This window comes from Streptomyces sp. NBC_00846 (assembly GCF_045207325.1).
Taxonomy (GTDB): Bacteria; Actinomycetota; Actinomycetes; order Streptomycetales; family Streptomycetaceae; genus Streptomyces.
The window spans coordinates 343850-459192 of sequence record NZ_CP108847.1; the positions used below are offsets into that span (position 1 = coordinate 343850).

Here is a 115343-nt window from a genome sequence, read left to right on the forward strand (position 1 = left end):
TCGGCACCGGGTGGAGCGACACAGAGCGCACCACGCTCGCAGGTCTGCTCCAGATTGCAGCGATCGACGAGTGCCCCTTCGACGAGGCACCCGGGGTGACCGGCGCACGATGGGTAGTGCCGCGCCTGGTCGGCGAAGTCCGCTACGCGACCCGGACCCGAGCAGGCCGACTACGCCACCCCTCCTGGCACCGCCTGCGCCCCGACCTCGCCCCGGACGACATCACGTAACCGCCCGGGCCTGCTCCGGCAGCAGCCCCGTCTCTGGAGTGCAGATCTCGCACTTCACGATGTACGTCTCATGCGTCACCGCAAGCCGCGCCTCCGTGCGATTGAGCCGATGCCCGTCCTTGGCCCCGAACACGGCGCAGCTGCCACGGTGCAGCACCGGGGGCGCCTCGCCCCGCTTGGGCTGGATCTTTCTCCGACGGCGACCGGCAGTGGATCATCACCGCCTACACGCTGGCGTTCGGCAGCCTGCTGCTGCTCGGCGGCCGGATCGCCGACTACACCGGCCGCAAGCGGGCCTTCCTGATCGGGCTGCTCGGCTTCGCCGGCGGGGCGTTGGGGATCGACCAGGAGCACGACGACTGGATCACGGACGGACAGCTGCAACACATGGTCAGTGCGGCGGTGCTCGGCCTGGCGCGGGCCCGCGCGCAGCGACACACCTCGGCGCAGCCAGCACCCCAGGACAGCCTTGCGCCGATCCTGGAATGGATCGAAGCCCACCTGACAGAGCCACTGGACGCCGCCGGTCTGTCCGCCGCGGCGGGCCTGTCACCCAGCCGCTTCTACGAGGTCTTCCGCCAGGCCACCGGGACCACGCCCAAGGACTACGTACTGCGACGCAAGCTCGAGCGGGCCCTCGAGCAGCTCGCCACCGATCCGCAGGCCACGGTCACCGAGGTCGCGCACGCGCTGGGCTTCTCGTCCTCGCAGTACTTCGCGACGGTGTTCCGCAAGTACCACGGAACCTCTCCCTCACGGATGAGACCGGCTGCGCAGCCACCTGCCCGATGACGAGCACCTGCCCGAACTCACCCCACGCACAACGAATGGCGACGCAAACCCGGACCTCGATCCCGCTCAAAACAGAGGAGACGACACCACCCCGGCACACCCCGAACGACACCACCCAGCTCAACAAGTCCCATCGCGGTCGACCCCATCCACCGCGGCCAAGGAGTCGCCCGCGCGCTGATCGCCGAAGCCGAGCGCTACCTCGCCCGCCAGGGCTACGGGCTGATCACTCGCGCACCGGCTCCAGCCAGGCCCGGTGCGAGCTGGAAATGTCCAGGGCGACGGGGCCGAGCTTGCGGCCGGGCCGTACTGGTGGCTGCTTGGGCACCGGTTCGAAGGCGGATGCCTGCGGTTCGAAGGGAGTCGTCACAAGGCGCCGTCCTCTGCGGGGGAAGCGTGCCGGGTTGGTGCTTCGGCCGGCGGGCATGCCACCGGTTGTGGTCAAGATTCGCCCGGTTACGGGTCTGTCCCAGTGGGCTGCGGGCGTTGACGGGTGCGGAACGGCGGCGGGAACCGCCGTCCCGGCCGGCCGGTGGCGTGCCCCGGCGCGGTACGGTGCGCCGTGTCCGGCCCCTGTTTCCCTTGCCGGATGGCGGCAGGGAGCGGTTGCGGCAGGGGGCGGTGCGGGTGGGGTGTGCCCGGTGGTGGTGCGTGTCGTGCCTGGCTGTGCGTGTAACAGGGGTGTATTAGCGAGTGGTTGGGCGGAACGACTCGCCGGGCCGGGCGGCTCTTGGTGATCAGAAACGCTCGCTCGTACCGACCGTGCCGAGCAGCCGACACCCCCCACCGACGCTGAGGAAGAAACAAAATGCGTGTACAGAAGCTCACCTTCGCCGCACTGGCCGTTGTCGCGGGTCTCTCGCTCACGGCCTGCCAGAACGGCGACGAGGACATGGGACAGAGCGCCCCGTCGTCCGCGTCCACCGCGTCTTCCACGAGCGGCGGTTCGGGCTCGGGCAGTTCGGGTCAGGACGGCGGGAAGGACTCCGGCGGGAAGGGATCCGGCGGGCAGGGCACGACCGGAGGGCAGGGATCCGGCGGGCAGGGATCCGGCGGGCAGGGCACGACCGCCGGGACCGGCTCCAGCGAGAACGGCAAGGTCGGCAAGTGCCGCACCGACGAGCTGGAGATCACGGCGATCGACAGCACCATCGACGGCGACCCCGATGGGACCGTCGCGGTGGAGCTGAAGAACGGCGGCAGCCGGGACTGCGTGCTTTCCGGGTACGCCGGCGTCGACCTGAAGACCAGCTCGGGGTCGCTGTCCGCGAAGCGCACCGGTGAGAAGGCCACCCCGATGACCCTCAAGGACGGGAAGTCGGTGTACTTCGGCATCAACTACCCGATCAACACGTCGGGCGGCTCCGGCGTCCGCATCACAGGGCTGGTGGTGACCCCGCCGGACGAGACGAAGTCGGTCACCCTCCACTGGCCGGGCGCCGACACGCTGCCCGTCACGGACGGCTCCGGCTCCCAGGTGAAGGTCGGCCCGATGGGGAGCGCCGGTCAGGGCGGCTGACCTGCACGTCCCAGGGTGCTCAGGCCGCACCGCGCCGCTGCCCGAGCACCCGCCAGTACGGAATGCAAAGCCCCCAACACGCTGAACTCGACACAGAGAAAGCAGCTGGGAGGCGTACGGCGACGCGGAGTTCGGCATCAGCCGCGCGCACGCGTACCGGCTGCTCGACGTCGTCCGCGCCCTGAGCACCATCCAGGCCGTCGCCGCCGGCACCGATCCGTCTCGCACGCGAGAGACCAACCCGGCCGCCGCGGCCGCGCTCGACTACGGCCCAGCGCGCCCTCATCGCCGTCTCCGGCCGCTCAGTCCGCTGCTGACCATGCGCGCAGCTTTGATCCTGCTGATGACTCTGCTGCGCAATTCCGGGGTCAGGCCGTGAGGCGGTAGGCGAGGTGTTCGAGGCGGCTGCTACGGGTGTGGTGCTGGTTGTGTCCGGTCCAGTGGGCGTCGAGTCGGATCACGTTGAGGGCGGTGGCGGAGAAGACCTGCTGGAGGCGGACTTTCGGCAGTCCGCGGTAGCGGGCCCGGCGCATGCCGGTGAGGTCCAGGGCCTGGTTGATGGTGCCCTCCACTCCTGCGCGCAGGGCGTACTTGGCCTTCCAGGTCTCGGTCTTCTGCTCGGTGCGGGCCCGGACGAGGGCCTCGTGCGGTTCCCTGGGCCGCAGGGTGAGCATGCGCCGGCCCAGCGCGGAGCTGGTGCACTTTTCTGGAAGGGGCAGGGGCGGCAGGTGAGAACGCTGAAGGTGATGACGATCGCGTCCGCGCCGTGCTGCTTCACCGGGTTCCAGTGCGCGCTTCTCTTCCCGGCGGGGCAGCGGACCTGGCGGGCCTTCCAGTCAATGGCGAAGGCGTTCTTCTCGAAGCCGGCGTGCGCCTTGGCCTGGGCCGAGTGGTCCAGCAGGACCGGGGTGACCAGCGGTCGTCGCATCGCCGCTGACCACGCTCGCCGTAATCACGGTTGCCAGGGTCTCCGCCGCCGATCCCAGGACTCCCGTGCCCGCCCGGCGCGCGATCCACCGGCGGACACGGTCCGTTGTCACATCCCGGCCATTCCGGCACAGGTGAGGCCCGGAGCCAGCGCCGGGATCCAGAAGACGGCGACGGCCAGGGCGATCGAGGCGATCCCCACGACACGGGCCACCAGACGGCCGATCGGAGCGAGCTTCTCAGTGGTGATCACAGAGGCCAGAACCACCATGGCCCACAGGTTCATCACACCGAACGCCGCCAGCAGCAGCATCAGCGACCAGCAGCAGCCCAGGCAGAAGGCCCCGTGGTGGGCTCCGGCACGCAGATCGCGCGAGGGCCCCGGATACGAGGCGTAGCGCAGCATCAGCCCGATCGGCGAGCGGCACCTCGCCAGGCAGCGGTCCTTGAGGGGCGTGAGTTGTAGACGCCGCTGACGGCGAACACGGCCGCGGCCACTGCGGTCCCCGCCGCGGCGGGGAGGCTCGCCGCCCGGCCCAGGCCAACGGCCAGCCCGTACCCCGGCAGCCCGGCCGCAGCCCAGACAAGCAGGTAGGCGACGGTAAAGACGACCATGCGCGATGCCCGATGCGCGGTGATGGTGCGCGCGTACAGCGTGGCGACGAGCGCCGTGGCGGGCAGCATCATCGCAGCCATCATCAGCGTCCACACGACCAGGAAAGCGGGCAGGCCCAGGCCCATAGTGCCAGGCATCGCCTGCATGCCGCCCCAGCGCGTTGCCACCCAGACCCAGGCGGCGGCCGCCGCGACCAGCAGCAGCCCGGCGGGGCCCGCCCTCCGGCGGATGGTGGCCGGCCCACCGGTCACGCGGACCACGTGAAGGGCGCCGAGTGTCCGTTGCCGCCGGTGAAGTCCCAGGACCGGCCGTACACGCCGTTGCCCGTGGCCCGGGTGGACCGGGCGATCGTCAGCGTGCTGTTCGCCGGGTGGAACATGCCGGTCAGGCCCATGACCGGACCGTCCTCGCCGAACTGCGGGGCGACCTGGTCCTCGATTTCGATGTCGATGGCGTCACCCACCCGCGCGGCGTGGCGGCGGCCGTCGTCGCGGTAGTCGATGGGGACGCGCTCCACGCCGAGGACCTCGCCGATGAGCGGAGTGAGCGCCGCCATCGGCCCGCCGGCCTGGCCGGAGAAGACCTTGCCCAGCGCGTCCGCCTGGCCGTCGTCGGCCGAAGCGTCGATATACATCGCCACCTGCCAGCCGCCCTCGGCCATCACCCGGGGCGCGTCGATGAAGACGGCGACGCTGCGGTCGGAGACATCCGCGCCGTCCACGTTCCCGCTGTCCACGTGGAAGGCGAAGGTCACCTGGCAGCGCTCGTGGTCGGCCGGTGCGGTGAGGCCCGAGGTGGTGCAGGGGCACACAACGTCACAGTTGCAGCTCTCCAGGTACGTGCCGTTGAGATTCCAGGGCATCTCTTTATCTCCCTGTTTCGCGTCCCGCGCGGCGAAGGCAATGCCGCATCTGGAGGGTCCGCCCCGTCCCGGTGCCGCTCTTCTCCAGGCTATTCCTGACAGCCCCGTTGCGCAGATCCGCCGGGGTGCAGCTCACCGTCCTGGTGGAGGGTCACTTTCATCCGCGACCACGCCTGCCGGGCACGGTGGCCCCGCCTGAGTTGGGTGAGACGGCAACCGGAGAGGAACCTGCGGGGCTCGTAAAGTCATCGCCGCGAGCAATCCGCACCGATGGCGGGTGCTGAGGGACCTCGCCGGCCTGGTCGACCGACTGGGAGCGGTGGGTCTGCGCCGAGTGTGGCGGCATTCAGCCATGGCGGACATCCGCCCCACTCGGTCCGTTGATCCTGCCCGGACCCAACTGCGAGATTGGCCAGGCGGCTCAGGTGTTCTCGTGTCTGCGGGCTTGGCCGCACGGTGATGTTTCACTCCTTGGTTAGGAGCACGATGAAACGAGGAAGACGAACAGGTGTGATTGCCGCGGCGTCGGCCGTGTTGATCGCCGCGGCGCTGATTGCGCCTGCGGCCGCAGCCGCCGACCCGACCAGCTCGACTGGCTCCGAGAGTGCTGGCGCGAGCAAGGCCGAACCCGCTGATCCCGACGGGCCACAAGGGCCGGGTCGGTCGCCCGTTGCTGGGCTCGACGACCGGGCCGGGCGCGACAACCCGGATTCGATCTACAGGGCGGGGAAGACCGACAGGTTCCAGCCGCTGACCGACGATTCGCTGTCGGATACTGCGGCCGAGAAGCTGGGCAACGCCGACACCAGGCTGCTGCAGCAGGCGCAGGCGTCGAAGAAGAAGTCTGTCACGGTGTTGATGCTGGCCCGGAAGGGCGCGACCGACGACGTCGTCACCGCGGTGGAGAAGGCCGGCGGGACTGTCGGGTCGGTGACCGGAAAGGTCGGCTACGTCCGGGCGACCGTCCCGACCGACAGCGTGACCACCTTGGCCGGCCTTCGGTCGGTCGCGGCGATCGACCTGAACCGGACGTACAAGATCCCGGGCCCGGATCTGGGCGCCGCGGGTGCGAGGACGGCGGCAACGAAGGCCGCGGGGCCGACCGCGCCCGGCGCGAAAACGCCCGCCGACAACCCGTACCTACCGATCAACGAGACCGGCGCCGAGGCCTTCGTCAAGAACAACCCGGCCTGGGACGGGCGCGGCACGGTCGTCGGCGTGCTGGACACCGGCGTCGACGTCGAGCATCCCGCGCTACAGACGACCAGCGACGGCAAGCCCAAGATTGTCGATTGGGTATCCGAGACCGATCCGGTCGCCGACCGCGACGGCAGCTGGGTGCGGATGTCCGCCACCAAGACGGGTCCGACGTTCAGCTACCTGGGCAAGACCTGGACGATCCCGGAGGGCACGTTCCAATTCGGCGTGTTCTACGAGGGTGCGACGGCCGGGAGCGACTTCGAGGGCGACCTCAACCGGGATGGCGACACCCTGGACTTCTACGGGGTTCTGTACGACCCGACCACACACAGGATCTGGGTCGACGGCAACAACAACCAGGACCTCACCGACGAGACACCGATGGCCCCGTTCGCGGTCGACCGCCAGGTCGGCCACTTAGGGAGCGACGACCCCGCGACACCGCAGAACGAGCGCATCCCGTTCGTCGTCGAGTACCGCGACAACGTCGATCTCTCCCCGCTCGGCGGCAGCAACGTCGGCAAGACCGCGAACTACGTCTCTATCGGGTTGCCGGTCGCCTCGCACGGCACCCATGTGGCGGGGATCACTGCCGGCACGTCGATGTTCGGCGGCCAGATGCACGGTGCCGCACCGGGCGCGCAGATCGTGTCCGCCCGCGCCTGCACTTGGGGCGGTGGCTGCACCCAGGCGGCACTGACCGAGGGCATGATCGACCTGGTCACCAATCGCCATGTCGACGTCGTCAACCTGTCCATCGGTGGGCTTCCCGCGTTGAACGACGGCTCCGACGTGATCGCCGCGCTCTACGACAAGCTGATCGACAACTACGACGTCCAGATCATCATCGCCGCCGGCAACGACGGCCTCGGCACCAACACCGTCAGCTCGCCGTCCGTGGCGGGCAAGGCCATCTCGGTCGCCGCGTCCGTCAGCTCCGACACCTGGTGGGCCGACTACGGGTCGAAGGTCGCCACCAAGCAGGGCATCTTCGGCTTCTCCTCCCGCGGCCCCGCTGAGAACGGGGCGCTGGCACCGCAGGTGTCCGCGCCCGGCGCCGCCATCTCCTCGATCCCGATGTGGCTGTCCGGTGAAGCCGTCCCCGAGGCCGGGTATTCGCTGCCGGCCGGGTACGGCATGGCCAACGGCACCTCCATGGCGGCCCCGCAGGTCGCCGGAGCGGCGGCGCTGCTGCTATCGGCCGCCAAGGCCCATTCGCTGACGGTCAGCCCGGCGGGGCTGAAGACCGCCCTGACCGGCACCGCCGACCCGATCCCCGGCGTCCCGGCCGTCGCGCAGGGCGCCGGCATCATCGACACCGTCGCGGCCTGGAAGCAGCTCAGCGCCGGCATCAACACCAATGAGCTCACTGTGTCGGCTCCCGTTTGCAGTTCGCTGTCCGGCCTGCTCGCGACTCCGAACACCGGCGTCGGCATCTACAACCGTTGTCTGCCAACGGAAGGCGGCCAGGTGACCGGTGCGCAGAAGACCTACAAGGTCAGCGTCACCCGGACCAGCGGTGCCGCCGGGAACGTCGTGCACCGGATCGGTTGGATCGGCAACGACGGCACGTTCAGCGCCCGCGCGGCAATGCCCCTGCAGCTCGGAAAGGCGGCCGATATCACGGTCACCGCGACCGCGACGACCTCCGGCGTGCATAGCGCGATCCTGACCATTGATGACCCGGCGACGGGCGGCATCGACCAGTTCGTCGCCGTCACTGTGCTGGCGACCAAGCCGCTGGCCAAACCCGACTACGCGGTCACCAGTTCCGGCACGCTCGGCCGAACCGGAACCACCTCGCTGCTGGTGCCCGTTCCCAAGGGCGTCGAAGCACTGCAGCTGACCCTGGGCGGGCTCGCCGACGGCAGCCAGGTCCGCGCGTTGCCCATCGACCCCGACGGCATGCCCGCGGACTCCAACGCCAGTTACCACTGCTACACCAACTACACCGACCCGGCGAAATGCAACGCCACCGCACGACCGGTGTACCGACCCAAACCCGGCATCTGGGAGTTCGTGATCGAGTCTCGCAGGACGTCTCCGGTCGAACAGAACCCGTACACAGCGACGGTTTCGCTGCAGGGCATGTCGTTCGATCCGGGGACCGTCACAGTCGACAAGGTGACGATGAACTCGCCGACGAATGTCGGCTCGACGGGGACGAACACCTTTGGCCCCGCGATCGCCCACGTCGCAACTGGCGAGATCGGCGATGTCCGCAATTTGTTCTCGACGGTCTCGCAAGGCGAAATCACGTCCAACATGCTCTATGTTCCGCGTCAGACGACCCGGCTCGACGTGACGCTGACGCCCAGAGACGCTGCCGATCTGGACTTCTATGTGTATTTCAACGGCAGGCCGATAGACCAGAGCACCACGACCGGGGACTCGCCCGAGCACATCGTCATCGATGATCCACAGCCGGGTACGTACTTCATCGTGGTCGCGGGAGTCGCCGTGCCCGAAGACAACGTCACGTTCGACTACCACCAAGAGATGTACTCGAAGGGCCTCGGCACGATCACGCCGAAATCCGACGCGAAGTACACGGTTGCCACGGGCCAGTCGATGCCGGTCGACGGGGCAATGATCGTCAGCGCTCGGCAGTTGACCAAGGATCCCATGGTCGGCCGGGTCCGAGTGGCCAACGAGTACGGCACGATCATCGGGGCGGCGGACGTCACGATCGCCACTGTCGATGTCCCCAAACTCGATCTGGTCGCGTGGACCCCGCCATTCGTCGGCGCGGCCCTCAATGAGAGCGGCGTAGTCGCGGGGGATCGCCAGTACAACGCCAGGATGACGCCGACCATCTGGACGGCCGCCGACGGGTTCACCAACCTGGATCTCGCCGGGGGCAGGTACGGATCGGCTCTGGACCTGAATGACGGCCAGATCGCCGTCGGTATCGCGACGGACAGTGCATTGCATTATCTTCCCGCCCAATGGGCCAAGGATGGATCGCTCACCGTGCTCGGCGTCCCGGATTGGCGGCCCTATTCCAACGGCTACGCGACCGCCGTGAATAACAAGGGGGTGGTCACCGGATTCTCCGAAGCAATCGTCAAGGAGTCTGACGGTAAGAACCACAGCTACAGTGACGGGTTCGTGCGGACGCCGGATGGGACGTTCAGCAAGGTGGCCCACCTGTCCCCGGATCTGACGGGAACCCAGCCGCGCGCCATCAACGATGCCGGAATGATCGTCGGTGCCTCGCACACCGATGGCCATGTGCCGCACGCGGTCGCCTGGGATGCGACGTCAGGTGTTGTTCAGGATCTCGGCACGCTTCCGGGACAGCATTCGGCGCAGGCGAACGATGTGAACGCCTCCGGGACTGTCGTGGGGACCAGCGGTGACGACGCGTTCGTGTGGACCAAGGCCGGCGGAATGCGGCGCCTTGCCGACTACGGATACAACGCGACCGGCGAGAAAGTCACCGACGACGGGTGGATCCTCGGAACTGTCGAACTTTTCCCGGACGTCGCGGTGTCGGCGATGTGGGACCCGCAGGGACGGCTCTGGGATCTGTCCGGCATGGTGCCACTCTCCGCCGGTGATCGATTCACGCCGACCTACAGCTTCGACATCAACGATCACCACCAGCTCATGGTCTACGGCGAGGGCGGCCCGAACGCCGCCTCGTCCAGCTCGGTGATGCTGAGGATCCCGGCAGGTCTGGGCAACTAGGCCCCGGCGCCACCTCGTCCCGTCGAGCCACCGCAGCCGGTGACTCGACGGGACGAGGGCGTTCAAAGCCAGCCCCGGTCCCGCGCGTGCCAGCCAAGCAACACCCGGGAATCGGTGCCGGCCAGATCCATCAGCCTGCGGACCCTGCGCTGACGCGGTGGACCCGGCGTCCGGCCGCGTCGATGCCGTTGGCGAACTGCCGCAGCGCCTCTCGCCGTTCGGACACGAGGTGGTCGCCGCACAGCCACGCGGACCACACCCGGTCCGGCGGGACGTGGCGGCCGGCCTCCAGCTCGTAGAAGGCCGCGTCGATCGAGGACTTCGGCAGCCGGTCTGCGGCCGCCAGGTCCTCATCCGAGGCGTCGTTGACGTACAGCTCGGCAGCGGTCTGCGGCAACTTCTCCGCGAACGCGGCGGCCTCCTCCACCTTCTGGTGGAACGTCATCACGATGCGCAGGTTGTACGCCGCCGCGTGCTCCAGGAGCGCGGTCTGCAACAGGGCCAAGCGCCGGCCGCGCAGCGCCTCGTCCGACTCCCCGAACACGGGGGACGCGGATCTCCAGCACGTCGATCTCGAAACCGGCGAGGATTCCCCGCTCGATCGCCTCCGAGAGCCCAAGCTCCGCCCCAGACAGCCAGGCGCCGAACGTGCCGTCCGGGTCGTCGGCCATGGTCGCGATCTCCGCCTCCTGGCCGTCCGCGCCCTTCTGGGGCCGGGCCGCGGCGAGGGGGACCGGGACCGGCTGGGCCGGTGTCCGAACGGCGGCCGGCCCTCGCAGAACCAGCAGCCGTATGGACCGTGTCCTGGCCATCCTGCGGGAAGGGCCCGAACGCCCATGGCGCGCACGAGAGATTGCCGAGCTCCTCGGCGACGTCACGCTGGTCGCCACCTACCGACAACTCGCCCGCTGGACCGAGATGGGAAAGATCAAGAGGATCCGTTTCGCCGGGGGAGTGGGGGAGGCATCAGGTGCCGACGGGCCACGACTACGAGCAGTGCGTAGGCGAGCACCACCAGCACAACTGTGAAGATCCACTCACGCGATCCGGTCGGGTTGTAGACCCGCCCCGCGTTGCCCACGTCCACGGCCGGTGCCGTCTGTCCTGCCTTGAACGTGTCCCGGCCGCTGCCGTACAGCTTGACGCCCTCGATCTCCACGGTGCCGTCGGTGGACCGGAATGTTCCCGACCACTCGCAGGTGGTGTGCCCGGCGTGCCCCGCGCACACGAGCCGGGCCGCGGTGAAAGTGCCCCGCGGCCCGTCCGCGGTGGCGGCCCTGGCGGCGTTGCCGAGATTCGGCACGGTCACCCAGAACAGCAGGACTCCGGCCAGCAGGAGCAGCAGGGACACGAACCCGGAGGGTTTTCTCCCGCTCGTGGCCAAGTGTTCAGTCCTTCGGCGCGCAGGCGCACCGCGCGGCGGCGTTGTCCGGCCGGTTCGCGCGGGTGTGGAGGTACATCGCTACCACCATGGGGACCGTCACCAGGGTGTTGTAGAAGAGGTGCAGTTCCACGCGGGGCGCGATCAGCTGGATCAGGCTCGTCGGCACGGCCTTGCCCAGCAGGTGTGCGCCGACGAGGACCTGGACCAGGAGCAGCAGGTGCTCCAGGTGGTGCCACACCTGGATGCCAAGTGACACCTTCCACCAGGTGCCCGAGCGGCCGGTGAAGCCCGGGCGCAGGAGGAACAGGCCGACCATCATCACCAGGGCGTAGCCGTAGTGCATCCATTCCGAGGTGACGAGCCACGGGAACGGTACCCCGAGCACGCCGCGCGCTTCCGGGATCGGCCAGCCCATGACGTAGATCTGGTACGCCTGGACCAGGTGCTCCGCCCAGTGCGCGACGACGATGAACAGGAAGAGGCGCAGGCCGAGTTGATGGTGGCGGCCGTTGAGGTAGTCGATCCCGCCCCGCAGCGTACGCGGTGGCGATCCCGTGCTGATGGCCATGCTTGAACCTCCACGGTCAAGGAACGGTGGCTCATCACATCAGGCTCGCGCGCGTGGGGGCTTCTTCCTCCGTGCTCTTCACGAGGGCCGGTTCGCGGACGCCCGCGTGCTGCCGAGCGGCTCGGCGTCGCGCTTTTGGTGTGCGATACGCCGGCCGCCCCGGCCCTCGCCGAGCAGATGCGCCGCCCTCACCGGCCGCCCGTCTCCCCCTTTCGTGGAGGAAGAGCCATGCCCCATATTGCACTGGATAACGACCTCCCCGGAATCAGCGGCCTGACGGCCCACTGTCCCGACACCGCCGCGCCGCTGGGTGACCTCGCGAACGTTCTGCTGCGGGCGCCGTCCTCGCTCAGCCCGGGGGAGGGTGAGCTCATCGCGGCGTATGTCTCGCAGCTCAACGGCACCGAGTTCTGCTCCTCCTCGCACGGGGCCTTCGCTGCCGCGCAGCTGGCGGGAGGGCAGGAGCTGGTCGGGGCCGTCCTGGCCGACCCCGGCACCGCACCGGTCAGCGGCCGACTGCGCGCGCTGTTTCTCCAGCCCGCCGCCATGGGGATGCTGCCCGGCCTGCGTGCCGCCACCGACCCCGGCGCGCGGGGCGGCGGGTACTACGGGCCGCTCGGCGCGACCGAGACACGGGGCTCACCCGGACTCGTCAGTCCCGGCAGGGCCGCCCGCGACCCGGAGGTCCGGCGCCGCCTGTGGGAGGAGTCCGAACGCCTCACCGGCGTCCGCCACCCCTTCTGACCCCGCGACCCACCCGTACCGGGGCCGGTTTCACGCCGGCCCGGCCCGGCGGGGTACGCAGATCCGGCCGCCGATCCGCACGGCGGTGGTAAGGGCGGCGTAGGACGTGAGCTCGATGAGTTCACGGTCGGTGGGGAACCGGCTCCTGAAGGCCGCAACATCCTCCGGGAGGGTCTGGTGCGGCGCGAATGCGGTCAGCAGTGCGAGCCGGGCGGCCGGCACGTCCTCGGCCGGCAGCGCCGACACGGCCTCATCGAGCCACCCCCGGCCCAGCCCCGGGGCGGACCCGTCCCACCGGTCGAGGCGCGAGCGTAACCGCTCCCGTACCGGTTCCGGCACCCAGCGCGCCCCCTGGTCCACGGCGGCGAAGGCCCGCCCGAAGGCCTCGGCCACGGAAGGACTGCCCTGTGCCCACTCCAGTCCGGGGGGCAGGGGCGCCGGGGGCAGCAGGCCGAGCGAGCCGCCCGGCGCCAGCGGGCCCGGGGCGACGGGACGCATGGCCAGGGCGGTGGTGCGCATGATGGGTCCACGCAGGGGCGTCGGCGTCCGGGCGGGCATGGGGGAGTCGGCCAGGAAGAGGGTCACCATGCGGTTGATGTAGTGGAACGTCACCACGACGCCGCAGAGTTCCGGCGCCTGTGCGTCCGTGAACGGGAGCGGGGCAGCGCTCCCGGCGGAGTCTCCCGGGTCGTGCCGTCCGGTCGCCCTGGCCCACTCGGCGATCCGGGAGACCGTCCCCTCCGGCGGCAGCGTCCCCAGGACCGCCTGGTGCACACCGACGCAGTACGGGCAGTCATTGGCGCGTGAGACCTCGGTGGCGACCGTCTCCTTCACCGCGCGGCTCACCAGGCCGTCGGCGAGCAGGGTCTCACGCAGCATCAGCCAGGTCGCCGCCAGCGATGCGGCAGCCGGCGAGTGGAGGGCCACGGGCGGTGCGAGCACCCCGAAGTCACGCTCCGTGCGGCGATACACCTGCGCCACCAGGCCCCGGGCACGGCGCGGGGCGATCACATCCACGTACCGCACCTGCCGCAGGGAGCCCCGCAGCACGGCCCGCACGAGCGGCCTCATCGCCACTCCTCCCTCTCCTGTTTCACGCGGGTTCCCTTCCCCGGAGACCACTCGTCCCCGGTATGTCCTGCCCGGCCCGTGAAGGGCGCCCCGGCCCACCGGCCGGGCCCCGCGCCCCCGTTCCCGGAGTTTCGGCGCGGTCCCTCGGCGCGATGCCGCCGGGAGCGAACCCCAGCTGCTCCATCAGCAGACGGACCAGCGCGGTGGCCGTCTCCTGAGCGGTGGACGCGTTGTACGCGCCGGGCGAAGCCGCCGCCGCGCCGAGGACCGTGCCGGCCGACGGCTCCGTGGTGGGTGCTGCTCCGGTCGACACCCGGGACAAGTGGTCGCTGTCGCTCGTGGGCTGCCTCCTCACAGGGGCGGGCCCCCGGTCCGTCCGGTCCGTTCGGTCCGTTCGGTCCGTCCGGTCCGTTCGGTCCGTTCGGTCCGTTCGGTCCGGCCGGTCCGGCCGGACTCGCGGCGGACGGGGCCGGACGCGAAGGGGCTTTCTCCTGCGGCCCGTTGGCCGTTCCCGCTCGTCCATCAGCCCGCCGCGCTCACCGTCATCGGCAGTCCGCCGCGCATCCGCAGCGACAGCATGGGCTCGGCGACCGCCCGGTGCCCGGGGACGGTGCGCAGGTCGAGGTCCCGGGTGACCAGCGCGGTCACGAACACCGCTTCCATCATGCCGAGGTTGCTGCCGACGCAGAAGCGCGGTCCCGCGCCGAAGGGAATATAGGCGTACCGGGGGCGGCTGGCCACCGCCTGCGGATCGAAGCGCTCGGGATCGAAGCGCTCGGGGTCCTCCCAGAGACGCGGATTGCGGTGCATGATGTACGGGCAGATCAGGACGTCGGCCTTGGCCGACACCGTGTATCCGCCGACCTCGTCCCGCTGCTGGGCTATCCGGGGCAGGACCCACACCGGCGGGTAGAGCCGCATGGCCTCCTGGACGACCATGGTCGTGTAGGTCAGCCGGTGCAGGTCGTTGACGTCCGGGAGACGTTCGCCCAGGACGCTCCTGGCCTCCTCGCGGACAGCGGCGCGGACCTCGGGATGACGCTCCAGCAGGTGCAGCGTCCAGCCGAGGGTACTGGCCGTCGTCTCGTGCCCCGCGAGCAGCAGGGTGACCAGCTCCTCCCGGAGCTGTCTGCGGACCTGCTGGGGCCGCCTGTTCCGCCGCCCGGCGGCCTCGATGATCCGGGACAGTGCGTCGTCGCCGGGCTCACCGTCGGTCATCCGCGCGCTGCGGTCGGCCACCAGCAGATCCGCCACCCGGTACAGCTCCCGGCGGGCCCGGCGGAAGCGGGCCTGCGCAGGCAGCGGGAGCCAGCTGGGCACCATGCCTTGGGAGACCATCTCCAGCATCGCCTGGTCCTGCACCTCTTCGAAGGCGGGCGCGAGGGTGTCCTGGGAGGCGAGGTCGGAGTCGAGCAGGGTGCGGCCGAGCACACCGAGGGTGAGTCCGGTGACCTCCTGAAGGACGTCGACCGGGCCACCCCCCTCATGGGCGCGCAGGAGGGCGACCAGTTTGGTGCCCTCCTGCGCGACGGCGTGCGCCTGCCGGTTGATGCGCCCCGGCTTGAACGCGGGCTGCACCGTCTGGCGCTGGGCCCGCCACACCTCGCCGTCGCTGGTCAGCAGGCCGTCGCCCAGGACCCGGCGGGACTGCACGAGGCCGATGCCCTTGTGGTAGTTGGTGCTGTTGTCGGCGAGGACGTGTTTGGCGTAGTCGGGCCGGTTGAAGATGTAGAGCTTCTTGGGCCCCATGGAGACCCGCACGGCGTCGCCCAGGGCGGCCGCGTCCTTCATCATCCCCAGGCGGTTCACCGCGAACTTCCTCAGCAGCCCCGGCAGGGCACTGACCGGCGGGCCCGGCGGGTCGATTCTCATGCCACCTTGCCTTCACTGTGTTCAGGGGCGAACCGCCGGAAGCGGCCCCCGGAGAACAGCAGGGCTTCACGGAACGGCCAGCGCACCGCCGAGAGCACCTCGCCGAGAAAGATCGTGTGGTCACCGCCTTCGTACAACTTCCTCTTCTCGCACTCCAGATGCGCCACGGCACCGGCGATCAGCGGTGAGCCGGACTTCGGTCCGGGCTGCCAGCCGACGGCGTCGAACTGGCCGGCTCCGACGGGACGCGAATGGTCGGCGAAGTGGCGTGCCACGGCCTCCTGGCCGACGTCGAGCACCGACACCGAGAACGTCTGCGAACGGTCCAGGCTGTCGTGCATCAGCGCGTCCTTGCCGACGCAGAAGAGCACCAGAGGCGGAGAGAGGGAGACGGAGACGAACGAGTTGGCCGTCATGCCCCGCGGGGAGTCCCCGCCGACGGTCACCACGGTGACCCCGGTGGGGAAGGCTCCGAATGCGCCCCGCAGTTGTTTTCGGTCCTCCAGGTCGACGAGCTCCATGGACGGAACAGTTGTCGGGCTCATGTCTGCCTCCCTGTCAGCGGCCGGGATCCGGCCGCGCAGGACGCCGACGCTCGTGCCGGCGCATCGGGGATCAGTGCGGGTACGGGGGCGGCGACCGGGAGCCGGCCCGTGCGGCGGCCCGTCCGGCCGGTCATGGCCGGGTCCTGGCGGCGCCCTGGGTGACGGTGCCGTCCGGGCCTTCGGCGAGGAAGGCGAACACCGCCGGTTCCAGGGCGTCGCGCAGCGCCGTGACGAAGGTGGCGATCCGCAGTCCGCCCACGGTGAGGACCACCCAGTTGTCCCTGGTCGGCGGAGCCAGTGTGAGGGGTGCCCCGGCCATCAGCCCGGCCTTCCTGAGACATTCGACGGCGCCCCACACACGCGTCGCCGCGGTGTCCGGGGCCTCGCCCGTCTCCTTGGCCACCAGAGCGGCCAGCTCGGCGTGCTCACCGAGCAGCCCCGCCCATTCGGTGGCGCTGCGTACGCAGACCGCCTCGATGTCGCAGGCCACGGTCTGCGCGGCGGAGACCCCGAGGGTCACGCCCAGGCCGTGGGCGGCCGAGATCCGGCGGTCGTCGGCGAGTTCGGGGCGTCCGTCGGGCCGGTAGCGCACTTCGGCGCTCTCGCCCAGTGCTCGCTGAACGGCCCGTGCGGTGGCCGCACGTCGCTCGTCCGTGGACTCCCCGGCGCCGGGCAGGTCCGGTTCGACGGCGATGTCGAGGTGGGTGCCGAGCACCTCCTCCAGAGTCCGCTCCAGGTAGGAGCCGAGCAGCGGGGCGACCCACGGCCCGGAGCCGTCCGTCTTGCGGACGGCATGCAGGGTGAGCCCCTCCCACCGTTCGACGACAGTGCCGTCGGGAGTGCGTACCGCGATGTCGTACACATAGGTGTCGCCGTCCCGGTGGCGCTCGGTGGCGCAGTAGCGCACCTCCTGCGGCAGATCGTCGTCGGCGGCCATCGGGTACAGCCGCTCGATGCCGGACGGCAGCAGGGTCGCGTCGGGGACGCACACCTGGTTGCCGTGCATCAGCGCGTCCCGCATCCCCGGATCGGCCAGCAGCAGGGTGCCCGGCAGGAAGCCGGCGAACCAGCCGGACGGCGCGGCGATCGCCACATCGGCGTCGACGTGCCGGGCGGCCGCCCGGTGGAAGCGGCGCAGCCGCTGGAAGCGCTCGCCCTGGAAGAGGACACCGCCGTACAGGTCGGCCGCCGGGTCCAGCGGGGCGGCCGGGACGTCCGGGCCGACCTGGGCCGGGGGCCCGTCCGGGATTCCGGCGCCGGAGTAGACCAGCCGGGCCCGGAAGTGTTCGGCGACGAAGCCGGTGTCCTCCGCGTGGATGGCCACATCCACCGTGTCGGTGTCGGTGACGGTGGCCGCGATCCGGATGCGGGTGGTCCCTGCGGGCGGCACCACGATGGGCCGCAGGAACTGCGCCCCCTCGATGACCGGTACGTCGCCGCGTCCGGTGACCGCGGACGCCACCTGGACCATGGCCTCCATACCGATCACCGCGGGCATCAGCAGGCTGTCGTCCAGGAGGTGGTCGGCGAGGTAGAGATCGGTACCGGCGTTCAGTTCGGCCTCGGTGACGAGTTCGACGCCGTGGTAGCGCACCAGCGGGGTCCCGGTGAACCGCAGCAACGGCATCGGCGGGAGGTCGCGGCGTACCGTTCCGATGCCTTCGGTACGTCCGCTGATCACCGTCACCACGGGGGCGTCCGGGTCCGAGATCAGCCGCAGCAAGATCCCGACGCCCTGGTCGGGCGAGACCGGGACGATGCCCTCGCGGGACAGGGACTCGACGACGGAGAGCTTCTCGCCCATGCCGATTCCGGACCACACGGACCATTCCATGCACAGGGCACGGCAGTCCGGATGGTCGCGGGCGACCTTCTCGGTGAGGTCGGCCAGCCATTCGTTGGCGGTGGCGTAGTGCGCCTCGCCGCGCAATCCGGCCCGGCCGATGATGCTGCCGAAGGTGACGAGGAGTTTCAGGTTCTCCTCGCCGACGGCGTCCAGGACGGTGCGCAGCCCGTCGACCTTGGGGGCAAACGTGGCGTGGAAGTCGTCCATACCGAGGCCGGTGAGGGAGGCGGGCTCGTTGCGGCCCGCCCCGTGGAGCACGGCGGTGACGGGGCCGAGCGCGGCGGTGAGTTCGGCGACGGCCGCGGCGACGCGTACCGGGTCGGTGACGTCGGCAGCGGCGTAACGCACCGTCGCCCCGCTGTCCGCCATCCGCCGCAGGTTCGCGGCGAGGTCCTCGTCCAGGGCCGGGTCCGACCGGCCGAGGACAGCCAGCTTGACGCCGGTCTGCCGGGCCACAGCCAGGGCGCACTCGGCGGTGATGCCCTTGCCTCCGCCGGTGACGAGCAGGACGTCGGAGTCCTCCAGGACCTGCTCGGTACGCCCGGCGCGGACCGGCAGGGCGCGCAGTACCGGGACGCGGCGGGTGCCGTCCGCGGCGAGATGGACCTCGCTGAAGCGGGTGGTCGCCGCGACCTCGGCCGCCACCCGCTCCGCGGCGCCGTCGGCCACCGGGGTGTGGACGACGGTGGTCCGCAGGTGGGGTGCCTCCAGGTGAAGGGTCTTGGCCAGACCGGCCGCGCCCCGGCCGTGCTGCACCAGGACGAAGCGGCGTTCGCGGTCGCCTGCGAGTGCGGCCCTGGCACCGTTCAACGCGTGTTCGATCTGCTCCCGGGCGCAGGCGGGCGGCAGACAGACCAGCACCCCGGACCCCACCGCGGCGTTCTCCAGGGCGCTTCGCACTTCCTGGGCGAAGGGATGGTCCTGGGCGGTGAACAGCTCCCAGGACCCGTTGCCCCCGCCCAGTACGGGGGCGGGCAGCGGGACCTCGTCGAGGTCGACGGCGAAGGGGCGGGCCCACGCGGCGGCGCCCGCCACGACGGGTGCGGGGGCGGCGGCGCCGTCGCCCGTCTCGGCGAGCGTGGTGAGCGCCTCGGCCAGTTCGACCATCGTCGCGGTGGCGAAGTTGGTCGGTACGTGGGCGGCGGTGAGGCCGAGCTGGACGGCGGCCTGATTGACGATCTGGCCGACCGTGATCGAGCTCATGTGCAGGTCGTCCAGGAGACTGCTGTTCTCGTCGACCAGTTCGGGCGGCAGTTCCGCCCGTTCGGCGACCAGGGCGCGCAGCACGTCGAGCGCCGACTCCCCGGCCGAGCCGCCGGCCTGTGCGGTGACGCCGTCGCCGGCGTCCTCGGTCCGGGGGCCGCGCGTGGCGGGCAGGGCGACATCGGGCGCCTGCTCGCAGGGGTTGGCCAGGAAACTGAACTCGGCGCCGACCGCCAGCGGCCGGGTCAGCCGGTCGTTGAAGAGCCGCTCGTGGATGAGCGGGGCACCCAGCACATAGGCGGCGCCGACGACCTGGAGCAGTCCGCGCAGGGACTCGTCGTCGGTGTTGAGGGCGACAGCCGGTACGTCGGCGGTGGCTGCCGCCATGCCGGCGAGTACCCGGCCGGGGCCGACCTCGACGAACAGGTCGACATGGGGTGCGGCCGACCGTACCGCCTGGGTGAACAGCACCGGGTCGGTGATCTGCCGCCGCAGCAGCTTGGACAGGTCGGTTTCGCTCTCCAGTTCCCCGCCGGTGACGGTGGAAACGACCCGGCGGTTCACCTCATCCAGGCGCACCCCGGCGAGCCAGTCGCCGAAGGCGTCGGCGGCCGGAGCGACCAGGGGCGAGTGGAAGGCGTGCGAGACCGCGAGGCCGGTGCAGGCGACACCGGCTCGTCCGGCCCGTTCGGTGACAGCGGCGATGGCGTCGACGGTTCCGGCGACGACGGTCTGCCGGGGGCCGTTGTAACCGGAGATGACGACGGGCAGCTCTTCGATGAGCTCCCCGGCCTGCTCGGGGGTGGTGGCCAGCGAGGCCATGGTGCCCGAGGCGCTGTGCTCGGCCATGGCCGCTCCCCGGACCCGGGCCGCCTCCAGCAGGGTGGTGGAGTCCAGGGCGCCCGCCCAGTGCAGGGCGGAGAGTTCGCCGAGGCTGTGGCCGACGGCGATGTCGGCCTCGATGCCGAGCGCGTCCAGGACGCGCAGTCCGACGGTGGAGCCGGTGACGATGCGGGGCTGGGCCACGTCGGTGGCGACCATGTCGCCGGTGGTGGGCAGCTCGGCCCGCCGGTACACGTCGGCGGCCTCGGTGAAGCGGCGGGCGAGCGCGCCGCCGCCGGTCGAGGTGCCCGAGCCCTGGCCCGGGAAGAGGAAGCCGATGCGGGCGGCGTCCCTCGCCCGGCCGAGGAAGGAACGGCCGTCGGGGGAGAGCGTGATGCTCTCGTCCGTGTCCGGCGCCTCGGCCAGCCGTCGCAGCCGCAGTTCGGCGTCCTCCGGTGAGGTGACGACGGCGGCCGCCCGATAGGGGAGTTCGCGCAGTTCGCGCTGGAGGGTGGCGGCCAGGTCGGCGAGCTGGGCGTAGGAGACCTTGGCGGCGAAGTCGGCGACCTGGGTGAGGCGTTCCTTGAGCGCCTGCGGTGATGCGGCGTCCAGGAGCAGCAGTTCGGCGTCCTGGAGCGAGTTGGCCAGGGTGGTGGCGCGGCGGCTGGTGGTCCGGCGCCCTGCGGGGGCGGTCCTGTCGAGGACGACATGGGTGTTGATCCCGCCGAATCCCATGGCGGTGATCCCCGCGCGCAGCGGTGTGTTGCTGGGCCAGGCCTCCGCCTTGCGCAGTACCCGCAAGTTGGCCGACTCGTCGGTGAGCAGCTCGTGCGGGTCGACGCAGCCGATGGCGGGTGGCAGCATCGCGGCGTCCAGGGCCATCGTGGCCTTGATCAGTCCGGCGATTCCGGCGGCGGCCTTGGTGTGGCCGATCATGCCCTTGATGGAGCTGATGACGGCGGTGGGGGCGTGGGGGGCGGCCTGGGCACGGGCGCCCATGATCGCCCTGAGCTCGGTCGCGTCGCCGACGGCGGTGCCGGTGCCGTGGCCCTCGAAGAGCGGGACGGTGTCGATGCCGAAGCCGGCCCGTTCGTAGGCGCGGGCCATGGCGAGCTGGTAGCCGCTGACCTCGGGGCGGGTGATGCCGCCCTGTCCGTCGGAGGAGATGCCCCAGCCGGCGATCGAGGCGTAGATACGGTGTCCGGCGGCGAGGGCGTCCTCCTCGCGCATCAGGACGACCATGCCGCAGCCCTCGCCGGGCCAGAAGCCGTTGGAGCCCCGGTCGTAGAGCCGCATCTCCTTCCTGGCGAGCGCTCCGGTCTTGGCGAAGCCGATGATCTCGAAGGGGTCGATGGACAGGTCGACGCCTCCGGCGACGGCGACGTCGAGGTCCCCGTTCAGCAGGGAGGTGGAGGCGGTGGTGACCGACAGGAGCGAGGAGGAGCACGCGCCGTCGACGGTGTAGCCGCCGCCGTTGAGGTCGAAGTGGTTGCAGATCCGGCCGGCGATGGTGTTGGAGAGACCTCCCGCAAGGGTGTCCTCGTCGACGGGCGGGAACGGCTTCTTGTAGGCCTCCTCCACTTCCTGAAGGAACGGGCCTAGGCGGTCGTCGTCCCAGTCCTGCCCCTTGAGGGCGTCGGCGAGCACCCGGCGCACGTAGGGCCAGCGCAGGCGCATCCCGTTGGCGCGGGAGAACTCGCCGGTCAGGGTGTTGCCGACGACGACGCCGGTACGTTCCCGGGGCAGGCCCTCCCCGGCCGGGAAGCCGGCGTCCGCCAGGGCCCGGGTGACCGTGTCCAGCGCGAGCCAGTGGGTGAGGTCGGTGGAGCGGTAGGTGCTGCCCGCGATCCGGTGGGCGATGCGGTCGAACTCCCACCCTTCCAGGACGGCGGCAGTACGGGCGTAGAACGTGTCGGGGACCGTGGGGTCCGGGTTCCAGTAATCGTCCAGGCGCATCCGGACGTCGGGCAGCCGGCGGAAGGCCCGCCGCCCGGCAACCGCGTTCTCCCACAGTTCGCCGGGGGTGGTGGCATCGGGGTACGTGCAGGCGATCCCGACGATGGCGATCCTGTTCATACGGGCATCGCCGCCTTCTTCTCCTTCGCCGCCCGCTTGGCCGCGCACTTTCCGTGGAAGCAGGTGCCGTCCTGGCACTGGTTGCCCGAGGACGCGGTGCCCTCGGGGACCGGTGCGACGGCGGGCAGCTGGGCCGGGACCGCGGCGAGCTGTTCGGCCGGGTCGGCCTCGGCCGCCCGCTCTTCCCGGGCCTGCGTCTCACGCTGCTTGGCGAGGAAGTGGAGGCCCCACAGGTAGCCGCCGCGGATGAGGCACACCAGGGCGGTGGCGAAGAAGATGCCGTACGCAATGCCGAGCCCGGTCAGCAGTCCGTACATCGCCGCGACGCCGCCGCCGAAGGCGATCTGGGAGGACCGCTTGGAGGGCGAGGTACCGGGGTCGGTGACCATGTAGTTCGTGAAGAGGATGAAGGCCGTCCCGGTCATCATGCCCAGCGCCGAAGGGATGGCGGTTCCCATGACGAGGCCGCGGATGACGGCCTGGAGCGCGAAGCCGACCAACCAGGCGGCGATCAGCCACATACGGCCCGTCAGTTTGGCGTTCAGCATGGTGCCGAGGACCAGGATGACCGCGGGGAGGACCCAGTCGGCGGGGCCGTGCAGGTACTCCGTGAAGTGGTAGGGCGGGGCGATGCTGGCCCACGGGAAGAGCAGCAGGATCACCGTGATGCCGAAGTTCGACGGGTTCATGTAGTGCCGCATGCGGCCCTTGAGCGGGGCGCGGAGCACCCACTTGGTGCCGACGGCGACGATGACGCCGAAGACCATGACCCACACGCGGTCGTTGACGTACGTGAGCATGTTGACGGCGAGGCCGGTGATGTGCGCGGGGAAAAGGAATTCCACCATGCCCTTGAACCCGCCGTTCGCGAAGCGGGGTGCGCGCTTCTCACCGCGGGCGCTGACGGCCTCCAGCGCGATCTCCACCACGTAGGCGGTCAGGACCGCGATGAATGGCCACAGCCAGGGCTGTTCGAAGCCGAGGACGGTGTATCCGAGGATGTTGAGGACGGAGATCGAGATCGCGAACCGGCGGAGTGCGGTGACGACCTTCACGTCGTGCCGGGGCGCGGTGGCCCCCGGCGTTGCGGTTGCGGCAGACACGGTCACTTCTCCTTGGCATCGGCACCGAGCTGGAGCGAGTGCCAGCCGGGAATCAACTGGAGGTCCTGGTTGCGCACCTGTCCGGTGCGGTCACGCCAGGTCAGATGGGTCTGCACCGGCCCCTCGACCTCTCGGCCGAGTCCGATGTGCACGTCCTGGCTGCGCTTGCCGGAGTGGCCGCTGCCGCCGTCGACGCGGCCCAGGCGGGTGCTGCCGTCGGAAAGGGTCACGGCGACCTGCGCGCCGATCACGGGCGAACCAGCCGCGTCGGTGAGGTTGAGCCCCAGGAAGCCGCCGGTGTTCGGGCTCACGTTGTGGTGGAAGACGGGGTCCTCCCACTGGCGGGCGACGACCATGTCGAGGCACCCGTCACCGTCGGCGTCGCCGGTGGCGATGCCCCGGCTGGGCACGGGCACGGCCATGCCGAGCTGCTCGGACAGGTCGCTGTAAGCCTTGCCGTCCTTGTTCTTCACGAAGAAGCGCATGTGCTGGTTGCCGGCGAGGTCGTCGCCCTCCTTCACGTTGGGCCAGAAGTAGGGGTGCTTGACCAGCTCGTCGTTGGCGGTGGCGAGTTCCTGGAGCTGTGCCCAGCGGTTGCGTTTGCCCTTGACGAAGCCGACGGCCTGGGCGATCTCCTGGACGCCGTCGTTGTCGAAGTCGCCCATCTTCACGTCCCAGCCCCATCCGGACCAGGCGAGGTTGAGCGGGGCGCTCTCGTCCTTGTAAGGGGCGACGCCGTCCCGGAACCGGGACCGCAGCCCCGCCTTGTCCTTGGCCGTCGCGATGAAGGCGAAGTTCGACTCCTGGATACCGAACGACGTGGTGATGTTGGAGACGAACGCGTCGTACATGCCGTCGTTGTCCAGGTCGGCGAAGTCGATGCCCATGCCCTTGAAGGAGGTGCGGCCGATCTCCTTGGACTTGGGGATGGTCGCGGTGTGCTCGGCCTTGACCTCGCGGAACTTGAATTTTCCGGGCGTCGACTCGTTGTGGAGGAGCGCGGAGGTCCCGAAGTCGTGTCCGAGGTACAGCTCGGGAAGCTGGTCGCCGTCCAGGTCGGTGGCGGAGGCCGCGAGCGTCCAGCCCCGGTCGAGGCCCTTGGGCAGGACGCCCTCCACCTGTTCGTAGCCGGTGGGCGTCCAGCGGAAGAAGTGGCCGCCGCCGCCGTTCTGGGCGTGTGACAGCGAGTCGTTCATCGTCACCCCGCCGTCCACGGTGTCGTCCAGGACGGGGCTGTCGGGGAAGTAGTTGCCGATGTAGATGTCGTTGTGCCCGTCGCCGTCGAAGTCGGCGACGGCCGCGGCGTTGGAGTTCCACAGCGGCCCGGTGTAGGTGCTGCCGCCGTTGCCCGGGACCAGCTCGACGGGCTCGAAGCGCTCCGCGGTCATCGGCAGCGGGTCCTGCCCGGTCCCCTTCTTCGCCTGGAAGATGACCGGGGTGCGTCCCCAGTAGTAGACGAGGAGGTCGGTCAGGCCGTCCTCATTGAAGTCGCCGGGGACACAGCCGATCGGAGCCATGCTGTCGCTCATGGGCAGCGGCGACGGGGCGAGCACGAACGGGGCGTACGACGGACTCGGCCGTCCGGGCACCGGCGCGGGTGTGATCACGACCTGGTCGATCTGCGGGTCGGTGATGCACAGGTCGTTGGGCAGCCCGTCGCCGTTGATGTCGCTCATGGCGACGCCCGCGCCCACCGAGGAGATCCATGCCTCGATGTGCTTGTAGGCCTTGTTCACCTTGCGTACGCTCTGCCGTTTGTATCCCCCCGGCATGGCTATCGCCATCGGCTCGAATGTGAAATTCTTCGCCAGTTCAGCCTTTTCGGAGGCGCTGGATTCGCTCGGATTCACCGCGTAGAAAGTGCCGACCATGAGGATGAGTGCGATGACTCCGGGGGCCTGATTCCGCAGCCAGGAAATGGGGTGTGTCATGCCAGCGCCTTTCTACGCGTGCGGAACGGAAGTGATCTCTGCGGCGATGTGCTGCCGCCAGATCTCGAAAGCCGGAATTTCGCCGCCGTCACAGCCCTCGGGCGCCGCGTCGGTACACACCCGAGCGGCTTCCTCGGGTGTGCGGCCGCCGCACAGGACACGGGCGGCGATATGCGTGTGGGCGATCGTCGTACCCGCCCGCTCGCGCGCCTCGCAAGCGAACGCGGAGCCCTGCGCCAGGTTCGGCAGGTGCTCACCCGCGTGCTTGGCGAAGCGCCGCAGCTCGTCCTCGTCGGCGCTGCCCGCGTAGGTGCAGGCGAGCCCGGCGCCGGCGTACATGTCGCCGTGACGGTGGGCGGGGTAGGCGTCGATGAGCTCGGCGACGACGTCCGGGTCGGTGCCGCCGACGAACCACAGGGCGCGGCCGATGCCCTGGTCGATGACGCGAGCGCTGTAGGCGTCCGGCCCTCCCTTCCAGCTGAAGGGGTGTTCCAGGCCGGGGTCGCGGACGTAGGCGTCGGTCTTGAAGTACGCCTGGTGGAAGCCGTACCCGTCCAGGATCAGCCAGCGCAGCACCGGATCGGAACCGGTCACGTCGGGCCACATGAACCGCGGCAGTCTGGCCATCGCCCAGCCGACGCCGACATAGATCATGTAGTTGTGGTGCCGGCCCCTGCCCGTCAGGATGCCGGTCAGCCGCTTGTTGCCGCCCGTCAGCGAGTCGAGCATGACGGCGCCCATACCGGCGCCCTCGTACGCGAAACCGCGGAAGGCCCGGGGAACCGTCTCCAGCCAGTCGGCGGCCTGGTCCGCGGAGCGCGCCTCGACCGCGTAGGCGTATCCCTGGAGGAAGCTCGTCCCGACGGTTTCCAGCTGCTGCTTGGCCTCCGCGTTCTTGACGTGGAAACCGCGTGTTTCCAGTTGCGTTTCCCGGACATTGGGCGTGAGGACTCGGCGCCTCAGCGCACGCATGATGGACACCTGAAAGACCGCCCCTCGATCCTTTGCCTGAATTTCCCGTTCGTTAGACGAAGATATTCGACAGGGGTACCCGTGCGGCTACTCCAGGAATGCTCGACGGGTATGCGCGAGAAATTGTTCACGCACGGCGCGGCGCCACAATTCATAGGTCGGGACATCACCCGCCACGCCCGGCTCGGGCGCGGCGGCGTCGGCGAGCGCGGCCGCCGCCTCGACGGTGATCCCGGCCAGCGCGTGCAGCGCGGTCCGGGTGTGCTCGGGGATGGTGCCGGAGAAGTGGCGGGCCTTCGCCGCGAAGACGGAGCCCTGCGCCACATGGCCGTGCAGCTCACCGGCCTCGGCGCGCAGCGCGGCCAGTTCGTCGGCCGTGGAGCAGCCCGCAAAGGTGGCGGCGAGTCCGACGCCCGCCCACAGATCCGGCTCACGTTCGGAGGCGAACCTGCGCACGGCGGCGCTGACCTGCCCGACGTGCGCACCGTGGATGAACCACAGGGCGCGGCCGATGCCCTGGTCCACCGCCCGCTGGAAGTAGTCCGGGTGCCCGTCCCACGCGTAGGGGGTGTCCGGACGCTGGTCGTCGACCCAGCGGGCGGGGTCGAAGTAGGCACGGTCGAAGCCGTACCCGTCGACGGCGAGCCAGTTCATCGGCGGGTAGAACTCCTCGCCGTCGAGGTCGTCGGGCATGACCTTCTTCCACAACGGTCGGGGCAGCTTGGCCATGGCGAACCCGATGCCGATGTAGTTGAGGAAGATGTGCCTCCGTCCGGCGCCCTGGAGGAGTTCCCGGGTGCGCCCGCCGCGGCCGGGCATCGAGTCCCGGATGACCGAGGCCATGGTCGCGCCCTCGTACGCGAAGCCCTGTATCTCCAGGTCGACCAACGAGAGCCGCCGCTCGGTCTCCCACAGGTCCTTGGACTCGATGCCCCATTCGAAGCCGGTCACCACGGCCTGCGGGATGGTCTCCAGCTGCCTGGTGGCAGCGGTTTCGGCCACCGGAAATCCGCGTCCGGCGAAACTCACGTCACGCAGGGACGGAGCCATCAGAAGTCTGCGCAGAGAACCCATTGCCGTTGCCACGCGGCGCCTCCTCGGCCGGCCACCAGGGGGGTGGCGAGGGCCTCATCGTCGATCGGCGGCGAGGATCACGGCATCTTCGGGAATGCGCACACCTCTTGCTCGCGATCGTGGCCGGGCGGCGTCCGATGCTGTCAGGCCGCCCAAGGCGCGATCGGGTACCAGGGGATGATCTCGCGGCGCGCGAGCAGCCTGACGTCCCAGTACAGGACGGTGAAGACGCCCGCGACGATCAGGGTCACCGCGGTCACGGCAGCCATCCGGCCCGGCCTGGCCGTCATCCAGACGGACAGCCGGCCGCCGGCGAAGTAGGCCATCAGAAAGAAGAGCACCGCGATGATCAGCACGTTGCCGACCGACTGCAGCACGAACGCCGCCGCCCCGTAGAAGGGGTTGCCGCTCTCGGCCGCATCACGGAAGAGCTGGCGGAAGAGCGGATACGGCCGCCCGATGAGGAAGCCGCCGACCAGGACGCCCATGAACACCGTCTGGGCGTGCGGGAAGCGGCGGGCCGACTTCGCGAACGGATCACGGGTGTACCCCAGCGCGCTGAGCCCCAGCCAGAACATCGACAGCCCGATCACCCCGAACGTGACCATTGACTGCACCGATCGCCCCGACAACTCCCCCGGAACGGTCTGCGCCTCGGAGAACTGCGGCATCGACGTCCCCACCAGACCGACCACCGCCCCGTACACCGCCGATACCACGGCCATTCCCAGGAAGAGCCAGCCCAGCGGCCTGAGCGCCTGGACGGCCCGGCCCGCACGACTGTTCACGGTCCCCAGCATCGGAGCGACCGTGCCGAACACCGCGATGTTGCACGCGGTGAAGGTCCCGGCGAGACCCGACGTGAAGGCGAAGGCCGTCCCGGCCGCCACCGAGGCAAGCGGGGACGTCTCCGGGTCATGACCGAGAATCGACCTGGCTATATTGCCGCCGACCGTCTGGTCGACGAACTCCGCCGACCAGATCACGGTCAGCAGAAATCCGGCGACCGTACCGAGAACCAGCAGGAGTCCGCGCCGCCGCACCCCGTTCTCTCCTGTGCCGACGCCGCTCCCACGAACCGGTAATCCATCGATGCCTGCCACAACAGAGCTCCTTGTCAGCCGTCGAATCCGGCGACAGCGTAAAGGAGACGGACGGCGGTTCGTTTTTCCCGGTTGCTGAATGTCCGGACGGCGAGCGGAAGGGGAGCAGGGGAGATGAGCAGTGCGCGGCGGCCGAACCGAATTGAGCAACGGAGGAGTTGGTCACGGACGACGCCCTCAGGAGCATGGACGCGTCTACCGCTCGGACGACTCATGAGGACGTGCCCATGCCACATATCACGATCAGCAACGACGAGCCCGGCATCCGCGGTCTGATGGCCCACCGCCCGGACACCGCCGCGCCGCTCAACCACCTCGCCAACGTACTGCTGCGGGAGCCGGCCTCCCTGAGCCGCGGGGAGCGCGAGCTGATCGCGGCGTATGTCTCCCACCTGAACAGCACCCTTTTCTGCGCCGGAACGCACGGCGCGGCGGCCGCCGCCCAGCTCGACGGCGGCCGGGACACGGTCAGGGCCGTGTGCGCCGGCCCGGACAGCGCACCGGTCACTCCTCGGCTGCGCGCCCTGCTGCGGATCGCGGCCGAGGTGCGGCAGCATGCCCGTCCGGTGTCCGACGACGCGGTCGCCGCGGCCCGCGCCGAAGGTGCCGAGGACAGCGACATCCACGACACCGTGCTGATCGCCGCGGCCTTCTGCATGTACAACCGCTACGTCAGCTGCCTGTCCACCGATGTCCCGGCCGAGGAGGGCTACTACGACGGAGCGGCCCACCGCATCGTCGGACAGGGCTACGGCACAGGCCTCCACCAGGACCACGCCCCGGACATGTCCGTCGGTACCTCAGTCCCCGCGAGCGGAGGCTGAGGCCGATACCTGCGAGGCGTACGGTTCCAGGGCCAGCCGCAGGGCCTCGGGCACCCTGGTGGGGCGGGTGTCGCCGTTGGGGCCGCGCATGCAGGCCACCCGCTGCCGGCCACGGGCCACCAGGTTCTCGGTGCCCTCGTGCAATCGCAGATAGTCGAAGGTGAAGACGATCTGCGTCTGGGTCAGCTCCTCCAGGCGCATCTGGATCGAGAGCTGGTCGAAGGCGGTGATCTCGGCGAAGAATTCGCAGCTCACCGAGACGGTGAACAGCTTCAGGTCGTCGCGAATGTCGTCGAGCACTTCGGGGGCCATGTCCAGCAGGAACATCTCCCGGCACCGGCCCTGCCAGCGAACGTAGTTGACATAGTAGACGTTGCCGACCAGGTTGGTCTCCTCAAATCCGACGAGATGGCGCAGTTCGTAGTAGGGCCGCACGTCGGCCATCAGCGTTCCCTTTCCTTCGTCCTCAGGGCAGGCGGCCACCGGTCACGCCTGTTTGTTCTTGCGCGGGACCTCGACGGCGCCCCATGCGGGCCCCGCCGCCAAGAGGTCCCCCTTTCCCGCCGGGTGTGGCGACCGGCGGACGTCGCGATGACCGGTGACGACACGATCGGATCCACCACCAGGCATGGATCGAATCATGGGAGGGACCCCACAGATACGATTGAGGATCGCCCAACGGTCGGCATCTCCCGGCTTGCTGAGGGATCTCGGGCCCGGACAACTGCACTGCGTAAAAGCGCAGTTGACGGGAGCCAGAGCAATCCCGGAGTGGTACGCCATCGAGGTGGCAGGCGAGCACCGAGACAGCAGCGCTGCCGTGACCAGGCCGATTAAGCCGGTCCGCGTCAACGTACCTCCACTCACCCGTGGTCCTGGAGGCCTACGCAGCGATCAGCACGGCCATCGCCGAGCACGGCACCTTCGACGCCCGCACACGCGAGGCGATAGCCCTGGCCGTGGGCGCGGTCGACGCGTGCGCTGCCAGTCGGCGCACACGGTCTCGGCGAACCACTACGCCCGTACGGAACTCGACGTCCCGGCCGCACCGGGCCTCGACGGCTGATCCCACCGGCTGCGCGCTCCGGGTCGCTCCGGTGCCGCGCGGCCACACCGGCGAAAGAGCCGGTCCCGCGGTCACCCCATCGGGTCTCGACTGCCGGCAGGTTCGGGTATCGTCTGCGCACGTTCGTGAACGCTGCTTGTCCCGGCATCAGAACCATGTCCCAAGGGCTCAACCACACGAGCAAGTCGACGTTTCATCAGGCAACTTCCACCCAGTACGCGGCACCGGCGGGGCGGTACTGCCGGGCGGCCTCGGTTCAGCGGGGAGGCTTCATGAGTCGAACGGGCGTGCGCCCCAGAGTGCTCGTCGTAGGGGCCGGCCTGGCCGGCACCGCAACGGCGATCCGACTGCTCCACTTCGCGCGAAGACCACTCGAGATCGTCCTGCTGGAGCGGCGCCCCGACTACCGCTCCGCCGGAGTCGCCTACCACCGTGACGGCAACCCCTGGGACCACGTCTTCAACATCCAGGCCGGCCGAATGTCCGTGTTCCGGGAGGACGTCCTCGACTTCATCCACTGGGCCAACCAGGAGGCCGACCGCCGGGACTGGCCGCGACACTGGGCCGCACAGAAGTTCACCGAACAGGGCCCGGCGCCCCGCCGAATCTTCCAGGACTACCTCGACGACCGGCTGGCCGAGGCCAGAAGGGAGTCCTGCCCCGGCGTCGACCTCGTCGAAGCGGACGGTGAGGCGCTCGACATGGACGCGTGCGATCGGGGCTTCGAGGTGACGGTGGGCCACCTCTCCGCGAACGGACTCGACAGCCTGCGCCCCGGGCCGCTCCCGGACACGCAGGTGCTCGGCACGGACCACGTCGTCCTGGCCACCGGCCTCGAACTCAAGGAGCCGCCCTTCGCCGCAGAGGTCGCCGGGCACCCCTCCTTCGTACGGAACCCGTACTCCGCGTCCGGAATCCGCAAACTCGCCCAACTCCCGTCCGACGCCACCGTCGCCATCGTCGGATCCGCGCTGAGCGCCTACGACTCGGCAGGCATGCTGCTGCGCAACGGCCACACCGGGCGGATCCACCTCATCTCCAAGTCCGGAACGATCTTCCGCACCTACCCCAACACCCACGAACACGGCGTGCTGCGACTGCCCCGCCCCGACACCCTGCTGGAGCCCTACCGCAACCGCGAGGAATTCCTGGCCAGGGTCAGGACCGCATGGCGGACAGCGTGCTCGACGGTCCGGGAGAATCACCGCGACATCGCCTCCGTGATCATCTCCGAGCGCGTCGCCAAGGCGTGGGAGCCCTACCTCCCCGAGGCCATCGAACGCATCCCCACGAGCGAACTGCGGTGCCTGCTCGATGAGTTCGCCACCACCATCGCGGCATTACGCGTCGGTGCCGTGGAGCACACGATGGCGGTCATCGAGCATGCGATGCGGCCACCGGACGGGCTGGTGGAACTGGTCCTCGGAAGGGTGCGGGCGATCACGCCTGCGCAGTCCGGGCGGCTGCTGGTCTCGGTCGCCGCACAACACGAGAGGCACAGCGTCGAAGCCGACCTGGTGGTGTCCAACTTCGGCAGGGAGTCCGACTACGCCAAGGTCGGACAGTTGCTCTGGCGAAACCTCCTCCGGAAAGGCATCGCGGCCCCCCACGAGCGCACCGGGCGCGGCCTGGAGGTCGACGAATGCGGAACGCTGCTGGGCGCCGACGGGCGGCCGGCAGGTCCGATCTCCACGGTCGGCGTGCTGAGGGAGGGCGACGAGATCGTCCGGCACGGCCGAACCGGCGCGTTCACGTTCAACCTCGCCGCTATCAAAAACCACTCGGTCTCCGTCGCAGCCCACGTGATCGAGCAGCTGGAACTGCGGCAGGACGGCTTGAACGACATCGCGGCCCGGCATCCCCACTACCGGAGCTATGCCAGCAATCCGGAGGAAGCGGCCCGGGCGGCGCTGGAGGAGTCTGTGGTATTGGAAGTGCGAAGGCTGGCCACGCGTGAACGAAGGGAAAGAGAAGCACTCGACTCCCGCTTGAACGCGAGCATTCTTTCCATGGGCGGTCTTCCGGCACTTCCGACGGATGTCTCCCGGCCCGACCGCCTGATGAGAGCAGTCGTCAACCGGATCGCTGTGGAACGCCTCAACGACGTCTCCGTGACGCCACGGCAGCTACGTCGACAACTGGGGATTGGGAAAGTCGAAAATCTGGAGGGCTAGTTGAACGGGAACGGGCGGCGGATTCTGGGATTTCTTCTGGCCGGCGGCACCGAGAGCGTGCTGCAAGGCATCTGTAACCGGACAAGAAGTCCACGCGAGGGAACCATCCTCGTCACCCCTTCCCTCGAAGCCGGGCTGTACGACGCCATCGTGGCCGCGCGTGCGGTGGTCTGCGGCTCCGGCGGACTGACCGGTCACATGCAGTCCCTGTGCCGCGGCAGAGGGATACCCGTGCTCCGCGTCGACGAGGCGGACCTCGCCGATCTGGTCGGCGAGGTGACGCTGTACCTGGAGAGCGCGTCGATCGTCGTCGGACCGGAGGCGTCCGCGGAGTCCGAGGCAGGGAGTCCCGCCCTGGACGACCTCGGCTCGGCGTGCGCGGTCATCGCGGACCTGCAGGACATCACCACCATCAACGCCTCCGGGCCGAACGCCGGACGAGTCGAGTCCTTCTTCATCCGCGAGGAGTTCCTCTGCCTCGCACTGGGCCTGAGCCCGCTCGACGCCATGGCCGGCGGCCCCGCCGACATCACCGCCTACGGACAGGCCATCGGAGGGAGGCTCTGCGGCTTCGTCGAGGCGCTCCTGCCCGGCCAACGACTGATCCTGCGGATGCTCGACCTGCGCTCCGACCACGCGGCCGACGTCACCGAGATCGCCCCGGTCGCGGTCGAGCCGAACCCCGAGATGGGCCTGCACGGCGCACGCTGGCTGCTCGGCTCCGTCGCCTATCGCGACGCATTGCACGCCGTGCTGTCCACCCTGCGCAAACACCTCGGCGACGAAGCCGACCGGGTAGGGCTCTCGGTGCCGTTCGTCAGTGACGAGACGGAGTTCTCCCAGCTCAGAGCGCATCTCGACCTACCGGACGGCGTTCCCCTGTCAGCGTTCATCGAGACACCCTCCGCCGTACACGCCACCTCGGCGATGTGCGCCGCGGGCGTCAGCGAACTGTTCGTCGGCATCAAGGACCTGGTGCAGTTCTACCTCGCGGCGGACCGGGGCAACCACCTGGTCGCCGACTCCTACCGCACCCGTCACCCAGCTGTCCTGGACGGGGTGCGCAGGGTCGTGGAGTCCGCCCGCGCCGCAGGCACCCCGGTACGGGTCTTCTCCCTGGCATCCGATCTCCACCACTACCTCGAGAACCTGCCGACCCCCGACGGCTACATGATGTGCACCGCCGAGCTCCAGCAGATGCTCCTGCAGCCCCACTCCCGGACCTGATCGCCACGCCGTGCCCGGATCCGACGTGCCGGACGGTGCCTCTTCCCATGCCCGGGGCGGCCGCCCACACTCTCACCTGGGAGTTCGGCGTACTCGATCCGGCCAACCAGACATTTCGCACCATCATCCGATGGCCGGGCGGCACAGCGGGCGGTTGCGGATACACAGGAGGGTCGGACGAGACCGGGCGTGATCCGGGGGCGGGGCGCAAGGCTGACGATCAACGTGGGAGTGCTGCTCACTGTCGTCGTCCTCCTGCGGCTGCGCCGCCGTACCGAGTCCCGCAGCCTGAACGACGAGAAGCTCACAGTCCACGCGCCGCCCGCAACGCCGCCGCCCCGCGCCGCCGTCGGCGACCGGCGTCAGGAGGGCAGCGTCGCCGAATTCGGTGTGCCGCACGGGAGCGATGACGGTTTCGTCCACGCGGTAGGAGGCGAAAGCGGTGAGCAGCGCGAGGTGGCCGGCGAGGCGGTCCTCGGGGGCAGCTGAGCGTCGGCCTTATTGAGCCAATCCGGGTCGAGTGTCCTGTGCGTGCCATCCCCGTCGGACAGTTCCTCGGTGATGAGGTTGCGGATGGAGACGGGACGGTGACTTCGCCCGCGGTGTGGACGGCCGGCCTTCGAGGCGGGGATACGGGCCGAGAGGGGGACGGCCCGAGGAAGATGGTGACCACGCGGTTGAGGTAGTGGAAGACCACGGCCACACCGAGGGCCTCGGGCACCTACCCGGGGACGGGTGCGGGGGAGCGCTGTCCGTCCCCGGGAGCCTTCCGCCCATTCGGCGAGTCTTCTCAGCTCGCCGTCCGGGAGCGCCCGACGGGCGCCTCGGCCCGGCGGGTACGCCCCGGGTGCGAGGGTGTTGTCCCCGGTGGGACATGACCTGTCTGCCGTTGGGACTGTCCGCTACTTACGGGTGAGCAGGGGGAGCTGTCGTCGGATGCCGGCCCGGCCGGAGGTGCTGCCGTCGGGGGTGGGGGCGCCGTAGGTGACGTCGACGCCACGCTCGCGGGCCGCTTGGACGATCCCGGGAACGGCGCGTTCGGCGAGCGCGGAGATGGTGAGCGCGGGATTGACGGTGAGGGCGCCCGGTACCGCGGAGCCGTCCGTCACGAAGATGCCGGGGTGGCCGCGCAGTTCGTGCCGGTCGTCCAGGGCGGAGGTGTGCGGGTCGTCGCCGATGCGGCAGGACGCGAGTGGGTGGACGGTGTAGGCGCCCACCACGTCATTGGTCCAGGGCGTCACGCGGGACAGTCCGTCACGTTCCAGGATGTCCTTGACGACCGCGTCGGATTCGTCCCAGCCGCGCAGGGTGTTGGCGCTGGGCCGGTAGGAGATCGGGCCCCGGCCGAGCATCTGCTGCGAGATCCGCACGGCGTTCCCGGTCGGCGGGGGCGGTCCGAAGACGCCTTCGTTGTCGTCCTCGATCATCGTGAAGATGGTCAGCCAGGAGCGCCAGCGCCGGACCATTTCGGTCTTCTCCGCGCCGAACCAACTGGGCCCCTGGGCGTCGGGGACCTGGGCGAGGATGGTGCCGAAGCCCGGCGGGAAGTAGAGCTGTTCGAGGGAGAACCGGGAGTGTTCGGGAAGGTTGCCGTCGAGGTTGTCCCAGCTTGCCACGACCGGTCCCTTGCCGATCTGGTTGGCGAGGTAGGCGATGTCGTCGCCGCGGTCCAGCCCCAGGAGGTCGCGGGCGCGTTCCTCGTTGATCACTGCGTTGTTGAGCCGCTCGCCGTTGCCGGAAAAGTAGCGTCCGACGGCATGCGGCATCCCGCCGAGGTCGGCGGCGGAGCGCTGCAGGATGACCGGGGTGGCACCTGCTCCTGCGGCCAGGATGACGATCTTGGCTTCGATGACACCGCTGCCGTTGCTCAAGCGGTAGTCCGTGTCATCGATGGTGTTGTAGTGGACGCGGTAGCCGCCGTCCTCGGTGCGGGTGAGTTTCTGCACCTCGTGCAGCGGCCGGATCTCGGCCCCGTGGGCGCGTGCGGCAGGGAGGTAGTTCAGCAGGAGTGAGCGTTTCGCGTCGAATCGGCAGCCCGCCATCATCCAGTTGCAGTTCGTGCACTTGGAATTGTCCACCGCGGTGGGGACGGGATTGGCGGTCCGGCCGGCGTGGTCGCAGGCCGCGGCGAAGAGACCGCCGGCGTAGCTGACGTCCTCCCAGCTCTGGGTAGTTACGGGGAGGGCCTCGCTGACCACGTCGTACCAGGGGTCGAGGGCATCGCGGCTGATGGCGGCCGGCCACATGCGGCGGCCAATGCTTCCGGTGCGGTCGAAGACGAAGCGGGGTGCGCGGGGCATCGCGGCGAAGTAGACGACGCTGCCTCCGCCGACGCAGTTGCCGCCGAGCAGGCTCATGCCGTCGCCGACGGTGAAATCAAAGATTCGGGTATAGGAGGAACCGAGGAGGAAGTCGTGCTCGAAGTCGTTTGATTCCAGCCATGGGCCCCTCTCCAGCATGGTGACCTTCGCCCCGCCCGCGGCGAGGTGGTACGCGGTGATGGATCCGCCGAATCCGCTGCCCACGATCAGCACATCGGTCTGCTCGATCGCATTCACGCCAGGCTCCCGGAGGGTGTGGTGTCGGGGTGGAGCCGGGCAAGGGGGCGACCGTAGGAGAAATCGGGAAAGCGCCACTGCCCGTCTTCAGACGGGGGCGCGAAGCCCAGGGCGGCCAGGCCCGGGTGTCCGGCGGCGATCGCGTCGGCGGTGTGCAGATGGGCGCCGGTGTCGAAGGCCATGTTGCTGAACAGGGCAAGACTGACCCAGAGATCACGTTCGGGGTGTCCGGGAGCGGTCAGGACGGTCACCAGGTGCGTTCGCTCGGTGTAGGACAGGGCCACGAAGGGCGGCACCGCGGCGTCCGCGTCGGCCGGTTCCGCGGCAGCGTACAGCCGGGCATGGGCGTTGAGGGCGTCGGCGAACTCGTCCAGGGAGTCCGACAACCCGGTGGCGGCGGTCTGGAGCAGTTCCAGGGCTCCTGCCGCCACTGCGCCGGGACCCGGTACGACGCCGGCCACCGCCCGGTCCTCCTCGTATCGTTTCGCACCGGGGACTATGGTGTCGGCGAAGGCCTCCAACGTGCTGACTTTGTCCTGATTTAGCAGCGGTTGAATGGATGACATTCCTTCTCCATTTCGACGCATGGGGCGGCATGGAATCGGCTGCGACTCGTCATGTCGAGAACCTCTCCGCACAGATCATCCGCCGTGGAGATTGGCCAAGCATCTCCGTCATTGCTGTCGTCTTGTCCGCCGAAAAGATCTGCATATGCCCATGGGTTGCGCATGGCAAACATCGATGTCGTGGCTGTTCGGATCCTCATCCGCCGTTAATAATGTCCGGCGATGCCGAACGATTTCACTTCACGCGAACGTTCGGTGCATGGGCGTGACCGACAGGTATTCGTCTCAGGCGCCGGAGGGGCAATGGCGCAGTGCACAGTGACAGGGATCGAGAGGGCCGTCGAGCGGTCGATCCACATCATGCGGAGCGAGCTCTCGGAGCCCTTGAGCATGGATGACATGGCGCGATTCGCCATGTACAGCAAATTCCACTTCTCCCGCGAATTCCATCGGATCGCCGGGATTTCGCCGAAACACTTTCTCTCCGCACCGCGAATACAGGAAGCCAAGCGGCTCCTCCTGACCACCGGCATGATGGTCACGGACATCAGCCGAACTGTCGGCTACAGCAGCGTCGGCACATTCAGCTTGCTCTTCACCAACAGCAAGGGACTTCCGCCCTCGATGTACCGTCAGTTCGGTTGGCTACGCGACGCGGAGTATCGTCGCGAAAAATAAGGATGGGGGGAGCTGGTGCGGGGTTTGGTCACTGCGCCGACCGCCGAATGAGGGCTTATTTTCCTGGGTCTTTTTCCGACCAGGGTGCCGGCAGCGGCAACGAGCTGGAGAACCTGCAGCTCACCCAGCAGATACCAGACGGCCCCGCCCTTGGCGAGGCCCAGGTGGATGGCGCGGCAGTGGTCGTCCACGTGGAGCCGTTCGCGGCGGTTGCGCCCGTCACCGTAGACCGGAACCTCAATGTGGAAGCCGCGCGGCGGGAAGGAGACCTCCGCCAGGGGCGGCGCGAACAGTGTCCGCCGGAGCGATATCCAAGAGTTCGCGCCATCTGCCCTCCCAGGGGCTCGGGAGCCTGGGTTTCATCTTCGGGCCCGGGGGAGCGGTACGACATCTCCCGCATTGCCGAACCGGTTGGCAGCCCCGGGGCTGCCGCGTCGTGTCGAGCGGCACGACCGAGCCCCTGATGTCATCGGTCTCGGTGAAGTCGGTGCGTTCAGCGACATCGAGGACCTGGCGGGCGGGCTGCCGGTGACGGCCATACGGTGCGGTGACCGCTGCGGCGGGGCCGACGCCCCGCCGCAGCGCCGGATCATCCGACAACCCGGACGATGTCCGCCTCGAACGCCTCCGACCGCACGCGCTGCAGTGCCACCAGTATCGGGGGATCGAGAATCCGCATACCCCGCAGTCGGAAATCGGTCGGGCCGAGCGGTGCGTCTCGGCGCACCTCCAGAGGGCCGAGGGAGCCCACATGAACCGCTTGGTCCTCCGTCAGGGCTTCGCAGGCGTGCGCCGGAACGGAATGTCCCAACAAAAACCACGTTCCAGCCGGAACCTCTGTGATCTCAAAAGGTCCAGGGAAAGAGAGAACGGTGCAACTCACCGGCTTCCCCTCGGGTACCCGGGTAGGGAAAAGGCCGAGGAATATTAATCCCAGGTCCGCGCCCTCGGGTGCAGTAACCGACCCGTACACCGAACCCCCGGCATCTTGCTTTCCCGCAACTTTTACCGAATTGACGAATCCGTTGAATCGCCGATAGGTAGAGGGTGCTATTCCGACGCTGCCGGAAAATCGTGAGCTGAAGGTCCCCACACTGCTGTACCCGACCATGTGACTGATAGTGGTGACAGTGAAATCGGTCGTCAGCAGTAACCTCTTCGCCTCCCGGATACGCATTGCCGACAGGAAACGACCTGGTGAGACGCCCGTCACCCTCTGGAATTCTCGGGAGAAATGGAACTTGCTGTACATGGCGAACCCGGCTATGTCGTCAATGCTCAGCGGCTCCGAGAGGTTCTCCCGCATGGTTTGGATGGACCGCTCGACGGCATCGACAATATTGGGCACCATGCATTTCCCGCTCTCCATTTACCCTCCCAGGGCAGTGAGGCAGCGATCAGGCCGGTTGAATTCGGGACCATGGGGTCACCGGACGATGGACGACCTAGAACGCTCACAGCGGAAAGGGACATTAGCAGTACGGCTTACTTCCGAACAAGCATCCTTTTCATGTTTCGAGTGCATACACCATGGGAATCATGCCCGCCCGACGGAGTGCCTTGAGACAGCAACATCGGAGATGTTTCAGGCCCATGCGTCATGGATTATCGGCACAAGCAATTTGCCGCAGGACAATCCTTGCCGACTTATTCGTCCGTCCAGAGGGAACCGCTATGACCGGACGGCGGCCACGAGCACCGCGGGACGCCCGGTCCGGGCCGCGACACCGCCGGCGATCGACCGGAATACCCGGCCGAGAGGTTCTCCGCGCCCCGTTCCGAGCACCCAGTGCCGGCCCGCGACCGCGTCGGGGCGGTCCAAGACGGCGAGCAACTCCCGTGCGGTGTCGTCGACATGGAGCAGATCGCGCTGCACCGAGCCGTCGTGCCACATCGTCAGCGGCTCCCCGGCCAGTGCCCGTCTCACGATCGCCGCCAGTACCCCGCGATCCTTCCGTCCCGACGGCGCGCCGCGGCCGTAGACCGTCGGCAGGCGGAGGGAGGCGCCGAGCACCGTGCCCTCGGCTGCGGCAGCCGGCAACTCGCGCTCCGCCGCCTGCTTCTGCCGGTCGTACGGGCTGGCCGGGGTGTCCGGGGCGGATTCGTCGACCGGAACCGGAGCGCCGGGCCGCCACGACCACGGACCCCACGAAGCCCGACGCCCCGGGCACGGTGACGAGCGGGGGCGCCGCCGCGATGCCTCGGTGCCGCTCACACCGCATCGCCCTGCTGCCCGGCCGCGCGGGGGAGCGCATCGCGTGGCAGGTCCGCCCGTAGCCCGCGCCGATCTCGAGGACGCGCGCGCCGCCCCGACGAAGAACAGGAAGGAGCAGGACCCACACGCCTCCGGGAGCAGTGGAACCCCGGCGCAGCCGCAGCGACACGCGAAGGCCCCGCCCGCGATCACACGGGACAAACAGGGCGAACGGCCGGGCCGACCAAGCAACCACGATTGCTGAAGAGTCGAGGTCAGGGGTGAGCCGCGAGGCGATTTCGAAGATGAGCGCCTTGCGATATCGCACACCGTTGACCTGCGGACCCCATAGTGCGAGCTCGAAGTTGACCGGATCCGATTTGAACGAGGCCGGATTCGACACGCCCTTCTCGGTCACCTTGACGGAGTTGTTGTAGTTCCACAGCGCGCTCTGGGCATTCTGTCATCCATGAACTGCGATGCTATGCGGCGCAACTGGCGTTGACTTCCTCGATGATGCGGTTCTCGACCGGCTTCCACACCGGATCCATAGCTGTCCGGGGTGAGCACCGAGAGAGAAGGACCGGACGACGGCCTGCCACACACTGGGTGCCGGAGCATATCCGCAACGAGTGGAGGGAATTCCACATGGCGAAGCAGAGGGACGTCCTGGCAGATCTGGTCGAGGAAGGGGACGAGATCGATGCTCTGGTCGCGGAGTTGGGCGATGCCGAATGGGGCGCGCCGACCCCCGCCGAGGGATGGACGATAGCCCATCAGATCGCACATCTGACCATGGTCTTCGAGCTGGCGGAGAAGGCCGCCGCCGACGCCCCGGCCTTCGAGGCCAAGGTCGCCGGGCTCGGCCCGTCCTTCGACGCGGCGGTCCAGCAGGGGCTGTACCCCTATCTGGCGGACGGCCCCGCCCGGCTGCTGGACCGCTGGCGGACCCAGCGTGCCGCCACCGAGCAGGCGCTGTTCGCAGTCGGGCCGGGGCAGATCGTGCCGTGGCTGGTGCGTCCCATCCCCGCCGCGGTGCTCACCGCGGCGGGGATGATGGAGACGTTCGCGCACGGCCAGGACGTGGCGGACACACTGGGCGTGCGGCGGACGTTCACCGACCGGATCCTCCACATCGCCGAGTTCGCGGTTACCACCTGGGACTTCGGCTATCAGTCGCGTGAGCTGACAGCGCCGCCGACCGGGTTCCGCTTCCGCCTGACGGCGCCCTCGGGGGAAGTGTGGGAGATGGGGCCCGCGGAGGCCCGCGAGCTGATCGAGGGCCCGGCGGTGGACCTGTGCTTGCTCGCCACCCGGCGGCGCCACCGTGCGGACCTGGCCCTGACCGCCACCGGCCCCGAGAGCGACCGGTGGCTCGACATCGCCCAGGCGTACCGCGGCCCGGCGGGCCCCGGCCGCCGTCCGGGACAGTTCACCGAAGTGCCCGGATAGCCCGACGGAGGTGGTGACGGAGGCGGAAAGGGCCGGGGGCCCGGGGCGGATGGCCCCGGGCCCCCGGCCCGTCCGGTGGAGCGGTCTCAGTTGACCGGAGTGTTCTGATAGGCGGCGAGCTGCCACCCGGTTCCCTCCTTGACGACCACCCAGGTGGCCCGAATGGAGCGTTCCGCCGAGACCTCCTTCTCTCCGGGCAGCAGAATGCCTCCCGCGGTGACAAGAACCGCGGAGTCCGGGCTGAGGAACTCGACCGAAATCGGCTCACCGGTCACGCGCGTCCCCTTGTAGGGGCCGGCGAATGCCTCGGTCATGAACTCTTCGACGGCCTCGCGGCCCTTCTTGAAAGTCCCGGGAAGGATCATCGTGCCTTTCTCGGTGAATACCGCAGCGAACTTCTTCGCGTCGTGGCTCGCCCACGCCGCGACAATCCGCTGCGGAACTGCCGCCGCACCTGCCTGGTCGGTATGGGTGGAGCCGGTCGTGTTCGGCATTGTCATCTCCCTCTGGGACGCGTGTTTCCCGGTCCGCGACAGCGTGGCAAATTTCTTCGCACCGGGACAACTCCGACGATGCCGTTGCATCGCGGAACGGTCCGGGACCGGGCTCGAAATGACGGCGGCCGCACCGGATAAGGGAAGGGGCGGGAAAGAAATCCGGGTGCGGATTGGTCTTTCTCGGAACGTGCTCCTGCCGGGCGGACGTATGAGTACGGGAAATTCTCCGTGCTAGCTCTTCGAGACAGGAAGCCGCCCGTCGACGGAAGAGCATCGGGGAGTGCGGAGGAGCGGGCAGTCGAAGACGTACGAATACGATTCGGCTGCAACGACTTCGGTGCACGGTCCAGTCGATCTACGAGGACGATGCACCGGACGGGCTGCGACCGGACCGACCCGCGTGAGTTTCGATTTCCGGTGCATCCGGCTCTCCGGCCACAGCGCTTCGGAGCTGTGGCGAGGACGGGCCGGCCGATGGGCGGGTCGGTGTTGTCCGAGGACGAGCGGGCGGTGTTCACGGCCGTGGTGTACGTGCTGACCCGCGGGTGCGCGTGGCGGTGTCCGCCGGAGTCGTTCGGTCTCCCGCCCGGCGACCGCGTCCGCAGAGGCCGCCGATCCGAACCAGGCCCTGCGGGGCCGGGCGGCGGCGGGTGCCGGTCGGTGAACGATGTCCAAAGCCGTGCGGGGGAGATCTGCACCCCGGTGTGAAGCGTCGGGGACTGGAACGGAGCAGCAGCCACCGCCCCAGCCCCCGGCCCTACTGCGAGGAGCGGGATGATCAGAGGTACTGGGTGTTGGGGGCCAGCCCGCACAGGATGCGGCCGTACAGCTCCAGGTTGGTGTTCGGGTGCATGATGGCGTGGAGGTTCAGCGTCTGGACATCGCGCTCGATGCGCTGGATGGGCACGTCGGTGTAGATCGACGAGGCGCCGCTCGCCGTGTTCAGGATGTCGACGGCTTCCTTTGACCGCTGGCACGCCGCGCCTGTGTCGAGCCGGACGCGGGCGCGTTCCTCCAGCGTCCACGGCTCGCCGGATGCGTTCTTGGCGTCCACGAGGTCGGCGATGCGGTACACGTGGAACTCGGTCTCGTCGATCTTGACCGATGCCTCGGCGACCTGGAGGTGGGTGAGCGGGGCCTCGCTCTGGTCGGTGTACTCGGTGTAGGTGATCTTCCGGCCGGGCAGCCGCTCGAAGAAGACGTCCTTGGCGCCCTTGGCCAGACCCAGTGCGGTCGCGCTGACCGTGGCGCACGCCGTCGGCATGATCGGCGCCCGGTGGATGAGCGCATCGGCGTTACTGCCGTGACCGCTGTGCCCCTGGAGGATGCCGCCCAGCGGGATGTACCAGCCGTCCGGCACGAAGACCTCGTGGGCGACGGTACTGACACTGCCCGAACCACGCAGTCCGGCGGTGTGCCAGTCGTCGTCGATCTCCAGCGAAGCCAGCGGAATCAGGGTCATGACCGGCTGGAAACTGCCGTCCGGCATGGCCAGCACCGCCGCGTTGGTGTTCCACTTGCTGTGCTTCGCCCCGCTGTTGAACGCCCACCTGCCGTTGACGACGATGCCGTCCTTCGCCGGCACCGCCATGGCCGTCGGACTGATGATGCCGCTCACCAGGTCGTCCGGGGAGGCGAACACCTCGTCCTGCACCGTGTCAGGGAAGAGCCCGGCGACCCACGCGCTGATGGACCACACGCCGGCGGTCCACGACGCGGATCCGTCTCCCTTGGCCAGTTCCGCGAGTACCTCCACCTGGGTCCTCATGTCGGACTCGTAACCGCCGAAGCGGGCGGGGAGCCGGGTGCGCAGCAGACCGGCCTCTGCCATCGCCTTGATGGTGCCCTCGTGCAACTGGCGATTCTCTTCGGCCCAGGACGCGTTCTCGCGGAGCGTCGGCACCAACTTCGCTGCGCGGGCAACAAGGTCGGCGCGGCTCGGTGAGTCCGCAAGCTCGGTGGTGTCCACAGATTCTCCTTGGGAAGCGATGACAGGGGGGTTCGGTGGGCGCCCGGTGATCGGAGTCCTGGATCACCGTCGCAGGCACCGGTGTGCGTCACATCTCCTGGGTTGCGGGGTTGCGGGGTGCGGGCAAGTGGTCACGGGGCCAGGGAACAAGGACTCGAGCATCTGGTGGCCCCGGGCTACCAGACCGTGCGCGCGCCTGCCGTGCGGAACTCCGCGCCGCGGTCCCCGTACGCCGGTGAGCCGGTCGCGGTCCACGACGACGGCCTCGGCGTCATGCCGGGCGAGAGCCCGTGCGGTCAGAGCCCCGCGACGCTCCCGCCCAGCACCAACACACGATCCCCGATGCGCTCACCCATCGCGGCCCCCCTCCCGAAGCCCATCGGCTGATCTCCCAGCGCATCCTGCTGCGCGCTGCAGGCCGCCGCATCTCTTGGCTTGCACTGCCGGGAAAGAACCTTCTCGGACCAACCCCATTACCCGGGGCAGCGGTTCGAACCCGGCCCCGGGAGGGGCGCGGGCCGCCAAGAGCAATCCAGAAGATGCCGGACGCCTGACCGGGTGTGAGGCTGACGCCGGGCGGAGCTCTTCGGACGGAAAGGTCCTCCACGGCCGTGCCCGCCTGACGGCTGCCCTCTGTTCCAAAGAGCTCGTCACCGCCCGTCCGACGGCCTCGACCCGGCCGGAGCCGACAAGACCCACCTCGCCCTCGGCCACGGCAGCTACCGCTACATCGACATGCCCTTGGCGCGGGAGGAAGCCCGGACCGCGCTCCCCGAACTCCTCACCCGGTTCCCCGACCTCCATCTGACAGTGGTCCCGAGGACAACGAGCCGCAGGGCCCCTTCATCATGAACGGCTTACGCAGCCTTCCCGAACGTCTGAAGCCGGAGAGTGTACGCCCATGAAAGCAGCCGTCATTCCCGCGATCAACGCCCAGTGGGAGATCCAGGAGGTCGCGACCCCCCGCCCGGGCCCCGGCGAGGTGCTCATCAAGGTGCACGCGTGCGGGATCTGCCACAACGACATCTGGGTCGCCCAGGGCGTCTTCCCGTTCCCGGCGTGCGATCCGGCGATCACCGGACACGAGGCGGCGGGCGAGATAGTCGAACTGGGTCCGGGCACCACGACCCGCCAGGTGGGCGACCGGGTCGGCACCACCTGGGTCCAGGCCGCCTGCGGCCGATGCTCCTACTGCCGGCGCAACCTGCCGCTGACCGGCCAGTCCGGCATGACGTGCGCGGCGCCGGTGATGACCGGTCTGACCGTACAAGGAGGCCATGCCGAATACCTCTGCGTGGCCGCCGCGAGCACCGTGCTGCTCCCCGACGGGATCGACTACGCGACGGCCGCACCCGTCCTCTGCGCCGGCTACACGGCCTGGAGCGCGCTGCGCGTGAGCGAACCGCAGCCGCACGAGCGGATTGCCGTTCTCGGTATCGGGGGGCTGGGGCACATGGCCGTGCAGTACTCCCGAGCCTGCGGGTTCGAGACCGTCGCCATCACCCGCTCGTCGGACAAGCACGAACTCTCCGCGAGTCTCGGGGCCGACCTCGTTGTCCGTGACGGGGAGGAACTGCGTGAGGCCGGCGGTGCCGACGTCGTCCTGGTGACCGGTACGTCGTACGAGGCCGCCACGGACGCGCTCCAGGGACTGCGGGTCGGCGGGCGGATCGTGCTGGCCACCATTGACCCGTCGGGTTCGTTCACCATCGACCCCGCCACACCGTTCTGGGCGCGGGGCCAGCGCGTGCTGGGCGCCACCCACAACGGGCTGCGGTATCTGACCGAGGCGCTCGATCTGGTCGCGGAGGGTGCGGTGACCCCGATGATCGAGGTTTTCCCGATGGACAGGGTCGCGGACGCCGTCGACAAGGCGGCGAAGGGAGATGTCCGCTTCCGGGCCATCGTGACGTACTGACCTGCGCAATGACCCCGCCGGAGGGGCGCGCACGTGATGCCCTCCAGGGCCTGCCGCCGGGCGGATCGTCGGATGACCGGCCGGACTTCGCGAGCCCGGCAGATCGGAGCGACCCAGCACGCTGAAAGAATGGTCGGGGGAATACCGCACTCTGGAAGACGCCGGCCCGTGGCGCAGCCCGGACAATCCACTTCCGAGACCGGTTGTGGCTCTCTCCCGGCCCTTTTGACGACGAGGCAGGTACGCATGACAGAGGCAACGGCACCCAGTCCGGGCAGACTTCCTTCCCTGACCGCGTTACGGTTCGTTGCCGCGTTCCTGGTCTTCGTCTTCCACGCGCACTACTTGGGCATATTCAGCGACACCTCGGTGCAGAAGGCGTACAACTTCATCACCAGCAGTGCCGGCGGGGTCGGCGTCTCGTTCTTCTTCGTGCTCAGTGGGTTCGTACTGACCTGGGCGGTGAAGCCGACCGACACGATGGGCAAGTTCTGGCGCCGGCGGTTTTTCAAGATCTTCCCGAGTCACGCCGTGGTCTGGCTGATCGTCGTCGCCATGCTGTTCGTATCCGGTACCACGATCGAGGTCGGGCCTGCCACGGCCAACCTCTTCCTGGTGAACGCCTGGGTGCCGGACATGAACAACCTCATCTTCGCGGTCAACGGGGTCACGTGGTCGCTGTCGGCGGAGATCGCCTTCTACCTGCTGTTCCCGTTCCTGATTCTCGGTATCAACAAGATCCGGGCCAACCGGCTCTGGTACTGGGCCATCGCTGTGTCGGCGTTGGCATTGTCGGTTCCGCTGCTGTCGAAGGCCTTCCTGCCCGACGCTCCGATGTTCCCCGGGTACGACCAGTTCTCCTGGCCGCAGATGTGGTTCGCCTACCAGTTCCCGCTGGTGCGCTGCCTCGAGTTCATCGTCGGCATCCTCTTCGCCCGCATCGTCCTGAGCGGGCGGTGGGTCCGCCTCGGCCTGGGTCCGGCCGCGCTCAGCGTCCTCGCGGTGTACGTAGGGGCGCTGTGGCTGCCCCAGCTCTGGTCGTTTGCCGCACCCTACTCGTTCCCGCTCGGGCTGCTGGTCGCGGCCGCCGCCGCCGACGACCTCGCCGGTCGGGGAACACTGCTGGCCCGTCGTCCGCTGGTCTGGTTGGGCGAGATCTCGTACGCGTTCTTCCTGATCCACCTCAACGTGCTGAACTCGGCGCAGGCGGCGTTCAAGGGGGAGTGGATGGGGTACGGCGCCTTCGACCGGACGTCGTGGAGTACGCCGGTGGCGGTGCTGTTCCTGCTGGGCTGCCTGGCCGTCAGCATCGCCTTGGCCTGGCTGCTCTACCGGTTCGTCGAGATGCCGGTCATGCGGAGGTGGTCCAGCCCCCGGCCGCCGGTGCCCGCGGTCGATACCGGTGAGGTCAACACCCCCACGACCACGGGCTGAGCCGAGCCCGGCGCTCCGCCCGGTACCCGATGCGGCGGGTACCGGGCGGAATGCCTCACCAGGATTCGGCCGCCTCGGGGCGTTCGGTGACCGGATCCAGGTCGTCGGACGTTGACGGCGTCGCTGCCTTCTGGCCCAGCGTCATCCACGCGAGGACGAAGATGACCGCGATGATCACGATGCCGACGACGGCCACCACGTTCAGCCCGTCGGTGAAGGCGTTGCGGGCCGTGTCCAGCAGCGACTGGGCCTGGGCGGCCGGGAGCTTGGCGGCGGCGGAGACCGCTTCGGCCAGCGTCTGCCGGGCCTCGGCGACCGGAGAGCCGGCCATGCCGGACTGGTAGACCGCGCCGCCGATGCTGCCGAGCAGGGCGAGTCCGAGGGTCGAGCCGAGAAGGTTACTGGTCTCCGACATCGACGCCGCCGAGCCTGCCTTCTCGGGCGGGGCCGCCCCGACGACCAGGCTGGTGCCGAGCATGAACATCGGCGCGATGCCCAACGCCACCAGCGCCACGCTCAGTGACACCAGGCCGGGGCTGCTGGTCTTGGTCACCGTGCTGAGCACGACCAGGCCGATGAAGCACAGCACGAGTCCGCCGAGAATCGCGGTGCGCGATTGGATCCGCCGGACGATCACCGGTGTGACCAGGACTCCGGCGGCGATGCCCAGGCCGGTCGGGGCCTGCCACAGCCCGGCCTCGGTCGGCTCCAGTCCGAGCACGCTCTGGATGAACTGGCTGGTCAGCAGGCCCAGCCCGGCCAGCGTCCCCGAGGCGAGCAACATGGCCAGCAGGGAGCTGCTGATCCTGATGTTGCGGAACAGCCGCAGGTCGAGCAGCGGGTTGGGCAGGCGCAGCTGTCGGCGGGTGAACACGACACCGAACGCGACGCCGACGGCGATGGCCACGAACGCCCCCACCGGTGAACTGTCGTCGCCGGCGGCCAGCTGCTTGATGCCATAGATCACCGGCAGGATCGCGGCCAGCGACAGCACCACGCTGACCAGGTCGAGGCGCTTGGCATTGGCGTCGCGGTACTCGGGCAACAGGATCGGACCGGCGATCAGCAGGAGCAGCATGACCGGGATGCTGATCAGGAACACCGAGCCCCACCAGAAGTGCTGCAGCAGGACCCCGCCGATGACCGGGCCCAGGGCGGCACCGCCGAAATTACAGAAAGCCCACAGCGAGATGGCCGTGCCCATCTGCTTGGGGTTGCGGAACATGTTGCTGATCAGGGCGAGCGTCGAGGGCGACAGCGTGGCGGCGGCGATGCCCAGCAGGGCACGGGCGATGATCAACATCAGCGGGCTGGTCGAGAACGCCGCGAGCAGCGAGGCGGCGGAAAAGGCGCTTGCACCGATCATGAGGAGCTTGCGACGGCCGATCCGGTCACCGAGAGTACCCATGGTGATCAGGAAGCCGGCGAGCATGAAGCCGTAGATATCGGTGATCCACAGCTGCTGGGTGCCGGTCGCGCCCAGGTCGGCGCTCAGATGGGGCAGTGCTAGGAACAGGACACCGATATCGAAGGCGACGAGCAGCGTGGGCAAGGCCAGTGCGGCCAGGCCCAGCCACTGCCGGCGCCCGGCCAACGGGGCCGTGTCCTGAGTCGTGTCACTCATGTAGATCCTTTCTCGTTCACCACCGCGGGTGGCACCCGCGCATGGCGCCGTTACCCGGTAGTCGGAGCAGGTTCCGAGAATCCGACACGTGAGCCGTGCGGAGTTGCGAGCAGTTCGGGTTGAGCGGGGGCGATCATGCCGCAGGCCCGACGGCGTCGCGGTGGCGTACAGCGTCGCGCCCTGAGCTCCGCTTCGGCCCCCTCCAGTGCTGCCCCGCAGAAGTCCGTGGAGAGGTTTTGACCAGGGCGCCGGGTCGCCGAGACGGAAGCCGCAGGCGCGGCCCGGGGCGTTTCCGGGTGAGCCGAAGGGCAGCCCGGTGGGCAGGAGGTGTCCTCGTGCCTTCCCGGCCGGCGCGGCAGAGGGCAGAGCCCCAGGTGGGTAGGACGCCGGTGAAGCGCGGGCGGCACAGCGGTAGCGGTTCCTCCTCGCCCGGCAGTTTCCCCGCCACGTAGGTGAATCCGGAGCGGAAGCGCACCCGGACGCGGGCGAGCCGGGGCCGGCGTTCCTTGGCGCGGGCGTTCGGACGGTGGCGCAGGTGGTGCGGCGTGGACTCGGGCGGAATTTTCGGCACGGGCCCATCCTGCTGGTTCACCCCCGCATACGCCGTGATCATCACCGTGGCCGGGCGGGGGAGAGTGGCGGGCGGATCGAGCTCGTCTTTCGTCGTCGGCCGGCGCGAGTGCGGCGACGGCCTTCCGGCGGTGACCATCCGTGAGGAGTGCTTCGGTCCCGACGAATTGAGGGTCCCGTGCCGGGCCGCAGCGATGCCTGACGCGTCAGCGCGGTCAGGAGCCTTCGGTGCACGGCGGCCAGCCGAACAGCGTGTCCATGGCGCCGGTGCGCAGCCGGTCGGCATCGTCGACGCCGTAGGCCCCGGCGCACCCCGCGCCGCTGAGGGGCATCGCCCCGGCGCCGGAGTGGCCACCGCCGTGGTTGTCCGCGCCGGTCAGATGCAGATGCTCGGTCAGCAGGGCGGGGAGCCCAGAGCGGTCGGCGAGGTGAACGAGCGGGTCGAGCCCGGCGTCGGCCATGGGCTGGGGTCCGGTTCATCGAAGGCGGGCCGAGACCCCGCGGGGCCGCGAGAGGATGCCCTGACGAGATGCCTTGCCGATCGTGCGCCGGTGGTCCCGGAACAAGTCCATCACCGCAGATCGCAAGGCATCTCTTCGTATGGGGTTCGGTCAACAGCCCTCATCGACCGGTGGATTCGCGCTCAGGCCTCTTACTGCCGGATCGCCCCGGTCGCCGGGTCGAACCGCCCGGCGTGCAGGTTCTTGTCGCGCCGGCGCGCCGTGAACTCCAGGTACGCCTGCGCGATCAGCAGGTGGATGATCCACACGCCCCAGCTGGTGGCCTCGATCAGGATCTGGATGTTCACCTGCAGGCCCCAGTTCAGCATCATCCAGGCGACGATGCGGCCGTAGGTTGTGAACAGCGCGAGCGAGAAGCTGTAGATCATCCAGCGGCGGTGCTCGGCGTAGCGGCGCTGACGGGCCTTGCGCCAGGCGTACAGCGTCGTACCCAGCCACAGGACCGCGCCGCAGGCGAGGCCGGTGCTGCCTTGGTTGGCGCGGTGCGGGACCAGCACGAACAGCACGATGAGCGTCGTCGGGATCACCGCGCCGAACACGTACACCCGGCCGATCAAGCGGTGGATCCTGGGGCGCGTACGGCGCAGGTGGGGCCAGGCCTGGAGCATCATCGTCACCAGGGCCAGGTTGCCGGTGACCACGTGGGCGACCAGGAACGCGAAATGCGGCTGGAAGCCCGGGTCGAGCTGGCTCCGGGAGGCCTCGGGGTCCGTGGCGAAGTAGTGGGGGAAAGAGTAAAGCAGGTTGAACAGCACAGCCCCGCCCACGACGGCGTACCAGGGGTAGTACCTCTTCCACCAAGGCCGTTCCGCACGTGCCGCGGGCCGCTGGTCGGTGTCAGGGTCCTCCGGAGGGGTCATCTGGAGGCCTGTCTGTTGCCTGTTCTGAGACATGCCTGTCCTCGGCTCTCTCACGGCTGGGGTGAAACGCAGCTAGTGCCCCTCCCGGCAAGCTTTGCCCCGTCGCGCCGCCCAGCACGCACGCTCGCTGCGTTGGCCAAAAGCCCTGGTAGCTCCTTCCCCAAGCTCTCAACTTCGTTCGAGCAGGGGAGGCCCCATTCAAGGACTTCCGGCCGCCTTGCGATCGCACGCACTGGACGACGCTCCTTCCGGGCAAACATTGCCGGTCGCGGCACTAGAGCATCGGACCCGAGGGCCCCGGCGGGCATCTTCGTATGTGCTGTGTTATGAGGTTTCCGGGCACGTCGAGCACTGACACGGTGCCCGGAGCGAACTCTCAGCAGGACACCGCGGTCGCAGAGGCTCTACGCCTCTCTCAACGCGTTCGGGACACACACCGGCCGACACCGGCCGCGACCGGCCCGCAATCCAAGAGATGCCCGGCCCCGGCCCCAGACCACATCGTGAAGCCCATGGGCGATGCCGACGGCAGCACGATCCGGACCACCGGCGACAGCGGCATCGGCCTGGCGACGGCACGCACGCTGCGGGCCGTCGGCGCGAACGTCGTCCTGGCCGACCACGGCGCGGAACGGCTGGACGGGGGTAACCGGGTGCCGACCGGCGTGTCCGTCACCGGCATGACCAGCCGGTTCGCCGACCACCCCCGGGCGGTCTTCGATCGCCCGGGGGTGGCGGCCAGGGCCGCCGTGCTCAACCTGGTCGGCGCCCTGGCCCCGGGGACCTGGCGACCCCGGGAATCCGGGGCAACGCCGCGATCCGAAGGCCGCACCCACACCGAGATGCTCGACGCGATCACCGGCTCGTAGCAGGTCCGGGAGCTCTTCCGCTCCGACGTCACGCTCACCCGCTCGGCCCCCTTTCGCCCCGGGCGGCTGACCGAGCCGGTCCGCCGGCCCTCCGGTGGCCGCCCCACACCCCAGAACCCCGGAAACCCCGGAACCGCAGACTCCCAACATCCCCAGCACGATCCCCAGGAGGTGGGCAAGATGCCCCAGGAAACACCCCGGTCGGCGGCCGATGGCGACCCGACCCGCGCCGTCGTGCTGGGCGGCAGCATCGCCGGGCTGTTCGCGGCCCGTGTGCTCGCCGAGGCCTACGACGAGGTCCTGGTCGTCGACCGGGACACGGTCACCGGCGTCGACGGCCCGCGCCGCGGACGTCCCCAGGGCAAGCACATCAACGCCATGCACGTGCGCGGCCGGGTGGTGATGGAAGAGCTCTACCCTGGCATCACCGACCAACTCATCGCCGACGGCACCCCGGTCGGCGACTACTCCGGCTCGGTCCGCTGGTACTTCCGCGGCCGCCCGGTCAAGCGCGCCGACATCGGCTACATCGCGGTGCCGGCTTCGGCGCCGCTGATGGAGCGCCGGATCCGCGAACGCACGGCCGAGCTGGCGAACGTCCGGTTCGTCGAACGCTGCGACATCCTGGGCCTGATCGCCACCGCCGACCACGCGCAGGTGACGGGGGTCAAGGTCCAAAGGAGCGGCGCGCCCGGCGAGACGATCGCGGCCGACCTGGTGGTCGACGCGACCGGGCGCGGCTCCCGCACCCCGGTGTGGCTTGAGGAGATGGGCTACCCGCGCGTCGAGGAGGAGCGGACCAACATCGGGCTGGGCTACGTCACCCAGAACTACAAGATGAAGGCCGACCCCTACGACGGCGACCTCGCGATCATCGCTGTCGCCTCCCCCGACGTCCCGCGCGGCGTCATCTTCACCAAGACCGAGGGCGACACGACCCTGATGACCGTCTACGGCATCCTCGGCGACCACCCGCCGACAGACCAGCAGGGGCTGTACGGGTTCGTCAAGCGCCTGCCGGTCCCGGACATCCACGAGGCGCTGAAGCACGCCGAGCCGCTGGACGAGCCGGTCGCCTTCCGGTTCCCCACCACACAGCGCCGCCGGTACGAGCGGATGGGCCGGTTCCCGGCCGGCCTGCTGGTCATCGGTGACGCGGTGTCCTGCTTCAACCCGGTCTACGCGCAGGGCATGACGGTCGCGGCGCTGTCCGCCCTCACCCTGCGCCGCCACCTGCACTCCGGCGCCACGCCGGACGCGCGGCAGTACTTCCGCGACCTGGCGCGCGACGTCATCGACCCGCCGTGGGAAATGACGCGCACCGTCGACCTGGGCTTCGACGGCGTCGAGGGCAAGCGGGACCTCAAGCTGCGGATAGGCCAGCGCTACCTGGCGATGGTCCAGGTAGCGGCGACCCGCGACCGCTCGGTGACCCGCGGGTACATGCGCGCCGCCGGGATGCTCGACCGGCCGGAGCAGCTGATGCGCCCCGGCATGATCGTCCGGGTCCTGCTGAACGCGCTGCGTGGCCCGGCCGGGCCGGCCGCCGTGCCCCCGGCCGTGGCCGACGTCCCCCGAGCCGGCCGGCACCCCGCTGACCGGGTCCCGGCGACCGGATCCGCCGAGCAGATCCCGACCCCGACGAGTAATGAGGACAAGAGCCCGTGACCGTGATGAGGATCGGGACATCGGCGGACGCGGCATCGGCCGTGTACGACAGGGCTCTTTGCGGGCATGGCGCGCCACGTGACGCCGCCGTCGGCCAAGGGGAGCTTCGATACCCTGCGCCCACTTCGTCAGGCAGCGGGGCGGCCGGGTCCACGGCCCGTTCGATGGCGGCAGGGATACCTTCACGGCGATCAGCGACGACGCGTGGGAGTGGCGGAGGCCGTGGATGCGCGGTCGCCTGACCAGGCCGTACTTCTCGGCGGCCGGCTCGGTCGTGGGTACCCGGCGCAGGCGCTGGAAGGCACCGGGGTCCCACTTGCCGCCTTCGGGGCTGCTGAGGTCCGGCGTCGCGCCGAGGGACTGGCTCCCGATGCCGAGGATCCGGGTGGACGGCATGGACCTGCCCGGCTTCACCGCGCGGCACGGTGCCGCCATGGTGCTCGTCGCACCCCCGGCCGGTGCCGACGTTCCGTCAGGGCCCGCTCTGCGCCGGTCGCCGAGCTGCGCGGAACCCTGTGCGCTGCTCGTCGACCGGCTATTGCTCCAGGCCGGGCGAGATGGCAGTTCAGGAGATGCTTCGCAGTTGCCGCGGCTGCGAAAGTCGAACCCGAGGGTGTCGGGACTCGAGGAGGGGCAATGGGAAAAGTCACCACGTTGCCGCGAACCGAGCCGCCGAGCCGTGGCTGAGCCCGGCCCGTTGTCGAGGGCCGATGCGCAGTCGTCGGAGGACCAGTGGCGGCTCAGCGTCGAGGTTCTCGAATCGCTGTGCGGATCGGGCCTGCCACGGACGCGGGTGCCGAAACGGGTCCGGGCCCGCCTCGGCCTCGGCGCGGTGTCCGAGGGTGAAGGAAGCCGCCGATCTGTCGGCCGGTGCCGGCCGGTGGCACGTCGTTGCAGCTTGATGTGCCGATATCGAGCGGGACATCAAGGCGCTGAACCTGCACGCGATCACGCACCAGACACGAACTTCGAACTGTACGGGCGGGTGGCCTGCGGGCACGCCCCCAACACCCAATACCTCTGAAATGCAGTGAGGAGCAGTGACATGACCACTCAGCAGCCGTCGGCCACCGCGGACATCGCCCAGCGGGTCGCCGCCATCTGGGCCGAAGTCCTGGGCCCGGGCTCCGATCGGCCCGGCGCCACGTTCGTCGAGCTCAACGGACAGTCCATCGCCGCCGTACGGATCGCCGCGGGAGTCGAGGAGCAACTGGGCATCACGCTCGACATCGGCGACCTGTTCGAGGACCCGGACCTGGAGACCCTCACCCGGGGCATACTGGCCCGCATCGAAGGGTGAGCGGGATGGCCGAACTGACCCACGTCAACCCTGCCACCTCGCTCGACGAAGTCGTCGAGATCCTGGAACGCGACGGAGCGGTGATCGTCGAGAACTTCGTCGATTCCGAGACGCTCGCCGCGCTCCGGGCGGACCTCGGACTCGGCCTCGAGGCGGCCGGCTACAGCGAGAGCGGCTACGACGGGAAGAAGACCAAGCGGCTGTCCAGCCTGTTCCAGCGGTCGCCGCGCCAGATGACCAGCGTGGTCCTCCAACCGCAGTTCCTCGGCGCGGCCCGGCGCCTGCTGCAGCAGACCACGCACATGTGGATCGGTAAGGTCCGGATGGAGGTGACTCCGAGCATCCAGATCAGCTTCACCCAGGCGATAAGAATCGATCCGGGCCAGGGTCGGCAGCCGTTGCACCGCGACGACGCGATGCATCTGTGGCGGCATCCGGGGCCGCCGTGCCGGCTGCAGCTCATGCTGGCGATGACCGACTTCACCAGCGCCAACGGCGCGACCCTGGTCATCCCCGGCAGTCACCACTGGGACGACGAGCGGGCCCCCGCCTACGCCGAGGCGGTTCCGGCGGTCATGCCCGCCGGTTCCGCCCTGCTCTGGCCGGGCGGGGTCTACCACGGCGGCGGAGCCAACACCACGGACTCGCCGCGCTACAGCCTCTCCGTCGCGCTCGACCTGGGCAACCTGCGGCAGGAGGAGAACCAGTATCTCGCCGTCTCCCGGGAAACCGTGCTGACCCTGCCGGAGGAGGTGCAGCGGCTGCTCGGCTGGGACCGTTGCCCGCCCGGCCTCGGCCAGGTCGAGACGCAGGACCCGCACCTGCTGCTGGAGCAGACACAGCAGGAGCTCGCCACCAGGCCACGCGGTGCCAATCCGCTGATGTAGTGGTCGTGAGCCGAAAGCAGCCGGTGCGCCGTCGCGAAAGCGGGCGCACCGGCTGCGGCGTTTACCGGGCGGCGCGAGTGCAACTCCTCGACGCGGGAGGCGGCCTGCCCCTCCAGCGCGGCAGCCAGGGCATCAAGATCGCTGCTCGTGCCGCGGCCGCCGCCTCCTCGCGCCGGCCCTGTCCTCCGCCGCCCGCTGGACCGGGGAGGGGACCGCGCCCTCGTGGCGCCGGGAGACGAGGAAGGGCCGGAGCAGCTCCCCTGCACGGCGCGCAGGTCGCCGGGCCAGCCGTTGCCCATGACGACAACCTCAACCATGGGCAACGCCGGCGACCTGCGTGAACATGTGCACTCGCGCGAACTCATGACGCCGTATCAGCGCAGGGAGGGACCTGCTGTCCTCTCAGGGCAGGCGGACGGACAACCCGTGATGGAACACGTCGAGCGGGTCATAGACCTGCTTCGCGCGTTGCAACCGGGCGTAGTTGTCCTTGAAATACAGCGCAGACCAGTCGATCCCCGATGTGTTCCACTCGGGATCGGCCAGGTCGGTGTCGGGGTAGCCGATGTAGGAGCCGTCGTTGGTGTCGTCCGGGACCGGCACGCCGCCGGAGTGCGCGTAGACATCCCGGTAGTACGCGCGCACCCAGGCCAGGTGGCGCTCGTCGTCGGCCGGGTCGGTCCAGGAACCGGTGCTGTAGGAGGCCTTGAGGATGCAGTCGCGCTGCGCCACCGCGGTGGCGTCCGGGGCGACGGCGTTCACCTTGCCGCCGAAACCGGTCAGAACCAGGCAGCCCATGGGGTTCTCGTAATCCGACGACGACAGATACCGGTGGATCGCCGTGATCTGCGCGTCGGAGAACCCGCGCCGCAGATAGCCCGCCTTGTTCTTGTACCGGCCCTGCGGATCGCTGGGCCAGCTGTAGGACGGCAGCCAGGTGTCCAGCCACGGGGAGGTCTCAGAGGTCGCCGACATCGGCTCGGCGTCGATTCCGCGGGTGACCGCCGCGGTGTGGGCTTCGAGGACCTCGGCCGCATCCGGTGCGTCGTCGGGGATCACCGAGGTCAGGATGAACATGGTGCCGGAGCGGTGGGAGATGATCAGGTTGCTCCACAACGCCGTGGCCGGTGCGCCCGGCTCGCTGTTCTCCTCGTACCAGGTGCAGTAGTTGCGCAGCAGGGTGCGGAAGTCGGCGTCCGAGATCGCGTCCCAGGACCACATGGTGTCGCGGCGCAGCACCGCTCGCGGCGCGCGGGGAAGCTGCCGGGCCGGGTCGCCGTCCGGCGTCCCCGGCGTGCGCAGCCAGTACTTCGTGACCACGCCGAAGCTGCCGCCCCCGCCGCCGGTGTGCGCCCACCACAGATCGTGGTGCGGGTCGTCGGGCTGGTCGGTGCCCACCACGGTCCGGGCCCGGCCGTCCGCGCCGACGACGACCACCTCGACCGCCGTGACGAGGTCCACCACCAGGCCGTCGCGCCGGGACAACGGACCGTAGCCGCCGGCCGCGATGTGCCCGCCGACGGCCACCTCTAAGCAGGTGCCGGCCGGGATGGTCACGCCCCAGCCGTCGTGCAGTGTGCGGTAGACGTGGTCCAGCCGCGCTCCGGGCTCCACCACGAAGGCGTCGCGCCCGGCGTCGTGGCCGACGTGGTTCAGCGCGGACAGGTCGACGAGCACCTTCACGTCCGGATGCGCGGTGAAGTCCTCGAAGCAGTGGCCGCCGCTGCGCACGGCGATCCGTCGGCCGGCGTCCACGGCCGCCTGGACTGCGGCCTGCACGTCGGCGGCATCGGTGGCGAGCCGGACCTCGTCGGGCCGGCCCACGAAGCGATGGTTGTAGCCCTCGACGAGGGCGGGGTAGCGGGGGTCGTCGCGGGTGACGACGGCGGCGGTCGTGTCCGTCATGGCGGCCTTCCTCACTGGTTCGCGGTCTCTGCCCCGACCGTGCCACCGCCGGCGGGCGCCGGGCATCTCAACGTGTGCGCACTTCCTCGGGAGGTCGGGTGCCCCGCATATAGAATGAGCCGGTGCGTTCCGATCAACGCCTGGAAAGCCTGCTCGCGGAGCTGCGGCCCTCGGCCCTCGGCGCCCTGGTCCGGCGCCACGGACAGTTCGACGGCTGTGAAGACGCGGTGCAGGAGGCGCTCATAGCCGCTGCCACGCAGTGGCCGACCGAAGGCGTCCCGGACAACTCGCGAGCCTGGCTCCTGACCGTCGCCGGACGCCGCCTCACCGACTACTGGCGCAGCGACCGGGCCCGCCGCACCCGTGAGGTCACCGTCGCCTCGATGGCACTGCCCGAGGCGTCAGTGGCCCCGGCCCCCGACGACGAAGACCTGGTCTCCGTCGACGACGACACCTTGATGCTCCTGTTCCTGTGCTGCCACCCGGCGCTGACCCCGCCCTCACAAGTAGCACTGACCCTGCGCGCGGTCGGCGGCCTGACCACCGAGGAGATCGCCCACGCCTTCATGGTCCCGCAGGCCTCGATGAGCCGCCGCATCTCCCGCGCCAAGCAGCAGATCAAGGACGCCGGCATGACCTTTCGTATGCCGCCGGAACCCGAACGCCCCGAACGCACCCGCGCGGTCCTGCACGTCCTCTACCTCATCTTCAACGAGGGCTACACCGCCACCGCCGGACCCGACCTGCTGCGCCCGGACCTGACCGCCGAAGCCATCCGGCTCACCCGCCAGGCCCACCGCGTCCTGCCGGACAACGGCGAGGTCGCCGGACTGCTGGCGCTGATGCTCCTCACCGAAGCACGCCGCCCAGCCCGCACCCTGGCCGACGGCACCCTTGTCCCGATGGCCGAGCAGGACCGCTCCCAGTGGAACGGCGACCTCGCCGAGGAGGGCCTGGCGCTGGTCGTCGAGGCCCTGGCCCGCCCCGGCGTCGGCCTCTACCGCCTGCAGGCCGCCATCGCCGCGGTGCACGTCGAGACCCCGGAAGGCGGCGAGACCGACTGGCCGCAGATCCTGGCCCTGTACGACCTGCTGGAGCAGATCGCGCCCGGCTCGGCGGTGCGCCTGAACCGCGCGGTGGCGATGGCGATGGTCAAGGGCCCCCGCGAGGGCCTGCGCCTGCTGGAGCCGCTGGAGCAGGATCGTTGGATGAAGGGCAGCCACCGGCTCAGCGCGGTGCGGGCGCACCTGCTGGAGATGGACGGCGGTCTGGACAGGGCACGAGAGGCGTACCGGACCGCGGCACGGCAGGCCGCAAGTGGGCCGGAGCAGCGGTTTCTCATGGAGCAGGCGGAGCGGGTGGGGGCGGCATTGGAGGACGGGGCGGGGTAGGGGAACGCGGCTGGTCGGGTGCCGGCGGACGGCGACCGGGGGCTGACAACGGGGCACCGGGGACTGACAACCGGTGACCAGCAGCCGGCGAGCAGTTCCGGCTTGACCGGCACCGTGGTCCGGGCGACCGGGTCGAGCGTCTTCGAGCCTGCGCTGCTGTCGCTGAGCACTCTGGCGGATGCTCGCGCGACTGCCCGGCTCGCACCCTGAGAAGCAGAGCCGCCCGGACCACTAAGGGGAGTTCATGCTCGACACCGCGCCCATCGCCTTCCCTGGCGACCCCGCCTACGACGCCGCCACCGGCGTGTTCAACCTCGCCGGCCCAGCGCACCCCGCCGCCGCGCTCACCACCACCGGCCTCGCCGACGTGCGGGCTGCGATCAGCTATGCGTCGGCGCGCGGCCAGGGCGTTCGCGTCCACACCACAGGCCACTCCGCCGGCGCAGCCACCTCGATGACCGGCGCCCTCCTGATCCGTCCCATCCTGCCCGGCGGCGTCGAGATCGACCCTGACCGCCGTCTGGCCCGCATCCCCGCGGGCACGCCCTGGAGCGCCGTCGTCCAAGCCGCCGCACCCCACGGCCTCGCCGCGCCCCACGGCACCTCGGGCACCGTCGGCGCCATCGGCTACCTGCTGCACGGAGGCGTGAGCCTCTACGGCCGCAAACTCGGCCTGGCCGCCAACCACATCCGCTCCGTCGAGCTCATCACCGCAGACGGACACGTGCGCTGCGTCAGCGCTGCCGAGGACCCCGAACTCTTCTGGGCCATACGCGGCGGAGGCGGCGGCTTCGGCGTCGTCACCGCCGTCGAGATCGAGCTCTTCCCGGTGACCGATCTCGTCGCCGGCGCAGCCTTCTGGTCGTGGGAGCACGCCGAGGCCGTGGTCGGCGCCTGGTACGACTGGACGCTGCACGCGCCCGACGAGGTCTCCACCTCCCTGCGCGTGATGAACCTGCCGGACCTGCCGGAGATCCCGCCGATGCTCAAGGGCGGTCCGGTGGTGTGCGTCGCCGGCGTCGCCCTGGCGGCCGCCTGCGCACACGACCTGCTGGACCCGCTGCGCAAGATCGGCGAGCCGGTACTCGACACCTGGCAGGACTGCGGTCCCGAACTGGTCCCGGACGTCCACATGGACCCCGACGAGCCCGGCACCTTCATCGGCGACCACCTGCTGCTCGCCGAGCCGGGCCGCGAAGGAATCGCCGAATTCCTGCGGATGACCGGCGAAGGCTCCGGCTCGCCCCTGATCGCCGCCGAGCTACGACAGCTCGGCGGGCGCATGGCCGTCGCCGCCCCGGCCGGCGGCGTGCTGAACCGCCTGGATGCGCGCCTGGCCTACATGGGCGCCGGCGTCCCGGAGCTGCGCGGCACGCCGGAGGAGATCATCGAACACTGCGACAAGGTGCGCGCCGCCCTGGGCCCGTGGGATACGGGCCAGACCGCGCCCGGCTTCGTGAAGGGCTTGGACCGGCCGCGCGGGCACCTGTCCGAAGCCGATGTCCGGGCGGTCGAGCGGGTCCGGGCGCGCGTGGACCCCGACGGCCTGTTCCGGGGCGACGCGATGCCGGAGACCGTGATCGTGCCCTGACATCGGCACGCAGGAAGACGACCAGGACCTCGTGCCCTGCGATCGTCGGAGACATGCCCCAGGTGATCGCAGACATCTCCGTCTCCCTCGACGGCTTCGTCGCCGGCCCCGACGACAGCTCCGACCGCCACGCCCTGGGCATCGGCGGCGAACGCCTCCACCAATGGCTCTTCGAACTCGACACCTGGCGCGCCCGAGCCGGGCGCGAGGGCGGCGACCGGGGAGTCGGCGCCGACATCATGGGCGAGTACTTCACCCGCACCGGCGCCGCCGTGATCGGCCGCCGTATGTTCGACCACGGCGAGAAGGCGTGGGGCGACGAACCGCCGTTCCGCGTAACGGTCTTCGTCGTGACGCACCGGCCGCTGCCGCCGCGCCCGATGTCCGGCGGCACCCACTTCGAGTTCGTCACCGGCGGCGTCGCGGAGGCAGTCGGGCGGGCCGTCGCCGCGGCCGGAGCGCAGGGCAAGAACGTGGCGGTGATGGGCGGCGGACAGGTGATCGCCGCTGCCCTGGCCGCCGGTGTGCTGGACGAACTGCGCCTTCACGTTGTGCCCGTGCTGCTCGGTGGCGGCCGCCCCCTGTTCGCAGAGCCCATGGATCCCGCGATCGCGTTGGAGACGACGCGCGTGGAGCTGTCGTCCGGCGTGACCCATGTATTCCATCGCGTTCTCAAGTAGGAAGGAAGGCACAGATGCTCTCCGACAAGGTGATGCTGGTGACCGGCGTCGGCCCCGGCCTCGGCCGCGAGATCGCGGTCCGCGGCGCCGCGGCCGGGGCCGACGTGGTCCTGGCGGCCCGCACCGAGACGGTCCTGACGTCGGTGGCCGCCGAGGTCGAGTCCCACGGCCGCCGGGCGCTGGCGGTCCCCACCGACATCCTCGAACCCGACGCCTGCCGAGCGCTGACCGAGCGTGCCCTGGACACCTTCGGCCGGGTGGACGTGTTCGTCAGCAACGCTTTCGCACCCCCGACGATGGGCGACCTGGCGACGATGGACCTGGACGACGTGCGCGCCTCGCTGGAGACGGACGCCCTGGCCGCGCTGCGCCTGGTCCAGCTCCTGGCGCCGACCCTGACCGGACACGCAGGTTCGGTCGTGATGGTCAGCTCGGCGGTGGTGCACCACTCCCGCCCCAACTTCGGCGCCTACAAGGCTTCGAAATCGGCGCTGCACTCACTGGCCGGCAGCCTGGCCACCGAGCTGGGCCCGAGCGGCGTCCGGGTCAACACCGTGGTGCCGAACTACATCTGGAGCGAGGGGCTGAAGGGCTGGTTCGCGATGCAGGCCGCTGAGCGGGGGGTGACGCTGGAGGACGTCTACGCCGAGACCGCGGCCGCGTTCGACCTGCGCCGGCTGCCCGACCCGGGCGACGTCGCCAACGCGGTGCTGTACCTGGCCTCGGACCTGGCCAGGGCGATCACCGGGCAGAGTCTCAACGTCGACGCGGGCGAATTCCACTCATAGTGCCCCTCCCGGCAAGCTTTGCCCCGTCGCGCCGCCCAGCACGCACTCCCCCAATGCCTTGAGGGCCAGGGGGGACCCCCTTCTGCGTTGGCCGAAAGCCCTGGTGGCTCCTTCCCCAAGCTCTCAACTTCGTTCGAGCAGGGGAGGCCCCATTCAAGGAATTCCGGCCGCCTTGCGATCGCACGCACTGGACGACGCTCCTTCCGGGCAAACATTGCCGGTCGCGGCACTGGCAGGGCTTCGTCGGGTTGACACCGGTGCCGGGATGTCACGGTGACAGGAGGGGCAGCCACCGGTCCTGACCGCGAGAAGGACCTGAACCTCGCGGACAACCTGATGGACACTCAGGCCGGTGCCGCCCCTTTCGGGGAACGGGCCAGGCGCTGGAGAGCACAGAAGGGGTGTGCGGCACCGACGAGGGTGACGTGATGGCGCCGGCCGTTCCAGGCGCGGCCTTCGAAGTGGGCCAGGCCCCGGGCCACCACGTCTCCCCGGCGCCCGCCGCCCGACCCGACCTCGAACACCAGCCCCGGGCCGTGTCCGCGAGGCTGCCCGGCTCGCCGGCCTCCTGATCGTCATGTGCGCGGCCCACCGCGCTCGGACCGACTGGTGGTGCAGGACCCCGGCGGACACGGCCCGGGCCCGCACCCTCCTCGATCTCGTCGCGCGAGAAGCGGAGCCAACGGCTTTCCCGACCGCCGGTCACCGGTGTCGGTGGTCGCCTGCGACCACCGACATTGGTTGGGGACTACGCATCCGGTGCGGGCCGACGACGCGCGCTCGCCAGCCTGAGCTGGGCAAACCCACGGTTGGCCACGGTAGTGAGCAGCACGGCGGAACTGGCGTGCGTACGCCCGGTGGAGAGGTCGCGCCAGACCCGTTCCAGGCGAGTTCCCTCACGTACGGCATGGCTGCCGGCGGTCGGCTGGAGAATCTCGTCAACGGCCCGCCAGGCCAGCTCCGTGGCCTCTCGACAGGTGATCGCGATCCGCACGTCTTCCTCGGCGGTGAACGCCCCGACCGGCAGCCCGGACAGCTCGTGCCAGCGTCGCGACGCCGCGAGAACCAACGTCTCGGCGGCGTCGATCATGCCGCTGGCCTTCCCGTACCAGAGCTGAAAGTCGGGATCCTCCGCCCTGGGCAGGAACGGTGGGATGATCGTGGTGCGGGAGAACATCAGCTCCGTGTACGCGTCGAGCGCGCCCTGGCACATGCCGACCGCGATGTGCGCGCCCTCCAGAGCCATCGAGCTCGCCGGCGCGCCCCCGTACTGCGGGTGCGCGTGCAACTCGCGCCCCGGGGTGCCCTCGGTCACCGAGATCTCCTCGAAATTGACCTCGATGCCGAAGTGATCGGGGATGTGCCCGCCGGAGATCCGGATGCTGTGCGAACCGCTGCCCTTGAGGCCCAGCTGCCCACCCCAGTCGTCGAGCATCTCCCATTGATCGCGGGGGGCGATGAACAGCAGCCGGCGTGGCGGGTTCGCATCATCCCCGGCGATCACGGTATTGCCGATCAGATGGGTCGCGTACGGCGCGCCGGAGCAATACCTCCACACACCGTCCAGGATCCAGCCGCCGTCCTCGGCGCGCGTGGCCGTTCCGTACGGGGCGTTGACGAGCGGCGCGATGAAGTCGCCGCCGCCGAAGATCTCGGCCTGCGCCTTCTCCTCGAACATGCTGCCGGCGAACAGCGAGTGCGCGGCCCCCAGGCAGAACATCCAGCCCGTGGAAGGGCAGGCACGGCACAGGACCATCGCGACCTGCAGGAACGTGTCGAAGCCGAACTCGTAGCCGCCGTACCGCTTGGGCACCGTGATGCGGTAGAAGCCGGCGTCCCGGAACGCCCGATGGGTGTCCTCGGCGTAATAGGTTCGCTGCTCGGTCTCGTGCTGGCGCGCCACCAGGGCGGGCACCATGGCCTTGGCCCGCTCGATCAGCACGGCCGGGGTGACGTCGGCCTCGGACGGCTTGGCCGCGCCCCGCGCGGCGTTCTCGGTGTCGGTCATGGCGCCGGCCCTCAGATCGCCGAGTCCGGGCCGGCGACCATTTCGCCGATCACCTCAAGGAACCCGGCTGCCTGATCGTCGACCTCGGCCTGCTCGAAAAAGTGGCGGCTGAAGCTGAGCCCGCCGACCACTTCGGTGTCGCTCAGGTGCATCGACCAGATCATGCCGTCCGGAGTGTCGGAGCCGAGCGGCTGCGGGATGACCCGCCGCCAGATCGCCGTGTACTCGAGGTCGCCGATCCGGTCGCCCTGCATCAGGTAGGGCGGCTGGACGGCCTGGAACAGGGTCGGCACCGCGTCGGGGCCGGCCGAGGACATCAGCTCGGGCGCCTCGGCGAGGATGTGCAGCAGCGGCAGCTCGTGCGAGAAGGCGCCGATGCAGGCCTTCCTGGTGCGGGCGACGACATCGCGGAAGGTCCGGCAGCCGTCCAGCTTCACCCGCAGCGGGGTGAAGTTGAAGAACGACCCGACCGTGGACTGGAAGCGGTGCTCACGGCCCGGCGTGAAGGTGGGCACCACGATGTCGGTCGCCCGGGTACGACGGTTCACGAAGACGGTGAACGCGGCGAGCAGCACCATGAACGGCGAGCTGCGCGTCTCCTTGGCCAGCCGGGACACCGACGCGCTCAGGTGCGCGTCGGTGGTGAACCGACGATAACTCGTCGCGGGGGACTGCCCGGTGGGGTGCACCGGCGCGACCAGGATCTTGGCGCCGCGCAGCGTCTCGCGCCAGTACGCCCGTGAAGCCGCCACCGCCGGCCCGTCGGCCTCCTCCTGCTGCGCGGCGACGTAGTCCCGGTACTGGGCCACCTCGGGCAGCTGCGGCTCGTTCCCGGCCGCGCGAGCCGTGTAGCACTCCGCCAGGTCCCGCAGGATCACCTGGATCGACCAGACGTCGGCGGCGCTGTGGTGGGCGCACAGAACCAGAACGGAGTCCTGCTCGTCGAAGCGGCCGAGAACGGCCCGCAGCAACGGGACCTGGTCGGCCGGGAACGACCGGGTCTCCGCCTGGATCATGAGCTGCTCGGCGCGCCGGTCCCGGTCCGCGCCCGGCGACTCGTCCAGGTCGACCAGCTCCAGCTCCGGCTGTACGGCGGGCAGCACGCTCTGCGCCCCCCCGTTCTCCAAGTGCACCACGGTGCGCAGCGCCTCATGCCGCTCGACCACATCGGCCAACGCCAGACGCATGGCCCGCACGTCGACGCGGCCGTGGACCCGCCACGCGAAGACCTCCGTGTAGTGCGGCCCGAACGGCCCGGTCTTGAAGCCTTGGGCGAACATGCAGAGAAACTGCTGCTGCAGTGAGAGCGCCGCAGTTGCCTGCTGGGATTCCGAAGTCGTGGTCATGTGGGATCTCTCCTCAGAAAAGGCGAACGCTGCCGTTGTGGAGGGCACCGATCAGCGTGTCGCGTTCGAGTTCGGCGGCGACCGGGCCATGCCGACCACGCCCTGGTCGTCGCCGTTGGACGGCACGCTGTGAATGCCGGCCGGGCCGATCGTCCGGTTCTTCGCGACCGGCGTGGTGGCCGGGTACTGCGCACGTCCGTCACGAACGGATCGGCTGGCCGCAGCAGTTCGCGCCGTGGAAGATCTCCTGGTCGGTGAAGAACAGCGGGACGTCGTCGGCCGGCACGACCGGGCGCAACGGATGGGTCAGTGCACTGCTACGTGGCCGCGTCTCGATTCTCATCACCGCTCCGAGGGCCGCGCATCTTCGTGATTGCGCCCCCACCCACCCGCCCACGACCGGCAGATTCAACCAGAGGACAACGGCCGCCCGTCCGCACGCCATGGCGGACCTCCGATACGTCGGCGCCGACGGCACCGGCCTCTGCACGAGGGGTGCGAGTGGAACTCCGGCAGCTCACACGGGCGTGCGTGCCGTAAGGAGCTGAGGAATTGAGCGCCAGGACGGTGCCGGACGAGAATGCCGTCGCGTCGGCGCCGGCCCCGGTCCGGGGGAGCCGCTCGCGGCTGGGGTCGGCGATCCACCGCAGGCCGACATCACGCTCCTGCCCGGTCAGCACGTATCCCTGCTGCGCCGCGTCCTGGCGGGTCAGTTCCGGGGCTTCTGGACGGTGACAACCGCATAGCCGATCTGGTCCGCCCCCGGTGCGAAGAAGTTCTCCAGCGTCTGCCGGAGTCCGTCGACGGCGGCCTCGCCGAACCGGCCGACCAGCTCGTCGCGCCGCGTATCCACGGCCTGCAGGTACTTGGGGCCCATCCCGAACACCCGCGGCCCGCACTGCAGGTACTCCACCGGCTCGAACCCGGCCTCTCGCAACGTGTCCAGCCACTCGGCCACCGACAGCATCCGCTTCGCCCCGAAGTCGGCGGCGAACTGGCCGGCGGCCGCGACGCCGAGCCCTTCCCGGGTGGGCTCGGTCAAGGACAGCAGGCCGCCGGGGCGCATCGCCCGGTGCAGGCTGCCGAGCGTATGCCCGAGGTCACCGACGTAGACGAGGGACTCCATCGCCACCACCGCGTCGAAGCTGCCGTCCGGGAAGTCCAGCGAACTGTAGTCGCCGACCCGGAACGTGACCTGGTCGGCCAGCCCGGCCGCCCGGACCCGGGCCCGTGCCTCGGCCACCTGGCGGGTGCTGATATTGACGCCGGTGACCTGCACCCCGTACTCGGTGGCGAGCTGGATGGCCGGGGCCCCGAGACCGCAACCGACGTCGAGGACCCGATCACCCTTGCGCAGCCGCAGTGAATCCGCCACTTTGCGGGTCAGTCGCTGCGCCGCCTCGATCAGCGGAGCCTCGTCCTCGTCGTCGTACCAGTAGGCCAGATGCACCTGGCCGTCGTTGAACACATTCGACATGTCGGACGACTCGTCGAACATCTCGGCGATCTCGTCCGTCTCCGGCGTCTGGCCAGTGGTCGTCGCGCTCTCCATGGCTTCTCCTCTCGCGCTGGGACCAGATCCACCAAGCCCTGCCCCAGGGTCGCAGTGGTGGCAGTGGCAGGCATCTTCCTGCTTGCGCGGCCGCCGCTGAGGGCCGTGTCACAGCGCGCCGCCCCCGGCTCCCGGACGGGAGCCGGGGGCGGCGGTCACCCCGGTCAGGCGTTGTCGTCGGGCTTCGGCGCGAATCCGTCATGCAGGATCGGCCACATCTCGACCGGGCTCTCGCTCGCCCACGGCATGTCCGCCGCGATCTCGCGGGCCCGCTCGGCCGACTCCACCTCCAGGAGGTAGAGGCTGCAGACGAACTCCTTGGCCTCCAGGTAGGGGCCGTCGGTGGAGAACGGAGCGCCGTCCTTGTTCCGTACCAGCGTGGCCTCGCTCCTGTCGCCGAGGCCGTAGGCCGCGAGCAGCTCTCCGGAGGCCCTGTAGCGGGAGTTCCAGGCGTCCTGCTCCGCGATCTCCTTGTCCAGGACCTCGGCCGGGATCGAAGCCCACTTCTCCTCGTTGCCGTAGATCATGAGCAGGTATTTCATGTCAGCCCTCAGCCTCCTCGGGCCTCACGCGTGACGACCCGAACGAATGTTTGAAGTCCGGTGGAAGCGATCGGCTGGATCACGTTACTCACCTTACGAAAGGCCACTGTACGAGATCCAGCGGAGGACGCCCGGGGTCCACGCAGAGCGTGCCGGTAAACCGCGCTGCAGCTCAATAACACGCGGCTTGTGAGTGATTCCGGTGTGGGAGAGGCCGGTTGGGACGACGAGCGGACGGTGATGGTCTGCCCGGGACCCGCGCATCCGAAGAAGGACCGGCACCGGCGTCACGGCGATCGGTCCCGTTCGGCGAGAGCCGAGTCCGCACCGTGGAAGACGCCCGCGGCGGCGCCCACTGCACACCATAGGAGTGACCGGTACCTATCCGTCCTCACAGGAGGCAGACGTGGACGACGATCCGCTCTTCGTCATCGATCCGGCCGGGACCGACATCCACGGCGAGGCGGCCCGGCTTCGGGCCCGCGGGCCGGTCACCCGGGTGCTGCTGCCCGGCGGAGTCGAGGCCTGGTCGGTGACCGGCTACCACGCCGCCCGGCAGGTCCTGGCGGACGAGCGGTTCGCCAAGAACGCCCGGCGGCACTGGCCGGCGTACGTCGAGGGCACCCTCGGCCCGGACTTCCCGCTGATCGTCTGGGCTCGGATGGACAACATGTCCACCGCGGACGGTGAGCCGCACGCCCGCCAACGCCGTCTTGTCGCCGGTGCGTTCAGCCCGCGGCGGATTGCCATGCTGCGACCGCGGGTCGAGCGGATCGTGACGCGCGCGCTGGACGAGCTGGCCGACCATGCGGCCGAGCGGCCGGGCGAGCCGGTCGACCTCAAGCTGCGGTACGCGCACCCGGTGGCGTCGCGGGTGATCGGCGAGCTGCTCGGCGTGCCCGACGGCGACCCGGACGGCATCCTGGACCGCGCCGGGTACGTCGAGCCGAACCCGCAGAAGGCGGCCGTGGAGTTCGCCTCGCTGCGGAGCAAGATCGAGGCCCTGGTCGCGGAGAAGCGCCGCCAACCGGGGGAGGACCTGATCAGCGATCTGGTCGCGGCCGAGCCGAGCGGGTGCCCGGTGTCCGGGGCGGACGGCGGGTCCGATGCCGAACTGGTCGGGCTGGCGCAGCTGATGCTCAACACCGGCGCCGAACCGGCCAGGAACCTCATCACGAACACCGCGCTGGCGCTACTCACCCGGCCCGGCCAGCGCGCCCTGGCAGCGGGCGGCGAGGTGGACTGGGACGACGTGGTGGAGGAGACGCTGCGCACCGACGCACCGGTCGCGCACCTGCCGTTCCGGTTCGCGACGGAGGACGTCACGATCGCCGGCGTGACCATCTCCCGGGGCGACCCGGTGGTGGTCGGTTACGCCGCGACCGGCCGCGACCCGGAGCTGCACGGCGACGCCGCGGGGGAGTTCGACGCCCGGCACGCGGACAAGCGGCACGTGGCGTTCGGCCACGGCGTCCACCGGTGCGTCGGCCCGGCGCTGACCCGGATGGAGGTGCGCATCGCGGTGGAGGAGCTGTTCACGCGCTTCCCCCGGCTGCGGCTGGCGGTGGAGCCGGGCGAACTGGCCGGCCAGGGCACATTCATCATGAACGGCCGACTCGAGCTGCCGGTCCATCTCCGATGAGGACAGCAGGTCCCTCCACGCGCTGATACGGCGTCATGGCCGACCGCCCTCGGAACCCGAATCCACCGCCCGGATATCGCTGACATGAAGCTGACGGGCCGTCGGCGGACGCGGCAGCGGTCGGGCCCACGCGGGCGGATGGACGGGGCGGGTCGGTGTGGCGGCGGACCGTGGGCGGCGACGAACGGTTCGACGAACGCGTGACGACATCGCCACCGCCGGGGGAGAGGCGCCCGCCGCCCGGGGAGAAGAAGACAGCCGCCGAGCGCGCCATCCGCGCGTCGTGACTGCCGGCCCGGCGGCACGCGCAGTGGATGCTGACGACCTGTCAGGAAAGCCGGCGGCGCACCGGGCGGGCCGAGGGGGCGACGGCACCGGGCGATGCCGGCGGCATACCCGGATCCGGTGCGGGCGGACGGCGATGACAGCCGCACTCCAGGAGATGCCGCTGTTGGACGCAGTCGTCATTGTGTAGTCAGGAGCCGCTCGCTGTGAACCGGAGCCCCGATGTGGCGTGGTGTGCGGTCTGTCCGATTCCCATGCAGTGCCGAATGATTGATGGAGGCTGTCCATGACCGACCCCGCGTACCGGCATGTGCCGGCGACCGAGGTGCAGCAAGGGCTGTGGCTGTTGCGTGCGCTCGGTCAGGAGCCGACGCCGCGAAGCCGGACGTACCGGGTGGTCGGCGACCTGGACGTGGCGGCGCTGGCTGTGGCGTGGCGGTCGCTCGTGGACCGGCACGAGCAACTCCGGTCGGCGCTGGTACTGCGGGACGGCGTGCCGGTGCGGAGGGTCTGGGCGCGTGCCGGGACGCAGGCGTTTCGGCTGCGCGAGGTGGACAGCGGGCAGGCCGATGAGGCGCACTGCGGACCGGCCGGCGAGGGGGAGTCAGGGCCGGCCGGCGGCGGCGGGTCCGATCCGGTCGGCGTGCCGGGGGCACAGATGACGGTCACACGCTGCGGGCCCGAGGAGCATCGGGTCCGGTTGGCGGTTCCTGGCGCATTCGCCGACGAGGACTTCCTGGACACGCTGGTCGAAGAACTGTCCGAACTGTGCGCTGGGAGAGAGCTCCTGACAGACACTCCCCACGGCGGGGTGACCGCCGCGGAGGCCGAATCCCCTGAGGCATTGGCCTGGTGGGTCAATGCGCTGAACCCGCTGCCGAGCGAGCTTCCGCTGCCCGCGGACCGTCCGCGTCCGGATCGGGTCTCGGGACGGTGGGGAACGGCCGGCGCCCCGGCCGACCCGGAGCTCGGCCGCGCCGTCGCACGCTGTGCCGAAGCCAGGCGCAGCAGCCCGTACGTCGTGATGCTCACCGCATTCCAGGTCCTCCTGCACCGCTACACCGGAGGCGACCGGGTGGCTGTCGCGGTACCGGTCTCGCAGGGCGGGGCGGGCGCGGCGACGAACGTCCTGATCCTGCCGGCCGACATCCAGGCGAGGCAGAGCTTCAACGACGTCCTCGAGCGCGGCACGGCACTGGCCGCCGAGGCGATGGCGCGGCGTACCGTTCCGCTGGCGCGTGTGCTCGGGGCGCTGCCGGTTGTCCGCGACGTGCGGCGGGTGCCGTTGGGCGATGTCGTGTTCGACTATCGGGGGCGGCCGGAGCCGGTGTTGGCGATTCCCGGTGCGGTCGTCGAGCCCTGCCCGGAACACGGTGGGCCGGCACCGGCCGATCTGGTGCTGCGAGTCGAAGACAGCGGCAGCGGGCCGGCCGTCACCGTGCTCTACGACGCGGACCAGTTCGGGCCGGAGACTGCGCGGATGATCCTGCGACAGTTCCGTACGCTGCTTCGGCACGCCGTCCGGGCTCCGGACACCACCGTCGGTGAGCTGGCGCTCGACAGTCCCGGCAGAGCGGCACGCGCCGCCGACGAGGCTGACCGGCGGGCCGATGACGGCGCGCCCGGGTACACGATCGTGGAGGCGATCAGCAGGCGCGCGTCGCAGGACCCGGACGCGGTGGCCGTTGACGGTCCCGACGGCACGCTGACCTACCGTGCGTTGTACGCCACCGCGATACGGGTCGCCGAGGACCTGCGGGCCGCCGGGGTGCGGGCCGGTGATCCGGTTGTGGTGCGGCTGCCGGTGGGAGTGCGTCAGTATGCCGCATTGCTCGGGGTGTTGTCGGCCGGCGCACATCTGAGCTGGTTCGGGACCGCTGACAACGGAGACCGCGGCCGGGCAGTCCTCGAGGCGCTGAAGCCAGTGGCGATGCTGGTGGCCCCTGGAGCGACCGGAACCGCAGGAGCTGCCGCCCCCGGCCCCGACGAACTCCTCGACCGGTACCGCATGACCACCGGCGGCCAAGTCGTCACGGTGGGAGAGCCCGACCCGGCGCCGCGAGCATCCGCCCCCTCCTCGCCGCCCACGCCGCCGAGGCTCACCGACCGCGCCTACGTCGCCTTCACCTCCGGCACCACCGGCGTCCCGAAAGGTATCGCGCACAGTCACGCCGCGCTCGCGCAGTTCGCCGCGTGGATGGCCGCCGAGTTCGAGATCGGACCCGACGTACGCGTCGCGCAGTGGGTGGCCGCCGAACACGACCCTGCCCTGGCCGAGACGTTCGCAGCGCTCGGATCGGGCGCCACGCTGTGCCCGGTGCCCGAGAAGATCCGTGCCAACCCCGAACGCCTCCTGGACTGGCTGGCCGCCGAACGCGTCGGCGTACTCCAGACCGTGCCGAGCTTCGCCCGCGAACTGCTCCGCGTCCTCACCGAGCGCCGTTCCGCCGAACGACTGGGCACACTCAGGGCCCTGCTGTTGATGGGCGAAGCACTGCCCGGCGAACTCGCCGACGGACTGCTGGCCGCGCTGCCACTGGTCCGCATCGCCAACCTCTACGGCCCGACGGAGACCGTCGCCGCGACCTGGCACCCGGTTCACCGGCGGGCAGTACACGTCACCGGCGCGACCACCGGCCCGCCAAGCAGCGCGTCAGCCGGTACGTCAGCGAAGCCCGCCGCCGCCCCGGTCCCCATAGGCCGCCCCATCCCCGGCCGCGGCGTCCTCGTCGTCGACGAATCAGACCGCCTCTGCCCCGCCGGCGTCACCGGCGAACTGGTCATCACCGGCCCCTACGTCGCCGACGGCTACCTCGCCGACCACGACCACGCCGCCTTCACCCGCCTCCCGTCCATCGACGCACCCTGCTACCGCACCGGCGACCTCGCCCGCCGCCGCCCCGACGGCACCCTCGAATACCGCGGCCGCAAGGACAGCCAGATCAAGCTCTACGGCAGCCGGCTGGAGCTCACCGACGTCGAAGCGGCCCTGGCCGGGCACGCCACCGTCGCCGACTGCGCCGTCGTCGCCGGCGCCGACCGCGACGGCCTGGCCGTCCGCCTGGTGATCTGCGTCGTCCCGCGCAGCCCACCCGACGGCGAGCCGCAAGGCTCACCGAGCGAGTGGCGCACCCACCTGCGCCGACGCTTTGGCCGCTCGCTGCTCCCGGCCCTGTACCGCACCCTGGACCGTCTCCCGCGTACCGTCACCGGCAAGGTCGACCGCCCCCGGCTGGCGCGTACCGTTGCCGCCGCCGAGCGCGATGCAGCGGCCCGGCGCCCCGCGACCGGTACCGAGGCAGACCTCGCCGCGATCTGGGCGGACCTGCTCGGCACGCCGCCGGAGCACGCCGACCAGAGCTTTTTCGCCGTCGGCGGCACCTCCCTGTTGGTCCCGCAGCTGCTGCACCAGGTGCACCAGCGCTTCGCGGCCGACGTGACCGTCCCCCAGTTCTACGCACATCAGAGCCTGGCGGCCCTGGCGGCTCTGGTCGACCGAACCCGATGAAGGAGTACCTCGTGTCCACCACCCCCATCAGCGCTCCAGCCGTCCTGGACGGCGAGACGCTCGACATCCCTGCTGTCCGCCGCGTGGCCGAGCAGCGGGCCGAGGTGACGCTGTCGCCCCAGTCGCTGGCCAAGGCCGACAAGAGCCGCGCCGTGTTCGAGGACGTGGTCCGCGCCGGCACCCCGGTCTACGGCGTCACCACCGGCTACGGCGAGATGATCTACATGCTCGTCGACCCTTCGCGGGAGACCGAGCTGCAGACCAACCTCGTCCGCAGCCACAGCGCCGGCGTCGGTCCGTTCTTCCCTCACGACCAGGCACGTGCGATCGTCGCCGCGCGTCTCAACGCCCTGGCAAAAGGCTACTCGGCGGTCCGGCCGGAGATCCTGGAGCGGCTGGCCCTGTACCTGAACTCCGACCTGATACCGGCGATCCCGGAGATCGGCTCGCTGGGCGCCAGCGGAGACCTGGCTCCGCTGGCGCACGTGGCCTCCACCATCATCGGTGAGGGCTACTTCCTGGGCCCGGACGGCCGACGGCCGGTCGCCCCGGTGCTGCGCTCGCTCGGGATCACGCCACTGGAGCTGAAGTTCAAGGAGGGCCTGGCGCTGATCAACGGCACCTCGGCGATGACCGGGCTGGGCGCGCTGATCGTCGACCGGTCGCTGGAGCAGGTGCGGCACGCCGAGATCGTCTCGGCGCTGCTGGTGGAGGCGATGCGCGGGTCGATGGGGCCGTTCCAGCCCGAGGGCCACGACATCGCCCGGCCGCACCCCGGCCAGATCGACACGGCGGCGAACATGCGGGCCCTGCTGCGCGGCAGCGGGCTCACCGTGGAGCACTCGGACCTGCGCCGTCAGGTCGCCGCGGCCAAGGACGACGGGGACGTCACCCGGACCGAGATCTACCTGCAGAAGGCCTATTCGCTGCGGGCGATGCCGCAGGTGCTGGGCAGTGTCCGGGACACCCTGACGCACGCCACGGCCCGGGTGCAGACCGAGCTCAACTCCGCGAACGACAACCCCCTGTTCTTCGAGGACCACGAGGTCTTCCACGGCGCGAACTTCCACGGCCAGCCGGTGGCCTTCGTGATGGACTTCACCACGATCGCCCTGACCCAGCTCGGCGTGCTGGCCGAGCGGCAGCTCAACCGGGTCCTGAACCGGCACCTGAGCTACGGCCTGCCGGAGTTCCTGGTGGCCGGCGACCCGGGTCTGAGCAGCGGGTACGCCGGGGCGCAGTATCCGGCCACGGCGCTGGTCGCCGAGAACCGGACGATCGGCCCGGCCAGCACACAGAGCGTGCCGTCCAACGGCGACAACCAGGACATCGTCAGCATGGGTCTGATCGCGGCCCGAAACGCCCGGCGGGTACTGGCCAACAACCAGCACATCCTGGCCGTGCAGTTCCTGGCCGCGGCCTCGGCGGTGGACGTCTCCGGGCGCTACGACGGCCTGGGACCGGCCGGCCGCGCCGCCTATGACGCGGTGCGCTCGCTCGTGCCGCCGCTGAATCAGGACCGGTACATGGCTGACGACATCGAGACTGTCGCCGCCGCCCTGACCCGCGGGGAGTTCATCACCGCCGTCGAGGACTGCGGCGTGGAACTGCTCTGACACCGGCGTCCGCCGGCCCCGGGCCCGGCGGACCGACAGGAAGGCAGGACAGCAATGGCCACTCGGCCAATGACCGGCGAGGAGTACGTGGAAAGCCTTCGCGACGCTCGCGAGGTCTACGTATACGGCGAACGTGTCAAGGACGTCACGACGCACCCGGCGTTCCACAACCCGGTGCGCATGACCGCCCGGCTCTACGACGCCCTGCACGACGACCGCTACCGCGACGTCCTGACCTGCCCGGTCGACGGCGGCGGCGACGGGTACACCCACCGCTTCTTCACCACGCCGCGCAGCGCCGAGGACCTGGTCGCCGCCCAAGGCGCGATCGCGGCCTGGGCCCGACTGAGCTACGGCTGGATGGGCCGCAGCCCCGACTACAAGGCCTCCTTCCTCGGCACCCTCGGCGCCAACGCCGATTTCTACGGGCCCTACGCCGACAACGCCCGGCGCTGGTACCGCGAGTCGCAGGAGAAGGTCCTGTTCTGGAACCACGCCATCGTGCACCCGCCGGTGGACCGCGACCGGCCGCCGGACGAGGTCGCCGACGTGTTCGTGCACGTCGAGGCCGAGACCGACGCAGGACTCGTGGTCAGCGGCGCCAAGGTGGTGGCCACCGGCTCGGCGCTGGCTCACTACAACTTCATCGCGCACTACGGCCTGCCGATCCGCAAGCGTGAGTTCGCACTGGTGGCCACCGTGCCGATGGACGCCCCCGGCGTGAAGCTGATCTGCCGGCCTTCCTACACCGCGACCGCGGCCGTGGCCGGCAGCCCCTTCGACTACCCGCTGTCCTCACGGCTGGATGAGAACGACACGATCCTCGTGATGGACAAGGTGTTGATCCCCTGGGAGAACGTCTTCATCTACGGGGACCTGGGCAAGGTGCAGATGTTCACCGCCCGCTCCGGCTTCCCCGAGCGGTTCACCTTCCACGGTTGCATCCGGCTCGCGGTGAAGCTGGAGTTCCTGGCCGGTCTGCTGTCCAAGGCGCTGCAGGTCACCGGCACGCGGGACTTCCGCGGCGTGCAGAGCCGGCTGGGGGAGGTGCTGGCCTGGCGGAACCTGTTCTGGGGGCTGTCCGACGCGGCCGCGCGCAACCCGGTGCCGTGGAAGGACGGAGCGGTGCTGCCCAACGGGGACTACGGGATGGCCTACCGATGGTTCATGCAGGTCGGCTACCCGCGGATCCGGGAGATCATCCTGCAGGACGTGGCCAGTGGGCTGATCTACGTTCCCTCCAGCGCCGAGGACTTCCGCAACCCGCAGACGCGGCCGTACCTGGACAAGTACGTCCGCGGCTCAGGCGGGGTCACGTCCATGGAGCGGGTCAAGCTCATGAAGCTGCTGTGGGACGCGATCGGCAGCGAGTTCGGCAGCCGGCACGAGCTGTACGAGCGCAACTACTCGGGCAACCACGAGAACACCCGGGTCGAGCTGTACGCCAGTCAGCTGGCCTCCGGCCAGCTGGCCGGCTACGAGAAGTTCGCCGAGCAATGCATGTCCGAGTACGACCTGGACGGCTGGACGGTCCCGGACCTGGAGTCCTTCCCGGACCTCAAGAATCTGATCAACCGGCCCTGACACCACGGCGCGCACCGGCACGCCGGAAGACGCCGCGGCCGACGACCGCGGCCCAAGTGGCACGTATCCGCAAGGGGGAACATCCAGGGAGCTTCATGGACGGCACGAACGCGCCGTCGCGGCAGGAACTGCTCGGCCGCGCCACCGACGACGCGGCCGGTGAGCAGCCCGGCGAAAAGTTCCGCACGCGATGTCCGGTTCCCCGGGACGGCTCCGACCTATAGGTGGGAGCGTCCACGCCGGGCGCCCGATCGCGAGGAGCCCAACGATGAAGTACATGCTGCTGATCAACCTGAACCCGAAGGCCAACGAGGCGCTGAGCGAGGAGCAGCAGGCCGCCGTGGGCGCCGCCCACGAAAAGCTGATGGCGGTCACCAAGGAGGCCGGCGAGCTCGTCGCCGCGGAGGCCCTGGGCGAGCCCGCCAAGACCACCGTGGTCCGGGTGCGCGACGGCAAGACGGCCGCTTCCGAAGGCCCGCTGGTCGATGCCGAGGAGTACTTCTGCGGCTACTACATCGTCGACGTGGCCAGCAAGGAGCGTGCGGTCGAGCTCGCCGCCATGATCCCGGACGCGCAGTGGTCCGCCGTCGAGGTCCGGCCGTTCTTCGAGATGCCCGAGGAGGGCTGAGACGCCGGTAGCGCCTGGCTGGCGGCGGTCATCCGCCGCCAGCGGGGCGGCGCGCCGCCCCGGCGGCCGCGCCCGACAGGGCCTGGCGGAAGACACCCGACGGGATGTAGCGCTGCGTCACCACGTGGAAGCCGTGCGTGGTTGCCGTAGTAGAGTCCCCGCAGGACGTGCCCGACGGTTCCAGTCGGATGCCATGACGGCGGCGCCCTCCCCGGTCGTGACGCGGTGGCGGATATCGGCCATGGGGACCCCTTCCCGCAGAGGACCCCCTCCAGACCGTCCCACCGCGGAAACCGGCATGCCGGCGCATGTCTTGATCCGCGCTTCGGCTCCGACTGACAGGTATAGGAAGAGGACAGCGCCGACGGGTGCTGCTCAACGGAAGAAGAGAGACCATCATGAACAGCGACTTGGACCCCGCGGTCATCGCGTGCCTGCGGGCCGAAATCACCGGCGAGGTTTACGTGCCGGGCGACGAGGGATACGACGAGCTCACCGATCTGATCGTCCACACCGGGCACCCGGCCGTGATCATCCGAGTCCGCAGCAACGACGACGTGGCCCGCGGCATAGCCTTCGCGATCGAGCACGATCTGGAGATCTCCACCCGCAGCGGTGGCCATAGCAACGCCGGCTTCAGCACCAACGTCGGCGGCCTGGTCCTGAACCTGGCGCACCTGAACTCCATCGAGGTGGTGGACGAGTCCGAGCGTCTGGTCCGCCTCGGCGCCGGCGCGCAGTGGGCCCAGGTCGCCGCCGCGCTGGAGCCGCACGGCTTGGCCTTCACCTCCGGCGACACCACCAGCGTGGGTGTCGGCGGCCTGCTGGTCGGCGGCGGCATCGGCTGGCTGGCCCGTAAGTACGGCTTGGCCCTGGACAGCCTTGTGGCCGCGGAGGTCGTGACGGCCGACGGCTGCATCCTGTCGGCCAGTGCCGAGGAGAACCCGGACATCTTCTGGGCGATCCGCGGCGGCGGCGGCAACTTCGGCGTGGTGACCTCCTTCACCGTGGTGGCACAGCCGGTCGCACAGGTCTTCTTCGGCCAGATCTCCTTCGCCCCCGACGAGACCGCCGCCGTCCTGCGCGGCTGGGCGGCGCACATGGACTCCGCCCCCGAGGAGCTCACAGCCACCGCCATGTGCTGGCCGACCTTCGGCGAGGCCACCCCGCCCCTGGCCATCGTGGTCTGTTACGCCGGCGAGGACGAAGTGGCCGCCAACTTGGCCATCGACCCGATCCGCAAACTCGGCACCGTCGTGGACGACCAGGTCCGCCTGATGCCCTACGGCGACGCCCTCCAGCCCGCAGGCGACCTTCCCCCGGGCTGGCGCCCGCGCGTGCGCAACCGCCTCACCCCGGCCCTGACCGAGGACCTGGTCACGACGATCCTCACCGAACAGGCCAACCTCGAGAACCTGTATGTCGAGATCCGCAGCATCGGCGGCGCCCTGAACCGGGTGCCGCAGGACGCGACCGCGTTCCCCCACCGTTCCACCCAGGCAATGGTCATGGGCGTGCTGCTCGGCTCCCCGGAGGGGAACGAGCCGCTGCTGCCCGCCTACGAGGCGTTCTGGTCCGCGTTGGCCCCGTCGATGTCCGGCGCCTACAGCGGCTTCCTGAGCGACATCCTCCCGGCAGACATCGACGCGGTGTACCCGCAGCAGGTGTATCGACAGCTGGCGGCGCTGAAGCACGAGCACGACCCCTGCAACGTCTTCCACCTGAACGTCAACATCGTCCCGGCCGAAGCCGACCAGGACTGATCCTCGCGGCGCCGTGCATCGCGCACGGCGCCGCTCGGCATCCGTCCTCACACCGGCAGCACTCTCACCGGTACCCCGTTGAACACCGCGTTCCCCGACACCGGGTCCACCACCAGCTCATCGGTCAGCGCGTTGGCGTTGACACCGGCGTTCCTGCGCGCCACGGCCTGCCCGCTGTCCTTGTGGCCCCACCCATGCGGCAGACTCACCACCCCCGGCATGATCGTCTCGGTGGCCTCCACCGACACCTCGACCTCCCCGGCCGCGGACCGCACCCGCGCCCGGTCCCCGAGGCCGAAGCGGGCCACGTCCCGCGGATGGATCTGCAGCGTGCACCGGTTGCTGCCACCGACCAGCGAAGGCACGTTGTGCATCCAACTGTTGTTCGAACGCAGGTGCCGGCGTCCGATCAGCACCATCTCCGGAGCCGGGTCCCGCAGCCGATCCAGCAGGCGCCGCACGTCGGCGGCCAACGCCGCCGGCGCCAGGTCGACCTTCCCCGACGCGGTGCACAGGATCTCCGGCAGCCGCGGCTGGAGCGGACCGAGATCCAGGCCGTGCGGGGCCTGCCGCATCGCCTCCAGCGATAGACCGTAGGACCCCAGTTTCAGCAGCGCGTCCAGTATGCGCTCGGTCCCGTCGGCGCCGTCCAGGCCATCACGCAGCTCCGGTGCGGCCGCGAGCAGCTGCCCGAGCAGCATCTCCTCGCACACCTCGGGGTCGACGTCGGGGCCCTGACCACTCAGGATCAGCAACAGCTTGGCCAGGATCGCGGCCTCGGAGCGCTGGTCGTGACCCAGCGGCAGCACCGGCGGGGAGAAACGGGCGTAGTTGCGGACCATGATGATCTGCACCAGGAAGTCGAAGTGCGGGCTCTGCAGGATCCGCGGCGGTGGCAGGATCACGTTCGCGTGCCGGGTCGTCTCGTTCAGGTAGGGGTCGACGCAGACCATGAAATCCAGCCCGGACAGGGCCCGCGCCAGACGCGGGGCGCCCGGCGCGGACAGCGCCGGATTGCCCCCCACCGTGACCAGGGCCCGGATCTGCCCATCCCCGGGTGTCTCGATCTCTTCGGCCATCGTGGCGACCGGGAGCTCGCCGAGGACCTCCGGCAGACCGCGTACCCGGCTGTGCCACGCGCCGGTGGCGAACGGCTGTCCGCTGCGGAAGATCTCCAGGCCCGCGGTCTTGGCGAACATGACGCCGCCGACCCGGTCCAGGTTCCCGGTCAGGGCATTGATGACGTCGACCAGCCACTGCGCCGTCGAGCCGAACTCCGCGGTGCAGGTGCCGATCCGGGCGTAGACGGACGCCGACGGCGCCGCCGCGACCTCCCGCGCCAGCCGCACGGTCGTCGCCGCCGGCACGCCGCAGGCCCGCTCCACCGCATCCGGCGTGAAGTCACGGGCCAGGGACCTGAGTTCGGGGAGCCCGGTGACCTCCACGTCCAGAGAGGCCAGTCCCTCGGCCAGTAGCGTGTGCACGATGCCGAACAACAGGTACGCATCCGTCCCGGGGCGGATGAACAGGTGCTCGTCAGCGAGCTCGGCGGTGCGGGTGCGCCGCGGATCGACGACCACGACCTTGCCGCCGCGCTCCTGCAAAGCCCGCAGCCGGCCCTTGAAGTTCGGCGCCACGCACAGCGAGCCGTTGGACTCCACCGGGTTCGCCCCGAGGATCAGCATGTAGTCGGTGCGGTCGAGGTCCGGGACGGCCACGGCCATCGGATCGCCGAACATCAGGCCGCTGGCGACGTGCTTGGGCATCTGGTCGATGGTGCTGGCCGAGTACACGTTGCGGCTGCCGAGAGTCTGGGTCAGCGGCTGTCGGTAGAGGAATCCGGCCATGGTGTGGAACGTCGGGTTGCCGAAGTACAGCGCCACGGCGTCGCGGCCGTGCGCCGCCATGGTCTCGCCGAGCCCGCGGTGCACCTCGGCGAACGCCTCCTCCCAGCTGGCGGGCCGCAACTGCCCGTCGACCCGGACCAGTGGACGCGCCAGCCGGTCCGAATCCTCGTCGAGCTGGCCCAGCGCCGCCCCCTTCGGGCAGAGGAAGCCCTTGCTGAACGGGTCGTCCTGGTCGCCCTCGACCCGCAGTACGGAGCCGGCGTCGTCCAGGGTCAGCCGTAACCCGCAGGACGTCTCACACAGTGGACAGGTCCGGAGTGCAGTCTTCATGCTCGCTCCCGAGTTCGAGGGTGGGCCGACGCCCCGGGCGCAGCCCCACCCAGGCCACCGCCGGTCGGGTCGTCCGGGCCGTGGAAGTGGGGCAGGCGGACCTCACCGGCGTCGCACGGTCCGATCGCCTCCAGACGCTAGCAGCGGCGCGGCGCGGACCCTTCTCGCTGGATGCGAAGGCGCAGACCGGTTGGGCATTCCCGAAGATGTCGGCCGCCGCCGGGCAAGCGATCGTGGGGGCAGACCTGCCGAAGAGAGGATTCGCCATGGCTCCGAACGCCGAGCCGGCCACCGCCGCCGGACCGCTGACCGCCTTCCGTGAAGCAGACTCCGAAGCGCTGGCCGAGGCGTTCAGCCGCCTAGTCGGCACGTTCTGGACCGACGGAGTGCTGAACGATCCCGCCTCGGCACGAGAAGCCGTCCCCGATCTGCTGGTTGCCTGGGACGACGCCGACGCCGCGCACCGCGGCTACCTCGCGATCGCCCTCGGCCTGCTCGTCGAGGCCGAGTACCCGGTGCTCGGCGGCCCGGTCGCCACCGCCGTGCGCCGGGGCCTGGCCTCCTTCCTCGACGAGGTCCGCGGCACCACAGCCGTCACACCGCTCACCCTGGCGCTGCTGTACCTGCTCTCGCACTTCCCGGACGAGCGCGCCCGCGTCCGGTCCGCATTCAGCGGTGTGCCACTGGACCCCGACGACCGGACCCGACTGGACCGCGGGCTGACCCGGCTGGACCACCTCGACCCCGACCTGGGCCGGGCCTGGCCCTCCCCGTTCGACTGGGACATCGACGAGCAGGAGCGGGACTTCGACCGGGCCTGGATCAGGACCCTGACACCGGAGCAGATCACCGCGACCTGGGACGACGACACCCGCACGCTGTGGGCCACGGCCGGCGCCAAGGCCCTGTGGTCGGTGGCCAACGGAATGCCCACTCCGGTCGTCGACCAGAACCCGTACTGGTCGGCCCGGCACGAGCCGGCAGGCACCGCCGACAGCGCCACGTTCGCCCGGCACGAATCCGCGTTGCGCTGCACCTCCTGCCGGAGCGCCCTCACCTTCCAGGACAGGGGCGCGCGCTGCCAGGGCTGCGCCACCTTCTACCCCGTCGCCCCCGGTGGCATCCTCGACCTGTCCCGCCGGGAGCGCTCCGGCGCCGGCGTGAGCGACGCCGCCGAGGACATCGAGGCCGACGTGCTCCAGAACGCCGCCGTAATGAGCACCGTCGGCCAGCACTACGAGGTTGGGCTGCGCCCGGCCTTCCTGCGTGTCATGGGCCAGAACTGGGACGGCGGCATCACGCCGGCGATCGAGGACGCCTACATCGCCGACCGGCTGCGCACGGCCGCCGCCGCCCGCACCGATGCCCCCGTCCTGGACCTCGCGGCCGGCGCCGGCCGCTGGACCTGGGTGGTCGCCGACGCCGTCGGCGCCGACCGGGTCATCGCCCTGGACCTCAACGACGCCATGCTCCACTGGCTGCGCGGCCGACTGCCACACGTGGCCGCGGTCCGGGCCAGCGCCCTTGAACTGCCCGTCGCCGACAGCAGCCTGACCGCCGTCAACTGCTGGAACGCCCTGCAGGCGATGCCGGACGCGGCCCAGGTGATCGCCGAGATCGGCCGCTGCCTGAGGCCAGGCGGCACGTTGACCCTGATGACCTTCCGCTGGGCCGACGACCCGGTGTACCGCTACTTCCAACGCTCGCACATCTTCCCCGCCCGGCCTGAGGGCTACCTGCTGTTCGAGCCGCAGGAGATCCGCTCCTGGCTGGCCGCCGCCGGGTTGAGCGTGGTCGAGGAGTCCGGGCCGGGGACGTTCGTGTTCCTCACCGCGAAGCGGGAGGGCTGAGGCGTGGGAGGCGACGGCCGGATCGTCGTCGAAATACTGCTCGCCGACCACCCCTTCGAGGGGTTCCTGGACCCGGTGCGCCGGCGGGCCGCGGAGTTCGGCGCGGCGCATCCCGACTACGAGGTCCGCATCTCGACGTACCGGTACTGGACCGAGACCGGCCGCGAGGATTTCATCCGGATCCTGGACCAGGGCCGCGTCCCGGCGCTCGTCGACGTCTTCTTCACCGAGACCCAGCACGCCCGCGACGCGGTCGCCGCGACCGGTGGGCCGCTGTTCACCCCGGTGCAGCGGGCGGTCGGCGGGCGCCGGGAGATCCTCGGTGAGCCGGTGGTCCTCGACGACTTCGTCGACACCGCGCGCCGCTACTACAGCTACGACGGCGAACTGGTGTCGATGCCGTTCAGCGTTTCCACGGGCCTGCTGTACGCGAACATGACGATGCTGCGGGCGGCCGGAATCACCGAGGTGCCGCAGGACTGGGACGGGTTGGAGGCCGCTTGCCGGGCCGTCGTGCGCCCGGACGGCGGTCCTTCGCATGCCGTCGCGTGGGCTGTCGACGGCTGGTTCTTCCAGGGTGCCGTGTGTCAGCAGGGCGGCCTGCTGGTCGACCACGCCAACGGCCGGTCGGGCCGGGCCCAGAAGGTGGACCTGGCCTCCGAGGAATTTTTGGCCTGGGCCACGTGGTGGCAGCGGCTGCACAAAGACGGCCTGTACCTGCACACCGGCGTGGCCCAGGACTGGGCGGGGACGTTCGAGGCCTTCATCGAGGGCCGGGTGGCGTTCCTCTACAACTCCTCGGTGATGGCCCAGTCCGTGGTGTCGGCCGGGGCGGAGGCGGGGATCGAGGTCGTCGCCGACGGCCTGCCGCGCAACGGCGCCGTGCCGTACTCAGGCGACGTCCTGGGCGGCGACTCCCTGTTTCTGGCCGCCGGGCTGCCGCCGGAGGTGGAGGACGGCGCGCTGGCGTTCCTGCAATACCTGCTCAATCCGGAGGGTGCCGCCGCCTGGCACAAGTCGAGCGGCTTCATTCCGGTGACGCACGGCTCGCACCGCCTACTGGAAGCAGAGGGCTGGTTTGCCGAGAAGCCGCACCATCTGGAGGCGCCGAAGCAGCTCGGCGCCTCCGACGGATCGCCGGCCGCGACCGGCGCGCTGGTCGGCGAGCTCTCGGGCATGCACGCCGACCTGGTCCAGGCGATGAGGGACGTGCTGGAGCAGGGCGCCGACCCCGTGAGGAGGTTCGCGCAGGCGACGGTCGCGGCGCAACGACGGCTGGACGACTACAACAGGCGGACCGCCGAACGGCACGCGGCGCGCTGGCCCGAAACCGCCGAATTGCCACCGCGCACGTCAGATCGCGGTCCCGGCACGACCTGAGACACAACCCGAGACGCGACCCGGGATAAGGCTGAACGGTCCGGTCCGCTGACGCCGGACCGTCCGCGGCCGTCGCGGATCGGAGACCACATGCCACTCCTGCGGATCGGCGGCGCCCATCACCGGCGCGCTGCTGATCCGTCCGCTACAGGAGCAGGCTGGCCAGGAGCCAACCGCGCCCCCGTGAGTGGGAAGGCTTCGCCGAATACGCAGCTGCCACGCGCGACTTCCTCGCACGGGCCGAGACAGGCGACGTCGCTGGCTTTGTGTCTCTGTGCCGGAACCTCCTGCATAATCCGGACACAGGGCTGTTCACTTCGCAGCTCTCCGCCAATCTGCTCCACGCACCCGGCATCGACATCCTTCCAGCCGATCACGAACACCGTCTGCGTGAGGCGGCACGCCGTTTCGCTGCTGAGGGCCAGCCGGCCGACGACAGCTGGATCGGCACGCCTGAATTCCCTGGCGCCCCTGGGCAGCGGTGCTGGCCTTCACTCTCCTGCTCGACTACGACGAGGCGCTGACCGCCATTCCCACTGAGCAATGGCGTTCCTGGGCCCCTACGCTGCTGGCATTTCCCCTTGCAGACACCACCGCCAGACACACCGTGCCACGCGGACGACTGCTGCAAAGAGCTCTCCCGCACGCTCCACAAGAGCTCACGGCCACCAGTGCCGCGACCGGCAATGTTTGCCCGGAAGGAGCGTGCGTGCTGGGCGGCGCGACGGGGCAAAGCTTGCCGGGAGGACCACTAGCGTGTGTCGGATGTCGGTGCGTGTGCCGTCGGGCCGACATCCGTGCAGCTCGCCATGACCGGGTGGGGAGCCCTGTCAGACCGGGAGGGCTGGAACCTGCCGCCACTCGCCCCGCCCCACTGGCCAGGCTCCTGGGCACCGACGCCGACCGCGTCCTCACCCCGAGAGGATCCACCGCCGTATGCGGCCAGGAACTCATGACCGCGCTACGCCCCCCCAACCCGCGCCCGATGGTCGGAAACCGACCGCAGACGGGTCTCCTCCTCCAACCCAGAGGGCTTTGTGGAAGCCGATCGAACCCGTCCCGCCCGAGGCACACGACGCCCACCCCCTCGCCCAAGGCCGCGTCCTTCAGGACGCCATGGACGAGGAAGCCTGGGACTGGAGCAGGACCCCCACCGACGCCGAGTTCGCCCACGACGTGGGCATCGACATCAACCTCGCCTTCATCGCCGCAGCCTGTTCTCCGGCGACCGTGTGTCAACGGACACTGCTGTATCCGTGTGCGCGGACACTTGCCGTCCTTCTGGGCGGACAGTTGATCTCCCTGTCCGGTGTGACAATTGGTCCCCGGTTTGGTTTAACCGCTCAGCCTGTTTGGGTGGGTCTCGTGGGGTGGCCGGGGTGTGCTCGGCCTCGGTAGTGTTCCGGGGCATGGGAGCCGATCTTGACAGTGGGTGGCGCTGTGGTTGAGCTGCGCGCGTTCACCCTTGCGGACGCTGGTGTGATCGTGTCGTGGATATCCGGGCCGGCCGAGCTGTTGACGTGGGCTGGTCCCGGGTTCACCTGGCCGTTGGATGATCCGCAACTCGCCGCCTATGTGGCGGAGCCGGGGCGGCGGACCTGGACGGGAGTCGGTCCGGACGGCCAGCTCGTGGGGCATGCGTCGCTGCGGTTGGACGCTGAGGGCGTGTCTGCCAGGCTCGGGCGGGTGCTCATCGCCCCGGATGCCCGAGGTCAGGGGTACGGGGCCGCGTTGCTGACTCAAGTGCTGACGTTCGCGTTCGCTCAACTGGGCCTGGAGCGAGTGGAGCTCGGGGTCTTCGCCCACAACGGCAACGCGGTGCGGCTTTATGAACGACTCGGGTTCCGCGTGGACCAGGTGCTTCCCGATGTGGAACGAGTGGACGGGCAGCCCTGGTCCGCGCTGCAGATGAGCTTGGCGAAGGCCGACTGGTCCGCAGGCGTCGGATAGAGGGGGGCGGGACGCCGGGGCCCTGGTGGTACCGGTTCACGCGCTCAGTGGGACGACGCCCTGGCCGGTGGTGGCCTGGGTCAGCCGCAGGCTGGAGCCTTCGGTGAGGACGATGTGCGCGTGGTGCAGGAGCCGGTCGACGGCGGCGGTGGCGGTGGCCAGCGTCTTGGGCATGATCGAATCGAAGCCTGACAGGTGCAGGTTCGAGGTGGCGATCACCGACCGGCGTTCGTAGGCGGCGTCGATGACGCGGTAGAACGCCTCGGCGGCGGCCTGTCCGGACGGAAGCATGCCGATGTCGTCGACGATGATGAGGTCGCACCGGGTGATCTTCGCGACGGCCTTGGCGACGGTGTTGTCGACGGTTGCCCGGCCCAGGTGAGCGGTCAGCGATTCCAGCGTGAACCAGCAGACCTTCATGCCTTCGTCGATCGCTTTGTTCGCGAGGGCCTCGGCGAGGTGGCTCTTCCCCGTGCCGGAGGGCCCGGCAACCGCCAAGTTCTCCGCCCGGGAGACCCACTCCAGCGTCATCAGCGCGTGCTGGGTCGGCGCCGGGATCGAGGAATCCGTTTCCCGCCAGGAGCCGAAGGTCTTCCCGGACGGTAGTTGGGCGAGTCGGCGGTGGTTGCGGCGGCTGGCCTCGTCCCGGCCCTTGATCTCTTCCTCCAGCAGAATCCGGACCACCTCGGCTGGGTCCCAGCGTTGCGAGCGGGCCTTGGCGAGGACCTCGGGGGCCGCCCGGCGCAAGTACGGAAACCTCATCCGCTTCAGGACGCTTTCCAGCTCGGCGGGGATCGGCGGCGGTGTCGGCGACGGAGGAACCGGGGACGGGGCTGGAACGATCTCGGGCGGATCGGCAACAACGGTGGTGGTCATCATCAACTTCCTTTCTGCGGTGGACTGTTTGGGCTTGCCGGTCCCGGGCCGCGACGCGGCCCGGGACCGGCGGATCAGGAAGCCGGGCGGCCGAAGTCGGCCCAGGCGGAGGTGCCGGGCTGGACGGAGTGTGTCTCGTCGGCGACGACGAGATCGGCGGGGCGGGTGCCGTGCCGACGGTGCTGGACGATGGACATCAGGTCGTCCTCCGCGAACCGGCCGGCGGTCGCCGCGAGACCCAGGCCCAGGTCGACCTCCGCAGGGCCGATGAGGGCGGCGAGCTCGACGGCGGCGGCCATCTTCACCCGGATCCGGGTGGTGCCCGCGGCGCCGGCCTCGATCAGCCAGGACTTCGCCCCGGGGCCGAGCTGAAGGAATGCTTCCTCAGCATCGTTGCCGGGTTTCGGTTTGGGCTGGCGCAAGGAGCCGTCCGTCTCCTGCGGATGGTTCGGATAGTGCGCCAGGTCGATGACGGGCCGTCCGGGCAGGGACAGCGGATGCCGGGCGACTTCCATCAGACCGGCCGGACCCTGCATCCACTCCGGCCGGTGCGCGAGCCGGGACAGGTCCACCACCACGACGAGTTCCTCGCCGTCCGCGCGGACCCAGGCTTCCTGGCCGACCAGGCCAGGCGGGGTCGAGTACCGGACCGAGCCGAAACGGACGGTCTGGTCCCGCAGCACCTGACGGGACTCAGCGAGCGCGAGGGTGTGAGGGGCCACGGGCAGTGGGTGCAGGCGGGTGCGTTCGACGTCCAACGCGGAGGCCGGGGTCCTGCTCGTCTCGCGGTGGACGCGAGTGTTGACCTGCTGGCAGAAGACCGCGCAGGCCCCGCGGAGTCCGGCGAAGCTGCCGTACTTCTCCCGCAGGTTCGCGGAGGTGGGGATCAGGTCCGCCTTCGCGATACGGACGGTGGCCTCACTGCCCCCTTTGGACTCGGGGGCGAACGGGACACAGGTGTGTACTTGCAGGCCGTAATGACGTCCCGCGGCAACGATTTGAGGATGACGGACCGCGATCCCGGCGACCCGGTCGATGGTCATCGTCTTCTCGTTGTCGGTGAGCACATAGGTCGGTGCCCCGCCGATCGCCCGCAGAGTGGAGTCGATGCACGAGATCACCGTGGGCAGGGTCCGGTCCCAGACCAGGATCACCACCTGGAAGCGGGACCAGGCCAGCCACGCGCAGAACAGGAGCGTCTCGCGCTCGCTTCCACCGTCCGGACCAGGCACTTTCGGGCCCCATCCCCAGTCGAACTGCAACCAGAGACCGGGCTCGGTGACCCACGGCCGGTAAGTACGAGGTGGCCGGCCCGCCAGCGTTCCTTCGCCCGCGCGACCGCCCGCCGCGTCGTCCGCTCGTCCCCGGTGAAACCCCAGCAACTGGAGGCGTTCGTGGAGCTTGTCGGCCCGCACCGTGCCCTGTGAGCGTTCGACCCACTCCTCGATCTTCGGCATGAACGGGTCGATCAACTTCGGCCGCCGGCTCATCGGACCGCTCGTGGGGCGACCCGCATCCCTCATTCGTGCGTACCGTCGGACGGTCTTCGGATCGACCCCCGCCAGCGCAGCCGCTGAATGCGCGCACTCGGTGGCGTCGAGAGCCTCGAAGATTTCCATGATCTCCCTGTCAGACTTCTTCACGATCCAATCCCTCCGGAGGATGAGTTGGTTCGCTGCCAGGCAGCACCGAGCCAACCCCCGGAGGAATCACCTCTTCGGAATCGACACGAATGGGTCCACGAAAAGGGAGATCAACTGTCCGCAGATCAGGACGTGACTTGTCCGCCTACAAAGATCTTGCGCCGTCCGCTGTCACCAGATCGTGTCGATCGTCTACTGACCGCAGCCCCACATTCCGGTTTCGGCCGTGGCATCTGGTGCCGTTTCCAGGGGCACCGCTCAGAGGGCCCTGCCGAGCCGTGACCGCTCGCCACGGAGATCCCGTCCCGGCGGCCGCCAGGCTGCCAAGCCGACGATGGCCGCCTGGATCGGCCGAGCCGACCAATCTGCCCGGTGCATCGACGCCGTCCTCCGCCCGCAGGTGGGTCTCACCGTGCTGTGGGCGCTGGGAGTCGACAAGAAGTGACGGATCTGCGAGCGCGAACCGCGTCGATGCCAGCAACGACCGGCGTTGTGCCCGTGGCGGTCTTCGCGCTGCGTGGGGTCGTCTCCCGCGTCGAGTGGTGCTACCCCTTTCTCCCATCATGCGCACCGGTGACGTTCTACGGAACCTTCCCGTCCCCGCCGAGAAACTGGTTCGGGAGGGAGCGGCCAGCAGGCGCTGCTCTCAGACGAGAGGGGAAGTCGTGGCGGGGAGATGGCGGTTGCCCAAGGTACTGGTGATCAACGTCCTGCTCGCCGGAGTGGTGTGGTTGCTCTGGCTCATGGTGTGGGGCTCCGGCTACTTCGATGTCCTCGCCGAGAACTGGCGGGTGGCGCTCACGATGGTGTTCGGTTCGCTGGTGGGCGGTGGAACGAGTGAGGGCGGCGGCGCGGTGGCGTTCCCGATCTTGACCAAGGTCCTCTCCGTCCCGCCGGATCAGGCCCGGACCTTCACGTTCGCCATTCAGTCCGTCGGCATGACGGCTGCCTCGCTGTCCCTCTTGTTGTGCAAAGTACCCGTGGAGCGGCGGGCGGTGTTCTACGGCTCGGTCGCCGGGGTACCGGGCGTAGTACTGAGCGCGACGCTGCTCGCGCCGCTGGTGCCGTTGCCGACCATACGAGCGCTGTTCACCATGTTGCTGGTGGCGCTCGCGGTCGCGCTGTTCATCCAGCTGCGTCAACGGGGCTATCGGCGCAACGCTGCCATTCCGGTGTGGACGCGGAGAGAGCGGAATCTGGTCCTGATCGGGGGGTTCGCGGGTGGTGTCGTCAGCGGAGTGGTCGGGGTGGGTGAGAACTGCGTGATGTTCCTGCTGCTGGTGCTGCTGTTCCGAATCTCGGAGAAGGTGGCCACTCCGACGACGGTTGTGATGATGACGGTGGTGTCGATCGCCGCGTTCCTTACCCACGTGTTCGTCAACGAGGACTTCACCGGTCCGGTGGTCGGATACTGGGTGGCCGCCGCTCCCGTGGTCGCCGTCGGCGCCCCGCTGGGTGCATGGATCTGTACCCGGTTGACCCCGATCGCGATCCGGGTTGTGCTCTTTATCCTGATCGGCGTCGAACTGGCCAGCACTCTACTGCTGGTGCCGTTCACGCCGGGCATGGTCGTGGCCAGTGTCACAACTCTGGTTCTGTTCACCGGCCTGTGCCTGGTTCTCGTCACGCGGGACAGTTACGCCGCCCCAGCCGTTCGTGCAGGCTCGGATGAGAGGAATGCTCAGATCCTGTGGATCGGCTCGGGAGGGCGTACCTTCCCGGGTGATTGATCGATAGGTCACCGAGCAAGGCCGACGTTGCAGCGTCGGTCGGGAAGGCACGCCCTGTGCTCACCGTAGTCAGCGATGACGGCACTGCGCGAGAAGGCTCCCTGCTGGACGAGATCGTCCGGGAGGGCGCAAGGCGGATGCTGGCCGCCGCTCTGGAAGTAGAAGTCAACACCTATATCGCCGAGTTGGCCCACGAGCGGGACGAGGTGGGGCGGCGGCTGGTGGTCCGCAACGGCTACCACCAGCCCAGGAAGGTCACCACCGCCGCCGGCGTGATCGAGGTGAAGGCTCCGAGGGTGAACGACAAGCGCGTCGACGAGACCACTGGCGAACGCAAGCGGTTCTCCTCGGCGATCCTGCCGCCCTGGTGCCGCAAGTCCCCGAAGATCGCCGAGGTGCTGCCGCTGCTCTACCTGCACGGCCTGTCCTCCGGGGACTTCGTGCCTGCGCTGGAGCAGTTCCTCGGCTCCTCCGCCGGGCTCTCGTCGGCCACCGTGACCCGGCTGACCACCCAGTGGCAGGCCGACCACGCCGCCTTCCAGGAGCGCGACCTGTCCAGCACCGACTACGTCTACGTCTGGGTCGACGGCATCCACCTGCGCATACGCCTGGACGAAGCCGAGGCCGCCGTCCTGGTCGTCATCGGCGTGCGTGCGGACGGCACCAAGGAACTGGTGGCCATGGCCGACGGCTACCGGGAATCGTGCGAGTCGTGGGCTGGGCTGCTGCGGGACTGCGCGAGACGGGGCATGCGCGCCCCGGTCCTCGCGGTCGGCGACGGCGCACTCGGGTTCTGGAAGGCCCTGCGCGAGGTCTTCCCCACCGCCCGCGAACAAAGGTGCTGGGTTCACAAGACGGCCAACGTCCTGGACGCCATGCCGAAGTCGGCCCAGCCCGCGGCGAAGAAGGCGATCCAGGACATCTACAACGCCGAGGACCGCGAGCACGCCGAGCGGGCCATTCAGACCTTCGCCAAGCTCTACGGCGCGAAGTTTCCCAAGGCCGTCAAGAAGATCACCGACGATCAGGACGTCCTGCTGGAGTTCTTCGACTACCCGGCCGAGCACTGGATCCACCTGCGGACCACCAACCCGATCGAGTCGACCTTCGCCACCGTTCGGCTCCGCACCAAAGTAACCAAGGGCGCTGGCTCCCGCGCCGCTGGCCTGGCGATGGTGTTCAAGCTCGTCGAGTCCGCCCAGGCCCGCTGGCGGGCCGTCAACGGCGCCCACCTCGTCCCGCTCGTCCGCGCCGGGGCCCGCTTCGAACGCGGCCAGCTCATAGAGCGCCCCGAGGCGGTGGCGGCATAACCGGAGCCCTCGCGGTTCTGGCTAACGGGCTGCCCGACGTGCGGAAGACAACCCTGGGCCCGCACCCTGTCCCGGCACCTGGGCCTACCGCTAAGCAGCAAGAATATTGGTCGCCTGAGGGATGTCGCCCACCCGTTCTTGCCCTTACAGGTTCTTGCGCATGTACATCGACGACACTTCGTAGCCGCTGTGGCGATACATTGCGATGGCCGCCTCGTTGCCTCCGACGACATTCAAGGCAAGCGCTGTCTTGCCCTCGCGAGCGACGAGCTCCTCGGCGGCTGCGAGGATGGCGGATCCGTATCCACGGCGTCGGAACGGCTCGAAGACGTTGATGTCGTACAGCCACGCGGAGCTAGCGGTGCCCGACGCTTGGCCCGGATCCGGACCGATCCACGCGTTCCCCACCACCTCGCCTGATCCGTTCTCCGCCATCACGAGCTGATGACCGGCTGTGTCGGGGCCGTCAGGGAGGAACTTGGCCGTGCCGTGCCTGACCCGTTCTCGCGCCAGCTCTGCCGGCATGAACTTGCTGAGCACACGAGCCGACTCGGCTTCACGATGCTCAGTCGCCGCGTGATACTCCGCCGGCGTCATCTTCCGCAAGGCCACCTGCTGCGCATCCATGCCGCCATCTTCAACCGGTCACTTGTAACAGCGCTACTGGTTTCCAAGCCCGATGGCCCTCGCCGTCACCGCCACGCTCAGCCACAACACCAACGACTCGACCCACAGGTTTTGACAATTGCTCCCGTAACACCCGACACGGCCATCGCGTTCTCCCGCGATCTTCAGCCGGACACCGAGTTCGGCACGGCCCTGGGCGAAGTCGGCGACTGGGAGGTCGACGTCGCCCACTCGCTGGGAGCCGGCGGTCTGCTCGTCCCGGACGCCGTGCTGCACCTGTGCTTCCAGAACCTGCCGCACGTCTTCGTCGAACTGGACCGCGCCACCATGTCGCTGGGCAAGCTCATCAACGGACGGCGGGAGCACGGCGGCGGGTGACAACCAGGCCCTGCGAATCGCTGATCCCCACATGACACACCTGCTGTCACCCGAAGAGATCGAGGCCGCCCGCACATCCAACGGTGGCTACACGATGGCCCAGCTTGCCGCCTGGGCATCGACTGGCTACCGCCCAAGGGATGGAGCAAGGAACTGCAGAAGCGCTGGCAGGCCCATCAGGAGACCGACGAACACGCCTGTCGCTGTCTCAGAGGTCTACCGGCGGAGGCCGTTTACGGTTGGCGAGCGCCTCCAGGCGTTGAACATGCCCGGCCGCTCCTCCCTGCCTACGGAGCTGGACGTCGTAGTCAGGGTTTTGTGCGGAGAGCGTCGTTGGTGAGTTGGTTGAGCTTTGCGCTGTATTCCTTCAACTCGGGCGAAACGTGGTCGGAGTCCTTGATGAGCTTCCGCGCCTTGCGCGCCTGTTCCTTCACGCATTGTTCCATATCTTCACTGTCGTCCCCCTTCATTACATCCTCGGCATTCCAAAGTGCGGAACTCGGTGAATGAAGAGTCCATGTATGTCATCTCTGGGACTTCGATGTGAGATTTATCATCAAGGTCGAGAGTGATCTTGAAAATGTAGACGCGTGGAAGGGATCCATCGCCGACCAATTTCTGACCGACGGTGAAGGCCACCCGCTCCTGCTTGTGAGGCGGAACGGTGTACTTCATCTTGCGAACCTTATCGAAGGGCGTGCGTGCTTCTACAGGGACCTTGATGTCATACCGGGCATAGAATTCGGTCCCCCCGCACCATACGGGCAGCCCAATGTGCTTATCGACCTAAAGTGTAATGTGGCTTGCGATACTAGAACGGGATTATTGCTTTTGTTTCTGAGGATTATTGTAACGAGAGATGCCTTCCAATCTTCAATTACCCCTTTCCCTAAGGAGCCTTCGTCAATCTGCCAGTCTGCCCGGATTTCCGATTCCTTATCAATGTCGAAGTCCACCAGCTCAAGGGCTGACTCAGGGGTTGGCTCGGGCTGGATATCGGGGAACAGTAAGAACAGGAGTCCGAGGATCCCGGCAACGATGGTTACCACTCCGCCTACAATCGCAAGCACCCCCTGAGGACGCTGCAAGAAGGGACGCTCACCGCCTCTGGGCTGTTCTTCGTCTGAGGTGTCCGGTTGTCCGGTTGTCGAGTCAGTGCGCGAAGTACCCTGGTTTGCTGTCATATGCGCTTCCACCCCATTTGGATACAGTCCCCCAGGCCCACACCCTGATGGGGCAGGCTCGGCGGCTTCCTAGTTGCCCAGGTGTTCCCAGGGGGCGTAGCCGTCTGGAAAGTTAGCCGGCCGCGAGCGTGTTAATTGCAGTGATGGCGATGCCCATCACGTCCAGCGCATGCCGACCTTGGACAACTGCTCTACCCGTTCCGAGGTCAGAGCGGCGGCCGGGAGCGCTGGCTGCTCACCCAAGGGCTTCCCGCTTCCCCCTCATGGCATGCCGAGCGCGGACAGCGCCTCGCGCCGTTCAGGGGTGAGCTTGTCGGCCCTTCGGCGGCTGTTGTCGATTGCGATCTCTCGGTTTGGTGTCGGTGGTAGTGAGAGTCAGTAGTGCTGGTTTGGGCCTGTGGTCTTTCAGCGCTGGTCAGTGGGGTGTCGGTGGTGGGGGTTGTCACTGTCATAGGGCGAGAGATCTTGGTGGGGGATCGCTGTCGTGGGGCTTTATCTCATGGCAGGTGATGCTGTCTCAGGTTCGAGAGTTCTGATGCGGTCGGTGGTGGTGTGCCGGGTTTGATCGGGGGATGAAGCGGGACACAGGAACCGGACTGAGCCTGGATCCACCGGGTGGATTTCGGGGTGAGGGTTTCGGCGGATTTTTGGTCCTCGCGGAGTTGACCGGTGGTTTCGGGTGTCGGGTGTCCGCTGGTCTGCCCAGCTTTTCCACGTGTCTGCAGGTATCGGGCCCTCTCGGGCGGGTCGTTTCAGGGAGCGTCAGCCGACTGGTGGTGGCGCGTGCGTGGCGGTGAACAGCTGGATGAACTCGCTTTCCCAGGGCCAGTGTTGGGGCAGGTGGAGGGTGAGGTGGCGTGCTGAGCGGGCCAGACGTGCGGGGACGTTGATCAGGTGGTCGCGGATCGTCGCGGTGGTCGCGCGGGCATGGAACGCGCAGGCCAGGGCCCCGGCGGCGCGGGTCAGGTTGTGGGCGAGGGCGGCGAGCGTGAGCCAGGCGGCGTTCGCCTGGAAGTGCCCGGAGGGGGCGTGCGCGAAGGCGCTGTTCTTGACGTCCGCGATCACCTGCTCCACCACGGCGTGCCGTCGGTGATCACGCTCGGCGTCGATCAGGGTGAGCGGGGAGTCGGTGAACGCGGCGTGGTAGCGCCAGGTATCGAAGAGCGTGCCCTGTCCCTCGGGCAGGGCCGCGGGGTTGAGCCGCTTCACCCTGCGCACGATCAATCGGGCGGTGACCTGCTGTTTCTTTGGCTTGGAGGTGAAGGCGGTGTAGGTGGTCTCGGCTATCTCCGCGTCCGAGATCCAGCACTGTCCCTCCTCGTCCCAGACCGCCTTGGGGTACTTGATCGCCGTCCACGCGCTCTCGCCGATGGCCGCGATGGCGGTCTTGACCGAGGCGTTCATCCGCGCCGTGACGGAGAACCGGGCGTCCGCGGCCCGGCAGGCGTTCACCACGTCAGCGCCGTAGAACGCGGAGTCGGCACGCACGATCAGCAGGCCGCCGGCCCCGCAGGTGCGGGCGGCGCGGATGGTCTCGGCAACGAACCCGGCCGCACCGCGTGCCGAGTTCGTGGGCCCCTTGCGCAGGCGGGTGGCAGCGATCACCGGTGCGGCGAGCGGGGTGGAGATGATCCCGAGCAGCGCGTTCAGGCCCTTGACCTTGCTGTATCCGTAACCGGCACCCTGCTTGGCATAGCCGTAGGTACGGCGGATCGTGTCGTCAATGTCCACATAAGCCACCGCCTGCGCGCCGGGCAGCAGCCCGGTGTGCGCGGCCAGGGCGGGTAGGAACCGCCGGGCCACGGCATGCAGTTGCTTCACATGACCGTGGGTGAAGGAACGCAGGAACGAGCCCAGCGTGGACGGCGCCCGCACCCCGGTGAACAGCCGGGACAGTCCGCCGTGCCGCAACCGGTCCATGTCATCGAAGCTGTCCGCACCCGCGACCATGCCGCCGACCAGCGACATCACCTTCGCCGCCGGGAAAGAACCCGTGCCGTCCCTCGAGACCGGCAGCTTCACCAGGCCCTCGACCAGCGCGGGCAGTCCGCACCGCTCGGCCAGACGCGCCACCGGCTCAAGCCCGCCGTACGCGACGAGATTCGGGTCATCGAACCGTGCGGAGACCATCGCGGCGGCATGGGAAGATTGCATCTCGGAAGTGCCTTGTCGATCGTGCCTGATGTGGTCCTAGAGAAACCCCATCATCGCAGGTCACAAGGCACTTCCTCGTTTCCGTGAGAGTCATCCACAGACGTCAAGCCGGTGGATCCAGGCTGAGGCGCCCGGCCGGGCTGCCCAGAGCGTTGGTGGTGCGGCGTCTTCTGGAGCGACATCAGGCCGGGGAATTGACGTCCCAGCATGTGCGGGCGGTCGCTGACGTGTCGGGTGTGTCGGTGCGTACGGTGTGGCGCTGGCTGGAGCGGGCCAAGGCGACGGGCCAGGCGGAGGCCGGGGTCCGCCAGGGCTACGCGGTGTCGGATATGGCGTGGGCGCTGCTGGGCCGGGTGGGCGGGAATGTCGCCGAGCTGCGGCGCCGGCTGGCCGACGGAGGTGATGGGGGTGAGGCCCCATCGTTGTCGACGTTGCACCGCGTGGCGGTCCAGTTCCTGCTTGAGCCACGTGGCGGGGACGGGCTCGTAGTGGTTGAGGCTTCCTGTCTTGCGGATTAAGTACGTGTCGCAGTCCAGGTCGGTCGGGGTTCGTCCCGCAGCCGAAACGGTGGAGGTTCGAGCAGACCTGCGGTGGAACCCGGCACCTACTTGACGTGATAGCCGGGCTATCAGCCTGGCCACCAATACTCCGTGACGGCCCGCCGCAGAAGCCGACGGGCCGTCACGAAAGGACGAGGTTAGTGGATCTTGATCGAGATGATCTTGTGGACCGGGCTCTGACCAGCCTGCCACGTAGACCACTTCTGGAGCGTGACGCTTTCGAGGCGAGAGTTGTTCAAGCTCCGCTGGAACTGGAAGGTCACAACGTTGTTCCCCGACTCGACCCAGTTGACGCCGTAGATAGCGACGGCCGTCTGTCCGGCGTTGGCGAAGCAGATCTGGTCTTTGCCGTTGTTGTTGTGAACTTCGACGTAGCTGGTCTCGTTGCAGGCCGTGCGGTTGATGTACGGCATGGCGGGCGCGGTTGCAGCCGGAGCCGCAGTGATGGGCGTGGTTGCGGCGGAGGCGGCCGTGGCGGGTACCGCCGTGGCGGCCAGCACTGCCATGGCGGCGGCAGCGACACCCAAGGAGCGGCGCACGGGCAGCTTCATGTTCTCTCACTCTCATATTCGGGAGAAGGAGTACAAACCGTTACACACCAACTACGCTCGGCTTTCACGTGGTGGGGGAGCCCTGCACGTGATCGGAAACGCGAAGAGTGTTCCTGACCTGCAACGATGCGACTCGCCCAGGGGCCGGGGCGGCGTATGAAGAACCACTCTTCGAGTGAACGGGCCTATCGGGTTTCTACCCGTGTGTCCGAGTCGGAAGTGGCGGGCGCCCTGCACCCGCCGTGCAGCGGGCAGTTGGGTGGTTGGTTTGGCTGGATCTCCCGGGGAGGGGCGTGCGGCGACGGGGCGGCTGGGGCAGGGGGGAATGAGTTTCCCGGTTCGTCCTCCCTCGTGGTGGCTGGTGTGATCGGCTGTCGGTTTGAGTGCCTGTTGGGATGTTTGGTCTGTTGGAGGGGTAGTTGATGCAGGGTTTGACGCGGGTGCCACTGGAGCACGGTGGGGCGGGCGCTGTCACGTTGGCTGACGGCATGGGATGTTCTTCTGGTTGATCATGCTCGGGAGGGTCTTGCTGCGGAGAGTGCGTTGCCGTCGTATAGGGGGCACCGGTACCCGGTGGAGATCATCTCCCACTGCGTCTGGCTGTACTTCCGGTTCCCGCTCAGCTTCCGCGAGGTCGAGGAGCTGATGCTCGAGCGCGGCGTCATGGTGTCCTACGAGACGGTGCGCCGGTGGTGCCTGAAGTTCGGCCAGGCCTACGCGGACAGCCTGCGGCGCCGCCGTCCTCGGCCCGGCGATAAATGGCACCTGGACGAGGTCTTCATCAAGGTCAACGGCGAGATGAAGTACCTGTGGCGGGCCGTCGACGTCGACGGCAACGTGCTCGACATCCTGATCCAGAACCGCCGCGACAAGGCCGCGGCCAGGCGTTTCTTCCGCAGACTCCTCAAAGAGACCGGCACGGTGCCGCGGGTGGTCGTCACCGACAAGCTCCGCTCCTACAGCGCTGCCCACCGCGAGGTGATGCCCTCGGTCGAGCACCGCTCCCACAAAGGACTGAACAACCGGGCGGAGAACTCGCACCAGCCCACCAGGCAGCGCGAGCGCGCGATGAAGGGCTTCCGCAGCGTCGGTGGCGCCCAAAGATTCCTGGCCGCCTTCAGCGGCATCTCGCCCCACTTCCGACCCTGCCGTTACCACCGCACCGCACCCGACCACCGCCTCGAGATGACCGTCCGCTTCACGATCTGGGACCAGATCACCGGCGCCGCCGGCCTGCCCGCCACGGCCTGACCGACAGCCGCCTCGACCACGCCCTGACGTACCGCCAGACGCCTATACTCCCGACAACGTGACAACGCCACGCCGCGCGCTGGACGACTTCATCGGTCGCTGGGGCGCGGCGGGCGGAACGAGTGAGAGGCCGTCCTAGCGCTGTACAGGGGCCTGGGCGGCCTGGGCGAAGTGCAGCACGACAGCCTTGGCTCCGGCGGCGAGTTCGTCCGACAGGGCGTCGCTCCCGTCCGGCAACGCCTCTACGTGCCCCCTGGAGACCGTCACAGAGCCCGTGCGGGCCTTGTACTGCGCGCCACCACGCCCCGCTCGAACGCCCCTGAGCCACCCTTGGACGGCTTCGCGGGCGCATCCTCCTCGGGCGGCAGCGGCACGATGCCGATCTCCTCCAGGTGCGATGTGCCGGTCTGGTGTCAGCGGGGGTGATGTCACTGACGTGGTGTCAGTTCCTGGTGTTGGTGCTGGCTGGGTATCTGTTCGGGAGGGTGCCGCCGTCCGTTGAGAAGCTGCGGGGGAGGCTGATGGACTCATTGGGTGGTTTGAGCGTGTTCATATGCGTATGACTGGGGCGTGGCTGGGACGGTTGTGGCGTCGTCGATCACGAAGGGCCCCTGATGATCCGTAGATCCGCCCGGGTATGCAGCGCTGTTGCTCTGGGCACCGTAATGCTCACGGCCGCAGCGGTTGCGCCTGCCAGCGCATTCACCGCATCGGCCGTGGTATCCGCGCCGAGCCGGCTCACATCCCTACCGCCGCAGCAGAACGTCCCTTCCCTGGACGCCGGCGGGCCTGCCGGGACCGTCAGTTATCCCCCGGACGGGCAGCGTCACCCCGGGCCCAGCACCATCACCATCCAGGCGCCGCCCTACACCCGCATCGTCGGACTGGACCTGCGGTGCACCGGTATGGGGTGCCCGGTGAGCATCGCGCCTGACGGCAAGTCCGCCACGGCTCAGCTCACAGCTGGCACCTATGACTTCATCCGGCCGTGGACCGTCCACGTCGTCGCAGACCCCGACGCTCCCCTGGCCGGGGGAACCTTCAGTGGCACCTTCACCGTGGACGGCGTGACACAGCCGCTCACCGTGCAGATCACCCCCGGCATCCAGGGCATCATCGCGGCCAACCTCCGCAACACCAGCCCCTCCGGCGGTGGCGTGCGCGTACTTTCCGTTGACCCGGGCAGCAACACCGAAGCCGCGGGCCTGCTGCCCGGTGACCGCATCATCGAGGTCGACGGAGTCCTCACGCCCACCGTCAACGACCTCGACAACGTCCTGAGCGGCAAGCGGTCCGGCGCCACTTATCCCGTGACCGTCAATCGCGGCGGCACGCTCGTCACCCTGCAGATCCCCCTGGACCCGGAACCGTAACCTCACAGGCGACACACCCCACATGGTGTGGCCCGTTCCCGTCCAAGATGCTGTTGACGAATTCGGGCCCGGCTCCTTCGCCCCGTTGGATCTATCCGGCGGGGCGAAGCCCTCTCTGTCAGCCTTGGGTGAGACATCCCGTTCTGCGGGGTTCGCCTGAGAGGGCACGACAGGAGAACCGTCCCTTATGGCCGGCACAGAGCCCGTCGGGTCCGAGTCGGCGCCGAGGTCGAAGCGCCGCACTTTCACCTCGGAGTACAAGCTGCGGATCGTCGCAGAGTACGACTCCGCGCCCAGGAACGAGAAGGGTGCGGTCCTGCGCCGGGAACGGCTCTACCACTCGCATGTCAAGGAGTGGCGGGCCGCCCGGGATGCCGGGGCCCTGGAAAACCTGGTCGACCGCCGGACCAGCCCGGCCCGTGCGAAGAAGTCCGCCGCGGAGGTGGAGAACGAAAAGCTGCGGCAGCAGGTGGAGCGGTTGCAGAGGGACCTGGCACGGAACAAGGCTGCACTCGAGGTGATGGGAAAAGCTTCCGCGCTCTTGGAAATGATCTCCGAGAGCGCGGACTGAAGCCTGCCGCCGACCCTGTCGTGGACGAGGCGTTCACCAGCGTCGAGGTTCAACTGGGCATCACGGCCGCCTGTCGGCTGACCGGCCGCTCCCGCGCCACGCATTACCGTCTGCTCCGGCCGGCACCACCACGCAGAACACGTGCCCCGCAGATGCAGCCGTCGGCCCTGACGGCCGAAGAACGGGCTGCGGTACTGGAGTTGATGAACAGCAACGAATACGCCGAACTGCCGCCCGCACAGATCTGGGCCCGCGAGCTGGATGCCGGGCGCTACCACTGCTCCGTCTCCACGATGTACCGGATCCTGCGGGAGCAGGGCCAGACCGGCGAGCGCCGCCGCCAGGCGACCCATCCGGCCAGGACGGTGCCCGAACTGGTCGCCATCGGCCCGTCGCAGGTGTTCACCTGGGACATCACCAAGGTGGCCGGTCCCGAGAAGGGTGTCTGGTATCACGCCTACGTCATCATCGACATCTTCAGCCGGTACATCGTCGGCCACACCGTCGAGCGGGCCGAGTCCGCCGGGCGGGCCGAGGAGCTGATCCGCGAGACCATCACCCGCAACGGCATCGTGCCCGAGACCGTGCACGCTGACCGCGGCACCTCGATGACTTCCAAGAAGGTCTCCCAGCTGCTCATCGATCTGGGCGTGACACGCTCGCACTCGAGACCGAAGGTCTCCAACGACAACCCCTACAGCGAGGCCCAGTTCAAGACCACGAAGTACATGTCGGACTTCCCGGAAAGGTTCGACTCGCTCGCCCACGCCCGCGAGTGGTTCGACGCCTTCCTCACGTACTACAACCACGAGCACCGGCACTCGGGCATCGGCTGGCACACGCCCGCCTCCGTCCACTTCGGGACCGCCGAGGAGGTCCGCGACCAGCGCGCCGTCACCCTCGCCGAGGCATACGCCCGCCACCCCGAACGCTTCGGCCGCCGCCCCAGACCACCCGCAATACCCCAGACCGCCTGGATCAACGACCCGGCCAAGCGTAGAGAGCCCGCACCACAGACTCTCATAGCGTCACAACCGTCTCACTGGACTTGAAATCTTCGTGCGCCGTGCAAAGCGCTGCTTGACCGAGTGGAGGTGGAAGACCTGCACCGCGAGCCCCGTCGCAGCGGGGCGAGCGTAGCTGACGGCAGCCTGAACCGAGAGGCGTCGGCAAGGGCGAGAGCAGCCGTGACAAAGCCGGGACGGTCCAGCACTGCCAGATGGGTCGGGTCCGGCGAGCGAGACGCAGAGGTGTACGAGAGGAACCGGCGTTTACGTCCCGTAATGAGTCACCGGCTCGAACCTGGCGGATCTGGGCCGGATGGCGGTGCGCAACCGCTTCCGCAGTACGGGAGCGGGGAACTCTCGGGCAGGTCTGTAGATGCAGGCCCGGGAGGCCACGGTGAATGCCTGCGGCGTAACCGTGGCGATGCCGCCGGGACAGAGTCGGGCACCTCCTGCGACGAACGGTCAGCAGTGAACACGGGAACCCTCCCGCATCCGTCACGAGTCCGCGCCGCCAGCGCGGAGTTCGAGGCTGGACCCACCGTCGGTCGACCGGTGCGGGAGGGGGCGGAGCCGCCGTAGTACTCAGAGCCGGGGAGAGCCCGGAGCAAGGGGAAGGGCGGCAGTAGTTCCATGAAGGGAAGGATGCTGTAATGCCAGAAGACGCGCCGCCGAACGGCGGCGCTCCGGAAGGAGATCCCCAGCGGGGCCCTTCGGCCGGGTACTGGAGATGCAGGCCAAGCTTCACCGTTGGGCGGTGGCCGACCCCGGCCGCCGGTTTGACGACCTGTTCAATTTCGTTCATGACCCGGCGACGCTCATCGTGGCGTTCGACCGGGTCGCGGGCAACCAGGGAGCCCGAACCGCCGGCGTGGACGGTGTGGCCGTCACCGACGTCGAGCGGGATATTGGAGCACCCGGGTTCCTGGACGGTCTGCGCTCGGACGTGAAGTCCGGCGCGTTCCGGCCCCTGCCGGTGAGGGAGCGCAAGATCCCCAAGCCGGGCGGGTCGGGAAAGGTTCGCAGCCTCGGTATTCCCACGGTGGCGGACCGGACCGTTCAGGCCGCGCTGAAGCTGGTGCTGGAACCCATCTTCGAGGCCGACTTCCTGCCGGTCTCCTATGGGTTCCGGCCCAAACGGCGGGCTCAGGACGCGATCGCGGAGATCCAGCGTTTCGGCTCCAAGGGATATCACTGGGTGCTGGACGCCGACATCGAAGCGGCCTTCGACAACGTCTCCCATCGCGCCGTTATGGGCGCCGTGCGGAAACGGGTCAAGGACAAGCGTGTCTTGGCGCTGGTCAAGGCGTTCCTCAAGGCAGGCATCCTCAATGAGGACGGCCAGCGAAGGGACACCCACACCGGCACCCCGCAGGGCGGCATCCTCTCCCCGCTGATCTTCAACGTCGCGTTGTCGGCGCTCGACGAGCACCTGCACCGCGACTGGCTGCCCGGCGGGCGGATGGATGGCCAGTACCCGCGTCGCAAGCGTCGTCGGCATGGCCTGCCCAACTGGCGAATTGTCCGCTACGCGGACGATTTCGCGATCATGGTGCATGGCTCTGCCGAGGATGCGGCGGCCCTCCAGGGCGAAGTAGCCTCCGTGCTCGAACCTTTGGGGTTGAGGCTGTCACCAGCCAAGACCCGAATCGCGCACATAGAGGACGGGTTCGACTTCCTCGGGTTCCGCATCCGGCGGCGCCGCAAACGGGGAAGCAACAAGTGGTACGTCTACGCGTTCATCGCCGCGCGGCCCGTCCGCTCGGTGAAGGACAAGATCCGTGCCCTGACCCGCAGGACGTCACACGCTGACCCCAGGGAAGTGCTGATCCGGCTCAACCAGATCATGCGCGGCTGGGCCAACTACTTCCGGCATGCCGTCGCGAAGCACACGTTCCGCATGCTCGGGGCCTTCCTCTGGCATCGCGTGATCATGTGGCTCAAGACAATGCACCGCTGGTCTTCGAAGGACGTCCGCAGCCGGCTCCTTGGCCCTCACGGGTCATGGCTGCCGATCACCGCGGACGGGGTCGAACTGATCAACCTGGCGCGGACACCGGCGATCACCCGGTACCGCTACCGGGGCGACACGATCCCCAGCCCCTGGCCCACAGCCTGACAACCAGTCCGACGAGAGGAACTGTGGAGAGCCCGGTACTCGGAGACGGGTACGCCGGGTTCGGAGAGCGGCCTGGAGAAACGGGCCGGTGGCAACACCGGAACCGCGCTTCAGGCCGACTCAACCGCCTTCAGTGTCCTGACCTGCCGAGACTGCCCCTTCCAGAAGCAGTGCACCACCTCGAAGACCGGGCGCCGCATGCTCACCCTGCGACCCGAGGAACTCCACGAGAACCTCGCCCGGGCCCGCGCCGAGCAGAAGACCGACACCTGGAAGAACAAGTACGCCCCGCGCGCCGGCGTCGAGGGCACCATCAACCAGGCCCTCGACATCACCGGCATTCGCCGGGCCCGCTACCCGGCCTACCGAAAGTCCGCCTCCAACACGCCTTCTCCGCCACCGCACTCAACGTGATCAGGCTCGACGCGCACTGGACCACAGACCCCCTCGATCGTCCCCGCCACAGCAGGCTCGAACGACTCAGCTACCGACTCTCCGCCTGAACGAATTGCGCAGCAGAGTCCGTGGTGCTCTGGACGACCAGGTACATCGACGCCGCCGTCGCCCAGTTCCGTGCGGAGAGAACCAAGATCAGGGGCGAGGATGTCGCGCGGGTGTCGCCGCTCAAGCACAAGAATCTGAACGTTCTGGGCCCCTACAGCTTCACCGCCTCCCAGCCGGGCGACGGGCTGCGGCCGCTGCGCGACCCGGACACCGTCGGCCTGGACGAGGACGACGAGGAGTAGGGAAGCGAGGCGCCCAACGTCTCCTCCGGCTGTCGGCTCGTGGCGTTGATGTCGCCAGCCTAACTTGGAGGGTGCTGAGCCCACTTCGGTGTCCAGATATCGCCTTCGGGGCGTCCGGGGTATGCGGAGCTGAGGTGGGTGCGGAGCGCGGTGAGGGCAGGGTGCGGGTTGTCGGTGCGCCAGAGCAGTGAGTGCGGGTAGACCGGGATCGGGCTGTGTAGGGGGATGCGCCTCAGGTCATGGCCGGCGGGCCAGACGAGAGGGGTCTGCTCGCTGACGAAGGTCGCCAGCGTCGAGGAGCTCGCGATCGTGTCGAGGAGGGGCTCAATGCCGAAGTCGGGGCCGATCGAGTCGATGGTGAGCCCGAACGCGGTGGCGAGTTCGTCGTAGTAGGCGGCCCACTCGGTTCCGGGGACGTTGCCGGGCATCCAGATCCGACGCCCGGCGAGCTGGGCGGGGGTGACCTTGCGAGCGGCAGCGAACTCGTGAGCTGGTCCGGTGAACAGATGGAGGGGCTCGTCGAAGACCGGGGTGGCCTCGATGCCGTCGGGGAGTTGTCGCCCGGGCATGGTGACGGCGCGGAAGGTCGCGTCGATCGTTCCGGACCGGATGGCGGCTATGGCCGCCGAGGAGTCCAAGAGGGTCACCACATCGAGGTCGACGTCGGGGTGCGCGCGATGGAAGTCACGCAGCAGTCCTGCCAGAGAGAGCTGTCGGCCGATCACGTCGACGCGTAGCGGGCGGGTGCCTGGTCGTACGGAAGCGGCTGCCCGCTCCTCGGCTTGAAGGAGAGCCCGGGCGTGGGGCAGGAACGCCTGGCCGTCGATCGTCAGCCGGGCCCCACGCGCTGTGCGGTCGAACAGTTGCACGCCGAGGTCCTTCTCCAGCACGGCGATGCGCTTGGAGACGGCCTGCGGGGTGATCGACAGGCTGGTAGCGGCTTCTTGGAACTGTCCCTCGTCTACGGCGGTGACGAAGGTGTACACGGCAGTGAGGTCCACGCTGGCCATCCTAGGTGATCAACCAATGGTTGAGTTATAGGGGTGAAATGGTTGTTTGATTCCCTTGCGTACTGGCCGCTTTGATGTCTCTGGTCAATGTGTGGTGTTGCGGGGTAGTGCGACAGGGGGCGATTGCCCAGGCAGGTTCGACACTGCTGTCACCCCGTCCACGCGATCACACCGCGACGGACCGAGTAGCCCGCCCATCTGCCGATGCCGATGCCGGTGCGGTCGGTCGCTGGCAAGGTCACCATCGCGGCTCTGGTCGGGGTGGGGCTTCCTACTCACCGCGGAGGCAACTCACCCGTGCCGGATTCTTTCGTTCACCTGCACAATCACACCGAATATTCGATGCTGGACGGTGCGCAGAAGCTGAAGCCGATGTTCGGCGAGGTGGCCCGGCAGCAGATGCCTGCGATTGCCATGAGCGATCACGGCAACATGTTCGGCGCCTATGAATTCGCGCAGGTCGCGAAGGGCTTCGAGGGCATCACGCCGGTCATCGGTATCGAGGCGTACGTAGCGCCTTCCTCCCGTTTCGGCCGGAAGCAGGAGTTCTGGGGGCCGGGAGGCCGCCGCGCCGTGAGCGATGACGGTGAGGGATCGAAAGACGTCTCGGGTGGCGGCCGTTTCACCCATATGACCATGTGGGCGCGGAACGTTCAGGGCCTGCGAAACCTGTTCTGGCTCAGCACGCAGGCCAGCTATGAGGGACAGTTCCCGGTCGGTAAGCCGCGCATGGACCGCGAGCTGATCGCTGAGCGGCCGGAGGGCATCATCGCCACCACCGGTTGTCCCTCCGGCGAGATCCAGACCCGGCTGCGGCTGAACCAGTACGGCGAGGCGAAGGCCGCCGCTGCGGCTTACCAGGAGGTCTTCGGCCGCGAGAATTACTTCCTGGAACTGATGGACCACGGCCTGGATATCGAACGCAACGTCCGCGACGGCCTGTTGCGGCTGGCCAAGGAGCTGAGCATCCCTCTCCTGGCCACCAACGACGCGCACTACGTCACCGAGGACCAGGCCGACGCCCACGACAGCCTGCTGTGCATCGGTGTCGGCAAGAACAAAGATGACCCGAAGCGCTTCCGCTTCAACGGCTCCGGCTACTACCTCAAGACCGCCGCCGAGATGCGCAGGCTCTTCTCGGACCTTCCCGAAGCCTGCGACAACACCCTGCTGATCGCCGAGCGCATCGAGTCCTACGACGAGGTCTTCGACTACGTCGACGAGATGCCGCAGTTTCCGGACGTTCCCGAGGGCGAAACCCAGGAGTCGTGGCTGCGGAAGGAAGTCCTCGCGGGTCTGGCGATGCGCTACGGGAACCCGGTTCCCCAGCACGTCCTGGACCGCTTCGAGACCGAGATGACGGTCATCGGCCCCATGGGCTTCAGCTCTTACTTCCTCGTCGTGGCAGACATTTGCCGCCACGCCCGGGAGAACAAGATCCCCCTCGGCCCGGGCCGTGGCTCTGCCACCGGCTCCATCGTGGCTTACGCCACTCGCATCACTGAACTGTGTCCTCTGGAGCACGGCCTGCTGTTCGAACGGTTCCTCAACCCCGAGCGCATCAACCCTCCGGATGTGGACCTCGACTTCGACGACCGCCAGCGCGACAGAATGGTCCGCTACGTCACCGAGAAGTACGGCGACGAGTACACCGCCATGGTGAACACGTTTGGCAAGATCAAGGCCAAGAACGCGACCAAGGACTCCTCGCGCATCCTGGGCTACCCCTACTCCCACGGTGAGCGGATCACCAAGGCGCTCCCGCCGGACCAGAACGGCAAGTCAGCCCCGCTGGCAGCCGTCTTCGACCCCTCTCACGAGCGGTATGGCGAGGCCGGCGAGCTCCGGCAGATGTATGAGAACGAGCCGGACGTGAAGCGGGTCATGGACACGGCGCGGGGGGTGGAGGGCCTGACCCGCGGTACCGGTGTCCACGCCGCTGCGGTGATCCTTTCCAAGACGAAGCTGACCGACCGCATCCCGCTGCACATGCGTGCTTCGGACGGCGTGAAGATCACCGGGTTCGACTACCCGTCGTGCGAGGCGATGGGCTTGATCAAGATGGACTTCCTGGGGCTGAGGAACCTGGGCGTCATCGATCAGGCCATCGAGAACATCCGCGAGAACCGTGGCATCAACCTGGCCACCGTGGACCCCCTGGACGGCGACCCCTCCACCGTCGTGATCCCGTTGGACGACGCCAAGACCTACCAGTTGCTGGCCGAAGGCAATACGTTCGGTGTGTTCCAGCTCGACGGCGGCGGCATGCGGGTCCTGCTGAAACAGATGGAACCCACCCGGTTCGAAGACATCGCCGCGGTTAACGCCCTCTACCGCCCCGGCCCCATGGCGGCGAACGCACACACCAATTACGCGCACCGTAAGACCGGCCGCCAGGAGATCACCCCGATCCACCCCGAGCTGCGCGACGCCCTGGAGCCGATCCTCGGCAACACCTTTCATCTGCTCGTCTACCAGGAGCAGATCATGGCCATCGCCCGGGAACTGGCCGGATACACCCTCGGCGGCGCCGACCTGCTGCGCCGTGCGATGGGCAAGAAGAAGCCGGAGGTGCTGGCCGCCGAGTGGGACAAGTTCCACGACGGCATGCAGGGCAACGGATTCAGCGAGGAAGCCATCAAGGCGCTGTGGGACGTCATGCTCCCGTTTTCCGGCTATGCGTTCAACAAGTCCCACACCGCCGGCTACGGCCTCGTCTCCTACTGGACCGCGTACTTGAAGGCGAACTACCCGGCCGAATACATGGCCGCCCTGCTCACCTCGGTGGGTGACGACAAGGACAAGGCCGCGATCTACCTCGCCGACGCCCGCAAGAACGGCGTCCGAGTCCTCCAGCCCGACGTGAACGAGTCCGTCGCAGAGTTCACCGCCGTCGGCGACGACGTGCGGTTCGGACTGCGGTCCGTACGCAACGTCGGCGACAATGTCATCGAGGCCATTGTCGGTGCCCGCCGCAGTAAGGGGAAGTTCACTTCCTTCCCCGACTTTCTGGACAAGGCCGACCTGCCCGCACTGAACAAGAGGGCCGTCGAATCCCTGATCAAAGCCGGCACCTTCGACTCCCTGGGACATGCGCGTAAGGGCCTGACCGCCATCCACGAGGACGCCATCGACGCCATCATTCCCGTGAAGAAGGCGGCCAGCTTCGGTCAGGACGACCTCTTCGCCGATCTCAGCGGAGAAGGGAGCGACGGACCGGCCTTCGGCCTGGACTTCCCCATCGACGACACCGAGTGGCCCCGCCGCCAGCTCCTGGCGACCGAACGCGAGATGCTGGGCCTGTACGTCTCCGCCCACCCACTGGACGGCGCCGAGCACATCCTCACCGGAGCCCGGGACTGCTCCATCGCCGAACTTCTCACCTCCGGCCGCACCACCGGAGACATCCAGCTCTCCGGGCTGATCACCGGCATCCAGCTCAAGATGACCAAACAGGGCAACGCGTGGGCCATCGTGAACCTCGCAGACCGCGACGCCAGCATCGAGGTCCTCTTCTTCCCTGCCTCCTACCAGCTCGTGCAACACGCGCTGGCCGAAGACAACGTCATCTCCGTTAGAGGCAAGATCGAAGACCGCGACGGTACGGTGAACATCTTCGGCAGAGAACTGACGATGCTGGACGTGTCCTCGGCCGAGCACGGCGGGAAACCTCCCGTACGACTTGAACTCCCCGCCCACCGGGTCACGGAGCGGTCCGTGAGCGAACTGAAGAGAATCCTCGCGGCCCACCCGGGCGACAGCCCAGTCCGTCTCAGCGTCCGTGGCACACGGAAGACCACCGTCTACGCCCTGCAAGCCAGGGTGGACGCCACCACCATCGCCTCCGACGTGAAAGGCACCTTCGGAGCTGAAGCATGGGCGGGCATCGCATGATGCCAAGGACCGCCAGGTGGGATGCCATCGAGCTGCGGACATCCAAAACCAGAAGGAACGTCTCCTCGCGCACTTCGCACTGCAAGGCTGACCTGCAATTGCCCCACCACTACAGAGAACCCGGGGGATGCCGCCGGGTCCTCCGACTGTTCAAGATCAATCTCACCGATACTGACTGTTCCGTTGGTCCCCAAGGCCGGAGAAGGCGCGCAGCTCAGCGACCCTGCCGTCGGTGTCCCCGATCCGGTCGGCGACCAGCGGCAGCATCCGAGCCCGGACCGCGGCGCAGAAGCCTTCCTCCCGTACGTCCAGGAGGTCGCGGATCTCCTCCAACGCCAGGCCCAGCAGCTTCGCCGAGGAGATGAACGCCAGCCGGTCGACCGCATCCTCGTCGTACACCCGGTATCCGGACGCGGCCCGCTCCGCTGGCAGTAGCCCGGCACTCTCGTAGAAACGCAGCGTCGTCGCCGGAACGCCGGAGCGTTCGGCGAGCTGCGGTAGGTCGTCACACCATCGACGCTAAACCTTCCACCCGACTCGAAGGTCAAGCTGTGGCCGGCGCACCGGAGAGGTTCACCTTCACCACCGCGAGTGCTCCCGTCTGGGCGCATCACCCGAACCAGCGATCGTGCAACGCCTGTTGCGGCTGCTAGTGGCTCGGCTCGCATCGTTGGCCGGGTAATTGACGGGTTGCCCGGCAGTCAGCAGGCCAGGGCGGCCAGGTGCGCCGCCGGTTGTGCACGCGATTCATGTCACCTGAGGTCGTGCGGTTCCGGGGCTGTGCGTAACCGATGTCGACGTGTGGTGCGCGTGAGCGTCAGCGTCCCTGTGTGTCCCAGTTCGCGAGCACGGCGTCGGCCGCGGCGTGCAGGTGCCGTGCCGATGTGCCGTCACATACCTGTGTCGAAATACCGAGCAAGAAGCCGTGGATCATTGACGTGACGCCGTCCACGTCGGTGTCTTCGGCGAGTTCTCCTGAGGCGATGCCGCGTACGATGCACGCCCTGATGCGTGCTCGGTCCGCTGCGCGGCGCGCCGCTACGACCTTTCGTGTTCCGGCCTCGCCTGCTCCCGGTGCCCGGACCGTCCCCGAGAGGGCGACGAGGCATCCGCGAGGGTGGGATGTGTCGGTCTGCATGTTGATCGACCCGTGGAGGAGCCGGGCGATGGCCTCGCGGGGACTTTCCGCCTCGTCGGCCACGATATCGGTGACGCTGCCCGGTCCGGCGATGTAGTGCTCAACGGCCTTCTCGAACAGTCCCTCCTTCGAGCCGAAGGCGCCGTAGAGGCTCGCGGAGGACAGCCCTGTGGTCTCGCGGAGCTGGGCCAGCGATGTCGCTTCGTAGCCCTGTTCCCAAAACAGCAGCATCGCGGCCTCCAAGACGGCCTCCATGTCGAAGATGCGGGGACGGCCGATGGGGGGCACGGCGAACCTCCTCTATTGCGGACTGGTTGATCCAGTTTGACACCCGTAAGCACGTCTATCAATATCGGATCAGTCAATCCATAACTAGTGGAGGAGTCCGACCCGATGACCACAACGTGCCCCACGCCGGTCCGCGAGCGAGCGCACGAGTCGCTCCCCGTTGCGGCGTTGGTGGTGATGGCGTGCACCGGATTCATCGTGATCATGACTGAGACGCTCCCGGCGGGGCTGCTCCCGCAGCTCGCTGCAGGACTCGACGTCTCCGAAGGCGGCGCCGGCCAGCTCGTGAGCGCCTACGCGATCGGAACGGTCCTCGCAGCGATACCCGCAATCACGCTGACGCGCGGGGCACGGCGGAAGCCGCTCCTTCTTGCGGGCCTGCTCGGGTTCCTTGTCGCGAACGCCGTCACCGCGGTATCGCCGTCGTTCACCGTCGCTCTCGTCGCCCGGTTTGTCGGGGGAGCCTTCTCTGGTCTGCTGTGGGGCATGCTTGCCGGATACGCCCGGCGTATCGTCGCACCTGAGCACGCCGGGCGTGCCCTTGCCATCGCCATGACCGGAACCCCCGTCGCGCTCTCCGTCGGAACACCACTTGGCGCCTGGCTGGGCTCGACGGTCGGGTGGCGCTGGTCCTTCGCCGCGATGTCACTTCTCAGCGTCATCGTCATGATCTTCGCGAAGTTCCTCGTGCCCGACGCCCCGGGGCAGTCGACACAGACACGCGCTCCGCTCAGCCGAGTACTGGGCATTCCCGGCGTGGCGACCATCCTCGCCGTCGTATTCGTCTGGATGCTCGCGCACAACCTGCTCTACACCTACATCGCTTCCTATCTGCAGCAGATGCGTCTCGCCCTCCGGCCCGACGCCACACTTCTCGTCTTCGGCATCGCTGCACTCGGAGGTATCTGGATCACCGGCGTGTTCATCGACCGCGCACTTCGCAGGCTCACCCTGGCAAGCGTGACCCTGTTCATAGTCGCCGCAGCGCTTCTTGCCGCCGCGCAGCAATCCACTGTGCTCGTGCTACTCGCGATCGTCCTGTGGGGCCTCGCGTTCGGCGGCTCTGCGACGCAGTTGCAGACGGCCATGGGGGAGGCCGCCGGCGAGAACGCCGATGCGGCGAACGCGATGCTGACGACATCATTCAACATGGCGATCTTTGCGGGCGGTGCTGCGGGGGCCGTGGTCGTCGATGGCGTGGGCGCACCGGCTCTTCCAGCCGGGATGATCGCTCTCACACTCATGGCGCTCGTCATGGTCGGCTTCGGCCGGCGCGCAGCATTCCCCGCAGGGCGTTGATCGAGAACTGACCGGACCACTCCTCGTGGCTTGTCATGCAGCCTTGGACGGGTATGCCGTCCACTGGCGGATTGACGAGTCGGGGGCGAAGTTGATCTTGGGCTCGGTGCGGGTGTTGCGCCAGCGGATGTAAGCGGCGATGGCGGCGTTCTGCTCCTCGTGGGTGCGGTGGTCGGTGCCGTTGAGGGCGAAGTAGCGCAGGGCCGCGAACTCCGATTCGATCCAGTTCAGCCAGGATCCGTAGGTCGGCAGGAAGACCAGCTCGACGTCGTTGTCAGCGGCCCAGCTGAGGACCTCGGCGTGCTTGTGGGGGGAGAAGTTGTCCAGGACGACGTACAGCTTCTCCCCAGGCCAGCGGGAGCGCAGGGTCTTGAGCAGGCCGAGGAACTCTCGCCAGCGTTTGCGCTGCCGGATCCTGTAGTAGATCTTGCCAGTGGCCAGGTCGAGGGCGGCAAGCATGTGCATCACGCCGCCGAACCGGTGGTAGGTGGCCCGCAGCCGGCTGGGCTTGCCTACTGGACGCCAGGCCCTGCCCTTGCGCGGCTGAAGATTGAGAGGGCCGAACTCGTCGACGCATATCACCCGGCCGCCGGCCGGCGGGGTGTCGTACAGGGCCAAGACCCCGTGCATCTTGGCGATGAAGTTCGGATCGGTAGAGGCCTTCCACGTGGTTGTGGCCTGCCAGGAGATCTTGCCGGAGCGCAGGATGCGGCGCAGCGTCTCCCGGCTGATTTTCGGAACCACGTGCCGTTGGACGAGGTGGTCGGCGAGCTTGGACAAGCTCCAGGTGGCAAAGCCGGTCAGGCCCCAGTCGGCGGGGGACGTCCGGGCGATCAGGCAGATGTGCTCGCGCACCCGCTCATTGATCGTCCTGGGGCGTCCCCCGCTCCATTTTGGGTCCAGCGCGTCGAACCCCCGCTCGTTGAAGGCGTGGATGACATCGCGGACGTAGTCCTCGCCGACCTGCATCAGCGAGGTGATGTCCTTGACCGTCTGGCCCTGGGCGGACATCAGCACCACGATCGCCCGCCGCAGCCGGACCGGGTCCTTCGCAGTCCGGCTGATCCGCTGCAGGCGGCAGCCCTCCTCCACGCTGACCGAACGGACGAACACACTCGGTCGACGTCCCACGATCACCTCCAAGATCAAGTCCTGGAGACAGTCTGCTGATCATCAGACGGGACGTCGATTACCCGCCCAACGCTGCGAGACGAGCCACTAGCTTCAGGGAACCCGGCGCTGAGCTGCGGCAATCCCCCTAGAAGACTGCTGAAAATCTTTTGCGTTCTGGCCCCGGACCGGCAGGTCCGGGGCCAGTCTTGTGAGCATGCAGGGGGAATGGGCCGGGGAGATGGTCGGGCCGGATGTGTGGGAGACCTGCCGGGAGTTGATCCCGGCAGGGAGTGTGTTCGCTTTCCTGGCCGAGCATCGTGAGGTGCTGTTCCCGCCAGAGTTCTTCGCGGACATGTATCCGTCGGCCAACGGACGGCCGTCGTTGCCGCCGCAGGTGCTGGCCGCGACGGTGGTACTGCAGAGCCTGCAGGGGCTGTCGGACTTCGAGACAGTCCAGGAACTGCGGTGTGACCTGCGCTGGAAGGCCGCCTGCGGGCTGGGCCTGTACGACACCGCCTTCGATCCCTCGCTGCTGACCTATTTCCGGCGCCGGCTCGCCCGCTCGGCCGACCCGACGCGGATTTTCACCAAGGTCAAAGAGGTGGTGACTGCCACCGGTGTCCTCAGAGGAAAGCAGCGCCGGGCGCTGGACTCCACCGTCCTGGACGATGCGGTGGCCACTCAGGACACCGTCACCCAGATCGTGGCCGCGATCCGCCGGGTGATCCGTGAGGTCCCCGGCGCCGGCGAGGTCGCCGGCCGGTGGTGTACTGCTCACGACTACACCGACCCCGGCAAACCCAGGATCGCCTGGAATGACGAAGCCGCCCGCGAGGCGCTGGTCGACGCCCTGGTGACCGACGCGCTCAACATGCTCGGCCGTCTTCCCGAGCGTGAGCTGGGCGAGCGGGCCGCGAACGCGGTGGGCCTTCTCGCCCTCGTCGCAGGCCAGGACGTGGAGCCGGCCGAGGACTCCGACGGCCGCGACGGACGCTGGCGCATCGCCATGCGCACCGTGCCCGACCGGACGGTGTCCACCGTCGACCCCGATGCCCGGCACATCCACAAGAACCGAACCCGCCACCAGGAGGGCTTCAAAGGGCACGTGTCCTTCGAGCCAGAGGCCGGACTGTTCACTGCCGTCGCGTTAACCAGCGGCTACGGGCCGGACAACCACGAGGCCGCCGTCGCGCTGGACCTGCTGGCCGACGAAGACCACAGCGAGGGCGAGACGCTGACCGTGCTCGGCGATTCCGCCTACGGCACCGGCGACCTGCGTGAACAACTGACCGCCCAGGGCCACGTCCTGGTGGTCAAGCCGCCGCCGTTGCGGCAGGCCGTCCCCGGAGGCTTCACCATCGACGACTTCCACGTCGACACCGACGCCGCCACCGTGACCTGCCCGGCCGGACAGACCGCGAACCTGGGCCGCACCAAGGCCGACGGGGGCCGCACCGCCCAGTTCAAACGGCTGTGCACCGGCTGCCCGCTGCGGGAACGCTGCACAACCTCCAAGACCGGACGGGTTATCAACGTCCACCCTCAGCACGAACTGCTGACCGCAGCCCGCGTCCAGGCCGCCACCGACACCGCCTGGCAGGACGAATACCGCCGATGGCGGCCCCCGGTCGAACGCGCCATCGCCTGGCTCGTCGCCCACGGCAACCGCAGAGTCCGCTACCGAGGCGTCATCGCCAACAACATCGCACTCCACCACCGCGCCGCCGCCCTCAACCTCCGCCGACTGATCAACCTCGGACTCACCCGCACCAACACCACCTGGCACCTCGCCCCGGCCACCCCATGACGAAGAAGGGGCCGCCCGGCCTACGGCCAAACAGCCCCTCAACAAGATTTTCAGCAGTCTTCTAGATCTGCCTCGTGCCACAGCATCTACCCCAGAGAACGCCTGGTCCCCGGGCAGCAGCACCCGGATGGGCACCGGCACCGGCTCGGGGGTGGAGGACGTCGTCATGCCTCCCACCGTACGGACGGACGCCGACACCCGGCCCGACCTGCGCAGGCTCCGAAATCTGTCCACAGGTGATCCGTGGGGAGTGTTCAATGAACGGCGGATCCGATGATCAAGGAGACGCCAGATGAGCGACACCACCATCGAGCAGATACCGGGCAGCGAGCCGGCGGCGGTGGCCGTGCCGGCGAGTGACGAGCAGCTGGTTGCGATGCTCGTGGACCGGGCCCGCAGCGAGGGTCTGCAGCTGACCGGGGAGGGCGGGCTGCTCCAGCAGCTGACCAAGCGGGTCCTGGAGTCCGCCCTGGAGGGCGAGATCACCGATCACCTCGGCTACGAGAAGCACGACGCCGAGGGCCGGGGCAGCGGCAACTCCCGCAACGGGACCCGGGCGAAGACGGTGCTGACCGATGTCGGCCCGGTCGAGGTCAAGGTCCCCCGGGACGTGGCGGGCACGTTCGAGCCGGCCATCGTCAAGAAGCGGCAGCGGCGCCTGACGGGCGTGGACGAGATGGTGCTGTCCCTGTCGGCGAAGGGCCTGACGCACGGTGAGATCTCCGCGCACCTGGCCGAGGTCTACGGCGCGAGCGTGTCCAAGGCCACGATCTCCACGATCACGGACAAGGTCATGGACGGCATGGCCGAATGGTCCAACCGGCCGCTGGACCGCGTCTATCCGGTGCTGTTCGTCGACGCCATCAACGTCAAGATCCGGGACGGGCAGGTGGCCAACCGGCCGATCTACGTCGTCATGGCGGTCACCGCCGAGGGCCACCGCGACATCCTCGGAATCTGGGCCGGCGACGGCGGCGAGGGCGCGAAGTATTGGCTGAGCGTGTTCACGGACCTCAAGAACAGGGGCGTGGACGACGTCCTGATGCTGGTCTGCGACGGGTTGAAGGGCCTGCCCGAGGCGGTTGAGACGGTCTGGCCTCGCACGATTGTCCAGACCTGCGTCGTTCACCTGCTGAGGAACAGCTTCCGGCACGCGGCCCGCCAGGACTGGGACAAGATCGCCAAGGCGCTCAAGCCCGTCTACACGGCCCCGAACGAGGCCGCCGCGGCCGAGCGGTTCAGCGAGTTCCAGGACGCGTGGGGGAAGAAGTATCCGGCGGTCATCCGGCTCTGGGAGAACGCCTGGGCCGAGTTCGTCCCCTTCCTCTCCTTCGACGTCGAGATCCGCAAGGTGATCTGCTCGACGAACGCGATCGAGTCCGTCAACGCCCGCATCCGCAAGGCCGTCCGCGCCCGCGGACACTTCCCCAACGAGGCCGCGGCCCTCAAGTGCGTCTACATGGCACTGATGAGCCTGGACCCGACCGGCAAGGGCCGCAAGCGGTGGACCATCCGCTGGAAG

Annotated in this window: 88 protein-coding genes and 10 pseudogenes (2 of these 98 running past the window's edge); 49 read left to right on the plus strand and 49 right to left on the minus strand. The window is 69.0% G+C overall.

Annotated elements, in window-relative coordinates:
* Nucleotides 1-230 carry the 3' end of an ATP-dependent DNA ligase gene (locus OG936_RS38905; RefSeq protein ID WP_331755329.1) on the plus strand. It extends 724 nt beyond the left edge of the window, so only the last 230 of its 954 coding nucleotides appear in the window; the start codon falls outside the window, past its left edge; it ends in the stop codon at nucleotides 228-230.
* On the opposite strand, the gene OG936_RS38910 is transcribed toward OG936_RS38905, so the two are convergent.
* Nucleotides 223-387 (minus strand): DUF6233 domain-containing protein, encoded by a 165-nt coding sequence (locus OG936_RS38910; RefSeq protein WP_406500850.1) that lies wholly within the window; start codon nucleotides 385-387, stop codon nucleotides 223-225. The two genes, OG936_RS38905 and OG936_RS38910, sit on opposite strands and share 8 nt — an antisense overlap.
* 35 nt (nucleotides 388-422) lie before the next feature.
* Between OG936_RS38910 and OG936_RS38915 the strand changes: the two are divergent.
* From OG936_RS38915 to OG936_RS38925, 3 genes and pseudogenes are all read left to right on the plus strand, one after another.
* Nucleotides 423-569: pseudogene (locus OG936_RS38915) on the plus strand (MFS transporter); the annotation flags it as partial.
* Entirely contained in the window at nucleotides 570-1022 is a 453-nt protein-coding gene (locus OG936_RS38920) for a helix-turn-helix transcriptional regulator (RefSeq protein WP_406500888.1), read from the plus strand.
* A gap of 132 nt (nucleotides 1023-1154) precedes the next feature.
* Nucleotides 1155-1235 (plus strand): annotated as a pseudogene (locus OG936_RS38925) (GNAT family N-acetyltransferase); the annotation flags it as partial.
* Between the two features lie 13 nt (nucleotides 1236-1248).
* Here the strand turns inward: OG936_RS38925 and OG936_RS38930 are convergent.
* Nucleotides 1249-1392: a hypothetical protein gene (locus OG936_RS38930; protein WP_331755331.1), complete on the minus strand. Its 144-nt coding sequence runs from the start codon at nucleotides 1390-1392 to the stop codon at nucleotides 1249-1251.
* A gap of 438 nt (nucleotides 1393-1830) precedes the next feature.
* On the opposite strand from OG936_RS38930, the gene OG936_RS38935 reads away from it, so the two are divergent.
* Entirely contained in the window at nucleotides 1831-2541 is a 711-nt protein-coding gene (locus OG936_RS38935; RefSeq protein WP_331755332.1) for a DUF4232 domain-containing protein, read from the plus strand.
* 368 nt (nucleotides 2542-2909) lie between these two features.
* Here OG936_RS38935 and OG936_RS38940 read toward each other — a convergent pair whose 3' ends face one another.
* The 3 genes and pseudogenes from OG936_RS38940 to OG936_RS38950 form a co-directional block, all read right to left on the minus strand.
* Nucleotides 2910-3377, minus strand: a complete 468-nt coding sequence (locus OG936_RS38940; RefSeq protein ID WP_331755428.1) for a transposase — start codon at nucleotides 3375-3377, stop codon at nucleotides 2910-2912.
* A 200-nt stretch (nucleotides 3378-3577) separates the two neighbouring features.
* A pseudogene (locus tag OG936_RS38945) lies at nucleotides 3578-4230 on the minus strand (DUF2182 domain-containing protein).
* A 101-nt stretch (nucleotides 4231-4331) separates the two neighbouring features.
* A complete protein-coding gene (locus OG936_RS38950) occupies nucleotides 4332-4946 on the minus strand; it encodes a DUF1326 domain-containing protein (protein WP_331755335.1) in 615 nt (204 codons plus the stop codon).
* 534 nt (nucleotides 4947-5480) lie between these two features.
* Here OG936_RS38950 and OG936_RS38955 point away from each other — a divergent pair.
* Nucleotides 5481-9839, plus strand: coding sequence for a S8 family serine peptidase (locus OG936_RS38955; RefSeq protein WP_406500853.1), 4359 nt, complete (start codon nucleotides 5481-5483; stop codon nucleotides 9837-9839).
* 139 nt (nucleotides 9840-9978) lie between these two features.
* Here OG936_RS38955 and OG936_RS38960 read toward each other — a convergent pair.
* The 3 genes and pseudogenes from OG936_RS38960 to OG936_RS38970 all read right to left on the minus strand — a co-directional run.
* Nucleotides 9979-10576: pseudogene (locus tag OG936_RS38960) on the minus strand (helicase); the annotation flags it as partial.
* A 191-nt stretch (nucleotides 10577-10767) separates the two neighbouring features.
* Nucleotides 10768-11190 (minus strand): hypothetical protein, encoded by a 423-nt coding sequence (locus OG936_RS38965; protein WP_331755337.1) that lies wholly within the window; start codon nucleotides 11188-11190, stop codon nucleotides 10768-10770.
* Between the two features lie 37 nt (nucleotides 11191-11227).
* Nucleotides 11228-11791 (minus strand): hypothetical protein, encoded by a 564-nt coding sequence (locus tag OG936_RS38970; RefSeq protein WP_331755338.1) that lies wholly within the window; start codon nucleotides 11789-11791, stop codon nucleotides 11228-11230.
* 228 nt (nucleotides 11792-12019) lie between these two features.
* Here OG936_RS38970 and OG936_RS38975 point away from each other — a divergent pair, with 228 nt between their 5' ends.
* A complete protein-coding gene (locus OG936_RS38975) occupies nucleotides 12020-12535 on the plus strand; it encodes a carboxymuconolactone decarboxylase family protein (RefSeq protein ID WP_331755339.1) in 516 nt (171 codons plus the stop codon).
* Between the two features lie 30 nt (nucleotides 12536-12565).
* Here OG936_RS38975 and OG936_RS38980 read toward each other — a convergent pair whose 3' ends face one another.
* The 10 genes from OG936_RS38980 to OG936_RS39025 form a co-directional block, all read right to left on the minus strand.
* A complete protein-coding gene (locus OG936_RS38980; RefSeq protein WP_331755340.1) occupies nucleotides 12566-13606 on the minus strand; it encodes a carboxymuconolactone decarboxylase family protein in 1041 nt (346 codons plus the stop codon).
* A 22-nt stretch (nucleotides 13607-13628) separates the two neighbouring features.
* Nucleotides 13629-13928, minus strand: a complete 300-nt coding sequence (locus OG936_RS38985) for a hypothetical protein (RefSeq protein ID WP_406500854.1) — start codon at nucleotides 13926-13928, stop codon at nucleotides 13629-13631.
* Nucleotides 13929-14128: 200 nt separating this feature from the next.
* A complete protein-coding gene (locus OG936_RS38990; RefSeq protein ID WP_331755341.1) occupies nucleotides 14129-15478 on the minus strand; it encodes a cytochrome P450 in 1350 nt (449 codons plus the stop codon).
* Nucleotides 15475-16023, minus strand: a complete 549-nt coding sequence (gene sgcE6, locus OG936_RS38995; RefSeq protein WP_331755342.1) for an NADH-dependent FAD reductase SgcE6 — start codon at nucleotides 16021-16023, stop codon at nucleotides 15475-15477. Before sgcE6 ends, OG936_RS38990 begins: the two co-directional genes overlap by 4 nt.
* A 130-nt stretch (nucleotides 16024-16153) precedes the next feature.
* Nucleotides 16154-21970 carry a type I polyketide synthase gene (locus OG936_RS39000; protein ID WP_331755343.1) on the minus strand — a complete coding sequence of 1939 codons (5817 nt, stop codon included), beginning with the start codon at nucleotides 21968-21970 and terminating at the stop codon, nucleotides 16154-16156.
* A complete protein-coding gene (locus tag OG936_RS39005; RefSeq protein WP_406500855.1) occupies nucleotides 21967-23073 on the minus strand; it encodes an enediyne biosynthesis protein in 1107 nt (368 codons plus the stop codon). The genes OG936_RS39000 and OG936_RS39005 overlap by 4 nt, the downstream gene beginning before the upstream one ends.
* 2 nt (nucleotides 23074-23075) lie before the next feature.
* Complete coding sequence (locus OG936_RS39010; RefSeq protein WP_331755345.1) at nucleotides 23076-25004, minus strand: CRTAC1 family protein; 1929 nt, start codon at nucleotides 25002-25004, stop codon at nucleotides 23076-23078.
* Nucleotides 25005-25016: 12 nt separating this feature from the next.
* Nucleotides 25017-25985: a DUF1702 family protein gene (locus OG936_RS39015; RefSeq protein WP_331755346.1), complete on the minus strand. Its 969-nt coding sequence runs from the start codon at nucleotides 25983-25985 to the stop codon at nucleotides 25017-25019.
* A 78-nt stretch (nucleotides 25986-26063) separates the two neighbouring features.
* On the minus strand, nucleotides 26064-27062 hold the full coding sequence (locus OG936_RS39020) for a DUF1702 family protein (RefSeq protein WP_331755347.1): 999 nt from the start codon (nucleotides 27060-27062) through the stop codon (nucleotides 26064-26066).
* Between the two features lie 131 nt (nucleotides 27063-27193).
* The gene (locus OG936_RS39025) at nucleotides 27194-28153 is read right to left on the minus strand and encodes a hypothetical protein (RefSeq protein WP_406500856.1); all 960 of its coding nucleotides are present in this window, start codon (nucleotides 28151-28153) and stop codon (nucleotides 27194-27196) included.
* 227 nt (nucleotides 28154-28380) lie between these two features.
* On the opposite strand from OG936_RS39025, the gene OG936_RS39030 reads away from it, so the two are divergent.
* Nucleotides 28381-28977, plus strand: coding sequence for a peroxidase-related enzyme (locus tag OG936_RS39030; protein WP_331755349.1), 597 nt, complete (start codon nucleotides 28381-28383; stop codon nucleotides 28975-28977).
* Here OG936_RS39030 and OG936_RS39035 read toward each other — a convergent pair.
* Nucleotides 28954-29412, minus strand: coding sequence for an acyl-CoA thioesterase (locus OG936_RS39035; RefSeq protein ID WP_331755429.1), 459 nt, complete (start codon nucleotides 29410-29412; stop codon nucleotides 28954-28956). The genes OG936_RS39030 and OG936_RS39035 overlap by 24 nt on opposite strands.
* A gap of 903 nt (nucleotides 29413-30315) precedes the next feature.
* On the opposite strand from OG936_RS39035, the gene OG936_RS39040 reads away from it, so the two are divergent.
* The 3 genes from OG936_RS39040 (at nucleotide 30316) to OG936_RS39050 (ending at nucleotide 33933) form a co-directional block, all read left to right on the plus strand.
* Nucleotides 30316-32217 carry an FAD/NAD(P)-binding protein gene (locus tag OG936_RS39040; protein WP_331755350.1) on the plus strand — a complete coding sequence of 634 codons (1902 nt, stop codon included), beginning with the start codon at nucleotides 30316-30318 and terminating at the stop codon, nucleotides 32215-32217.
* A complete protein-coding gene (locus OG936_RS39045) occupies nucleotides 32218-33444 on the plus strand; it encodes a putative PEP-binding protein (RefSeq protein ID WP_331755351.1) in 1227 nt (408 codons plus the stop codon).
* 231 nt (nucleotides 33445-33675) lie between these two features.
* On the plus strand, nucleotides 33676-33933 hold the full coding sequence (locus OG936_RS39050; protein WP_406500858.1) for a hypothetical protein: 258 nt from the start codon (nucleotides 33676-33678) through the stop codon (nucleotides 33931-33933).
* 413 nt (nucleotides 33934-34346) lie between these two features.
* Here OG936_RS39050 and OG936_RS39055 read toward each other — a convergent pair whose 3' ends face one another.
* The gene (locus OG936_RS39055; protein WP_331755352.1) at nucleotides 34347-36002 is read right to left on the minus strand and encodes a GMC family oxidoreductase; all 1656 of its coding nucleotides are present in this window, start codon (nucleotides 36000-36002) and stop codon (nucleotides 34347-34349) included.
* A complete protein-coding gene (locus OG936_RS39060) occupies nucleotides 35999-36568 on the minus strand; it encodes a DUF5987 family protein (protein ID WP_331755353.1) in 570 nt (189 codons plus the stop codon). Before OG936_RS39060 ends, OG936_RS39055 begins: the two co-directional genes overlap by 4 nt.
* A gap of 222 nt (nucleotides 36569-36790) precedes the next feature.
* Here OG936_RS39060 and OG936_RS39065 point away from each other — a divergent pair, with 222 nt between their 5' ends.
* The gene (locus OG936_RS39065; protein WP_406500859.1) at nucleotides 36791-37246 is read left to right on the plus strand and encodes a helix-turn-helix domain-containing protein; all 456 of its coding nucleotides are present in this window, start codon (nucleotides 36791-36793) and stop codon (nucleotides 37244-37246) included.
* A gap of 140 nt (nucleotides 37247-37386) precedes the next feature.
* Here the strand turns inward: OG936_RS39065 and OG936_RS39070 are convergent.
* The 3 genes and pseudogenes from OG936_RS39070 to OG936_RS39080 all read right to left on the minus strand — a co-directional run.
* Nucleotides 37387-37485, minus strand: a pseudogene (locus OG936_RS39070) (NAD-dependent epimerase/dehydratase family protein); the annotation flags it as partial.
* Between the two features lie 350 nt (nucleotides 37486-37835).
* Nucleotides 37836-38552: an AraC family transcriptional regulator gene (locus tag OG936_RS39075; protein ID WP_331755430.1), complete on the minus strand. Its 717-nt coding sequence runs from the start codon at nucleotides 38550-38552 to the stop codon at nucleotides 37836-37838.
* A gap of 366 nt (nucleotides 38553-38918) precedes the next feature.
* The gene (locus OG936_RS39080) at nucleotides 38919-39461 is read right to left on the minus strand and encodes an NAD-dependent epimerase/dehydratase family protein (RefSeq protein WP_406500860.1); all 543 of its coding nucleotides are present in this window, start codon (nucleotides 39459-39461) and stop codon (nucleotides 38919-38921) included.
* 627 nt (nucleotides 39462-40088) lie between these two features.
* Here OG936_RS39080 and OG936_RS39085 point away from each other — a divergent pair.
* Nucleotides 40089-40892, plus strand: coding sequence for a TIGR03084 family metal-binding protein (locus OG936_RS39085; RefSeq protein ID WP_331755356.1), 804 nt, complete (start codon nucleotides 40089-40091; stop codon nucleotides 40890-40892).
* A gap of 86 nt (nucleotides 40893-40978) precedes the next feature.
* Here the strand turns inward: OG936_RS39085 and OG936_RS39090 are convergent, their stop codons facing one another.
* On the minus strand, nucleotides 40979-41386 hold the full coding sequence (locus tag OG936_RS39090) for an SgcJ/EcaC family oxidoreductase (RefSeq protein ID WP_331755357.1): 408 nt from the start codon (nucleotides 41384-41386) through the stop codon (nucleotides 40979-40981).
* Nucleotides 41387-41863: 477 nt separating this feature from the next.
* Here OG936_RS39090 and OG936_RS39095 point away from each other — a divergent pair.
* A pseudogene (locus OG936_RS39095) lies at nucleotides 41864-41971 on the plus strand (IS5/IS1182 family transposase); the annotation flags it as partial.
* A gap of 196 nt (nucleotides 41972-42167) precedes the next feature.
* On the opposite strand, the gene OG936_RS39100 reads toward OG936_RS39095, so the two are convergent.
* Together OG936_RS39100 and OG936_RS39105 are read right to left on the minus strand one after the other, a co-directional pair.
* Nucleotides 42168-43358 carry an acyl-CoA dehydrogenase family protein gene (locus OG936_RS39100; protein WP_331755358.1) on the minus strand — a complete coding sequence of 397 codons (1191 nt, stop codon included), beginning with the start codon at nucleotides 43356-43358 and terminating at the stop codon, nucleotides 42168-42170.
* Nucleotides 43359-43496: 138 nt separating this feature from the next.
* Nucleotides 43497-43714 (minus strand): annotated as a pseudogene (locus tag OG936_RS39105) (FAD-binding monooxygenase); the annotation flags it as partial.
* 545 nt (nucleotides 43715-44259) lie between these two features.
* Between OG936_RS39105 and OG936_RS39110 the strand changes: the two are divergent.
* Nucleotides 44260-45276, plus strand: a complete 1017-nt coding sequence (locus OG936_RS39110; RefSeq protein ID WP_331755359.1) for an alcohol dehydrogenase catalytic domain-containing protein — start codon at nucleotides 44260-44262, stop codon at nucleotides 45274-45276.
* 246 nt (nucleotides 45277-45522) lie between these two features.
* Nucleotides 45523-46710, plus strand: coding sequence for an acyltransferase (locus OG936_RS39115; protein ID WP_331755360.1), 1188 nt, complete (start codon nucleotides 45523-45525; stop codon nucleotides 46708-46710).
* A gap of 55 nt (nucleotides 46711-46765) precedes the next feature.
* Here the strand turns inward: OG936_RS39115 and OG936_RS39120 are convergent, their stop codons facing one another.
* The 3 genes from OG936_RS39120 to OG936_RS39130 form a co-directional block, all read right to left on the minus strand.
* Entirely contained in the window at nucleotides 46766-48334 is a 1569-nt protein-coding gene (locus OG936_RS39120; protein WP_331755361.1) for an MFS transporter, read from the minus strand.
* A 785-nt stretch (nucleotides 48335-49119) separates the two neighbouring features.
* Entirely contained in the window at nucleotides 49120-49365 is a 246-nt protein-coding gene (locus OG936_RS39125; RefSeq protein WP_331755362.1) for a hypothetical protein, read from the minus strand.
* 191 nt (nucleotides 49366-49556) lie between these two features.
* Nucleotides 49557-50285, minus strand: coding sequence for a DUF2306 domain-containing protein (locus tag OG936_RS39130; RefSeq protein WP_331755363.1), 729 nt, complete (start codon nucleotides 50283-50285; stop codon nucleotides 49557-49559).
* A 512-nt stretch (nucleotides 50286-50797) separates the two neighbouring features.
* Between OG936_RS39130 and OG936_RS39135 the strand changes: the two genes are divergently transcribed.
* The 4 genes from OG936_RS39135 (at nucleotide 50798) to OG936_RS39150 (ending at nucleotide 55009) form a co-directional block, all read left to right on the plus strand.
* Nucleotides 50798-51154: a hypothetical protein gene (locus OG936_RS39135; RefSeq protein ID WP_331755364.1), complete on the plus strand. Its 357-nt coding sequence runs from the start codon at nucleotides 50798-50800 to the stop codon at nucleotides 51152-51154.
* Nucleotides 51155-51334: 180 nt separating this feature from the next.
* On the plus strand, nucleotides 51335-52822 hold the full coding sequence (locus OG936_RS39140; RefSeq protein ID WP_331755365.1) for an FAD-dependent monooxygenase: 1488 nt from the start codon (nucleotides 51335-51337) through the stop codon (nucleotides 52820-52822).
* A gap of 1045 nt (nucleotides 52823-53867) precedes the next feature.
* A complete protein-coding gene (locus OG936_RS39145; RefSeq protein WP_331755366.1) occupies nucleotides 53868-54122 on the plus strand; it encodes a phosphopantetheine-binding protein in 255 nt (84 codons plus the stop codon).
* A gap of 5 nt (nucleotides 54123-54127) precedes the next feature.
* Complete coding sequence (locus OG936_RS39150) at nucleotides 54128-55009, plus strand: phytanoyl-CoA dioxygenase family protein (RefSeq protein ID WP_331755367.1); 882 nt, start codon at nucleotides 54128-54130, stop codon at nucleotides 55007-55009.
* Between the two features lie 402 nt (nucleotides 55010-55411).
* Here OG936_RS39150 and OG936_RS39155 read toward each other — a convergent pair whose 3' ends face one another.
* Complete coding sequence (locus OG936_RS39155) at nucleotides 55412-56914, minus strand: FAD-binding protein (protein WP_331755368.1); 1503 nt, start codon at nucleotides 56912-56914, stop codon at nucleotides 55412-55414.
* 122 nt (nucleotides 56915-57036) lie between these two features.
* Between OG936_RS39155 and OG936_RS39160 the strand changes: the two genes are divergently transcribed.
* From OG936_RS39160 to OG936_RS39175, 4 genes are all read left to right on the plus strand, one after another.
* Nucleotides 57037-58305 (plus strand): sigma-70 family RNA polymerase sigma factor, encoded by a 1269-nt coding sequence (locus tag OG936_RS39160; RefSeq protein WP_331755369.1) that lies wholly within the window; start codon nucleotides 57037-57039, stop codon nucleotides 58303-58305.
* 244 nt (nucleotides 58306-58549) lie between these two features.
* On the plus strand, nucleotides 58550-59896 hold the full coding sequence (locus OG936_RS39165) for an FAD-dependent oxidoreductase (protein ID WP_331755370.1): 1347 nt from the start codon (nucleotides 58550-58552) through the stop codon (nucleotides 59894-59896).
* 53 nt (nucleotides 59897-59949) lie between these two features.
* Nucleotides 59950-60576, plus strand: coding sequence for a dihydrofolate reductase family protein (locus tag OG936_RS39170; RefSeq protein ID WP_331755371.1), 627 nt, complete (start codon nucleotides 59950-59952; stop codon nucleotides 60574-60576).
* Between the two features lie 14 nt (nucleotides 60577-60590).
* Nucleotides 60591-61364, plus strand: a complete 774-nt coding sequence (locus OG936_RS39175; RefSeq protein ID WP_331755372.1) for an SDR family oxidoreductase — start codon at nucleotides 60591-60593, stop codon at nucleotides 61362-61364.
* A gap of 748 nt (nucleotides 61365-62112) precedes the next feature.
* On the opposite strand, the gene OG936_RS39180 is transcribed toward OG936_RS39175, so the two are convergent.
* The 5 genes and pseudogenes from OG936_RS39180 to OG936_RS39200 form a co-directional block, all read right to left on the minus strand.
* The gene (locus tag OG936_RS39180) at nucleotides 62113-63372 is read right to left on the minus strand and encodes an acyl-CoA dehydrogenase family protein (RefSeq protein ID WP_331755373.1); all 1260 of its coding nucleotides are present in this window, start codon (nucleotides 63370-63372) and stop codon (nucleotides 62113-62115) included.
* A gap of 11 nt (nucleotides 63373-63383) precedes the next feature.
* Nucleotides 63384-64718, minus strand: a complete 1335-nt coding sequence (locus tag OG936_RS39185) for a condensation domain-containing protein (protein WP_331755374.1) — start codon at nucleotides 64716-64718, stop codon at nucleotides 63384-63386.
* Between the two features lie 87 nt (nucleotides 64719-64805).
* Nucleotides 64806-64998: pseudogene (locus OG936_RS39190) on the minus strand (tyrosine 2,3-aminomutase); the annotation flags it as partial.
* Between the two features lie 429 nt (nucleotides 64999-65427).
* Nucleotides 65428-66270 (minus strand): class I SAM-dependent methyltransferase, encoded by an 843-nt coding sequence (locus tag OG936_RS39195; RefSeq protein WP_331755375.1) that lies wholly within the window; start codon nucleotides 66268-66270, stop codon nucleotides 65428-65430.
* Between the two features lie 164 nt (nucleotides 66271-66434).
* Nucleotides 66435-66812, minus strand: a complete 378-nt coding sequence (locus OG936_RS39200) for a YciI family protein (RefSeq protein WP_331755376.1) — start codon at nucleotides 66810-66812, stop codon at nucleotides 66435-66437.
* A 406-nt stretch (nucleotides 66813-67218) separates the two neighbouring features.
* Here OG936_RS39200 and OG936_RS39205 point away from each other — a divergent pair, with 406 nt between their 5' ends.
* From OG936_RS39205 to OG936_RS39235, 7 genes are all read left to right on the plus strand, one after another.
* Nucleotides 67219-68454, plus strand: coding sequence for a cytochrome P450 (locus OG936_RS39205; RefSeq protein WP_331755377.1), 1236 nt, complete (start codon nucleotides 67219-67221; stop codon nucleotides 68452-68454).
* A 571-nt stretch (nucleotides 68455-69025) separates the two neighbouring features.
* The gene (locus OG936_RS39210; protein ID WP_331755378.1) at nucleotides 69026-72247 is read left to right on the plus strand and encodes an AMP-binding protein; all 3222 of its coding nucleotides are present in this window, start codon (nucleotides 69026-69028) and stop codon (nucleotides 72245-72247) included.
* Complete coding sequence (gene cmdF / locus OG936_RS39215; protein ID WP_331755379.1) at nucleotides 72244-73863, plus strand: tyrosine 2,3-aminomutase; 1620 nt, start codon at nucleotides 72244-72246, stop codon at nucleotides 73861-73863. The genes OG936_RS39210 and cmdF overlap by 4 nt, the downstream gene beginning before the upstream one ends.
* 54 nt (nucleotides 73864-73917) lie before the next feature.
* Nucleotides 73918-75447 (plus strand): 4-hydroxyphenylacetate 3-hydroxylase N-terminal domain-containing protein, encoded by a 1530-nt coding sequence (locus tag OG936_RS39220; protein ID WP_331755380.1) that lies wholly within the window; start codon nucleotides 73918-73920, stop codon nucleotides 75445-75447.
* Nucleotides 75448-75542: 95 nt separating this feature from the next.
* Nucleotides 75543-75671 (plus strand): hypothetical protein, encoded by a 129-nt coding sequence (locus tag OG936_RS39225; RefSeq protein WP_406500867.1) that lies wholly within the window; start codon nucleotides 75543-75545, stop codon nucleotides 75669-75671.
* Nucleotides 75672-75715: 44 nt separating this feature from the next.
* Nucleotides 75716-76075: a YciI family protein gene (locus OG936_RS39230; RefSeq protein ID WP_406500869.1), complete on the plus strand. Its 360-nt coding sequence runs from the start codon at nucleotides 75716-75718 to the stop codon at nucleotides 76073-76075.
* A 398-nt stretch (nucleotides 76076-76473) separates the two neighbouring features.
* Nucleotides 76474-77838: an FAD-binding oxidoreductase gene (locus OG936_RS39235; protein WP_331755382.1), complete on the plus strand. Its 1365-nt coding sequence runs from the start codon at nucleotides 76474-76476 to the stop codon at nucleotides 77836-77838.
* Between the two features lie 47 nt (nucleotides 77839-77885).
* Here OG936_RS39235 and OG936_RS39240 read toward each other — a convergent pair whose 3' ends face one another.
* Nucleotides 77886-80015, minus strand: coding sequence for a molybdopterin oxidoreductase family protein (locus OG936_RS39240; RefSeq protein ID WP_331755383.1), 2130 nt, complete (start codon nucleotides 80013-80015; stop codon nucleotides 77886-77888).
* A 266-nt stretch (nucleotides 80016-80281) separates the two neighbouring features.
* Between OG936_RS39240 and OG936_RS39245 the strand changes: the two genes are divergently transcribed.
* The 3 genes from OG936_RS39245 (at nucleotide 80282) to OG936_RS39255 (ending at nucleotide 85195) form a co-directional block, all read left to right on the plus strand.
* On the plus strand, nucleotides 80282-81865 hold the full coding sequence (locus OG936_RS39245) for a class I SAM-dependent methyltransferase (protein ID WP_406500871.1): 1584 nt from the start codon (nucleotides 80282-80284) through the stop codon (nucleotides 81863-81865).
* 3 nt (nucleotides 81866-81868) lie between these two features.
* A complete protein-coding gene (locus OG936_RS39250; RefSeq protein WP_331755385.1) occupies nucleotides 81869-83245 on the plus strand; it encodes an extracellular solute-binding protein in 1377 nt (458 codons plus the stop codon).
* 1440 nt (nucleotides 83246-84685) lie between these two features.
* Complete coding sequence (locus OG936_RS39255) at nucleotides 84686-85195, plus strand: GNAT family protein (RefSeq protein ID WP_331755386.1); 510 nt, start codon at nucleotides 84686-84688, stop codon at nucleotides 85193-85195.
* A 36-nt stretch (nucleotides 85196-85231) separates the two neighbouring features.
* Here OG936_RS39255 and istB read toward each other — a convergent pair whose 3' ends face one another.
* Both istB and istA read right to left on the minus strand, forming a co-directional pair.
* Nucleotides 85232-86071, minus strand: coding sequence for an IS21-like element helper ATPase IstB (istB, locus tag OG936_RS39260; protein WP_331755387.1), 840 nt, complete (start codon nucleotides 86069-86071; stop codon nucleotides 85232-85234).
* A gap of 74 nt (nucleotides 86072-86145) precedes the next feature.
* Entirely contained in the window at nucleotides 86146-87690 is a 1545-nt protein-coding gene (gene istA, locus OG936_RS39265; protein ID WP_331755388.1) for an IS21 family transposase, read from the minus strand.
* A gap of 749 nt (nucleotides 87691-88439) precedes the next feature.
* Here istA and OG936_RS39270 point away from each other — a divergent pair.
* The gene (locus OG936_RS39270; protein WP_331755431.1) at nucleotides 88440-89444 is read left to right on the plus strand and encodes a TSUP family transporter; all 1005 of its coding nucleotides are present in this window, start codon (nucleotides 88440-88442) and stop codon (nucleotides 89442-89444) included.
* A 56-nt stretch (nucleotides 89445-89500) separates the two neighbouring features.
* Nucleotides 89501-90754, plus strand: a complete 1254-nt coding sequence (locus OG936_RS39275; RefSeq protein ID WP_331755389.1) for an IS256 family transposase — start codon at nucleotides 89501-89503, stop codon at nucleotides 90752-90754.
* A 144-nt stretch (nucleotides 90755-90898) separates the two neighbouring features.
* Here the strand turns inward: OG936_RS39275 and OG936_RS39280 are convergent, their stop codons facing one another.
* On the minus strand, nucleotides 90899-91381 hold the full coding sequence (locus OG936_RS39280) for a GNAT family N-acetyltransferase (RefSeq protein WP_331755390.1): 483 nt from the start codon (nucleotides 91379-91381) through the stop codon (nucleotides 90899-90901).
* 111 nt (nucleotides 91382-91492) lie between these two features.
* Between OG936_RS39280 and OG936_RS39285 the strand changes: the two genes are divergently transcribed.
* On the plus strand, nucleotides 91493-91759 hold the full coding sequence (locus tag OG936_RS39285; RefSeq protein WP_331755391.1) for a hypothetical protein: 267 nt from the start codon (nucleotides 91493-91495) through the stop codon (nucleotides 91757-91759).
* Between the two features lie 308 nt (nucleotides 91760-92067).
* Here OG936_RS39285 and OG936_RS39290 read toward each other — a convergent pair whose 3' ends face one another.
* The 3 genes from OG936_RS39290 to OG936_RS39300 all read right to left on the minus strand — a co-directional run bounded on the left by OG936_RS39290 (nucleotide 92068) and on the right by OG936_RS39300 (nucleotide 95097).
* Nucleotides 92068-92193, minus strand: a complete 126-nt coding sequence (locus tag OG936_RS39290) for a hypothetical protein (protein WP_406500874.1) — start codon at nucleotides 92191-92193, stop codon at nucleotides 92068-92070.
* Nucleotides 92194-92209: 16 nt separating this feature from the next.
* Complete coding sequence (locus OG936_RS39295; RefSeq protein ID WP_406500875.1) at nucleotides 92210-92434, minus strand: hypothetical protein; 225 nt, start codon at nucleotides 92432-92434, stop codon at nucleotides 92210-92212.
* 1271 nt (nucleotides 92435-93705) lie between these two features.
* Nucleotides 93706-95097 (minus strand): IS1380 family transposase, encoded by a 1392-nt coding sequence (locus OG936_RS39300; RefSeq protein WP_331746122.1) that lies wholly within the window; start codon nucleotides 95095-95097, stop codon nucleotides 93706-93708.
* 158 nt (nucleotides 95098-95255) lie between these two features.
* On the opposite strand from OG936_RS39300, the gene OG936_RS39305 reads away from it, so the two are divergent.
* Nucleotides 95256-95615 carry a helix-turn-helix domain-containing protein gene (locus OG936_RS39305; RefSeq protein WP_406500890.1) on the plus strand — a complete coding sequence of 120 codons (360 nt, stop codon included), beginning with the start codon at nucleotides 95256-95258 and terminating at the stop codon, nucleotides 95613-95615.
* Nucleotides 95616-95794: 179 nt separating this feature from the next.
* Here OG936_RS39305 and OG936_RS39310 read toward each other — a convergent pair whose 3' ends face one another.
* Nucleotides 95795-96208, minus strand: coding sequence for a beta/gamma crystallin domain-containing protein (locus tag OG936_RS39310; RefSeq protein WP_331755394.1), 414 nt, complete (start codon nucleotides 96206-96208; stop codon nucleotides 95795-95797).
* 501 nt (nucleotides 96209-96709) lie between these two features.
* Between OG936_RS39310 and OG936_RS39315 the strand changes: the two genes are divergently transcribed.
* On the plus strand, nucleotides 96710-97459 hold the full coding sequence (locus tag OG936_RS39315; RefSeq protein WP_406500892.1) for an IS6 family transposase: 750 nt from the start codon (nucleotides 96710-96712) through the stop codon (nucleotides 97457-97459).
* Nucleotides 97460-97594: 135 nt separating this feature from the next.
* Here the strand turns inward: OG936_RS39315 and OG936_RS39320 are convergent, their stop codons facing one another.
* Nucleotides 97595-97726: a hypothetical protein gene (locus OG936_RS39320; protein ID WP_331755396.1), complete on the minus strand. Its 132-nt coding sequence runs from the start codon at nucleotides 97724-97726 to the stop codon at nucleotides 97595-97597.
* Between the two features lie 650 nt (nucleotides 97727-98376).
* On the opposite strand from OG936_RS39320, the gene OG936_RS39325 reads away from it, so the two are divergent.
* The 6 genes and pseudogenes from OG936_RS39325 to OG936_RS39350 form a co-directional block, all read left to right on the plus strand.
* Nucleotides 98377-98832 (plus strand): PDZ domain-containing protein, encoded by a 456-nt coding sequence (locus OG936_RS39325; RefSeq protein ID WP_406500876.1) that lies wholly within the window; start codon nucleotides 98377-98379, stop codon nucleotides 98830-98832.
* Between the two features lie 187 nt (nucleotides 98833-99019).
* Nucleotides 99020-99403: a hypothetical protein gene (locus OG936_RS39330; RefSeq protein ID WP_331755398.1), complete on the plus strand. Its 384-nt coding sequence runs from the start codon at nucleotides 99020-99022 to the stop codon at nucleotides 99401-99403.
* A 20-nt stretch (nucleotides 99404-99423) separates the two neighbouring features.
* Nucleotides 99424-100455: an IS3 family transposase gene (locus OG936_RS39335; protein ID WP_331755399.1), complete on the plus strand. Its 1032-nt coding sequence runs from the start codon at nucleotides 99424-99426 to the stop codon at nucleotides 100453-100455.
* Between the two features lie 682 nt (nucleotides 100456-101137).
* Nucleotides 101138-102526, plus strand: coding sequence for a group II intron reverse transcriptase/maturase (ltrA, locus tag OG936_RS39340; protein ID WP_331755400.1), 1389 nt, complete (start codon nucleotides 101138-101140; stop codon nucleotides 102524-102526).
* A 72-nt stretch (nucleotides 102527-102598) separates the two neighbouring features.
* The gene (locus OG936_RS39345; protein ID WP_331755432.1) at nucleotides 102599-102940 is read left to right on the plus strand and encodes a transposase; all 342 of its coding nucleotides are present in this window, start codon (nucleotides 102599-102601) and stop codon (nucleotides 102938-102940) included.
* 107 nt (nucleotides 102941-103047) lie between these two features.
* Nucleotides 103048-103272 (plus strand): annotated as a pseudogene (locus OG936_RS39350) (Tn3 family transposase); the annotation flags it as partial.
* A gap of 59 nt (nucleotides 103273-103331) precedes the next feature.
* Here OG936_RS39350 and OG936_RS39355 read toward each other — a convergent pair.
* A complete protein-coding gene (locus OG936_RS39355) occupies nucleotides 103332-104273 on the minus strand; it encodes a LysR family transcriptional regulator (RefSeq protein ID WP_331755402.1) in 942 nt (313 codons plus the stop codon).
* A 306-nt stretch (nucleotides 104274-104579) separates the two neighbouring features.
* On the opposite strand from OG936_RS39355, the gene dnaE reads away from it, so the two are divergent.
* Nucleotides 104580-108176 (plus strand): DNA polymerase III subunit alpha, encoded by a 3597-nt coding sequence (gene dnaE / locus OG936_RS39360; RefSeq protein WP_331755433.1) that lies wholly within the window; start codon nucleotides 104580-104582, stop codon nucleotides 108174-108176.
* A 198-nt stretch (nucleotides 108177-108374) separates the two neighbouring features.
* On the opposite strand, the pseudogene OG936_RS39365 reads toward dnaE, so the two are convergent.
* Together OG936_RS39365 and OG936_RS39370 are read right to left on the minus strand one after the other, a co-directional pair.
* A pseudogene (locus OG936_RS39365) lies at nucleotides 108375-108635 on the minus strand (MerR family transcriptional regulator); the annotation flags it as partial.
* Between the two features lie 358 nt (nucleotides 108636-108993).
* Nucleotides 108994-109602 (minus strand): TetR/AcrR family transcriptional regulator, encoded by a 609-nt coding sequence (locus OG936_RS39370; RefSeq protein WP_331755403.1) that lies wholly within the window; start codon nucleotides 109600-109602, stop codon nucleotides 108994-108996.
* A 105-nt stretch (nucleotides 109603-109707) separates the two neighbouring features.
* Between OG936_RS39370 and OG936_RS39375 the strand changes: the two genes are divergently transcribed.
* On the plus strand, nucleotides 109708-110901 hold the full coding sequence (locus tag OG936_RS39375) for an MFS transporter (protein WP_331755404.1): 1194 nt from the start codon (nucleotides 109708-109710) through the stop codon (nucleotides 110899-110901).
* Nucleotides 110902-110934: 33 nt separating this feature from the next.
* Here the strand turns inward: OG936_RS39375 and OG936_RS39380 are convergent, their stop codons facing one another.
* The gene (locus OG936_RS39380) at nucleotides 110935-112032 is read right to left on the minus strand and encodes an IS630 family transposase (protein WP_406500878.1); all 1098 of its coding nucleotides are present in this window, start codon (nucleotides 112030-112032) and stop codon (nucleotides 110935-110937) included.
* Nucleotides 112033-112228: 196 nt separating this feature from the next.
* Between OG936_RS39380 and OG936_RS39385 the strand changes: the two genes are divergently transcribed.
* Nucleotides 112229-113821: an IS1182 family transposase gene (locus OG936_RS39385; protein ID WP_331755405.1), complete on the plus strand. Its 1593-nt coding sequence runs from the start codon at nucleotides 112229-112231 to the stop codon at nucleotides 113819-113821.
* A 376-nt stretch (nucleotides 113822-114197) separates the two neighbouring features.
* Nucleotides 114198-115343: the 5' portion of an IS256 family transposase gene (locus OG936_RS39390; RefSeq protein ID WP_327259778.1), read on the plus strand. Its footprint extends 60 nt past the window's final position; 1146 of the gene's 1206 nt are visible here — the first part of the coding sequence; it begins with the start codon at nucleotides 114198-114200; the stop codon falls past the right edge of the window.

Excerpts from the sequence above, each read along its gene's own strand:
- OG936_RS39300 (WP_331746122.1), bottom strand. The coding sequence starts at position 95,097 with ATGCAATCTTCCCATGCCGCCGCGATGGTCTCCGCACGGTTCGATGAC.
- OG936_RS39385 (WP_331755405.1), top strand. The coding sequence starts at position 112,229 with ATGCAGGGGGAATGGGCCGGGGAGATGGTCGGGCCGGATGTGTGGGAG.
- OG936_RS39060 (WP_331755353.1), bottom strand. The coding sequence starts at position 36,568 with ATGTCATCCATTCAACCGCTGCTAAATCAGGACAAAGTCAGCACGTTG.
- OG936_RS39010 (WP_331755345.1), bottom strand. The coding sequence starts at position 25,004 with ATGACACACCCCATTTCCTGGCTGCGGAATCAGGCCCCCGGAGTCATC.
- OG936_RS39235 (WP_331755382.1), top strand. The coding sequence starts at position 76,474 with ATGAACAGCGACTTGGACCCCGCGGTCATCGCGTGCCTGCGGGCCGAA.
- OG936_RS39090 (WP_331755357.1), bottom strand. The coding sequence starts at position 41,386 with ATGCCGAACACGACCGGCTCCACCCATACCGACCAGGCAGGTGCGGCG.
- OG936_RS39085 (WP_331755356.1), top strand. The coding sequence starts at position 40,089 with ATGGCGAAGCAGAGGGACGTCCTGGCAGATCTGGTCGAGGAAGGGGAC.
- OG936_RS39175 (WP_331755372.1), top strand. The coding sequence starts at position 60,591 with ATGCTCTCCGACAAGGTGATGCTGGTGACCGGCGTCGGCCCCGGCCTC.
- OG936_RS39245 (WP_406500871.1), top strand. The coding sequence starts at position 80,282 with ATGGCTCCGAACGCCGAGCCGGCCACCGCCGCCGGACCGCTGACCGCC.
- OG936_RS39225 (WP_406500867.1), top strand. The coding sequence starts at position 75,543 with ATGGACGGCACGAACGCGCCGTCGCGGCAGGAACTGCTCGGCCGCGCC.
- sgcE6 (WP_331755342.1), bottom strand. The coding sequence starts at position 16,023 with ATGAGCCCGACAACTGTTCCGTCCATGGAGCTCGTCGACCTGGAGGAC.
- istA (WP_331755388.1), bottom strand. The coding sequence starts at position 87,690 with ATGGAAATCTTCGAGGCTCTCGACGCCACCGAGTGCGCGCATTCAGCG.
- OG936_RS39195 (WP_331755375.1), bottom strand. The coding sequence starts at position 66,270 with ATGGAGAGCGCGACGACCACTGGCCAGACGCCGGAGACGGACGAGATC.
- OG936_RS38950 (WP_331755335.1), bottom strand. The coding sequence starts at position 4,946 with ATGCCCTGGAATCTCAACGGCACGTACCTGGAGAGCTGCAACTGTGAC.
- OG936_RS38975 (WP_331755339.1), top strand. The coding sequence starts at position 12,020 with ATGCCCCATATTGCACTGGATAACGACCTCCCCGGAATCAGCGGCCTG.
- OG936_RS39110 (WP_331755359.1), top strand. The coding sequence starts at position 44,260 with ATGAAAGCAGCCGTCATTCCCGCGATCAACGCCCAGTGGGAGATCCAG.
- OG936_RS39330 (WP_331755398.1), top strand. The coding sequence starts at position 99,020 with ATGGCCGGCACAGAGCCCGTCGGGTCCGAGTCGGCGCCGAGGTCGAAG.
- istB (WP_331755387.1), bottom strand. The coding sequence starts at position 86,071 with ATGACCACCACCGTTGTTGCCGATCCGCCCGAGATCGTTCCAGCCCCG.
- OG936_RS38980 (WP_331755340.1), bottom strand. The coding sequence starts at position 13,606 with ATGAGGCCGCTCGTGCGGGCCGTGCTGCGGGGCTCCCTGCGGCAGGTG.
- OG936_RS39115 (WP_331755360.1), top strand. The coding sequence starts at position 45,523 with ATGACAGAGGCAACGGCACCCAGTCCGGGCAGACTTCCTTCCCTGACC.
- OG936_RS39200 (WP_331755376.1), bottom strand. The coding sequence starts at position 66,812 with ATGAAATACCTGCTCATGATCTACGGCAACGAGGAGAAGTGGGCTTCG.
- OG936_RS39040 (WP_331755350.1), top strand. The coding sequence starts at position 30,316 with ATGAGTCGAACGGGCGTGCGCCCCAGAGTGCTCGTCGTAGGGGCCGGC.
- OG936_RS38970 (WP_331755338.1), bottom strand. The coding sequence starts at position 11,791 with ATGGCCATCAGCACGGGATCGCCACCGCGTACGCTGCGGGGCGGGATC.
- OG936_RS39220 (WP_331755380.1), top strand. The coding sequence starts at position 73,918 with ATGGCCACTCGGCCAATGACCGGCGAGGAGTACGTGGAAAGCCTTCGC.
- OG936_RS39125 (WP_331755362.1), bottom strand. The coding sequence starts at position 49,365 with ATGGCCGACGCCGGGCTCGACCCGCTCGTTCACCTCGCCGACCGCTCT.
- OG936_RS39135 (WP_331755364.1), top strand. The coding sequence starts at position 50,798 with ATGGGCGATGCCGACGGCAGCACGATCCGGACCACCGGCGACAGCGGC.
- OG936_RS39185 (WP_331755374.1), bottom strand. The coding sequence starts at position 64,718 with ATGACCACGACTTCGGAATCCCAGCAGGCAACTGCGGCGCTCTCACTG.
- OG936_RS39120 (WP_331755361.1), bottom strand. The coding sequence starts at position 48,334 with ATGAGTGACACGACTCAGGACACGGCCCCGTTGGCCGGGCGCCGGCAG.
- OG936_RS39000 (WP_331755343.1), bottom strand. The coding sequence starts at position 21,970 with ATGAACAGGATCGCCATCGTCGGGATCGCCTGCACGTACCCCGATGCC.
- OG936_RS39295 (WP_406500875.1), bottom strand. The coding sequence starts at position 92,434 with ATGAAGTACACCGTTCCGCCTCACAAGCAGGAGCGGGTGGCCTTCACC.
- OG936_RS39240 (WP_331755383.1), bottom strand. The coding sequence starts at position 80,015 with ATGAAGACTGCACTCCGGACCTGTCCACTGTGTGAGACGTCCTGCGGG.
- OG936_RS39230 (WP_406500869.1), top strand. The coding sequence starts at position 75,716 with ATGAAGTACATGCTGCTGATCAACCTGAACCCGAAGGCCAACGAGGCG.
- OG936_RS39280 (WP_331755390.1), bottom strand. The coding sequence starts at position 91,381 with ATGGATGCGCAGCAGGTGGCCTTGCGGAAGATGACGCCGGCGGAGTAT.
- OG936_RS39065 (WP_406500859.1), top strand. The coding sequence starts at position 36,791 with ATGCCGAACGATTTCACTTCACGCGAACGTTCGGTGCATGGGCGTGAC.
- OG936_RS38990 (WP_331755341.1), bottom strand. The coding sequence starts at position 15,478 with ATGAGAATCGACCCGCCGGGCCCGCCGGTCAGTGCCCTGCCGGGGCTG.
- OG936_RS39210 (WP_331755378.1), top strand. The coding sequence starts at position 69,026 with ATGACCGACCCCGCGTACCGGCATGTGCCGGCGACCGAGGTGCAGCAA.
- OG936_RS39170 (WP_331755371.1), top strand. The coding sequence starts at position 59,950 with ATGCCCCAGGTGATCGCAGACATCTCCGTCTCCCTCGACGGCTTCGTC.
- OG936_RS39150 (WP_331755367.1), top strand. The coding sequence starts at position 54,128 with ATGGCCGAACTGACCCACGTCAACCCTGCCACCTCGCTCGACGAAGTC.
- OG936_RS39130 (WP_331755363.1), bottom strand. The coding sequence starts at position 50,285 with ATGACCCCTCCGGAGGACCCTGACACCGACCAGCGGCCCGCGGCACGT.
- OG936_RS39145 (WP_331755366.1), top strand. The coding sequence starts at position 53,868 with ATGACCACTCAGCAGCCGTCGGCCACCGCGGACATCGCCCAGCGGGTC.
- cmdF (WP_331755379.1), top strand. The coding sequence starts at position 72,244 with ATGAAGGAGTACCTCGTGTCCACCACCCCCATCAGCGCTCCAGCCGTC.
- OG936_RS39030 (WP_331755349.1), top strand. The coding sequence starts at position 28,381 with ATGCCACATATCACGATCAGCAACGACGAGCCCGGCATCCGCGGTCTG.
- OG936_RS39165 (WP_331755370.1), top strand. The coding sequence starts at position 58,550 with ATGCTCGACACCGCGCCCATCGCCTTCCCTGGCGACCCCGCCTACGAC.
- OG936_RS38935 (WP_331755332.1), top strand. The coding sequence starts at position 1,831 with ATGCGTGTACAGAAGCTCACCTTCGCCGCACTGGCCGTTGTCGCGGGT.
- OG936_RS39375 (WP_331755404.1), top strand. The coding sequence starts at position 109,708 with ATGACCACAACGTGCCCCACGCCGGTCCGCGAGCGAGCGCACGAGTCG.
- OG936_RS39140 (WP_331755365.1), top strand. The coding sequence starts at position 51,335 with ATGCCCCAGGAAACACCCCGGTCGGCGGCCGATGGCGACCCGACCCGC.
- ltrA (WP_331755400.1), top strand. The coding sequence starts at position 101,138 with ATGCAGGCCAAGCTTCACCGTTGGGCGGTGGCCGACCCCGGCCGCCGG.
- OG936_RS39075 (WP_331755430.1), bottom strand. The coding sequence starts at position 38,552 with ATGCGGGAGAACCTCTCGGAGCCGCTGAGCATTGACGACATAGCCGGG.
- OG936_RS39310 (WP_331755394.1), bottom strand. The coding sequence starts at position 96,208 with ATGAAGCTGCCCGTGCGCCGCTCCTTGGGTGTCGCTGCCGCCGCCATG.
- OG936_RS39180 (WP_331755373.1), bottom strand. The coding sequence starts at position 63,372 with ATGACCGACACCGAGAACGCCGCGCGGGGCGCGGCCAAGCCGTCCGAG.
- OG936_RS39155 (WP_331755368.1), bottom strand. The coding sequence starts at position 56,914 with ATGACGGACACGACCGCCGCCGTCGTCACCCGCGACGACCCCCGCTAC.